We start from the raw sequence: 110,315 nt of genomic DNA on the forward strand, positions 1-110,315 counted from the left end.
ACCGGCTGTTGCCGCCCCAAAGATAGGGTGTGCCCAGAAACAGCTCGGCCACGGATACCGGATCAGTCAGGCGGGTCGCGTTGAGTTTGGCGTGCACGGCAGGGATGAAGCCCAGTTCCGTTTCTAGAAACCGGTCTTGTTCCGATAAAACCTGCACGCGGCTGCCAAAGCTCAGCGAAACGCGGTCTGGGCTTTTCATATCCGGTTCTGCATAGGCATGGGTCGCAGGGGCGGTGACCCAATGCGTATTGGGCACTGATGCGCCCAACTGATCCGAGGTTACCCAGCCAGAGTAATCATCCTTGTCAGCAGTCACTCGGCTCCAGTCATCTTGTGTTTCGACCACGGTGACCGTATCGCCGAATAACAGCTGCCGATCCCGTGGGCCATCCGGGCGGCGTAACAGGTCGGCGACGGGTATTATGATGCGCTGTTGGGTCATAGGTCCAGAATCTCGGGCAGGGCAGTCAGCAGGGCGCGGGGGCCTTGACCGAGGCCACCTTTGCTGCGGCCCGGAGCCTTGCTGGGCTGCCACGAATAGATGTCGAAGTGCATATAACGTCTATCGCCTACAAACCGGCGTAGGAACAGTGCGGCGGTGATCGAGCCTGCAAACCCGCCCGAAGGCGCATTGTCCAGATCGGCAATACCGGGTTCGATCATCGCCTCATAGGGTTCATGGAACGGCATCCGCCAGACCGGATCAGCGGCTTGCTTGCCTGCCTGTGCCAAGGCATCGGCGGCGCTTTCGTCGTCTGTGTAGAAAGGTGCCAGATCGGGGCCAACGGCGACCCGCGCAGCACCCGTCAGCGTGGCCATCGAGATCACCAGATCCGGCTCCCCTTCATCCGCCAGCGTCAGCGCATCGGCCAGCACCAGCCGTCCCTCGGCATCTGTATTGTTGATCTCAACCGTCAAACCCTTGCGTGATGTCAGGATATCGCCGGGGCGAAATGCGTTTCCCGCCACCGAGTTTTCAACCGCCGGGATCAGCACCCGCAATTGCAGCGGCAGTTCCAATGCCATGATCATCCGGGCCAGACCCAGAACGTTCGCCGAACCGCCCATGTCCTTTTTCATCAGACCCATCGAGTTGCCGGGTTTCAGGTTCAACCCCCCGGTGTCGAAACACACGCCTTTCCCGACCAGCGTTAGCTTGGGACCGGCGCTGCCCCAGTTCATCTCGATCAGACGAGGGTCCTGCGTGGATGCCCGGCCAACCGCGTGGATCATGGGAAAGTTCTGGTCTAGCAGTTCCGCGCCGCGAATTATGTTGCACGAGGCTCCAAATTCCTGTGCCAACGCTTCGGCGGCGGCCTGCAACTGGTCCGGGCCCATATCCGCCGTGGGAGTGTTGACCAGATCGCGGGTCAGGGCTTCAGCCTGTGCCAAAACTTCGATCCGCGTGGCGTCGACGCCTTCGGGCGCGACCAACCGGGCCTTGGCCGGAGATTGCTTGGCATAGCGGTCAAACCCATAGCCGGTCAGCAACCAGCCCAGGCATTCGGTCTCCAGCGCCTCAGCTGGTACGCCCGAAGCGATGCGATAGGTGCCTTCAGGCAGGTTTTCGGCGGCAGCGGCCAGAGGAAACCGCTTGCGCGCACGGCCACCTGCTTTGCCATACCCCGCCACCGCAAAATACGGGGCTCCATCTGGCCCGGGGATCAGGGCCACCTGACCCAACGCGCCGTTAAAGCCACTCGCCTTGATCCAACTTGCCACATGGTCCGGGTAGTTGTTCAGCCAACCGTCCAGGTCGGTTTGCGCAATAACATGCAGCGGTAGCGAAAGGTCTGAGGGGGAAGCAAAGGACAGGGTCATGGAAAACTCGGCTTGTTCGATTTGCGCCCAGCCTAGCTACCCACGGCCTGTCCGCAAGCCCCGTCAGACCGAAAGATCCTGTTGATCCCAGATCACGGTCAGCGATTTTTCACCCACACGGATCAGTCGCGACAGGGTGGCACCAGTGGCCACGGCATCCCCAGCATCCACCGATTGCGCCACATCCCCGGCGACACGGACCAGTGCAACCATGCCGATCTGTTCTGCGATGGCGACTAGCGACCGCGCGCATTTGCGCAGCCCGGCCCAGTCGCGTTGCCGCCAGAACCGTTCGCAGTTCGACAGGCGCACAGCCAGTTCCTCGACCGTGCGGCACAGCACGTCCAGCGCGTTCTTGTCACCCAGTTGCCGGTACAGCCCATTCAGCCTGTCCGAGTCCAAGCGGACGGTTTCTTTGTGTTCAAGCGTGAGTATCTTATCCACCACATTCACCCCAAATTATTATGCCCCCACGGCATAACGTGACATTGGCGGCGAATTCCTTTGTAAAACCTTGCCGCAGAGCAGGATAATGGCTCGAATTTTCTTCGAATTCAGGGTAGAGGACGCCCCAGCGAACAAATCAGGGACACGAACATGTCTATTACCACCGATGAACTGACCGCTGCCCGCACTGCTTGGGGTGATGGGTTGATTGCCATCTCAAAGGCCTATGAAGAGGGCGGTATCGATGCAGCCCGCCCGGTTGCCGAAGATGTTCTGGACGCGGCTTATGGCTACAATCTAGGACCGGTTCTGTTTAAGCCGACCATGGCCTCGGGGGATCAGACATTTCGCCCGACACGCCATGGCGCGCTCGCCTATTTTGTTGGCCATGACGCTGAATATCCGTTGGACGGCGGGTTTGGAATAAAGGGCTGGCGCTCGATGGAAACCGCAACGTCTGCCTCTTTTGTCGAAGGTGATGTCGGGATGTGGATGGGCATGGTCAAGCTGACTGATAAAGATGGCAACGTCACGCAGGTTGACAAGAGCTTTGGCTACAAGAAAGACGCCGAAGGCGTGCTGCGGATTGTGCTGCATCACTCCTCCTTGCCGTACCAGCCTTGATACAGAAAAGCGTAATGACCCGCAGGAAATTGGTCGCCGTTTGACCGGCACCGACGCGCTACGCGGTCTAAGGGCGGGGGATCAGGCCTCTGATTCAGCGCCCTTTTTTGATATAGTGGGCTGATCCGGATTTGGATCGAGGGCGCATTATGCGAGTTATCAAACGTATTCTTCTTTTTCTGATCTGTCTTGTTTTGCTTTTGGTCGGCGTTTCGTACCTGCTGCCTGGGAAACCCGTCGTGTCGCGCAGCATTACTATAGACGCCCCGGCCAGCGTCATCTTTCCTTATGTGAATTCGATGCAAGAGACCGAGAAATGGTCGCCCTGGCTGGCACGCGATCCGGAAACGCAACTGTCTTATAGCGGCCCCGAAGCCGGGGTGGGCAATACCCTGAGTTGGAGTTCCGAACATCCGCAAGTCGGCAGCGGCACGCAAGAGATTGTCGAGAGCGTGCCGGATCAAACCGTCAGAACCGCGCTGGATTTCGGGCCCATGGGCACCGCGTCGGCGTCGTTTCAGCTGACGCCCGAAGGCGATCAGACACATGTGACCTGGGGGTTCGAGTCCGACCTTGGGATAAACCCGATGGCACGCTGGATGGGGTTGATGATGGATAATTGGGTCGGCGGGGATTACGAAAGCGGGCTAGCCAATCTCAAGATACTGGTTGAAGATAACAGTTAGTCTTCTGCATCATTGCATTAGGTGCGCGCAACAAGACGCGCAATGGACGTGCAGACTATTCCAACCGAATGCGGGCGAGTTTTCCAAGATGGTCTGATCCCATAAATGGGCGCAACTCGACCGTTCCGGTCGTTCCTTTAGGGAATAAAAGGTTGTCTATCGGCAAGGGTACCTGCCAGCTGCCGCGGTTATGGGTGTTCAGGATGGTTCCGAAACTCTGGTTGTCTGCTGCCGCTGCGATCCGCTGGACGCTTTCGCCCCAGGGCACCATGTTGAAATCTCCGGCAATCAGAACCGGGCCTTCAAGCTTTTTGATGCGGTCAGCAATCACTTGGCTCTGTTTGGATTGGTTGTAAGGAAATGGCCAATTCAGGTGTACAGATACCACCCATACGAGGCCATTGCCCGGAGCTTTGACCTGCAAACCGACAAGCCCATAGCCTTCCAGACAAAATTCGGAATTTTCGACAATTGGCAATGTCGTCAGGATGGCGACGTTTTGTTCGGGGCGGAACTCACAGATCGTTTTTGCCGGGTAATGCTCGAACATGTTTTTCATGTATTGGCGATTGTGACTGGATACTTCCTGCAAGGTCACGATCTGAGCATTGGATTCTATAATGTCGTCGGCCAATGGATACCGCGGCCAGGCTTTGCTCATAAGGTTCTTTTGATACAACGTCAGGCAGGCACCATTGCAATCCTCAGACGGCGCAGCATAGCTGGTGGCAATTGATCCTATGGCGATGATGGCAACGGCTGTTGAGCTCAAAGCGAAGTATCTTGCACGCAAGCACAGCAACACCACGGCGCAAGGTATCAGCAATACACCCGCCAGTGGGCGAAACAGGGCAAAAGAGTCCCCGGCAGCAATGAATGGTCCGGTAAAGCCAATGACAACCAACCCCATCAGCATGCTCGCGCATCCAATGGTCAGGTTTCGTACAATCCTGTGTTTATTCAAGAAACGCATGCTCTGCCTCTGTCGCTTTGTGCGGGGCAATGCATGTGGGTTGCTGTGTCACATGTCTCGCTGTCAAAGCGCGCCATTTTGGTGACAAGCCAGCCTGTCTTTGTCAACAGGCAGAAGTGGAATGTGCCACGTCATCCAACATGGCACATTCGAAAGGCCAGTTTAGCCTTTTTTCAGAACCTCACGGCCCAGAAGCTCGGCAATTTGTACTGCGTTCAATGCAGCACCCTTGCGCAGGTTGTCGGACACGCACCACAGGTTGATGCCGTTTTCAATCGTCGAGTCCTGACGGATACGGCTGATGAACGTGGCGAAATCGCCCGCGCATTCGATGGGCGAGACGTAGCCACCGGCCTCGCGCTTGTCGATCACCATGATACCCGGTGCCTCGCGCAGGATATCGCGGGCTTCGTCTTCGTCCAGAAACTCTTCGAACTCGATGTTCACGGCCTCGGAGTGGCCAACGAAAACCGGTACGCGGACGCAGGTTGCGGTGACTTTGATCGACGGGTCGACGATCTTTTTCGTCTCGACCACCATCTTCCATTCTTCCTTGGTCGAGCCGTCTTCCATGAAGACGTCGATCTGCGGAATGACGTTGAAGGCGATCTGTTTCTGGAACTTCTTCGGTTCAACTTCGGTGGTAGGGTTGTAGATAGCCTTGGTCTGATCCCACAGCTCATCCATCCCCTCTTTACCGGCACCTGAAACCGACTGATAGGTCGACACGACAACGCGCTTGATGCGCGCACGGTCATGCAGCGGCTTCAACGCGACAACCATCTGCGCGGTTGAGCAGTTGGGGTTGGCGATGATGTTCTTGTTCTTATAGTCGTGGATCGCCTCTGGGTTACATTCCGGCACGATCAGAGGAATGTCCGGGTCATAGCGATAGAGCGACGAATTGTCGATCACCACGCAGCCAGCCGCCGCCGCCTTTGGGGCGTAGACCTTGGTGGCCTCGGAACCCACGGCAAACAGTGCCATGTCCCAGCCGGTGAAATCGAACGTGTCCAGGTCCTTGGTAGTGAGTGTCGTGTCGCCAAAGCTAACCTCGGTGCCCAGCGAACGACGGCTTGCCAGAGCGGCAAGTTCATCGACGGGGAACTGGCGTTCCGCCAAGATGTTAAGCATTTCGCGGCCCACGTTACCCGTGGCGCCGACGACTACGACGCGATAGCCCATTTCATGTCTCCAAAGTTAAGGACGCGCGTTCATAGCCGCGTTGCAGCAAAGAAAAAAGAGGAATCGCGTTAATATTCCGAGGATGACGGCGATTTGAGGCGTTTCTGGTCTCAGTCTTGCGCTAACAGTGATCTGTATACCTTAACGATCTCTTCCGCCTCGCCCTCGATTCGAAAATTCTGTTCGATATGCTGGCGGGCGGCGGCTCCGGCGGCGGCCATTTTATCCGGGTCTCTCAGCATGTCGTGCAGGGCTTGGGCCAGCGTATCAACGTTGTCTTTTTCCACCAGACGACCGGTCACACCGTCCTGAATCTGCGCGCTAAAGGCACCGACACCGTGGCAGGCAATGGCCGGAACACCCGATGCCATTGCCTCGAGTGGGGTCAGGCCGAACCCTTCGTGGCGGGCCGGGGCGACGAACAAATCCAGCGCTCGATAGGTTTCGACGATCTCCTCCCACGGGCGTTCGCCCAGAAACCGGACACGGTCCGTCAGCCCGGCCTGTTCCAGCTTGTCTTCCTGTTCGCGTTGGAAGGTTTCGAACTCTTTTGTGGCATTGCCGGTAAAGACGATTTTGGCATCGGGAAACGAGGGCATCACCTTGATCGCAGCATCCACCAGCAGATCGACGCCTTTCTGGGGCCGAATGCGCCCGAAACACCCGATCAACGTCCCTGTGGGCAATCCAAGCTTGGCGCGCAGGGCATCCTTATCCTCCTTATCCTCGGCCGGTTGGAAAATCTGCGTATCGACACCGTGCATGATCACCTTGGACGGATGCTCAAGAAACGAGGCCGCCTGCGGCGTCGTAGCAATCAACGCATCCATTTTCGAGATCAGTTTCTTGGTAAACCCTGAATGGTCGCGCTGGGCCGCAGATGTGAACAGCAGCTTGTAGTTACGGCGAAATACCGACCTTAGAAACAGCCCCATCAGCATTTCAGTGTTGCGGCGGGCATGCCAGACAATGGGGGCTCGATTGGGTAGAAACAGAGTCTTCCAAAGGGGAATATGTGGGATATTGTCCGGCAACCCTGGCCCCGTGGCGCGGATGTTGATCATCTTTGCCTGTATCGGCAGCAGCCGGATAACAGTTGTGGTCACACCTGAAAGACTATGTTTCAGGTTTGGCGCCAGAACTTCGATATCCTGCATTGAGCTCTCCATACCGGACGATCCGAGGCGGGATCAGTCTATGCTGTCGCGGCTGAATAGATAGATCACACAGCCGATGGCAAGCGTGACTGCGAAAAAGCCGAATATCGCTGTGTAGGGTGCGGTCGGGCTGATGTCTACCGTGGCTGCGTGGATGCGACCGGTGACGAATTGCGCCAGGCCCACACCGCCGACACCAAACAGGTTCAGCAAGGTCATGCCGCGCCCCACCAGATGGGGTGGGGCAAAGGCACGGCCATGCGCCATGATGACCGGAAAGCTGGCCCCCAGAAAGCCGAACACCGCCATCAGTAGTATCGAGACCCAGACCGCATTGTCGACCCACAGGCTCAACAGAACCAACGCCACCGCACCCAAAGAATTGCCACCGAAAATCACCCATTTCCGTGTGCCCAGCATCCGGTCCAACGGCCCATATACAAAGGTGCCCGCAATCATCGCCGCGCCCATGATCAGGGTCGCCGTGCCTATCTGAGTGGTGCTGAGGTTGAAAACGTCGCTCAGATACGGCCCGGCCCACAGCCCTCGGGTGGCGCCCGAGGGTGCATAGGAGACCAGCATCAGGGGCAGGATCGCCCAAAGCGCGGGCTCTTTTAGCAGATCCAGCACCGATCCCCTGTGTTCTGTCTCGACCCGTTTGGGGTCATGCACGGTGAGCCAGATGCCCAGTGCAATGACCCCCGAGACCAGCGCCAGAACCCACATCGTGGCCCGCCATCCGATCAACTCGACTGCCAGCGCGGTGGGGTACGAGGCCACCAGATTGCCGACCGAGCCAACCCCGATCATCACAGCTGCCAGAGTCGCAAACTGTGCCGGCGGGTATTCCCGTGCGAAGATGTAATAGGACGCCATCAATACTGGAGAGCACCCGATCCCGATCAGCGCCATGGCGATGGCAACGTGAAACGGTGTAGTGGCCACGGCAAACAGGGCCGCTCCGCCCGCGCCTCCCACCAGCAAAAGAATCGCGGAAGTGAGGCGCGGCCCGATTTGGTCCAGTGCCCAGCCCACTGGCAGCTGTATCGCTGCAAAGACCAGAAACCAAAGCCCCGAGGCAAAGGCCAGATCCTCGGGCGTGGCTCCGATATCGCGGCCCAGATCAACGCTGAGCACGGCCAGAAAGGCGCGAAAGAACTGGCTGAGCACATAGCCCAGGCACAAGACCACCAGACCTGCCTGCATGAAACGCCCCTTTTCCCCAGCCTGCGCGGAAATGCTTGGCACGTCTCGGTGCATCACACAAGCACGTGTGCTATGATGTTTTCACCGGACAGCGTTCTCATTCGGGCTATCTTTCCAATTACCCATCACCCCGAGGTGCAGATGAAAGACGCACAGGCCGCCTTTTATGACAGCCTTCCTTTGCAAAGGGACTTTACCCGCCTGGCTCAGCCCGCGCGGTTCACCGCTGTGCCCGATGACTGGGCGCTGGGCGTTGCCGATATCGTTGATTCCACCGGTGAGATTGCAAAGGGGCGCTATAAAACCGTCAATATGGTCGGCGCTGCCGTGATCTCGGGCATGATCAACGGGTTGAAGGGGCAGGAGTTTCCTTATGTCTTTGGCGGCGATGGGGCTGGATTTGCCATCCCCGCCAGCGCGGTTGACACAGCCCGCACGGTCCTGGCCCAACTTCGGCGCTGGGCGGACGAAGAATTCGCGATCACCTTGCGTGGGGCTGTGGTGCCTGTGTCCGAAATCCGCATGGCGGGTAAAGACCTGCGGGTCGCCCGCTATGCTCCGTCTGACGGGGTGGATTACGCCATGTTTTCAGGTGGTGGGCTGGCCTGGGCCGAGGCGCAGATGAAAGAAGGTCAGTTCGAAGTGCCTCTCGCTGACCCGGGCGCGCTGCCCGACCTGACCGGCCTGTCTTGTCGATGGTCTAACAGCAGGGCGCGGCATGGAAAAATCGTCTCGGTTGTGGTGCAGCCAACTGCCAAAGCGACCGAAAGCGATTTTGCCGATCTGGCTCATTCCGTACTGTCCGCGGCCGAGCGGTTGGAGCGCGCAGGCCACCCAGTGCCGGAAAACGGCCCGCCGATCAGTTGGCCACCCCCGGATACTACGTTGGACGCCCGTGTTTCACGGGCCGGTCGCAACCTGCTTGCTCAGAAACTCAAATTGTTGGGGCAAAACCTGCTGATTGCGCTGCTGTTCAAAAGTGGCAAGCGTTTGGGTCAGTTCGACCCGGAGCATTACAAACACATGGTCAGTCGCAACGCCGATTTCCGCAAATTCGATGACGGGCTGAAAATGACGTTGGATTGCGATCCGACCACATTGTCGCAAATCCAGATAATGCTGGAACAGGCGCGCGGGCAGGGCAAGGTGCGCTATGGCCTGTACGCACAGGACGAGGCGATGATGACCTGTTTTGTACCCTCGGCCACGCGCGATGACCATGTGCATTTCGTCGACGGTGCCTCGGGTGGTTACGCGCAGGCCGCTGCCGGGATGCAGGGTTAGGGCGTCATTTCGCCTTCCATTTGGTGGCGAGCGCCCGTGCAGATTGAGCCAATAGAATCACATCGATCCCTACCGCCAGAAACTGTGCGCCCATGTCCATATAGGCCTGGCTTGCCTTGTCATTGGTGCCCAGAATGCCGGGTGCCTTGCCCGCTGCTTTGATGTGGGTGATGGCATCGGCGATGGTTGCCTGCACTTCGGGCGCGGCGCTGTTACCCTGATAGCCCATATCGGTGGACAGGTCCGCTGGGCCGATGAACACGCCATCCACGCCGTCGACCGTCAGAATATCGTCCAGCGCCGCCATCCCGGCGCGGTTTTCCACCTGTACCAGCAGACAGATCTGCGCATCCGCCGTCGCTATGTAATCCGCGACCGAACCGTAACCGGTCGCCCGTGCGGCCCCCGCGCCAACACCACGCATACCATCGGGCGGATACCTGCAGGCGCGCACCAAGTCCCGCGCCTGTTCGGCGCTTTCCACCATCGGCACCAGAACGGTCTGCGCCCCCACATCCAACACCATCTTGATCAGCGCCGTTTCCCCCACGGGCACTCGCACCACTGGATGAGTGGGGCCGGCAGCCAACGTCATGAGCTGATCGCGGATCGAGCGGATGTCGTTTGGTGCATGCTCACCGTCGATCACTAGCCAATCGAATCCGGCGGTACCCATAATCTCGGTGGTGACAGCCTCGGCAAAACTGCTCCAGCAGCCAATTTGGCGTTCTCCGTTGATTAGAGCCTGTTTAAAGGGATTTGTGGGTGCGGACATGGCGGAACCTTTAGGTTAATGAGCGGGCGATTTCGGTGATGACATCATAGGCCATTCGAACGTCATCTTCGGTGGTTTCGAATTGGCCGGCCTGGAAACGGATCGTCATGTTACCGTCCACACGGGTTTGGGTCAGGTAAATGCGGCCATCGTCGTTGATGGCATTGACCAGGTGCAGGTTCAGCGCGTCCAGATCGGGGTGCCCTTCAGGTGCATAGCGGAAGGTCCACAGGGACCACATCGGTTGTGTAGTGATCTGGAAATCCGGCTCGGCCGCCAGCCTGTCATGCAGGTCGATGGACCAGCTCACATGGTTGCGCAGCCGCTCGCGCAGCCCCTCCAACCCATAGGCGCGTATAACGAACCACAGTTTCAACGCCCGGAACCGACGACCAAGGGGCACGGACCATTCCGAGTAATTGATGATCCCATCTTTGCCGTGGGTCTTGAGGAATTCCGGGCTGATCGCCAACGTCTGCACCAGATCGTCCGGATTTTTCAGGAAATGCGCGCAACAGTCGAATTGCACACCCAGCCATTTATGAGGGTTGAACACGATGCTGTCAGCCTGTTCCACGCCGGGCCAATAATGGCGGTATTCCGGACAGATCATCGCCGACCCGGCCCAGGCCGCATCCACATGCGTATATAGCCCATATTTCTGCGCGACCTTCAAACAATCGTCGATCGGATCAGTGGCGCCGGTCCCGGTTCCGCCTACGCACATAATGACACCGGCGGGCTGTAAACCAGTGTCTAAATCGAACTGAATTGCCCGTTCCAGTGCAGCAGGATCCATTCCGCGCCAACCTCCTTTGATCGGAACACGAACCAGATTGTCTTGCCCAATCCCCGCGACCCAGATGGCGCGGTCCACCGAGGTGTGAACCTCAGCCGAACAATAGACACGCAGCGGTTTCTGCCCGAACAATCCTTGGTGATTGCCCTGCCAGTTCAACGCCTTTTCTCGCATGGTCAGCACAGCAGCCAGCGTTGCAGAAGAAGCGGAATCCTGAATGACCCCTGCGAACCCCTCGGGGAGGTCCAGCGCCTGACGCAGCCAGTCCATCATCCGCGTCTCCATCTCGGTCGCGGCGGGCGAGGTTTGCCACAGCATACATTGCGGCGCGATGGCGCTGGCCAGAAACTCGGCCAGAACCGACGGGGCAGATGCGTTCGAGTTGAAATAAGCAAAAAACCGGGGGTGCTGCCAGTGGGTGATACCGGGCATCACGATGTCTTCGAAATCGCGAAAGATATCCTCGATCGCCTGCGCCTGTTCCGGTGGACGGGCGGGCAGGGCGTTCAAAATATCACCCGGCTCGGTCTGGGCGCGCACCGGTTTGTCACCCACGGTCAGGTGATAATCCTGTGCCCATTCGGATACTTTCTTGCCCCAGTCCGAAAACTCATCCCATTTCATTACTATCCTCAACATCGCTTGGCGCGGGTCAGCCCCGGCTGGTTTTCTCAGCTGATAGTGATGGGCAACACGTGCAGAAGGTCAACGATCTTTCGGTCCTTCACGGCCGTTGGAGGTGGCCGAACATCAAAAAATAAACAGTCTTAAAGCGCCAATTAGAGGCTAAATATGTAAAAACAGCCAGAAAAACCGCCTGTCCCGTTGCAGTGTCAGCGGAATTCGGCGAGAATTTGGTATGACCAATGATGTACCATTGACGTCACGTTCATTGCCCATTGCGTTGCTGCGGGCGCGGGAACGCGTCATGGGACCCATTCGCAAGATGCTGGCGGATGTTGGTGTAACTGAACAGCAATGGCGTGTGCTGCGTGTCCTGAACGAGGAAGGCCCGCAAGAGCCGACTCATCTTGCGGACCGGGCCTGTCTGCTGTTGCCTAGCCTCACCCGCATTCTGCAAAAGCTTGAGGCCAAAGGCCTGATCCTGCGGCGAGCGCACCCTTGTGACAAGCGCCGTCAGATCGTTGATATCACAGCTAAAGGGAAGCAGATCATTCAGGACAACATCCAGGTGACTGTTCATTTGGCCGAGGATCTGCGTACCAAACTAGGTCCCGAACGGCACGAAGCCCTGCTGGATTTGTTGAACGACCTGCGCGACCTGGAAACGTGACACTCCAAATACGTACCCCGCCAGAGACAGGTGCTATCTCTGACGGGGTGGCCAGACGTGTACTGGATTATATGCCTGGCCCGAGGTCGGTTGCGACGGATAGTTCCCGACGGTCCGACCCGCAATTCAGAGAACACGCCGATCCGAAATATGACCGGCTTTCTGGCGCAAAGACCTTGGGGGTAACGTCTTTGACCATAGTTCTCTGAAATATTCGCACCCGATATTGCAGCTTGGTACGCGACCCTATGGGGTGTCTTGACGTCGTGGCGGGTGCTTGGGTCCCCGCCATATTTGCGAGTGGTGGTCAGAGCGCGCGGCACCCCGATTTGCCAGCGTTTGTCACTCTGCCACCTTTCAACTTAGAGCTGTTCCGGCGTTTTCCAAGGTGGTGCAACCGGATTGTGAACAGCGGTTATCGGGGCTTTGCCAATTGGCGGACTGTCTTGCGACAGTTCCACCGCAACTGCAGTAATGGGTGACTTATTACTTCAGGCCACGACAGTAAGATGCGCGCTGCCTGATATATTAGCGGACTGCGATGCCGGACATTTTGCTTTCTCCTCCCGATCCGACTGCGATTTCGGTGCAGGGGCAGGATGCGGTCCATCCGGGGGCGCGAATACTCTAAGTGGATCGCCCATATCGCGAGATGGGTCATTAGGTTGACCGTGAAGATCTAATTTCAGATCCGCGCCGATGGTGGGTCTGACCGGGCAACCGTGCCATTTCCGCCTGGCTCGGTCCTGGAGACCTGATCCTGACCGGCACACTCACCGGTATTGGTCCGGTGAAGGAAGGCGACGTGATCGAAGGCGGAATCGATAGCCTGCAACCGATCCAACTGACGCTGAGGGGCGCCGAATAGACCCTATTTAGGTTCTTTCAGCCAATCAGCGGCAAATTCCACGTTATCCAGCCCGGCGAAACGGCGAACTCGGTCCAGTTCTGATTCCAGTCTGCGGGTCCGCGCGTCGGACCAGCGCACGGATCTTTCCGGCCACAGCGCGCTGATCTGCAGAATACCTCGGTTACGCTGCGCTTTCATGTCGATCCGGCCAATCATTCGATCACCTTCCAACAGAGGAAACACGTAATAACCATAGGTCCGCTTGGCTGCGGGCACAAAAACCTCAATCCGGTAGTGGAAACCGAACAGGCGTTCCGCCCGATTGCGGTCGCGCAGCATTGGGTCAAAGGGGCTGAGCACCCGGATGCGATTGGACGGTGAGGGCGGGTCTTCGTTGGTCAAACCCGGCCGCGCCAGCAGTTTTCGCGTTTTTCCATCGGCGCAAGTGACTACTATTTCCTCCAAATATCTTTTTTTTAGGCCCTTTTTACACCAATCTTTGGCTTCGCTGACGCTGACCGTATCCCAAAATGCTGCCAATTCTCCGGGCGTGGCAAAACCCAACCGATCCAGCGCCGCATTGCACAGCCAATCCACTGTTTCTTCAGTGTCGCAAGCCATGTTGCCTGGGCACAGATGAGTGTCGATGACCCGCTCGGTCAGGTCATATCGTTTTTGAAAACCGTTGCGGCCAATCACCGTCAACGCACCCGAGCGCCACAGAAATTCGAGCGCTGTTTTCGACGGGTGCCAATCCCACCAACCACCTGATCCCTTCTTTTCGTCTTTGCCCACGTCCGAGGACGACACCGGCCCGTGGTCGCGGATATGTTGCAGAACGGTGGCAAATTGCTGTTCGAACCCTTCCCGACGCCAGTTCTTCCATCGGGATTTCAACAGCGCTTCATCGCGTTGAAATCGCAGGTGCCAATGACGGTAGAATTCCATCGGGATCACAGCGGCATCATGGGTCCAGTGCTCGAACAGTGCCTTGTCACGTTCATAAAGATGCTTGAGGTTGTTGGCGCGGTATGACGGCCTGCGCGAATACAGGATCATATCATGGGCGCGGGCCACGGTGTTGATACTGTCCAGCTGCACAAAGCCCAGCCGGTGGATCAATGCCAACAAATCCTTGCCTTTCGCCCCGCCCGAAGGTGGTTCGGCCAGCGCATGGCGATCCATGAACAAGGCACGGGCTGTTTTATTGTCCAGCCACGGCAGAGCCATCGCTTAGCGTCGCTTTAGCGTGTCGCCGTAGCTGATTTTGGGGGTCAGGGTCACGCGGGTGTCGATTTCGACGTTCGGATCGGCCAATTGGGCGGCGATGATCTCGGCCGCTTTGCGACCGATCTCATGACGGCAGGCATCCATTGTGGCCAGCTTACGCGGCAGCCCCTGTAGCAATTCGACATTGTTGAACCCAGCCAGACCGATCTGCCTCGGGATTTCGATGCCTCGTTCCAGCAGATACAGTAATCCGCCTGCGCCGATCATGTCGTTGGAATAATAAAGGAAATCCAGATCGGGCGAGCGGTCCAACATGGTCTGCGTCATTTCGCGCCCTTTGGCCAAAGCCGAGCCGCCTGAATAGAACTCGCGATCTTCGATTTCGATTCCGTTCTTGCCTAACACCTCGGTAAAGCCTTCAAAGCGTTTCCGCGCGCGGTGATCCAGAGGCATCTTAGTGCCCATGAAACCAATGTGTTCATAGCCCGCCTTAAGAATCGCCGCAGCCATTTCGCGCCCGGCACGACGGTGGGAAATGCCGACCATCGCATCCACCGGCTTGCCGTCCGTATCCATGATCTCGACCACCGGAATCCCGGCTGAATCCAGCATCGCGCGGGCGGCATCGGTATGTTCCAATCCAGCGATGATCACGCCCGATGGCCGCCACGAGAGCATCTCGTACAGGACCTTTTCCTCTTTCTCGGGCAGATAGTCTGTGACGCCGACCACGGGCTGCAATTCGGTGTCTTCCAGCACTTGATTGATGCCGGTCAGTACCTCGGGAAAGACCATGTTTGACAACGACGGGATGATCACTGCGACCAGATTTACCCGGCTTGAAGCCAGTGCGCCTGCGATCTTGTTGGGTACATATCCCAGCTCTTTCGCTGCGGCCAAAACACGGGTGCGGGTGGCGTCCGACACGTCGCCCCGGTTCCTAAGAACTCGGCTAACTGTCATTTCGGACACTCCTGACGCTTCCGAGACATCACGAAGGGTAAGCGGACGTTTTGTTTCTGTGGTCACGGAGGGCACCTGCACTGTTGTTTTGCCCGATGGTAGCGTGAACAGGGATTGATTTACAACTGTTGTGCAAAGGTCATGACAACCCTGAAAAACCAAGGTACAGAGAGCCTTGCGCGGCCCCGTGGCTCAACTGGATAGAGCAGCCCCCTCCTAAGGGGCAGGTTGCAGGTTCGAATCCTGCCGGGGTCGCCAGACTACTATAAAAATGTATTCAAATTAATATCTTAGATGGTACATGAGTTCTGATAGCTGGCGCGTATCGAAGCGTTGCTTTAGATAGGATCCAAAAAGAACAACGATCAAACAAGTTGAATGACGTTGGGGTGCACGGATTGCGGATTAACCGGATACGGAACTCGAACCAAACTACCTGGCATCAGTCTAATACGGTTCACTGGCCATACTAACTGCAGCTACGTCGCCCTCTCTTTGATCATCGCGAAACCTTAAATCAGATCGAGGCTTTGACAACTCTGGACATGGGCGGGGCCTGGGTTTAAACGACGTGTCGCTGCCTCAATAGCTCAGCTGGTAGAGCAGGTCCTTCGTAAGGACAAGGTCGGGGGTTCGAGTCCCTCTTGAGGCACCACGCGTTTCCCTAATCGTGTTCCGGTAACCGCTTAGGCGCGTTTTTCACCGATCGTCGTGACGCCCAGAACCGACAGCACCTTGGCCTCGATCTGTTCGGCATTCATGCCTGCGACAGCATACATATCCGCCGGGCTGGCCTGGTCGATGAAGATATCCGGCAGCACCATCGAGCGGTATTTCAGCCCGTGATCGAACACGCCCTCATCCGCCAAAAGCTGCGCCACGTGGCTGCCGAAACCGCCAATGGCACCCTCTTCGATGGTGATCAGGGCCTCGTGGTTTGCGGCCAGATCAAGGATCAGATCGCGGTCCAGCGGTTTGGCGAAACGAGCATCGGCGATGGTGGGGGTGATACCGCGGGCAGAAAGGGCCTCGGCGGCCTTTTGCACTTCGGCCAGGCGGGTGCCAAAAGACAGCAGAGCCACGCGCGCGCCATTCTGGATCAGGCGGCCTTTGCCGATCTCAAGCACCTCGCCCCGTTCGGGCAGGTCGACACCAACGCCCTCACCGCGCGGATAGCGGAAGGCTATGGGACCGTCGTCATGGGCGGCCGCCGTGGCGACCATATGCATCAGTTCGGCCTCATCCGCAGCGGCCATGATGGTCATGCCGGGCAGGTTGGCGAGATAGGCAATGTCGAAAGATCCCGCATGGGTCGCACCATCCGCGCCCACAAGACCCGCGCGGTCGATGGCAAAGCGCACAGGCAGCCGCTGAATGGCCACATCATGCACGACCTGATCGTAACCGCGCTGCAAAAAGGTCGAGTACATTGCGCAGAACGGCTTCATCCCACCGGCTGCCAGCGCCGCCGCAAAGGTCACGCCATGCTGTTCCGCAATTGCAACGTCGAAACAGCGCGAGGGGTAGCGTTCGGCAAACAGGTTCAACCCGGTTCCATCCGGCATTGCGGCCGTAACGGCAACGATCTTGTCATCGCGTCCAGCCTCATCAACCAGAGTTTTACCAAAGACTGAGGTATAGGACGGCGCGTTGGACGGGGCCTTTTTCTGTTCGCCTGTGACCACGTCAAATCTGGCGGTGGCATGACCCTTGTCGCGGGCCTGTTCGGCGGGGGCGTAGCCCTTACCCTTTTTAGTCAGTACGTGGATCAGAATCGGGCCAGTAGCCCGCGCTTTGACGGTGCGCAGAACCGGCAGCAACTGATCCATGTCGTGGCCGTCGAGCGGACCGATATAGGAAAAGCCAAGCTCTTCGAACAGTGTGCCGCCCACGGCCATGCCTTTCAGCATTTCCTTGGCGCGTTTTGCACCTTCGCGGAACGGTTCGGGCAACAGTGACACAGCACCCTTGGCGGCGGCTTTCAGGTCGTGGAACGGAGCCTCGGCATAAATTCGTGACAGATAGCTAGACAGCGCGCCGACAGGCGGGGCAATGCTCATCTCATTATCGTTGAGGATAACGATCAGACGTTTGCGCAGATGACCGGCGTTGTTCATCGCCTCAAAGGCCATGCCAGCCGACATTGACCCATCGCCGATCACGGCAATTGCGTCGCCCAGCCCTTCGGGCGTAACACCACCCAGATCGCGCGCCACTGAAAACCCGAGTGCCGCGCTGATCGAGGTTGAACTATGCGCTGCTCCAAACGGGTCAAAGGGGCTTTCGCTGCGCTTGGTGAAGCCACTTAGACCGTCTTTCATGCGCAGGGTGCGGATACGGTCGCGCCGTTCGGTCAGGATCTTATGCGGATAACACTGATGCCCCACATCCCAGATGATCTTGTCGCGCGGCGTATCGAACACCGCATGCAGCGCGGTGGTCAGTTCGACCACACCCAACCCCGCGCCCAAGTGGCCACCGGTGACGGATACGGCCGAAATCGTCTCGGCCCGCAATTCCTGCGCCACCTGATGCAGCTGCGCATCCGAGAACTGCTTGAGATCCGCGGGGCGGTTCACAAGGTCCAGCAAAGGCGTTTTCGGACGATCAGACATTCGGCATTCCTGGCTTAGCTGTCCCGGGCAATAACGAAGCGGGCGGCGTCCTTCAAGGTTTCAGCCGATGCGCCATAGCCCTCCAGCGCGGCGCAGGCCCGATCCACCAGTTCCGCCGCGCGGGCTTTGGCCGCATCCAGACCCAAAAGCGATACAAATGTGGCCTTGCCGGCCTGGGCATCCTTTTGCAGGCGTTTCCCGGCCTTTTCGGCATCACCTTCGACATCAAGAATGTCGTCCGCGATCTGAAAAGCAAGCCCCAGTGCCTGGGCATATTGGCGCAATGGCTCGGGGTCTGCTTGCGCCAAACGCGCACCGGCACAGGCGGACCATTCGATCAACGCGCTGGTCTTACCTGCCTGAAGGCGCGTGATTTCGTCCAGCGTTAGCGGAGTCGCCGCCGTTTCCGCCGCGATATCCAGCGCCTGACCCAGGACCATACCTTGCGCTCCGCTAGCTTTGGCGAGTGTTAGTGCCAAATCTGCCCGAACCTCGGCCTTGCCGACCTCGGGGTGGGCGCACAGTTCGAAAGCCAGCGTCTGCAACGCGTCCCCAGCCAGAACGGCGGTGCCTTCGTCCCATTTTATATGTACCGTGGGCCGCCCACGGCGCATGTCGTCGTCATCCATACAGGGCAGATCATCATGCACCAATGAATAGGCATGCAGCGCTTCGATCCCGGCAGCGGGCCAGATCGCGCAGCCTTGGTCCACCTCGTGCAGGCGCGCGCTTTCCAGCACCAGAAACCCACGCAACCGCTTGCCGCCTTCGGTGGCATAGGCCATCGCACGGGTCACATCCAAATCATCCAGCGCGCCCAGAACCAGATCGAACTGATCCTGAATTCGCGCTGCATCCTGCGCTAGTATTTCACGAAACATTTACTGACCTTCGACAGGCGTCGTCCCGGTCGGCTGACCGTTGGCGTCCAGAGTAATAGCAGCCACCTTTTCTTCGGCTCGCTTCAGCTCATCCTCGCAACGCTTTTTCAACGCCGCGCCGCGCTCATACAGCGCGATGGATTGGTCCAGTGCCACGTCACCGCGCTCCAGCTGGCCGACAACGGCCTCAAGCTCTTTCATCGCCTGTTCGAATGTCATCTGGTCTACTGGGGTATCGGTCATCGGGCTGCCTTCATCAATTCTTCCACATGGGCGCGGGTGGCCTCGGCCAGTGCGTTCAGATCATACCCGCCTTCCAGAGTCGAGACGATACGTCCCCCGCAAAGCTCATCTGCAATCTTGCACAGCTCGGCCGTGACCCAGGCGAAATCGCCGGTGGACCAGTTCAGATTGGCTAGCGGATCATCCTGATGCGCATCAAAACCGGCGGAAATAATGATCAGTTCAGGTTTGAATTCACGCAAACGCGGGAAGGCCTGTGTTTCATAGACCGCGCGCATTTCTGTCCCGCCTGAACCGGGGGACAGGGGGATATTGAGGATAGTTTCATGCGCGCCAGTCTCATCCGGGCGACCCGATCCGGGCCACAACGGCATTTGCTGGCTGGTGATTACCAGCGCACGCCGTTCATCCCACAGTAGATCCTGCGTGCCATTGCCGTGATGCACATCGAAATCAACCACGGCGACCCGGTTCAACCCGTGATGATCTAATGCATGTTTAGCTGCCAAGGCGGCATTGCCGAACAAGCAAAATCCCATCGCAGTATCGGTTTCAGCATGATGTCCCGGCGGGCGGATCGCGCAGAACGCGTTTGGCGCTTCGCCACCCAGCACCATATCCACCGCCCGCACCACGGCCCCCGCCGCGCGATAGCCCGCGTCGACCGAGCCGGGCGACATAAAGGTGTCGCCATCAATCTGGGTGAAACCATCAGATGGGCGTGCACTGCGAATGTCTCGAATGTAACCTTCCGGATGCACCCGCAACAGATCGTCATCCGCCGCCAAAGGGGCCGTCACCCGGTTTAAGTCCAGTGACTCCAGCGCGTGCAGGATTTGTTCCAACCGAGCCACCCGCTCAGGATGTCCGTCCGGCGTCACATGCCCCAGACAGTCCGCATGGGTCAAAAGCGCGGTTTTCATAACAACCCCCCTGTTCAAATGGTCTAAAGTCGCTGCGGTGCGATTAATCCGGCGCTAGCATATATCCAGCACCCCGTACTGTCTGCAGATAGCGCGGCTGCTTCGGGTCCTGCTCGATCTTCCGCCGCAAACGCGTGATTTGCACATCCACTGCGCGTTCCTGCGCCTGACCCTTGTCGCGGCCCAGATCCTCGACCAGCTTGGCGCGGCTGATCGGCTCACCGGGTTGGGTCGAGAAGATCTTCATCAACTGGCTTTCCGTCGCGGTCAGGCGCACCGGTTCTTCGCCCTGCCACATCTCGCCGCGTTCCACGTCATAGCGGATCGGGCCGAGGGTCAAAATCTTGGTCGCCGTATCCTGCGCCGGAGTTTCAGGCATACGCCGCAGAATGGCGTTGATGCGCAACAACAGCTCTTTCGGCTCGAACGGCTTGGCCAGATAATCGTCCGCACCGGCCTCAAGCCCGGCGATCCGGTGCTCGGTCTCACCGCGTGCGGTCAACAGCAGGATCGGCGTGGCATGGGTTTCACGCAGCGTTTTGGTCAGGCTCACACCGTCTTCGCCGGGCATCATCACGTCCAGAACGATCATGTCGAAGTCGAGGCCAGACAACACCCGCCGCGCATGGGCGGCATCGCGGGCGGCGGTCACCAGAAACCCGCTTCGCATCAAAAACTTTTTGAGCAGATCACGAATTCGCTCATCGTCGTCGACGATCAGCAGATGGGCATCCAAATCGCTCATGAGGTCGTATCCCGCAGTTTCGTGTAAGCATGACGCATATCAGCATCCATCATTGCTTCAAGTACTTTACGAAATCCTGATACCGCCTCGGGTCCCGCATCCTTGTAGGCGGCGCGCATTCGCACGCGCTGGGCCTCGGACAGTTTGGTCTCAAGCGCCTTGCCTTTGTCGGTCAGAAACAGATGCCGTTCGCGTTTGTCGACCGTGCCCACCCGGCTTTCGACAAGACCGTCGTCAATCAAGGTTCTAAGCACTCGGTTTAGCGATTGTTTCGTCACCCCGAGTATGGCCAGCAGGTTGTTCACGGTCGTGCCCGGCGCGCGGTTGATGAAATGGACGGCCCGGTGGTGCGCCCGGCCATAGGCCAGCTGCGCCAGAATGCGATCCGGATCAGCGGTAAAGCCCCGGTAGGCGAAAAACATCGCCTCGATCCCTTGTCGCAACTGTTCGTCGGTTAAAAACAAAAGGCTTTCGCCGCCAAAGACTTGGACGGGGCGCGTATCCGACATTGTATGCCTCATTCGTTACTCGAGATTGACTTTATGTCAGCGTTATTGACATTCCAATAGTGGACAGGTATCGAACTGCAGTTTCTGCGCAACTTTATGTCCGCATCGGACTTAAATGGCGCAACAAACGAAAAATTCAACCCGGTTCAGGAGGTTTCGCATGGCGGGGTATGATGATCGTGACGGCGTAATCTGGATAGATGGTGAACTGGTGCCCTGGCGCGATGCCAATGTGCACATCCTGTCCCACGCGATGCACTACGCGTCCTCGGTGTTCGAGGGCGAGCGCGCATATAACGGCAAGATCTTCAAAAGCCGCGAACATTCCGAGCGTCTGATTGCATCCGCCGATGCGCTGGACATGCCGATGCCTTATACGATCGATCAGATTGAAGCCGCTAAGGAAGAAACCCTGAAAGCCAGCGGTCTGCAGGACGCTTACGTGCGTGTTCTGGTTTGGCGCGGTTCGGGTGAAGATATGGGTGTGGCCTCGGCCCGGAACCCGGTGCGCATGGCCGTCGCGGTCTGGCCTTGGGGTGCCTATTACGGCGACGCTAAAATGCAGGGTGCCAAGCTGGACATCGCGGAATGGAAACGCCCCAGCCCCGAAACCATTCCGGTTCACGCCAAGGCGGCGGGCTTGTACATGATCTGCACTATCTCCAAGCACAAGGCCGAGGCCAAGGGCTGCTCGGACGCGCTGTTCATGGATTACAACGGCTACGTGGCCGAGGCGACTGGCGCCAACGTGTTTTTCGTCAAGGATGGTGAGGTGCACACCCCGCTGGCCGATTGCTTTCTAAATGGCATCACCCGCCAGACAGTGATCCAGATGCTGAAAGACAAGGGCGTCAACGTGATCGAGCGCCGCATCAAGCCCGAAGAAATGGCCGATTTCGAACAATGCTGGCTGACCGGCACGGCGGCCGAGGTCACACCGGTGGGGCAAATCGGCGACTACACCTTTGAGGTCGGAGATCTGACCCGCGAGATTGCGGAGGATTATGAGGCGCTGGTTCGCGCCTGATCTGATTAGAGTATAACGTCCGAGAACCCCCGCCCTTTCGCGGGGGTTTTTCTTTGCCCAAAGTTCAAGTTTCCGTGCAGAACGTTCAGTTGGCTGGACGAAGGCGCAGGTGAGTATAGGTTACACCCATGTTGGACCTTCTCAGCGATATCCTCACCCGTCTGTCCCTGCGTGGAACATTCTATTTCCGCACGTCATTCACACCGCCTTTTGGCATCCAGGTCCCGGCCTTTCAGAACGTCGCCCGGTTCCACTTTGTTCAGCGTGGTGAGTTGAAGGTTAACGTCTCTAACACAGGCCAAACGCTGCGCCTCAAGCAAGGTGATTTGATCCTGATTCCGCACGGGGCGGCCCATGCCCTGCTGTGCAATGAGGTTCAACCGCTAAATGCCCTGCCATTGGAACAGGTCATTGATGAAGCCGGGTATCAGGGCGATGGCGTTCTGATTTACGGCGGCGAGGACAAAAGCCGCGACACACAGCTTGTCTGTGGTCATTTCTCGTTCACCGGTCCGCCGGGGCGAAAGGGCGCGGGTCATATGCTGATTGACAGGTTGCCACCTTACATTCTGATCGAAAACTACGGCGAAGAGGCCGGGGCCTGGATCGAAGCCACCCTGCGCATGATCGGGTCCGAGGTCAGCGGTGCGCGGATCGGGGGCGATCTGATCGCCTTGAAACTGTCCGAGGTGTTGTTTGCGCAGGCCATTCGCGCCCATCTGGAACACCAGAGCCCCAGCGACACCGCATTGGCGGGGTTTGCTGACCCGCGTATTTCACGCGCTCTGACGGCCTTTCATCAGGCTCCTGCGCAAGAATGGAGCGTCGAGTCCCTGGCGCGCGAGGCCGGAATGTCGCGCACTGCCTTCGCGCAGCTGTTTGCTGAGAAGATGAACACAACGCCCATGCAATACCTGACGGATTGGCGCATGCAGATTGCTTGCCATGGCCTGACCGAAAACCGCTGGAACGTGGCGGATGCGGCGGCCGAGGTCGGTTACGCATCCGAGGCCGCCTTTTCCCGCGTATTCAAAAAACAGGTTGGTCTGTCACCGGCAGCATACCGGTCAATGCACTGATCCGCTTGACTTCCGAACGATCTGCAAGATTTCCCGAACGATCCGGAATTAAACGTTCGAGTATCCCAGCCTAGCTTGGTGTCATGCCACGTTAGGAAAGGAAAAATCAATGTCTGTCCGTTTCGTTACCCGCACTGTGCACGCCTATCTTGATTATCCGGTCGCTCTGGCGCTGATGGCGCTGCCGTTTGTTTTGGGGCTGGGGCAATCCAACCCGATGGCCTTGTGGCTGTCGGTTGTTACCGGCGTCGCTGCGCTGGTTTTGACCGTGTTGACCGACCATCATCTCGGCGTCTGGCGGGTTCTGCCCTATAAATTCCATTTGGCCGTCGATCTATTGGTCGGCGTTACGTTTCTGGCCGCGCCCAGCCTGTTTGGCTTCTCGGGACTGGATGCGATTTACTACTGGCTGAACGGCGCAGCGGTTGTTGCTGTGATCTCGCTCAGCTCATCGGAAGAGAGTGTGGCCGCCTGATCGTGAAATAAGTGAGTTTCACAAGTTCATCGTGACATGCCCGAGCCTCTGAGCCGCTTGTTGTTAGAACAAGTGGCTCAATGCTGTTCACTAGCTAGGAAGCAGATCGCGTGTGGTTTTTATCCTTGCAATTCCCGACTAAAATAATCAGATAAAAGGCAACTCTAGATGCAGTATCATCCGGCACAGAGTTTCGAGGCGGTTTGCGGGCTTAGCGCATGACTTGGTGAGAGCCCGCCGCAGCCTCGAAAACGAAACGGAACTTGTACGGAAAAAGCTTGGTATGGGCGATCCGCTTGACGAAATCATGGCACGGTACGAGGCCGCCACTGCTTGCTGCTGCTGCTGCTGTGACGATGACTTCTGCGCCTATGTCGAAAAGAAAAAACCGATGACACGCCGAAATCCGTCCGAGCGTTTGCCAGACAGCGCAGCCAGCCAACGCGGGTCAGTGCGTTTTCTCAATGAACACCCGCAAGGGTAACAGCCCTGGTTATTGGGCTGTTTAGACTCTGTTCTCAGAAATCCACGCCGCGCTGGGCTTTGATCCCAGCTTGGAAGGGATGCTTTTCTTCGGTCATTTCGGTGACCAGATCGGCATAATCCCTCAGCGGCTGTGGGGCGTCGCGCCCGGTCAGGAACACGCTGGTTTTGTCTGATCGCTCTTTCAGCCCGTCAATGACCTGCTCGACCGACAAATACTCATAGCGCAGGGCGATGTTGACCTCATCCAGAACCACCAGATCATACTCTCCGCTGGCCATCAACGCGCGGGCCTTGTCAAAGGCAGCATTGGCCGCAGCGATGTCGCGCTCGCGGTCCTGCGTGTCCCAGGTAAAACCCTCGCCCATCGTGTGCCAGGTGACCAGATCGCGATCCTCAAAGAAGCGCCGCTCGCCGGTTTTCCACTTGCCCTTGATGAACTGCACCACGGCGACCTTCTGACCCCAGCCCAAGGCCCGTATCACCACGCCAAACGCAGCCGAGGATTTGCCTTTGCCCTTACCGGTGTTGATAAGCACCAGACCCCGACCGGGATCGACCGCCTCCGAGACTTTCTTGCGGTGCTGGGCCTGCACCTTCTGCATCTTTTCCTTGTGATCCTGCGCGTCGCTCATGGGGAACCCTCACTTTGTGTCGGGCACACCCTAGGGGAAGTTTGGCAAAGGTAAAGGTCAGGCTTTAGGGTCGGTGACGGCGCGGGCGCGCCCGCGTTCCAGACCAAGCTGATGTTCACGCCAGATCACTACGATATTGCCGGCGATCACCAGTGCCGCACCGATCAGCATCACCAGCGTGGGCAATTCACTGAACCAGACGTAGCCGATGACGATGGCAAACAGCATCGAGGCGTAGTCATAAGGCGCTAGCATCGACGCCTGACCAAAGCGGTAGGACGACGTTACAAGAATCTGCGCCACACCGCCGATCAGTCCGGCCAGAATCAACACGGCAGCTTGTTCCCATGTGGGCAGGACCCAGCCCCAGAATGCGGTTAGTCCGGACATCAGGGTCGCGGTCATTGAGAAATAGAATACGATGGCCGCCGGATGATCGACCTGTACCAGTTGCCGGATGTGGATCTGCACAAAGGCACGGGCGATTGTTGCCCCCAAAATACAAAGCGCGCCAAAGGTGGCGGCAGCCTCCATGTTGTTACCGCCCAGCCGGGGCCAGATCATGATCAGAACACCCAAAAGGCCGATGGCGACGGCGGCGATTCGAATCTTGCGGATGCGCTCGCCCAGCATGACCGCCGCCAGAATCAGAGTGAAGATCGGGGTGGCGTAGCCAATAGCCGTGGCCTCGGGCAAGGGGATCAGGCCAAGACCGGTGAAGGTCAGGCCCATCGCCGACGTGCCAAGCACGCCGCGCCAGAAATGGCCCATGGGTTTGCGCACAACAAAGCCCTGCGCCAATTCTCCGCGTGAGATCAGCCAGATGACAATTACCGGAATGGCGAATAACGATCGGAAAAACACCATCTCGCCCGGTGGAAAGTGATCAGACTGCGATTTGATCAGCGCCGCCATGACAGTGAACAAAAACACCGCGCTCGTTTTCAGAGCGACGGCCAGCAGCGGTCGATGCGATGTTAACGGTTTTGCCATCGGCGCGAACCTGCGCCTTTGTTCGGCAAAGATCAACGCGTGGATTTAGGAATTCGTCCAGTCCGAAGGCAGAGACTGGCCGATCTCCTCGGCGAAATCCTCCAGAAACCGGATCATCAGCTCGATGCGTTGCCGCGCAAGGATTTTTCCGCCCTCGGTCAGCATATCGCCGGGTAGACCCAGCAATTTCACCTTCCAATGGTCCAGCGAATAGGTCAGGTCGTCCAGTGACCGATTCGTGGCAAACGGATCTGCTGGATCGTAAAGCGCCCGTCCCAAAGCACCTGAGACGGAAAAGTTTCGCGCAATGCCAATCGCGCCCAGCGCGTCCAGTCGATCCGCATCGCGCAGAATGCAGGCCTCGGGCGATACCGGCGTGATATTGGCCGAAAAGCTGTGTGCCTCAATCGCGTGCTGAATGGCGCGGATTTGATCTGCGCTATAGCCAAGTTTATCCAGAATAGGCTCTGATTCCTGCGCGGATTGGCGGGATGCCAGATGGCGGTCGGGGTTGTCCTTGGACAGATTCACCAGGTCATGCAGGTAGCTGGCGGCCAACAACACGGGCATATCGGCCTGATCGTCAGCGATGGCCTGAGCGTTCACCCAAACCCGGTCCAGATGCGCCAGATCATGCGCTGGATCGGTTTCCATCCGTTGGGCGACAACAGCGCGCAGACGCGCGCGCAGATCAGCCGATCCGTCCACGGTTCTCTCCGATCTGCCCACGGTGCAGCAGCAGGTGGTCGAGGATCACGCAGGCCATCATCGCCTCACCCACCGGAACCGCGCGGATTCCCACGCAGGGGTCGTGGCGGCCCTTGGTAATGATCTCGGTTTCATCACCGGATTTGGTAATGGTCTTGCGGGTGGTTAGGATTGACGAGGTTGGTTTCACCGCAAACCGCACCACAAGGTCCTGACCGGTGGAAATGCCGCCCAGAATACCGCCCGCATGGTTGCTGCTGTATTGCGGGCCGTCCTGTCCCATGAAAATCTCATCTGCATTGGTCTCGCCGGTCAGTTCGGCTGCGGCCATGCCTTCCCCGATCTCAACGCCTTTGACGGCGTTGATCGACATCATCGCAGCGGCCAGATCAGTGTCTAATTTGGCGTAAACAGGCGCGCCTATCCCGGCGGGAACGCCGCGTGCCACAACTTCGACAACCGCGCCGACCGAGTTGCCGGATTTGCGCAGATCATCCAGGTAGGTCGCCCAGTCCTCGGCGGCTTGTGTGTCGGGCGTCCAGAACGGGTTTTGTTCGATCTGCGCCCAGTCGAAATTGGCACGATCAATCTTGCGCGGTCCCATTTGCACCATGTAGCCGGTGATCTGCACATTGGGCGCGATCTGTTTGATCGCCTCGCGTGCCAGCCCCCCTGCAGCCACTCGCGAAGCCGTTTCACGGGCCGAGCTGCGCCCGCCACCGCGATAATCCCGGATGCCGTATTTCTGCCAATAGGTGATATCGGCGTGGCCTGGACGGAACTTGTCCATGATATCGCCGTAATCTTTCGAGCGCTGGTCGGTGTTCTCGATCATCAGCTGCACGGGTGTGCCGGTGGTCTGGCCTTCGAACACGCCGGACAGGATTTTCACCTGATCGGGTTCACGCCGTTGAGTGGTAAATTTGTTCTGCCCCGGTTTGCGCTTGTCCAGCCAGTGCTGGATCATGCTTTCGTCGATGGTAACACCCGGCGGGCAGCCATCGACGGTGGCGCCCAAAGCGGGTCCGTGGCTTTCACCCCAGGTGGTGACGCGGAAAAGGTGTCCAAAGCTGTTCATCGACATGGGGCGTGCTCCTTTGAACGATGTGATTAGCGGTCAAGTCCCGCGGCCTCAAGCGGATTTGCGGTTGGGGCTATTTGACCCCAACCTTGTTCATATCACGCAGCCGAAGCCAATCCGGCGCGGGTTTCAGTGATTTTCAGCGCCGCCTGCGCTGCTTCGCGGCCCTTTTGCACGAAGTGGTCGCGGTAGATAGCGTTGTGGTGATCGGTTTCCTGATACTGGTGCGGGGTCAGCGACACCGAGAGGACCGGAACGCCTGTGTCCATCCCTGCGCGCATCAGCCCGTCGACCACGGCCTGCGCGACAAAATCGTGCCGGTAGATGCCGCCATCCACCACAAAGGCGGCGCAAGCGACAGCGGCGTAGCGCCCGGTTTGAGCCAGATCGCGGGCGAGCAGAGGCATCTCGAACGCGCCGGGGACGTCGAAGACATCTACCTGTTCAGCTGGGATGAGTTCCAAAAACCCGTCCAGCGCACGGTCGACGATATCGGAATGCCAGTTGGCTTTGATAAAAGCATAGCGGGTGTGTGTCATCGTGATCTCCTTTCGTAACAGACACGTCACCCAAGGCGATCACGAGCAGACACGCCGTACGGCGGCGCATCAGCACGTTCTCTTTCATCCGGACTGTAACCGTCGGCTCTGGCCTCTCACCAGATCTGCTTGTCACCCCGAAACCGAGGCCGCTCGCGGGCTTACGGGTAATGGCCCGCATACCGCCGGTGGGGAATTTCGCCCCGCCCTGAGAACGAGCGAGACCTTGCCAATGCGCGCGCGCTTTCGCAAGGGGGTAAGTCCGGCAATTGGCGGGTTTCGTTTCACCTGCGCTGCTGTAAGGTCGCCGCAACCAAGGAGGAAGTGAATGAAACTCTATCACAGCCCGATGTCGCCCTATGTGCGCAAGGTAATGGTTTTGCTGCATGAAACTGACCAGCTTGACGATGTCGAGGTGATGACCGTCGCCACTACGCCGCTGGATCCGGCCGATTCCCTGTTAGGCAAGGCGCCATTGACCAGAATCCCGGCGTTGGAGCGGCCTGATGGTCCGACTCTGTTCGACAGCCGAGTCATCTGTGCCTTTCTGGATTCGCGAGCCAAGGCCGGGATGTACTCCGATGGTGCCGGTCGCTGGGACGTGCTGACGCTGGAAGCACTGGCAGACGGTATTTTGGATTCAGCTCTGGCGATGGCGTACGAACAACGCTTTAGGCCCGAGGATAAGCAGTGGGATGGCTGGCTGGATGCGCAATGGGGCAAGATCGAGCGTGCCTGCGCTGCGCTGAACCAACGCTGGATGGCGCATCTGTCGGGTCCGTTGGATATGGGGCAGATCGCTGTGGCCTGCGCGCTGGGCTATCTGGATCTGCGACACGATGCGCGTGGTTGGCGCAAGGGCAATGATGCTCTGGCCGCGTGGTATGCAGACTTCAGCGAGCGTCCCAGCATGGTTGTCACACGCCCGGCGAGCTAAGAAACGGGCCCCGCGCTGACGCCAGGGCGGGGCCGTTGCTTTTACTGGCCGCCGAAGGTGGCCAGATAGGCCGCGATGTCCTCGGCGCCTTTCTTAAGCTTGACGCTCATGTTCGGGCGGGCTTTTTCGTCATCTAGAAACTCCCGAATGAAACTGATTGGATCCTGGGAATAGGCAATGATGTTTTCCTCGGTCCAGACCAGGCCCTCATCACCCGCACGGATCATGTCATCGGTGAACATGCCGATGGGCAGGCGTTCGCTGCCATAGCGATAGTCATTTTCGGATCCGGCCACGCGACCCACGACGCCGTAAAGATTCGGCCCGGTGATGCCCCCTTTGACCAAAACCTCGCCATCTTTAATGATCGCGTGGCAGGAAGAGCAGCGGTTATAGAGTTTTTCGCCCTTCGCCGGATCACCGGCGGCTGTGGCCTGTGAAGCAAGGGCCAGAACAAGAGCCAGCGTGGGGACAAAAAGCTTTGATATGGGGTTTGGCATATGAAACGTCCTGAGGTGATTGGGATTGCCCCGGCCTTCAAGGATTCCCGTTAAAAGTGCAATCAAATTCTGCCATGTGTAACCTACTATAAAATATACATTTTCAACTCAGTTTTTAATTGGCCACACATTTCGTAGAAGGGGAAATTTACGTGGCAGAATTTGGTCTTAATCGTGCCTGTAGAGCTTTTTTGGGCGCGACATGATTTAGCTCATCGACGCCTTCCCCTGGGTGCTTCTCTGACCCGAATCACATGGCGTATCATTTCGGGCGATTGGCGGATTTCCCCGCTTAAACCGGTCGAAATCTTGAAAAAATACCCCTTCGTTGTGACATGAATGCCCAGATGCGGCGTAGTGCGCGCCTATGACCGCTGGACGAACCGATTTCTCCCGGCTAGATAGCCGCGATGAGACGCCGCTTTGATGCGGTGCTGATGCATGTTTGCCCGGTACCCCCGGGCGCCGGAATCGGAGAAAACCTCGTGTCCCACGCAGAAGACCACGAAGGCACCCGCAGAGATTTCCTCTACTACGTCGCTGGCGGCGCAGGTGTCGTTGCGACGGGTGCTGCCGTATGGCCCCTGATCAACCAAATGAACCCATCGGCAGACGTTCAGGCGCTGTCCTCGATCCGCGTGGATGTGAGCGGCGTCGAGCCGGGAACGCAGCTGACGGTGAAATGGCTGGGTAAACCTGTCTTTATTCGCCACCGCACCGGTGCCGAGATTCAGGAAGCACAAGAGCAGGATGCAGAAGGTGTCGACGCACTGCCTGATCCGCTGGCCCGTAACTTCAACCTGAACGCAGATGCGCCGGCAACCGATGCCAACCGCGTGATGCCGTCGCCCGAGGGCGAAGCGCCGGGCGCATGGATCGTCCAAATGGGCGTCTGCACCCACTTGGGTTGTGTGCCGTTGGGTGATGCTGGTGACTTTGGTGGCTGGTTTTGCCCCTGCCACGGATCGCACTACGATCTAGCCGGACGTATCCGCAAAGGCCCCGCGCCTGAAAACCTGCCTGTTCCCCCGGCGGAATGGGTCGACAACAGCACCATCAGACTCGGCTAAGGGAGACCCAACTTATGTCCGGAATTCCCCACGATCATTACGAGCCGAAGACAAACGGCGAGAAGTGGCTGAACAGCCGCCTGCCCATCGTCGGCCTGATCTACGACACCATCATGATCCCCACACCGAAGAACCTGAACTGGTGGTGGATCTGGGGCATCGTCCTGGCGTTCTGCCTGGCGCTGCAAATCGTCACCGGTATCGTTCTGGTGATGCACTACACCCCGCATGTCGATCTGGCCTTCGCCAGCATTGAGCACATCATGCGCAACGTGAATGGCGGCTATATGCTGCGGTATCTGCACATGAACGGCGCGTCGCTGTTCTTTGTCGCGGTATACATCCACATTTTCCGTGGCCTTTTCTACGGCTCGTACAAAGCTCCGCGTGAAATCACGTGGATCATCGGGATGCTGATTTACCTGATGATGATGGGCACCGCCTTCATGGGCTATGTTCTGCCCTGGGGTCAGATGTCCTTCTGGGGTGCGACCGTTATCACCGGCCTGTTTGGCGCGATCCCGTTCGTGGGTGAAGCAATCCAGACCTGGTTGCTGGGCGGACCCGCGGTGGACAACGCCACGCTGAACCGCTTCTTCTCGCTGCACTACCTGCTGCCGTTCGTTATCGCGGCGCTGGTTGTCGTGCATATCTGGGCCTTCCACACCACAGGCAACAACAACCCCACAGGTGTTGAAGTGCGTCGCGGTTCGAAAGCCGAAGCCGAGAAAGACACGCTGCCGTTCTGGCCCTACTTCGTGATCAAGGACCTGTTCGCACTGGCCGTGATCCTGGTCGTGTTCTGGGCAATTGTCGGTTTCATGCCGAACTATCTGGGCCACCCCGACAACTATATCGAAGCTAACCCGCTGGTGACACCTGCGCACATCGTGCCCGAATGGTACTTCCTGCCGTTCTACGCGATCCTGCGTGCCTTCACCGGTGAAGTCTGGGTTGTACAATTCGCCAGCTTCATTACCGGCGGCATCATCGACGCCAAGTTCTTTGGTGTGATCGCGATGTTCGGTGCGATCCTGGCCATGGCGCTGGCGCCCTGGCTGGACACATCGACTGTGCGTTCGGGCAAGTACCGCCCGCTGTTCAAATGGTGGTTCTACCTGCTGGTCATCGACTTTTTTGCCCTGATGTGGCTGGGTGCGATGCCTGCGGAAGAGCCCTATGCGACCTTCTCGCTGATCGCGTCCGCCTACTGGTTCGCCTATTTCTTCGTGATCCTGCCGATCCTCGGTGTGATCGAGAAACCTCTGGCCCAGCCTGAGACCATCGAAGAAGACTTCAACGCGCATTATGGCAAGGCTGACGCCGACGCCACGCCGGCCGAGTAAGAAGAGGGACCGGAAACATGTTCAAAAAACTTGCAATCGGTGCCGCGTTTGCTCTGGCCCTGACCCCTGCTGCGTCTTTCGCGGCAGGCGGCGGCGAGCAGCATATCGAGGATTTCCACTTCTCGTTCGAAGGCCCATTTGGCACCTGGGACAAGGGCCAGCTGCAGCGTGGTCTTCAGGTCTATACCGAGGTCTGCGCGGCCTGCCACGGGCTGCAATATGTGCCTCTGCGGACCCTCGAAGATCTGGGCTATTCGGAAGAGCAGGTCATCACCTATGCGGCCGACAATTTCGAAGTGTTCGATCCCGAGCTGGACGATTTCCGCCCAGCGATCCCGACCGACCACTTCCCGGCCAATACCGGTGTTGGCGCACCGGACCTGAGCCTGATGGCCAAGGCCCGTGCCGGCTTCCATGGCCCTTATGGTCTGGGCATCAACCAGCTGTTCAAAGGCATGGGTGGCGCGGAATACATCGCCTCGCTGCTGGATGGCTATACCGGTAAGGAAAAAGAAGAAGCAGGCACGATCCTGTACGAAAACACCGCCTTCCCCGGTGGTTGGATTTCGATGGCTCCGCCGCTGGCCGAAGATCAGGTCGAATTCGCCGATGGTCATCCGGCCACGGTTGAAGCCATGTCCGAGGACATCGCAGCCTTCCTGATGTGGACCGCCGAGCCTAAGATGATGGAGCGCAAGTATTCGGGCTTCGTCGGCGTTATCTTCCTGTCGCTGTTGTCGGTGCTGCTGTACCTGGTTAACAAACGTCTGTGGGCAGGCGTAAAAGGTAAGAAGAAAGACTGATCGGATATCATTCCTGATTTCTAAAAGGTCCGGTGCTCAGCGCTGGGCCTTTTTTGTTTGAATAGCTCCCGGTGTTATACTCACCGTGTCCTTTGGTGTTTCAGGGGCAGTACATTTTCAGCGCATTACATTTGGGAGAACGGATTATGGACACGCAGAGCAATGTCGAAAAGATGCGGAAAGCATTTGCAGAATGGAACGACAGCAAAGCATCAGACATCGGGATGTGGGACAAATACACGACCGAGGACCTGTGCATGCGTTCTCTGGGTCGGGGGCAATATGGTCTGGATTTCAGCTGCGGGCGCGATGGTCGGGCCGAGATGCAAGAGTATCTGGAAGACCTGACCGCCGCATTTGAAATGCAGCATTGGACCCTGAAAGACACCATCGCTCAGGACGACCGTGTCGTCGGCATCGGGGCCTGCGCCTGGACGCACAAAGGCACTGGCAAGACTGTCGAAACGCCGATTGTCATCATTTGCCGTTTCCGCGATGGGTTGGTTTGCGAATACGAAGAATTCTATGACACTGCGGCCGTTTCTGCTGTCGTCAACTGAACGGTTTTGGCTCAGGCGGTCAGCTGTGTATCGGAGCAACCCAGCACTTCCGCCGTCACAATCTGTCCCTCGGTTTGCGGAGCGTTGAAAGTGACCTCGGTAAACTGTTCGGTCCGACCCATATGCGGATTTTCCATCAGGATGTGATGGGTCTTGCCGATTTGGGCGGTCAGGTGTTTGGCGACCTGAGCCTCACCCGCCGTGCGCAGGCGGGCAGCGCGGTCCTTGATGATGTTACCGTTTACCTGCTGCGGGATGCGGGCCGCAGGGGTGCCGTCGCGTTTCGAATAGGGAAAGACGTGCAGCCAAGTCAGATCGCAGTCAGCGACCAGTTTCAGAGAATTCTCGAAGTGCGCGTCGGTCTCGGTCGGGAAGCCAGCGATGATGTCGGCGCCAAAGGTCATCTCAGGCCGTAGCTTGCGGGCCTCTTCAGTAAAACGGATGGCGTCGTCGCGCAGGTGGCGGCGCTTCATCCGCTTCAGGATCAGATCGTCCCCGTGCTGCAGCGACAGGTGCAGATGCGGCATCAGGCGTGGCTCGGTCGCGATGGCCTGCATCAGGTTCTCATCTACTTCGATGGAATCTATCGAGCTGATCCGCAGACGCGGCAGGTCTGGCACCAGTTTCAGGATGCGCATGACCAGATCACCTAACTTGGGCTCTGCGGGCAGGTCCGCACCCCACGAGGTCAGGTCAACACCGGTTAGCACAACCTCGTTATAACCCCGGTCCACAAGCCGCTTGATCTGATCCACTACCACGCCCGCTGGAACGCTGCGCGAGTTGCCGCGGCCATAAGGAATGATGCAGAAGGTGCAGCGGTGGTCACAGCCATTCTGGACCTGCACATAAGCGCGCGAGCGGGTGCCAAACCCATCGATCAAATGCCCGGCCGTCTCGGTGACGGACATAATGTCGTCGACCTGCACAGCCTCAGTCTCACCGATGAAATCCGCGGCCATGCCTTTCCAGGTGTCGAGCTGCATTTTTTCGGTGTTGCCGATAACCGCGTCGACCTCCTCCATCTGGGAAAAGGTTTCGGGTTCGGTTTGCGCCGCACACCCGGTCACGATTAGCCGCGCGTTCGGGTTTTCCCGCCGCAGCTTACGAATTTCCTGCCGGGCCTTGCGCACGGCCTCAGCCGTCACTGCGCAGGTATTCACCACAACCGCATTAGACAGTCCTGCCTGCTGTGACAGCTCTTTCATCGCCTCGGTCTCATAGGCGTTCAGGCGGCAACCCAAAGTGGTGAATTTGGGGGCGCTCATCCCAGCGACTCCAAAAATTCCGATGTCAGAGTACCCGAAAACACATGGCAGGTCGGGCCGGTCATCCAGACCCCATCTTCGCGCCAATCGATCCAGATGGTGCCACCGTCCAATTCTATCTGCACCTTACGGCCGGTCAGACCAAGACGGGCAGCTGCGACCGCCGTCGCACAAGAGGACGACCCCGAAGCCAGCGTGATGCCCACGCCCCGCTCCCACACGCGCATGCGGATGTGATCCGGTCCGATGACTTGCGCCACCTGCACATTGGTGCGTTCGGGATACAACGGGTGATATTCATAGCGCGCACCAAATTCTTCCAGCGGGATCGCCTCGGCGTTTTCAACAAAGAAGGTGCAATGGGGATTGCCCATGCCAGTTGCCGTCGGAGCGCCTTCGATCGGTAACTCCAAGGTCTCGACCTCTTCGGCCAAGGGAATCTCGTGCCAGTCCAGCTGCGGTTGACCCATGTTCACAGAGGTCAACCCGTCCCCCGCGTCACGCGCAGATAGTGTGCCGCGTTCGGTGGTCAGTGTCAGTTCCGATTTGCCGGTTTCTTCCATCAGAAAACGGGCGATACAGCGCGTGGCGTTCCCGCACGCAGCCGAGGTCGACCCGTCCGCGTTATAAAACACCAGATGCGCGTCCGATTCCCCGTTTTCGATCACCGCGAGTTGATCGAATCCTACACCGAATTGCCGGTGCCCGATTCCCCGCGCCAGGGCCGGCGAAATCTCAACCGATTGCGCGCGCGCATCCACAATGACAAAGTCGTTGCCCAGCCCGTGCATCTTCATGAAGGGCAATTCGGTTTTCTGTGATCCTTGCATGGCGGGCATATAACCCTGCGTTGGAAAGGAATCCACCCTGCGGTGAAGATTCCTGAAAAAAGGGGTTGACCCCCCCGCGCCACCTGCCTAATTAGGCCGCCTATCGGGGCGCCGGAAACAAGTTAAGTTAAGGCGAAACGAGGTGCAAAATAAGGTCTTGAACCCGGGTGGGAAAATGCCTTAGAGAACGCCACGGATCGACAAGATCCAACAAAAGAGTGGGCCGTTAGCTCAGTTGGTAGAGCAACTGACTTTTAATCAGTGGGTCGCAGGTTCGAATCCTGCACGGCTCACCACTTTTTTCCAAAATAAAACAGTATGATATCACGCATATCACTTGGGTTGGCTCGGGCTAAGGCCTCACGCGCCACGTTGCTGGGGGACATATGGGGGACAAATCTGTTGATATGACGCGCGTATGATGTGCGTGCCATTCAATCGGCCAGCCAGGAGTTTTTGAAATCAGCTCAAGTCTCTTTTCTAAAGTACCCGTCCCGGCGCAACTCATCCAAGCCGCGAATAATTAGGTACCGCGCGACTTCAGACTGGTTGGTGCCATGGATACCGCGCTCTGCCAGATGATTCAACGCCTCAAAGGATATTCTTCAATTAGCTCATTGGTGTTAGTGACCCAGAATTTTACCTTCGCGGTCGATCCAAACGAGGAAGAATGTTCCTTGTGAAAAGAACCCATGTACGCGCCCTTTTGGGCCAACGTCCAAGCTGTACATTCTGACATCCGGGCTAACTTCTTTTGGCAACAGTTTTGACGTCGCACCTTTGTGTGAATGACAGGTTTTTGTCACGGACGTCACATCCGCTTCGGTCTTTGTGGCCATCTTCTCGATAAACCCTGAAAAGACTTTGAGTTCTTTCGGTTTCCATTTTGAGAAGCACTCTTTGGAACGCTGATAATACCTCAGATTTACCGACGCAGGTTCTCGTCTTTGCGGGCGAACATTGGACGCTTCCAAAGATCTGGGGTTAGTGATTTGACCGGAGTTTATCTTAAAGGTTGGCTGCGGTTTCTTTGCCAATTTTCTCGCCGTAAAAGTTGCGCATTGATAGTTTTGAAATAATCGCCTTAGAGGCAGCTTCGGGCGGTAAGTCTCCGCGAGCTTCAAGCCAGGGTCTCTCGCTATGTGTCAGCTTCTCCAACTTCTTGGCACTGAATTGACCATACTCATCAAAAACCGCTTCCAAAAAGCCTTCAATTTCAGCAGGGGGCCGAGCTCCGGTTTCAGGTGGTAGAGCCTCCCATCCATTACCCCGATACTTTGCATAAATCGCCCGGACAACCGGGCCGTGCGCCCATGCCTCGAAATCTTCCGAAATCAAAGGTCGATCAAAATTGGCCAAAAACCATGCGTCAGCGTAGTAGATTAGTTTCTGAAGTTTCAGGTGAGTTATAGCTTCGCCAGCATTACGGTCCACATGGTTCAGAAACCAACGCGCTATGACCTTTGCAGGAACCGATTTACCTTTTTCAAGCATGTCATTCACCTCGGCAGAACTATACTATTCGCATTCGTATATTGGAATCCCATGAAACAAAGAGTCATCTACGAATCAGTGCGTGTAGTATCCCACGTTACTTAACGAGCGATTATCCGTGAGCAACCACCAATGGCGGCTCCTTCGGGAACGACCTTATATCGAAACATTTGAAGCACGCACCATTTGCGTTCCGCTTGTCGTCCATGTGCAGGCGAGCGCCGGTAGTTCGATGAGCACAGGCTATTCGCGCTGTTTACGGTTATGGACAGATTTTCGCGGGAATGCGTAAAATGGAATGGCGCAAATATCCCCAGTGCGCCGCTTTGCTAGAAGGCGGAATGAAAACGATTCTCATAGGAATGGCGGAGAACTGAGTTGGCTTGGGGGCGCGGCCTTTTAAGACTTTGGATCGTGTTATCGGTTCTGTGGGCAGTAGTGGTGGTAATTGCATCGGGCCCTGATGAGGTAATCACCAACTACCAGACCGCAAAATCCGCCTTGGGTGATGGCGACCGCCAAATAAGTTACGACGACTTGGTGCGGGCTTCTCAGAATGCCGCCGATGCTGGCGATCAATATGCCTCTGCGCGATTGGCGGAACTGGCTAACAGAGCGCAAGAAACACCAGACGGAAATCTGAGATTTCCGGATCGGATCAGTGTGGATCGGGCTATGCGCGAACTGCAGGACATCGCGGCGGTAATCTTCGCTCCCATTCTTGTTTCTTTCACAACAGGCGTGGCTCTGCTCTGGGCTATCCGTGGCTTCAGGAAAGACAAACCATGAAGACGATTCTCATCGCCTCTCAGAAAGGCGGTTCCGGAAAAACAACGCTCGCGCGCAATCTGGCTGTAACTGCCGGTATCATGAAGGTTGTGCGCCGAAAGCTGACCATGCTCGATGCAGCGACCAAACTTGAGGATTTGCGCGTGCCACCGGCAACCGGCTTGAGGCGCTGCAAGGCGACCGGAAAGGGCAACACTCGATCCGGGTGAATGACCAATGGCGCTTTTGTTTCGTCTGGACCGAAGGCGGTCCTGCTCATGTTGAATTTACGGACTACCACTGAAAGGAAATGCGATGGGACTGATGATCGACCCCTGCACCCCGGCGAAATCCTCAAGCACGAATTTCTTGAGCCGCTTGGTGTATCTGCGATTGGCTTGGCCAAATTGATCGGCGTGCCACGCACCCGCGTCGAACGGCTGGTGAAGGAACAAACCGCCGTGACCCCGGATACCGCTCTGCGCCTGTCCAAGGCCCTCGGGACAACCCCGGAATTTTGGATCAATATGTAGGCGAATTTTGACATGGCCTCAGCCCGCAAGACCGTCGATGTCTCGGACATTGAACCGCTTGTAGCGGCCTGATCGCCACCACCAGGCGATAGATGTTAGAAAAGATTTCGAACCTGTTTGAGGATTTTTTGATCCTAGTCACTCAGATTGGGTTCTGGGTGTATGCACTTGGCCTTGGTCTGGTGGTCATGGTTGGCTTAGCGGTGCCTTTAGCTGCTCAAGCCATAGAATGGCTGCAAAACGGCGTTGCTTCGCCGCGCGACGGATTCTGGCTCTACGGGGTTTCGGAGTGCGGTGAAGGGTGGTGCAGACCCCAATCTGTCGCCCCTACGGACTGGGTGGGCGTCAATCGGATCATTAACTGGCTCATGGATCTGCACGTTGCTGTTTACACCGTTGTAATCGGATGGATCGGATATGGTTTGGCCCTAGCGTGGGCTGAGAGCCTCGGCGAATGGAAAGCCCGCGAGGTAAGGCTTCGCGCCCCTCCACCCCCTCCCGACACAGATGATGAAGGTGCGTGACGCACCTCCTTACCACCTGACCTGACACCGCCTGAGGCCTGTCAAGGTCGAACCCTCATTTTGAAACGGATGATGCCTTAGAAACTGTGCCAGTTTTTTGTGCTGAGAATTATCGGAAGAAAGCGGCCCTATTTCCTACCACCTTCGCCGCGCTAAACGAGGGATAGGGCCTTAGGTTGGCCTGTCTAAATCAGCCTATTTTAGAAACGACTCGTGAGGCGGTTCAGGTGGTCCATGATCCCGACCAGGGCGCGATTTGACAGGGCGTCGTGTTCCCGGCAAAGTCGCTCATAGGTGCGCCAGTGCATCCCTTTGGGCTTGCCCCAGTCGCCGCCTTCCAGGATGCCACCGGGCCAGCCCATCTTGTCGCGGATGCGATCCGCCCGCCGTGTCGCTCGATCCCCAGGCTTTTCACGCTGCGAAGGATAGGCCAGCCAGTAACAGTGGCGGCACGCGAAAATTGCCCCGCCGTAGAGGATGGCGACACACCGACCACACCCACGGGCGGGGCAGAGAAACCCTTATGAACCGTTTTCACCTACCCATGAGGTACAGGCCAATCAATTTGCGGCAGATTTACTCATGCCCGCAAGTGTGCTTCGGGCTAATTACGACCCCGAAGAAGACAACGTTCCGGTTCTGGCTAATATGTGCGGAGTGTCACTCGCTGCGATGAAAATTCGCCTGAAAGCAATTGGGGTTCGGCCAAATGGTTGACCTCAAAAAAGCTATCAAGACGGGTAAAATTGACGACAAATTCAACTTCGCCCCCGATACACCATGCGCTTTCCTTTGAGCCCGTCCGACACGCAGCGCAGCGCTGACAGTAGACCCTCTCGGTCGACACAAGCACCGTCATCGATCACAACGCGCCTCGTTTCCGAGGACGCAGCCTTGTCCGTGTAGCCCAACCACCCCTCAAGCGCCATATAACGCCGCACAGCACCGTTCAGCCTCTCCTCAGGTGTCCGGGTATCTGGGGGCGGTGTTTGGGCGTCTGCACGCGCCTCAGAGCGCGTCAGAAGCCGTGTCGCCGCAGGGTGGCGGCGCGGCAGACCAATAGCGGCGTCATACACCGTCACAATCCTGCGCATCTCGCAGATCGCATCACTGATATTCGCCGTTGTGATTTCCTTGCCCATTTCACTTTCTCCGTTCTCCGTAGGTGTCATCTTGATTTCCTTGATTATTATTTCAAGCAACGCTTTTACTTGCAGTCTACCCTGTTTTGGCCGGGGTATTCCCTTAAAGATCAGTGCCGGGAGTATTTCACGGGGCGGATGATGTATCCGGGTGGGGACAGGCTCATGTCCCATACGTCATACACGTCGCCCGCTTTCATCTTGAGCCGGCGCTCCGCATAATCTTGTAGCAAAAATGTAGGGTTTCCCCAGCAGAACCAGTTTATATTGATCGCGTGCTCGTGAACCCAAAGCATTCTGCTGAGGTCCGGACACCCGTCCTTGTCCAGAACAAGCGGTGAGGTCGATTTATCGAGGTCAAAGGTTTCGAGAACATGCGCATAGCGCTGCTCAAGCGTGCCAAACTCGACATTCAGATACGCGTCTTTGAAGGCAGGTTTCATGTTAGACATAGGCTTCATGATGGTTTCACTTCCTTTGAACAAAATCAGAGTGGTTGGTTGGCGAGGTGATCGCGGTACACCGCCCGAACTGCGGGCCGGAGATCGCCCAGGAACACCCAATCGAGTGGCATGCCGGTTTTCTCGCAGAAGGCCAGCAACTCAGGCGACGGTGCGCCATCGTCACTTAGCAGCCGGGCCGGGGGCTTTTTCCCGATGGTGTCCGCAAAGAACTGAGCGCGGGATTGCGCGGCAATTGAACCCCGCGTTTCAGGCTCTTCCCATGACAGACCCTCAAGGGCTTTGGTCAGGTCTTTCAGGGGCGCGGCTTCGGATTTTAGCATTGGTTCATCCTTTACCGGGGGAATGTGTGAATGTGGCCGTCAGCGGCGATGCGGGACACGGTTGCGAGGTTCACAGAGCGCGGGGCTTGTGCCTCAGTGTCCCAGACTGCCAACAGGTGAGGGTGACGCCGTGCGCGGGTCTCAATGGCCTTACGGGCCGCTTGTGACGCTGTATCGCCTTTGACGTGCTGGCGCAGGGTGGCGGGCTGTACGCGCATGGTGCGCGGGGTTCCATCCTGCTTGGTGAAGGTGACTGAAACAAACCGGCCCTTTGCCTTGGCAATCAGGTCGCGCTTTTCGGCGTAGGCTTCTGCTTTGGCTTCGTGGTCCAGTGCGACGCGCAAAGCGGCGTGTAGCTCGTCGTTCTTGCGATAGTCCCCATCGGTCCACGTATCCTTGTTTTGAAGCATGTTGATTGCTTCGCGGATATGGTCCGCGTCAGACATGCCCGCACGGCGAACGGCTTCCTTTGCTTCATCCCATGCTTGCCACAGAGCATTGCGCCAGATGATCCGGTGGAACTTCTTGCCCTGCATAATCTCCCAGGCGCGGTTCATGATGTTCTGGCAGTCATACATGGCGGAAAACCTCACCTTGTTTGTTGTTTCCTACATGTTATATGTAAGATGCTATACCACTAGTGTCAACACTATTTGTGTAGCTGATGACATTTTTTATGTAGGAATGGTAAGATGGAGCTTACACAAGAGCTTTGCAAAGCGGCCCGAGGTCTCAAGCAGTGGTCGGTAAAAGAACTGGCGGAGGCGTCAGGACTATCGGTGGACACATTGCGAAGCTTTGAGAGCGGTCGAACAAAGCGTCTTAGTGTCGGTAATCAGAATGCCGCAGTTGCCGCCTTTGAGGCCGCAGGTATAGAATTCATTCCCGAGAATGGCGGGGGCGCAGGCGTCCGATTTGCCAAATAGAGTTCAAGGCGACCAATAGGTTCTGTTCCACTTTTGGCCAGTGATGATATCGTACCACCCTATGCGGAGGTAGCCTGAGCGTGTCTACTTTGGAAACTTGCGCCTGACGTTGCGATGTGGTGCAATAAAGCAATATTTGGAAGAATACGGATAGGTTAGTGGTTTCGAAGAAAGATTTGCTTGCTCGAATGGAGGCAAACCCAAAAGCGGATTGGCGCTTTGCGGATTTCGAGACTGTTGCAAAGCAACTTGGGCTTCGCATAAAGAGGCCGCGCAGGGGTAGTCATTTCACAATTTCCAGTGAATACTTGCCATCAATTCTGCCGGTGCCATTTAAACGGCCCATTAAGCCCGTATATGTAAGAAAGTTCGTGAATTTTGCGAAATCACACAAACAAGCTAAGGGGAGAAAAGCATGAGTCTTCGTGATTATCCTACGCTCGTAATGTCGCTGTCCGAAGAAGATGGTGGTGGCTATGCCGCGTACATCCCTGATTTGCCGGGTTGCATGGGCGACGGGGATACTCCGGAAGCAGCAGTTTCGGACGCATATAAGGCGGCAGAAGCATGGCTCGAGGCCAATGAAGGCATGGACCGGGAAGTGCCTGCACCAGGGTCTTCTATCGAAGCCGCACGCGAGCGTCAGGCTGCGCTACTTGAAGCGCTGAAAGCCGCACTCCACTACGCCGACCATGCTGACGGACGTATTGCAAAGCTTGAGCGGCAGATACAAAATCTAATCGCTCTCATGAGTGATGACCAAAAGGGTATCGATATGACTGTCGCAATTGATAGCCAAAAGCGAAACAAGCAACTTTGCCACTAGGCGTGGCGGCACTGCTGAGAAGTATCCGCATTAAGACCCTACCAAGGGCCACTGGCCGTCCTGACGAAAGCAAGTCACAAGCCAGTGCTGAATACGGCCCCGCTCCGGCGGGGCCTTTGCTTTGCAGGGTGGTGCTGTGGTCAATTTCCCGCTAGCTGATTCAATTTGACGCAGAGTCGCGCGAATAATTCGTGACATTATTACTAGTGAGTAATACCTTCATGGCATACCTGCGTGGGGAGCGGGCCGGGCGTCGGCATTGTCGTAGGAGTTTAATTTGATGACCAATTTGAAGACTAACCCAGACCTAATAGCTGCACTGAAAGAGGCCGCTGGCCAAAAAATGTCTCCGGCTGAGGTACGAGAGCAGCGCATTTCGTTTGTGATGAGCACTATTGAAGATGATGCAGAGATTACTCGCGCCGATGTTGAGCGTTTGGTCGATGAAAGGGAAGGCCAAGCTGCTTGATTATACACGATTTAACTGGGCATGAATCTCACCCAAGTTACAAGAAACTTGAAATTGAAAATGGTATTCGTCACTACGATTTTTTAAGGTCTGTGGTGGAAGCGGCTATTGACACTGACCGCCCGTTCATTTCGCAAACGGTTCTCAAGGCCCTGAATTTCCACGCTATTGCTTGTTTGCACCCCAATGCAGGGTCGTACCGGCCTTGCCCTGTAAAAGTCGGCGACAACACGAACTTTCCAGAGGCTTGGCAGATACCCGACCTCATGGACGACTTCACCAACTTGGTGAATCGACAATGGGCCGAGGCGAACGATTTAGGCCTCGCAGCATTTGTTCTGTGGCGTCTGAATGGCATTCATCCGTTTATCAACGGCAATGGTCGAACTGCTAGGGCAGCGTGCCTATTCGTGTTGTGCGTCAAAGCCGGAGGGTGGTTGCCGTACCAACCGATTTTGCCAGAACTTATTCGCCGCGACCGAGATGAATATGTCGGGATTTTGCAAAGGGTCGATGCCTCGGCGGCAACCGGAGACCTAGACTTGTCAGAACTTGTTGGATTCCTGGAAAAACTGCTGATCGAACAAGTGGAAGCTTGGAACGCGGCTCACCAAGATCCCCCTGCAAACCAACCAGAGTAACAGCCTAATCATACTGACCATTAAAAATGGCTCTGCATTCGCTCCATGAGTTTGAATCGCCCACCAAATGCACCCGCCCGCTAAACACCGCTAGAAAGCGGGCAAACCCGTTAACCCCGGTAACAACCGGCTCCAAATGTGGGGTCAGCAAATAGAAAGCCCCACACTGAGCGCAATCAGTGTAGGGCCGGATCCGAAGGTGCTTTAGCTCGAAGTGTACCAATGGTTAAGTTCAGAATCGCCTAAGTTTGTGCTAAGGTTCAAAACATTGCCAACGAAACCATTAAAGCGGACTCTCGGGCCTGCTAATCATGATTTGCAGTATTTTCGCCTGAATTCGCAAAAAGTTCATGGAGATACAAAAAATGACAAAGATATCAATTTGGGTTGTTGTCCTATTGTTTTCAGCACAAGCCGCCCTCGCGCAAAACATCAACGTAACGTTTAAGAACAGCACTTCATTCGACTACACGTTTGAAGTGGAAGACATGGTTTGCGGCAATCAGTTCCAAGTTACACTGAACTCCGGAGGATCGGATTCTCGCCCTATCTGCTCCAGCGGTGCCCTGGATGACGGATACGGAAAAGTGAAGTTTCGCAAGCAAGGCAACAGTTCGTGGACGGAGAAGTCCCTTCTTCGCGCTGGCGACAGCGTAAGCCTAAACTAGCGCGCAGCACTCCAAATAGACGCCTTCCGACAATTGTGGATCGGTTATCCAATTTTAGGCGCGTCCCCTAACTTGGGTCGGTTGGGCCCTGTAAATCCCCTGTATTAACAGGCTGTCATGTGTCCAACTTGGTGCCTTGGATCATCCGCAAGGCTTGCTCACAGACCTTTTCGCCGCGCTCAGCATTTCGCTGCACCTTACGTGTGCTCGTGAACATGGAAACCTCCGCAGGCGTCAAGTTTGATCCGCAGGGGAAAGTAGTTACTAGCATCCTACGTATCGCTTTATCTTTCGCGGTGTATGGGGAGATGTGCAAAGCCCTTTGAATACCCTTAAGAATACTTGGCCATTGCAAGGTTCGTGTGTTTCTATCTTGCCTTGCTTTAGGCCGCGCTGCAGTGTCTCCAAACTATGGAAGTCAGCTTTGCGGTAACACACCCAAGATTTAGGCTTCCAAAGCCAAGGATGTTCATGCGCTTGAAGAATACACGTGCCGTCACACAGGTTGTTTGTCCAAGTTGTTACCGACACCAAGACTACTCGTCCTCGGTCGTCAGGGTCAGTGCAAACAATGTGAAGATGGCGCTGGTTGGGGTTGTGGTACGTACCTGATGGCACCAGCAGCGTTCCTGCCCTGCATACCAAATTAGAGGCCCTTCAAGAACGCGGTCGCGTTACTTACACTTTCCAACTCAGATGCGTGCTCTGAATGCGAAGGGACCCCTAATGCCGCCAACATGGCTTCAAGGGGGATAGTTTTGGAGTTGATGCCCGTCACTTTGGGGTCTTCCCACTCAGGAATATTACCATGCACATGCGTAAATTTTTCCAACTGCCACTGGTCGAAACCGCCGAACTGTTCCCACACTGCCTCAAGTGTGTCTAATTCTGCGTCACTGAGCTCGTCCAAATCATCTGCGGTCAATCCAGCTTTATTCAGCCCAACGTCGTGATTTGCTCGGTCTGAAACAAACTCTGACCATCCAGCGTCGTAGTCGGGATGAATTTCGCCCTTGATGTAGTCGTAAGTTGTTGAGTTTACGGGTCCGTTCTTCATGCTTACCCGACGTTCGTCCAAGATTGGGTAACCATGGCACGCAATGTTCTCGCGGTCTGCAAGATAAACCAGTTTTACTGCCTTCAAGACATTGATGGCATTGTTGCCTGTCTTGAGTGCGAAAAAAGCTATTATCTGAGATGCTTTGCGCGGATTGTAAGCCATAAAATTCCTCCCCAACAGAAGTAAGCGAAATACTTAGATTGAGCAAGGAGAGGTAAGAAAATGTGACGAACTGTGTGGCTAACTCTCCATGTCTGGTTGAATGTCAACAATCACGTACCTGCACCAAGCGCCTGAACCGGTTTAGGCAATTTATTTCCATGACACTGGAAAGGTCCGGGTTTCCTGCATTGAGGAAAGGGTATCAACTTCGCTCTACTTTAGACGCCTCTGACCTGCGCCAATTTGCGCCACTAGAAGAATCGCGAATTCGGTGCGTAGCCTCGGTTCGTTTCAACTTGGAGATTTGAGTATGGGTAAAACCGCTGAGATTAGGTGTATCAACAAGAAAGACCGGGATGATCCCCACGCGAGAATTACACATGTAGGTGGCGTCAATCCCGATGGCAGCCGGTGGAAGCTGTCACAGGAAAGGGCAATCGAATTTCTTGAAGGCGAGTGGGACTTCTACGTAAGAGTCGGTGGCGACACAGTTTGGTGCCTAGTCGCCACTAGTAGATATGGCAACAAGTACATTAAGACGGAAGCGGATGGGGATCTTCCAAACAATCTTCTAAGTCTTCCAGAGTGCCCCTAATCTGCGCCATGGGTGATTTGTATCCTTTGGGTTCAAGCGCCCATGAGAGTGCTTGCTGAGCAGCAAACAGTTCAGCCCTATCATTCGCATTCGGATTCTCTCGAAGTGCGGATGATATCTTATCAAGCTCGCGTTGAATGAAGCTCATTTGGAAAATCTCCTTCGATTGTAGCGTCGTTTTCGTGCCGCCATCTTGCGGCAACCTTCCTTGCAATACCGGGCGTCGAAAGACCCCATATCGTGTGTGCTTATATTGACCGCCGATATATCTCCATTTCGGTCATAGACCGCTTGTAATTAACCTTCAGGCTGTAAGACCTCCTGAGCCATCATGCCGACGCCAAGTCTAGGGATTTGGCCTGCGGTCGCCTCGGTCTACCGGCCACGCAAAATACCTTTCATTTTGTGGATGAGAAAATTTGGCTTCCCCGCGCCGGTCCCCTGGCAAAATCTGCCAGAGATTTTCGCCCCGCCCTACCTTGCCCCGAATTCAATGAGGCCGGAGACGCGCTCTCGGCGCTTCATCTCCGTCGCAATCGTCGTCATCTCCCTCAAGCTCAAGGTATGGTCGGATGACACTTTCGAGCTGGCGTAGTCTTTCAACGAGCTCTTCATCTGTCGCCTCTTCGAGCGGATTCACAGTTACATTGAGATCGCGCGGCAAAATTGATGCGATAACCCTGAGATAAATCGCCGGACTCTTTTCCCGGACCGCCTGAATCACCTCAGGGCCATTTTCTTGCCAGTCAGCCTGAAGATCGCTCAGAAACGCCTCGCCCAGCTTTGACCTGGACCCTTTCGGACGTCCTTTTGGATTGCCGGACGCGCCAGGCTTAAACGATGTCCGATTTGCCTGTTTTTTGCCTGTATTATCAGGGATATTTGCCATGTCGAAGTTTCACCCGGTTTATTACTGTTGAGATGCGGCTGCACCCCCGATCAGATAGGGCAAAAAGCGAGGGATTGCCTTATCCAAGGCGTGTGCGCTGCTGGTTTGCGTTAACAGTGATCGGAACAAGTCAGGGTCCGTAACCGCATCAGCAAGCATTATGAGACCCTCGCGTAGTCAACCACGTCATAGCCACTCAAGCTCGTCAAACAGACTGAAAGCATCCAATCCACCCGCAAGAATTGATAAAAAGCCGGGGTCTGACTTGGCTGTGGTTGTACCTTCAGAAGTGCCACCCATACGACCATATCCGAGCAACATGTTTGTGTAGGCCGCAAGATCGTTCGCGTCTTTGTTTCCGGCTTCGTAATGCGCCTTAATTTCAGCATCGAGTTCCCGTTGTGCCTGGTCCTGCTCTATTTCTCCGGCGCGCAGCATTTGCTGCATGGGGGTATAGCGGGCCTCGTCCATGCCGGGTGCCATTTCGGCTGCTTGCAGGGCGCGGCCTTCCGCCCGGTTGAATGCGTCATACTCATAGGGCGCAACGGCCTCTGTGGCCGCGCGTCCGACGTGATCCATGGCCTGAGTGGAATTTGTCAGACCGCTGCCGCTAAACATGCTGACTGCGGATGGAATTGCGGAGCTGAGAGCGTTATCTTTGACGCCTTCCAAGCGCGCGGAATAATCCCCAGGGTTCATCATCCGTGTCAGGGCACCGCCCGCCCCATCAATCAGGCTTGTATCCTCAGCCGCAGTCAGCATCTGGGTCAAAGCACCCTTTGTCGGAGCCGTCATGTTTGCAACCCGGTCGCCTTGGAAAGGCTGTGCGCTCATCTGACCTGACTTGTAAAGGCTCGCCGCATCCCCCATCGCCGCCTTCAGATAGGGCTGGGACGGCCCCCAAGGGTCCGTCTTCTTAACCGTTGTTTGTGTCTCGCTGCCACCGGCCATTTCATATCTCCCATTTGACAGTTTTTGTGAGTGGGTTTGCCTTTATTGGCGCAGTCTCCACCCCAAAGTGATAATGTCGCCTTTGCTAAGGGGTAATCTGCCCAGAAACAAAAACCCGGCCTCTAAGGCCTCTTCTATGAGTGGGGGGTAATCCGGGACCGTTGTTGTCACGATTTCCGGTTTCACCTGTAACCAGAATGATTTTAGTATTTCGATGTACGGTGAGAAGTCCTTGAGCGGGAATCCCGAGTGAACATCGAAACTGAATACGGCACTCCAAACCCCGTCAACCTCGGTGCGCCTGAATGCCGCCAAGATACCGGCATATGTCCAACACTGTTCACCTGCTCCAAGGTTGAAACCTTCCTTGAAGTTAGCGGCAAACTTGCCCAGGCCCTCCGGCGGCACCTTTGCCGGTGGCACGTAGGTTTTTTCTACTTCCTTCGGTTCTTCCACGTCAGAGCCCCCTTATTGAAAAATGTATCACATTAGTCTCGCACGGAAAACAGAACATGAACGAACAAGAGCAATAGCGCTTCAGCGATCCGGTACTGCTCAAGTCATTTGTCATTTGCTTGCTCCCACTGCTGAGTTGCGCCATTCCACACCTTGCCGTTCGGGCCGTGTCGTTCCCATTCAGACAGGTTCCGCCATTCATCCAGGCTGACTACCTTGCCGGTCCATGTGACAGGCCTGCCGCCAACGCCGACACGATCCGGTACAGGTCCACGGGTTTGGGGTTGATTGCTGATGTGACCGGAGCGGTGCTGATTGGTTTCAATCGGTGCAAGTTGAGCCGATTGATATTTTGCAGATTGGCCGGTGGGGGGTGCGTCCTTTCTCAAGAATGCCACCACTTCGCCCTTACATTGCTTGAGCGCTTCTATCCGATCCGGTGTAAGCAAATCGCGGTTACCTCTGAACTTCACCTTGTCGCCTGCCAGTTCGAACCGGACACCTTGTTCACGCAGGCTTTCAACCAACTTGATTGCAACGCTCATATCTCGCCCTCCACCTCGTCAGATGCACCCTTTCCCCCAGCACCCCCGGAATAAGCGTCTCCAAGTGTCACTGAGGAGTAAGTGTCTGTATTTGCGCCATTTTCCGATGACACTTGCGGTGACGCTTGTGAGGCGGTGACACTTGCAAGCGTCACTCGGTCGTAAGTGTCACTCAACCCGTCACCGTTTTCTTGCACGTTATCAATCGCTTGAGTGTCGGTGACACTTGGAGACGCTTGTGAGGGGGGGTCAGAGAGATACCTATCAAATGCGTCCCGGAAATCGGTGATTTCATAGTAGCGGTAACTGCTCGTTCGGTTAGGCGCGATGTTGTACGGCTTCAACAGCTTTGCCACACCTCTGACAGTGATGGGTTGTCCGCGCCGCCACTCAGCCCACGGGCTTTCTTCCAGTTTGCACAACTCGTCCACCAAGTCAGAACTTGGTATATGACCGCCGCGCCGCGCCGCCAGTATCTCGGCAATATCGCGCAGCAGCAGTACACCGGCGCTTTTGGGATCATCGTCACTCCGAGCCGCCATTGCCACCAATGAGGCCCGCAACCGCTCGGGCCACTCACCGCCAATCAGGTCAGCAATCGCAATCATCGCTCGTGCATTATCCTGCGCTCGGTCATGCAGCGCGTCGGGCACATCCGGGTCCATACCGCGCAACATATCGGCGTTGTCCATTGCCCAGCGGGCAGCCTTGCGGCATAGCGGGATGAATTGATGAATGCGGTCACCACGGAAGCGTTCAACCACTTCCCCCGGTTGCTTCCTGCGAAGCCTGACGACAAGGGCGCGATCCTCCAAGGTGTCGGGCAGGTTGCCAATCATTGCGATGCACTTTGGAGCCCATGCACAGAAGGCGCGGGGCTCGTGGTCATCCCCAACTGTACGCAACACCTTGGCCGTAAGCCTGTTATGCCCGCCATTCAGAATCCCGCGTAACTCATCTTTGTCCGACAGGAACGTATCGGCCTCATCAATCAGGACTGTTGGCCGATATGCGTCCATAACCCGGAACACCACAGCCGCACTGGTGTTGACGGTGTGTATCGGCTTTGGAACCATTACGGACACCACACCGAGCGCAGTACTTTTGCCGCACCGTTTTTCAGGGCTGGTGAAAGCCAGGATGGGCGAGATATCAGCGGCATCGTGCGCGTGTGCGTGTAGCACCCAAAACGCCATGACTACGTCTGAATGTTCCGGCAGCACGCAGAACCGATGGATGGTGCTCAGCACTTCATCAATCAGTTCTGCGCCGGATACCGGGGTTTCCCAAGGTACAACCTCATCAACGATACTAACCGATTTGGGTTCATCCCTTGGCCGCTTTGCATCAACCATCTTATCAAGGACCGACACCCGGACGCCCAATTCCTCGGCTTTGTTCTCACGGCACCGTTCGTAATCCAGGGTCGGCATTGCCGCCAATTCCAGGATAGCTAGCTCATCCGTGTCGGGTGTGAATGGCACGATTGTCTGTTTCGCTACTGTATTCATTACACTGCTCCATCTTTCAGGATGTCGTTCCAATCCTGCCCGTCTGGCGCGGGCATCATTGATACTTTCCAACCAAGGGCATGTGCCCGAGACGCGAGCTTGTCGCCCGCTTCCCGTCCGGCTGGATCACCATCTGTTGCAACAATCAGCGCCCCCGGCTGATCCGGCAGGCGTAAGGCTTTCATTCCCGAGGTGCTGAGCGTGGCCCAGACCGTCGCAGGGCCGTCTAACAGCCCCGACAAGAGGGACAGGCCCGTCTCTATGCCTTCACACACCACAAGCGGCCCCTCGGCCTCTGACAAGACCACAGCGCCGCCAGCACACGGCCCCAGCATCAGTTTCGGGCTTTTGCTGATCCGCAACCCTTTTTTGTAGAAGAATGTGCGGTGAATGCCGCCGGTCGTGACGTTCGCAATCATCGCAGAACACCAAGACGTTGATGGACCATGAAAGATATCAGGTGCCCAACGCAGGCTTGGCGGTAACTCGCAGGTGATACCCCGCCCCCGTAGATAGGCCTCGGCCTTGGTGCGCTCAATGGACTGGGATGCTTCCCATATCCCGCGCGCCTGCCGCAACTTGTTTTCCTCATATTCCTTGCGCTTCTGATCCGCTTCCATTTGGGCTACCGGATCGATCTGCACAGAACTGGTCGGGATTTTGGCTGCGTCGGCAATGTCCTTGAAGCCGCAATTGCCCTTGAAGCAATAGAGCAACAGTTTGCCGCCTTTTTCGGTTATTGATAGTGCCTGCTGATCCTTGCGGCGTTCAGGCTGGCAAACGGGGCAGGGTGCAGAACCCCGCCCATTGCGCCAGACGCCCCCGAGATTGAATGACAGGTCTTGTGCGCTCATGACTGGCCTCCGATTAGCTGGATGCAGAAGGTGTCCGTCTCCCCCAGACCCCCTGGTAGATTAAGGATGTCTTAAAAATTGCGACGGCGGACTTGCCGAAAATTGGGTGTTTTCGTCGCAAATATTGATACGGCCCGTCGCAAATTTTACGACGCCTCCGTTTTTCTCGTCGCAAATTTTACGACGGTCTCGTCGCAGTTTTTGAGACAGGGTTTTGTTTTTCCGCCTTTGCCTGTCGGGTTGTGAATAGGGGCCTTAACAACCGGGAAATCTGAACCTTCCGACCATTGCTTGTAGAGCCTGCGGCCAGCCTCACCTTGGGCGGTAGGCAATGAGATTTCGGTCAGTTCGAACAGCGGAGAAGATGCGACGCCGCTTGTGCCGAGTTTTGGTGGGCGCGTGACGGCAATGAAGCCCTTCGCCTGAAGTTCACGGAACGCTTTAGCGGCGGTGTTGTACGATACACCGAGACGTTCAGCAGCTTGCCTGACGCTCAAGCATATCTTGCCGTTGTTGTTTTTATCCACTCCACGCCATTCCAGCCTCAACCATGGATACAGTGCTTGGGCAGTTGAAGAGAGGGCCCGCCAAGCGGGCTCCTCCATTGTGTGCCGGATCATCTTTGTGAAGTGCTCGCCGCGTCTCTCGTTTTTCTTGTCGCGCCCCATCTACGCAACCTCCGCCTTACTGAGTGCGTCCATGAAGTCAGGCAGTAATGAGGCCCGGAAAGACACGCCCTGTTTGCCAGGGCGCATCTCACCGTCTTCAGAGATGTAATAGACGCGGATGTTGATGAGATCGTGTCCCCGGAACTCATCCCGGCTGACGCGGTATTCCTCGCGGCTGTTCTTCGGAATGGTAATCATGACCGCGCCTCCCCGTAGTGCATGGCGGCAATCAGCCGGGCAGCAGTCTCCGAAAGGCCATGCTTGCGACGAAGGGCGTGGATCTGAAGGTCGCGGGTTCTCATGCCGTCACTCCCTGACTTTCGATCCGGGCGACCTTGTCCTTGAGTACATACACACCGAACCGTTCACGTCCGGTGCGCGGATCATTGTCATACCACTCGGTTTTGATATTGAGGCCATGCTCTTCGCGCAGCAACCGCACGTACTGTGACAACCGGCAGGGGCTGGCGCAGTACATCGGCACGACAATCAGGGCTTCCAGGACCCGACGCTTGTTCTTGCTAACGTGAATGGTACGCGGATCGGTGGCTTCATTCTCCACCAGGAATTCCGCCAAGCCTGTTTCGGATTTCAGGCACTGCCAGCCTGTCACCCAGAGTGTGCCCGGTGCGGGACGGTTTATCTTAAATTCACTGCCTGTATAAACAGTCATTCGTCCTATCCTCGTCTTGCGCCGGGGGATCGAACACGTTACATTTCTTGCAGCCCTGACACGGACTGAAAACGAAATGCCCCGTGCCCATGTTGACCCATGGCGCGGGTTTCGTTTTAAGCAGCAGTGCGTTGTGCTTTCGCTTCCTCAATGAGATTTTGGATTTCGGCTTCCGACCAACGGGTCGTGCCCCCCAACTTCACAGGTTCTGGAATTTCCCCTGCGGCGACCCTGCGCCAAACAGTTGCAGCACTACAACCAAGAACGGCTGCGGTATCCTTCACCGAGAGAAGGCGGTCTGCTTTGTATGCGGTCATTTCAACACCTCGCGGTTGGTTGCGGTGCGTTGAGATTAAGTAATTGAATTGCGCGATATAACGGGGGGCAAATCATTTACCCCCCCCCTTGAAATCTAAGTTAAGCCCGGCCTGATCCGTGCTTGTAGGAATCCATGAGCTTCTGAATTTCCGGTTCTTCTGGTGGCAGATTAATCGTGAAGTTGCCCGCACGAATAGGCTCCTTAAACCTTTCAGGTACACACAGCGGCTGCCAGTTCTCAATAGCGTTGTATTTTAGCAAGTTGAGTTCGAACCAAGCAGCCGCCTTCAGTATCTGTTCAACTCCAGGATCGGTTCCAAACACCACATCAAGTTTCTCGAAGCCAATCAGTTCAAGCGCTGCCCATAAATGCAGCACCGGCTTGAACTCACCATTAAAGTATCTCCTTAGATTCCTCGCATCTGAAGGGACTGCTTTGTCTTCGTTGGTTCTCAATGTGCTTGCCCATTCAGAAACAACGAAAATCGACTGGCTAAGCTTTGGCTCACCCCGAAGTTGGCTGTTTCGCAAGACTTGCAAAGCAACGCACCCGCATGTTCTCCCGATGTTAAGATGGTTTAAAAACCTTTTGTCGACTTCTTTGGCAATAAAGCCTGGTTCACACGCTGTGTTGTAATCTTGGTAGACAATGGTTGCCGCGCGTCCGGCTTCACGTGGGTCGTTCCCGAAGAGCATGTGATAGAGAACCCGCATTCCAGCGTCATGCGTTAGACCATCGGCACGTTGCACTTTTTGAAGTGCGCTTTGGGGTGACAGGTCGTTTCTCAGAGAGGAAAGCGATTGGTCGCCATCACATGGGCTACTCATTTCCGCCTCAGATTGAATGGTCATTGCTGAGCCGCTTGTGACCAATTCTGCCCAGTTATCCAGCGCGACCGCGCGTTCAGTTAGCAACTCAGCCTGATTGTAGACACGCGCGACCGCACTGGCCTTTGACGCCGTGGCAGCGTGGTTTAGGACTCGATCCACAACAGATTCAGAAACGCCCCGTTCAGCCATATGCGTTGCAAAAGCTGTTCGTATGTCGTGAAAGCGCCAGTGTTCGAACTCTTTGCCTAGATGCTTGTCCAGACGGCTCTTGGCTTTACTCCAACCTGAAAGTGGCGTTCGCCCTGTCGTGCTGAACAGGAAGTCTTCTTCTGCGTCTTCCATCTTCTCCAAACGTTTCAGGGCGTGTTCAATTTCGGTCAACGCTTGGGGTGAAAGGTGAGTGATGTGTGCACGGTCATTCTTTTCGTCGGAGGTGGCCTTCTTGAACCGGTTGTTTGTCAGGTCCAGTTCGCTCTTGCGCAATCCTGTGACCGAACTGCGGCGCTGTACTGTAAGTACGAGCAATCGCAACAATGGCCCCCATAGGTCCCCCAGCTCGAATGACTTGGCCCAGATTTCACGAACCTCAGTGAGCGATAGAACTCTTTCACGAATGCGCTCTTTCGTGGCTCGCTCCAACCGGTCTCCCACGTCCGCATCAATGTATTCACGCCGCCATGCCCAGTGCGTGAAGTGCTTGAGCGCAGCCCTGATCCGGTTCGCCATGAACAGCTTGCCTTCCTTGGCCTTGTCATCAATCGACTTTTGCAGGCTGGCGCGGGTCAGAATCCCAATCGGTTGATCCAGGTGTTTCGTCAATGCGTCTGTAAGTTGGCGTTTTCGTTCATCACCTGATTTCAGGTTAGAAAGGTGCAGCTCAGAGTAGGTTTCCAGTACGTTCTGGACCGTCTGTATGCTTGCGGCGGCTTTCTGCTCTTCCCGCCGTGCGTTCTCAGCATTCAAGACGCGATCGAACCCTCGGGCAGCTTCCGCCTCGATGTCGAGCGCGACCCTGCGGGCCTCCGCTAATCCAATCGGGCCTGTCTCACGCTTTCCTACTGCATTCCAAGTGCAATAAACGCCAAGGGTATGCTTGCGTTTTGCACCGCCCTTTACTCGCTTTTCGTACATCCAGACTGCCCGACCTGACGAATACACCCGTAGTCTCAAACCGGTGCGCTTCGTATCCGATATCTCAAGCCGACCTGCCTCAGGTGGTTCCAGCTTCTTTAGATAGTGTTCGTTTAGTTCAAGCTTCACCTAAAGCACCTCTGGGGGACACATAGGGGACAAAATCCGCTAGATTGCATGACGCAACATGAGGCGATATTAGGCGTGATTTGACCAGGGGACAATAATCTTCTGCATTATTATCAAGGTGTTTATGGCGAATACTGCGCCAACCTGAGGCGGCATGATACGAAAGGAGGTTCTGCGTGAAAAAGCTGTTATTTCTGACTTTTAATCAGTGGGTCGCAGGTTCGAATCCTGCACGGCTCACCACTTTTTTCAATTATAATAACTTACAAGGTATCCGGCCTCCGCCAAAAGTATGGTAACTCCATACGGAGGCCAAAACTGGGGCCATAGATTAATTCAGGTTGCGTTTTGACTGAGTATTGTCCTCGCTTCTCTGGGGGCCACGGAACTTATCTGTTCCTCGTACACCTTCTCGCCCCTCAGTGACTCTTTATGAGTCTCTAGGGATGCTGTCTGTTCCAGTGTCGAGGTGCGTGCATATCCGATCATCATGCGATGGTCTCCTTGTCTGCCAATGATGTTTAGGAAGTTGCGGCAGGGAGTCTGCCAAAAGTCGAAACCGACTCCATAGACAGACATTTGCGCCACGCTCTGAGGCTGACACACGGGCAAGGTCTTTCGGCAGAGACCGGGAAGCCTTTTTGTGTTGGGCAGTTGGCCAAAGAGAATTCATTTCAGAATGAAGACGGGGGGGGCGGGGGTTTCAGAAAGCGATTTCAAAAAGCGGGGATTATATGTGTTGTTATTTTTAGTGTTGTTGTTTGGAAGTCGGCCACCTCACAACACATCGGATGCAAGGCTGGCGGCAATTGTCGGATGACCGCATTGATCCCTCAGCGCACGTTCGTGTGAATAGAGTATGCCAACCGAAATGACCCGAGGGGTTGCAGGGCATTAGTTGTGACCAACGTGAGTTTTTTGAAGGCCTCAACCCTCGGGAGTATACCAAATTGGCGAAGTGTAAGCACGTTCCTGTGTTGACGTAGGTACCTCAGCAGGCAATTCGTCTCCGAACCGAACGGCGTCGTAAATTGTCCACCTCGGTGTGGGGATCTCCAAGACGCGAGCATAGTAAAAAGCGGGCGTTGAAGGATCGAACTCGGGGTCTTTCCAAACGGTGATCAGTTCCGGAGACCCTATTGAATTGGTGAACGTACCCGTTGCGACATCCACGGTATTCCCCACCGCGGGTAGTTTTCCATCAGCATCAGGTTCTCGGTCTCCTGACCAAGCCACGTCATAAACCCGCTCTTCAGTGTCGCCGTTGGCATTTAACCAACCTTTCACAATCTGAACACGATCGAGATTGCCGGAAAACGGGTCTTTCAGGGCAGCGATGAGGAAAGTTGGGGCGTCTACGCCCTCAGGAGGTTCTGAGAGGTCCCCACCCATCGGAACGCCTTTTTCGTATCCTATTTCGGCTGGCAAACGTGATCTTGCATCAGCTTCCGTAAAGTCCCAGCCACCAAAGAAGCGAACTGCAATTCGACTGCCGGTTGTCCCATAGACTTCTTTCCGTTCCATTGCGTCGAATATTGCTTCGCGCGTGTTATCTTCGGCCCAGACAGCGGCGTAACCAGACGCTGCCATTTCCCACCCTAGAATCCTTAAGGCATCAAACTCGCCAACGACATGCTGCCAACGGCCGGGTTCCGGCTCGACACCGGAGTGTTTGCCAAAGAAATTGTCTTCCTCCGCCGTTGCTAAAGCGGTATGGCTGTCGGTCGAGCCCACCACTCCGAACTTGTATGGATTGGTGCCAAGCTGAGCCTCTAGTCTGAGACCATTCTTCAAAGCCTCGCGCGCGTATTCGTACTGAAGCATCCAGTCCTCTTTGGGTGTCGGACCCAGATTGGATTTATCCCAGGTTTCATAGTCTGCGAACTCATCGTTCGGGCTGAGAAACGGGTGAGTTTCGCCATCACCCTTGATCTGGGTGATCTCGTACATCGGCTCCCATTTTGCGCGCCGTTCCGCGTACTCTGCTGTAAGTGGCTCACCTGTTTCCGGGTTCGTTTCGACAGGAAACATCAGGCCGTTGGAGACGTTGCCGTTGTGGGCAAGGGCCAGTACACGACCGCCAGTCTCTAGTTCGTAAGTTTCCATCCAGTCCCATAGCCGTTCTGGATTAAAGGTTTCTGCGGTTGTGAAGGGCAGCATTTGCCGCGCGCGAATGGCATCATCCCGGTAGATCACATTACGGTGGAGGTTGTTGCCACCCTCGGTGGATGTCCATTCATATCCGATGAACGCAGTGAATGTGCCAGGGGCGTTGTGATGATCCGCAGTTTGCGTGAACTCGTCCCAGACGGATTGTACAAACCGTCGATCTGAAACAGCCTCGGGAAGAGCATCACCGGTTATACCAGCAAAGGTTTCTATGACTTCCATTGTTGCGCCGAGAGCGACGTCCCCGCCGGCGTTGAGGCGTTCGTTCCAGTCTCGCAGCGTTGGGTCACGCATCAGCGTGGAGTTCCCTGCGACGATCTCATTCATGGCGCCCATGGCGTCCGAGTGATCGGATACGACAAGCCAGTCGAGCGGACGCGCCAACTGCACGCGGAGGCCGTGCGACGTAGTGATTTCCTCACCACGTGCAAACCTATAAGCATCGTCCGGGCTAAGAATGACACCAAATCCGCGCGCATCGAGTGAGTTTGACGTGTGCAAGTGAGTGTCACCCCACAGCGGGCGTGTAGGAAAGTCTCGACCTGCATAAGGCGAGAAATCAGCAGGCGCGGGTTCACGCATATCATCAACCGATATGGTCATCTCTCCAACTTGCCCACCTTGTGCGGCCTCTTGAGCATTTGAAGAACTTGTTATGAATGCTGCGGAAACTATTGCTGTCGATGTCGTTAGAAAAAACTTCATTTGAACCTCCCAGCCGAGCTGAATGCTAACCAATGGCAACATCTGAAGTGGCTGTTCGTCAAGGAAAACAACGGTTTTCTTAGTTGGGCAAGAGCGACCCAAAAAGAGGTTCGCGTAATCCTGGACTGCAGTTTCGCCCGTAACTGTGACGTTCAGCCGCTTTGATAAAGTACCGCAACGAGTGGGCGTTCTAGACGACTGGTGGTTTGACATTTCAGTCTTGAGACCATGATCTTGATTGGAGGTTTTGTTATGAAGTGGTTATCGCGAACATTCCTACTGTCCTTATCTATTTTATTTGCCACGGTCGCTTCAGCTCAAGACAAACCCAACATCATATTCATATTTCTAGATAATTTTGGCTGAGGTGAACCCGGGTTCAATGGAGGCGGCATTATTCGTGGTACGGCGGATCCCGAGATAGACGCCCTCGCTGCTGAAGAGTTAAGACTCACGAACTTCAACGTAGAAAGCCAGTGCACGCCTTCTCGCGCAGCAACTATGACAGGACGGAACGGCATCCGAAGCGGCAACCATACGGTCCCTCTGGGAGGAGGCGTCTACGGTCTGACCCAAAGGGAAATCATGATGGCCGAAATGCTGAAGGATGCGGGGTTTAACACGGCCATGTACGGCAAAGGACGCCCCGGCTGGACCGAAGGGCGCTATCCAACGAATCAAGTGTTCGACGAGTTTTACGGCGTTGAGACCACTGACGTTAAAGTCTGGCATACGCTTCCAGGATTTGCGGAAGCTAATATGGAATAGCCTGTGGTGATGCAGGGTGTCGCGGGTGCGCCAGCAACCATCGCGCGAGACTACGATCTGTACTATCGCGGCGAGATAGATGGCGACCTGACGAAAAAGGCAATCGACTTAATCAAAGCGAACAGTGCCGAAGACGTGCCGTTTTTCATCTATCTTGCATATACGCAGACCCACTATCCAAACATCGCGTCCGAGGAATTTGATGGCGCTGCTGGAAACGGTGTCTGGCCGATATATTGCTTCAGACAGATACGTGCATAGGGCGCATAGATGATGCGCTTGAGGCCGAAGGTGTTTCCGGCGACACAGTGGTGATCTTTGTTGCCGACAACGGCCCCGAAGCTCTTCCAGTTGGAAACGCAAATGTCTCGCCCGTGCCAGCGGTACATGGGACCGCCGGACCTTGGCGCGGTACTCTGTTCACCAGCCTTGAAGGGAGCACGCGCGTACCTTTTGCGATCAAGTGGCCAAGAATAATCCCCGCGGGTTCAGAAAGCAGCTATGTTTTCCACTCGATGGACCTCTATCTTAGACTTGCGGCATTTGCAGGCGGCAACGCGGGCTTTAAGAAGCTAAGATGGCAAGTCTGCATTATGCGCCAATCGACTCTGGAGCATCCGAAGTACGGGATCGAATTTTAAGTAAAGGTTTACAGCCGCCGCAGCGTTCGTTCTCGCATTCCGTGAAAGACCGGAAACAGAGGTTCGGGTCGGAACAATGGGTTTTATTGAACATCAACACCAAGGCAGAATCGACAATTGCATCATCTCTGCGGACGGAATGCTGATCCGGATTCCGCCGGTTCCGAACGGGGCGGCGGGTGTCGAATTTGACGCCTCTCGAACGCTCGGGCAAAGTTTGACGATGATCCAAGCAGTTCTGGTTGATGTCTCTGGTGTTCTCTACCAGGGGGGCGAAGCAATCCCAGGAGCCGCAGAGGCTCTTACCCGGTTGCGCTCCAGTGGGCGGCAGGTGAGGTGCCTCACCAACAGCACCCGGCAGCCAAAGCACCGCATAATGGGCAAGCTGCACGACTTTGGGTTCGACATAATGCCGGAAGAGTTATTTACGCCTGTTGCTGCTGCCCTTGATTGGTTGGTCCGCACGAAGCATAGCCCGCATTTGCTCGTCCACCCTGCGCTTGAGGAGGAATTCTCTTGCTGCGATCGCAGTGGACCGCCCGCCGTTATTGTTGGCGATGCTGCTTTAGAATTTTCCTATGAAAACATGAACCGGGCATATCGGATGTTGCAGAAAGGGGCACCTTTGATTGCTCTCGCGAACAACCGCGTTTTCATGGATGAGGATGGGCAGCTCAGCCTTGATGCCGGCTGTTTCGTCAAAGCGTTAGAGCACGCTACCGGCGTACGGGCTCGGCTGTTCGGCAAACCGGATCCTGATTTTTTCAGAGCTGCTCTTGTTGGCACCGGAGCCTCAACGGCCCAGGCGGCTATGATCGGTGATGATGCTGAAAGCGATATTGCCGGCGCCTTGGATGCGGGCTTGGCAGAGGCGTATCTGGTGCGCACCGGAAAATTCCGTGAAGGTGACGAGACCCGGTTTGACCCTGAGCCGACGGCAACGGTTACTGATATTTGCGAAGCGGTGGGCCGATTGATCGGACCTTGCGGCCTTATAGCTGAACATCCAACGTGACAGTCGAGGAAGGGTTTGACCGTACCGGAGGATTGCAGATAATTCCTCTATGGCTCATCACCCTATCTTATGGACGTTCCGCCGCTGCCCCTATGCAATGAGAGCCCGCCTCGCGTTGGCGAGCTCGGGTGTTAGAGTCGAATTGCGTGAAATTCGTCTAAGGGACAAGCCGCACGCCTTCTTGCAAACATCCGCATCCGGTACGGTGCCGGCGCTTCGCCTGACGGACAAGGTTTTTGACGAAAGTCTGGATATCATGATCTGGGCTCTCGAACAAAATGATCCATTGCGGCTTTTGAACATGCCTCAGGAAGGGTGGGACCTGATCGCGGAAAACGATGGCCCATTTAAGACGGCGTTGGATCACACAAAATATACCACCCGCTATCCGGACGTTGACCACGCTACAGAACGCAGAAAAGCTGCAAGCTATCTGGTCAGGCTCGACGAACGATTGGCTGGGCGGTCCTGGTTGTTTGGAGATCACCCAACCCTTGCCGATCTGGCACTTCTGCCCTTTGTCCGTCAGTTCGCCCATATAGACAGAGAGTGGTTTGACGCACAGGACTGGCCAAACTTGATTGCATGGTTGGATCGCTTCCTGGCAAGCGAAGCCTTCACGCAGATAATGAACAAGTATTCGCCGTGGACAGAAGGCGACGCACCGCTTTGGTTCAGCGGTTAGGATCAACGCGGCTGGCTTGGCCCAAAACAGCAAACCTCTCCTGCTAGCTCTAAGCTAACTTCTTCCGACAGGAACAAGGGTTAATCACCGAAGGCGCCACTGGTATTCTGAGCTCTAAAGGAGGCACATGATGCTTAAATCCGCAACACCGGTTGTACGTACTGGCAACTATCCCCGTGCGAACGCGTTCTATACCAACATACTTGGTTTCAATTGCATCGAGGAAGGTGGAGAGCCCGCCAAATTTGGCATCTTCAAGCGGGATGATGCGCTCATATTCGTGAATGGTCACAATGGTGCAGAGGCCGCCTATGATCACTGGCGCGCCTATTTCCACGTTGACGATATCGACGCATTGGCCAAGGAGTTTCGCGATGCTGGCGGTAAATTATCCAAGGACATCTGGACCACAGTCTATAAGATGCGGGAGTTTGAAATAGCCGACCCTGATGGAAACATTCTCTGTTTCGGCACCGATGTTTAAAATGATTCCGCCAGTCCTCCTCCGCCCTTTTGCTTGCTGCTGGACGAAGTCTTTCTGTTGTTAAAGTACAGTAGATCGCAGAAAAATGGCGGGCCCGAAGACCCGCCCTGGAAACTTGGTGGATCAGATCGCTTTAGAAGTTGAACCAGACACCAAAGTCGGCCTGAATACGCCCGTCTTCGTCGCCGTCTTTAACTTCGCCAACAGCGCCACGCAGGGTTGTACCAGCACCCAGATCATAGATGGCACCCACACCGATGTTGCGTGTGTCGTTATCGGCCGAACCGTCACCGTAAACCAATTGCAGCGTGGTTGCCGCACCCAGATTGTACGCGACCGAGAAACCGTAAGCGGTGCCGTTTTCATCATCGTCGGCCACATCATCGTCCGCCAGGAACAGCGTACCGTAGAAGTCATTAAATTCAGCGCCCAAGGTGAAGACGGTCAGGCTTTCCTTTTCGACACCATCACCTTCATCGGTTTCACCATAAGCCAGCGAGGCGGTGATATTGTTGAAAGAGTAAGCCGCGCTAACGTCCCAACGGTCGCGGTCGGTGGTCGCGCCTGTGCCATTGTTCGCAAAGATGGTGTTCTGGTCGTAGGACGCCGAAAAGGCAAATTCACCAACTTTGTACTGCACGAACACAGCATTATCGCCCGCACTGGTCGATTCATATTCGAGAAACGAGTAGTTCACGCCCGAATACTGGCCCAGAAACTCTTCCAGGCCTGGTTCCGTGCCGAAATAGTCATCCAGGTTGTCGAACGAACCGGCAACGTTGCCGGCGTCAACACGCAGACCACCGTAGATAACCGAGAAACGCGCACCGTTCAGTCCGGCGTTGTTGGCTTCGCCGTTGGCATTTTCGTCGGCTTGCAAACGAACACGGGCTTCAAAGCGAAGGCCACTGTCGGTTTCGGTGAAACCGTCAATGTTCAGACGGAAACGCGAGACCAAGATGGTGTCATCCGGGTCAGGGTCGCTTACGTTTGCGGTGGCGGTCACAGTAACCGTTGCACCACTTGCTGTGGTCACCGTGGCCGTAGCCGTAATCGGACGGCTGGCGGAACGATCTTCCAGGTAACCAATGCCGAAACGGCCATAGCCGCTGAGATTAATGCCGGATTCGGCTGCTGCGATACCCGCGGTTGCAATCAACGCGGTCGAAGCGAAAAGTAGTTTTTTCATGACAATTCCATGGGGTATGTGAGGAGCGTCGCCACACAGCGTGGCTGCGCGTGTACTCCAATAAACCCAGGGATCATTCAACAGTATGCACAGGTATACGCCCGTCAGAGTCCAGAGTTGCGTTGCAACTTTGCACAAGCGAGTACAGGTGAAAATATATTTCCCTTTTATTTTGAATGACTTACAATTTATGTTGGGTGTGATTACAAAAAGTTGACTACGGAAATAGGCTTCGCCCTCTTTAATTTGGAACGATCGATCCGTTAGTCGTTTTTCGGTTTTTTGGCTTCCTTTCCATAACCTTGGGTCATTTGTTTTCAATGAAGCGCGACGCTTTTGCGTATTCCTGCTCAACTCGCCAAGGGCTTCTTACGATCAGTTACCGTAATAGACAAAAGACAGCGACCGACTGACACCTCCAGGAGGTTTCGGGAAGGGTGAGGCTGCTTCGACCTGCGCCTTGGCCGCCCGCTCAAGATCCGGTGAGCCGTTGGTGTCCACGACTTCCACATAGTCTAGAGTTCCGTCTGGCTTGATCACGAAAAACACCCGCGCAAACCCCCGCGCCGCTGTGTAAACGATGGGCGCGCGATTCAGATGAACCAGCACCTCCCCGGCATAGTTGGTTCTGTCCGAGTTACCGGGCCCTCGCCCGCCCGAACGTCTTCCGCTGTTGCCCGAAGTGAACCTATCGACACCTCGGCGTGCGTAAGTGGTCAAAGGGGATTCGATTTCGCGCGACGGATACCGCAAGTTGCTGAAATCCCGCACGCTACGCAATGTATCCCGTGGCTCAGCCTGCGGACGACGGTCCGGCAATTGCGGGCGGATCGAAGAGGTCACGGCCAGTTCAGACCCTTCGCTGCTGTCCTCCTCCTGGGGCACAGGTTCAGCTGGGGTGGCTGCAATATCGGCTTCGACAGCCTCGCTTTCAGTAGGAATAACAGGCTCAACCGATGGCAGGACATCTTCGGACGGCTCCGGCAACGCGGCAATCTGTTCAGTCTCTGCTGGTTCGGGTTCAGCGGGGGGTTCGGTGACCGGCTCGGTCACCTCGGGATTGCTTTCGGGGGCTTCGACAACTTCGGCTGGCTCAACGGGCGGGGTTTCATCCACCTCATCACTGGCGCTCTGGTCGCCGTCCGTAGTGTCCTGAGTTTCCGGGGCCTCCGACTCGACTGGCTCGGGGGACACTGGCTGCAAGACCTCCGACGTGCCGGTGTCGGGCGCAAAGGTTCGCTGCGGATCGTCCGAGGCCACATGCACTTCGCTGGTTGGAATCTCGGCTGGTTCCGGCGCGGGTTCGGGCGGTTCTTCGGGCTCAGGCTCCGGCGTTTCAACCGGTTCGGGTTCAACCGGTTCGGCGACAGCTTCGACTAGGTCTTCGAAACTGTTGCCCAGCTCAACCCTGTCCGGTGCATCGGTTTCGCCCGACTGTCCTGTCAGCCTGGGGGCGGTCAGGCTAAGCCCTGCCAGATGCAGCAGCAGCGACAGCAGCGCGGCAAGAACAGCAATGACGAGCGACCCCCGGATCATTCAAGCGCCTTTTCGGTCACGACATACACGGAAACGGCACCCAGACGGCGCAACTCGGCAGTCACTTCCATTAGCCGCGTGCCCGATGCCTCGCGATCGGGGACGATGCGCACGGGTCCGGGTTCACGCCCCGCCATATAGGTTTCAAGCGCCATCGGCGCGCCGCGAAAGCTGAGCGTCCCGTCTCGGTGCAAGACCAGAGCATCGGGCGGTTCGCGGCCTTCCAGCTCGGTCGTGTCGACGAGATCCAGATCAGGGTCCAGCGGCGTGGCCACGGTGCCTGCGATCAGAAAAAAGATCAGCATTAGAAACACGACATTGATCAACGCAATGGTTGAGTCACGTTTGCGGCGGGGGCGGTTATAGCGGATCATTCCAGCACCAGAACGCTGAGGCCCTCGCGTCCGCGCAACAAAACCAACAGGTCCACCAGCCGTTGTGCCGTCGTGTCCGGGTCAAGGCTAACCAGCACCTGCCCGGTCGTTACCTGCACCGTCAGATCCTCGAATGTGACCGGTGTACCGTTCAAATCCAGCCTGTCAGCCCCCAGTTGAACAAAAGCGCGATCCTGGGTCGCATCCGAGGCCGCGCCGCCTGCTGTGGCCGCGCTCAGCTCGATCTCGCCGTATTTGGAAAAGGTCGAGGTTAGCATAAAGAACAGCAACAGCAGAAAGATCACGTCGATGAGCGGCGTCATCGCCAGTGGTCGTCTGACAAAGGGTGCGAGGTTACGCATGTCCGGGCGTGGCCGCCATGGTCTGTGCATCTTCGGCCAGTGGGATGGCCTGCCCCGGCACCAGCACCGTGCGCAGTGCCTTGTCGGCGAACACCCGTTCCCGCGCGGTACGGCTTTCGAACCACGACAACACCATCGAGGTCGGCATCGCCACCGCCAGGCCTACCGCCGTCGTCACCAGTGCTACCCAGATACCGCCCGCCAGCAGCGACGGATCCACCGAGGACCCGGCGGATTGCAGGCTACGAAATGCCTCGATCATGCCTAGAACCGTGCCGAACAGACCCAGCAGCGGAGCCAGCTGTGCCACCGTGTCCAGCAGGCGAAAACCGCGTTCAAGCCCGGCTAGCGCCAACCCCGCCTCGGCATCCAGCCGTTGATCCAGACCAGGCGCATCCGGCGCATCCATCGCCACACCGACCAGCGGCGCAAGATAGCTGTTGCTTTTAGCCAGGCGCGCGCGGGCGGTCTGTTTGTCACCGGCATCCCAAGCGTCCAGCGCCTGGGACAGCACCCGGTGTCGCCCGACGCCCGAAGCCGCAAACTGCCAGAGCTTGTACAACGTCACAGCCAGTGTCACCACAGACATGGCGATCAGGATGGCCACAACCGGCCCGCCAAGGGCCAGAATTTCGCGCAGGGCGTCAAGAATGCTCATCCCAAAAGCTCCACTTCAGTTCGGCTGTGCAAGATTGGCGTCTTATCGCAGATATCACTGTCGGCACCGCCGACGGTACAGCCGCTCAGCCCATTGATCAAAACCCGTCCGAGGTTCTCGCAAGTTATGTCGCGCACATCAAACTGACGCACACGCGGGCGTTCGGCGGGCAGGTCGCGAAACCCGAAAAGGGTGAGGCGTTCAAAGACACCGGCCGCATCAAAGATTACCACCTGGTAGTCGGCAGTGTCGATCGTTGTCGGGGTTCGGTTTTCGACCAGAAAGGTCAGGCGGCATGCGCCTTCGACATTTTCGACCGCATTCAGCTCGATCATCAACCCCGGAGCATCACCCGCGGTTTGAGCTTGGGCCGAAAACGGCAGCGTACAAACGATGGCAACACAGGCCAAAGGGCGAAACTTCATGAATACGCTCCCAGTTGATTTACGCAGACAGGGGTCCGACGGCGCTGTATCCGTCTTATCCAAGACCGCTGGGTCGTGAAAGGGTTGCCGACATCTTTGTGATAAAGGGCGATTTGCGGTCCATTCAACCCTGTCAACAGGCCAAGGGCGGCGGGCACGCTATTGGCTGTTGTCGTCAGGACGGTTTGGGGCTGCCCTTTTGAACATCAAGTCGGCTATCAGCCAACCCAACGTGTCGAACATGACCTCATGCGCGGCCAGATCGGGGTACTTTCCCAAAACCTTTCTGCGTTACGCCGCTCACTCCAGCGATTGCTTGGTATGAATTCCTTGCTTCAAACGCACACTCAAACGTGAATGTATATGAGGGGATTTCCGTTGTTGGGCTTCAATCCAAAGAGTTAAAATTCTGAAAAACTTTGGAGGACCTAGTGATTAGTAAATCTGGCCACGCAAACAGCTTTGACTGCAGGGGGGTTCCAACCTCCTATGCTGACCCAGACGCGCATTTGGGTCTTGAGCGTGCTCATATGTGTGCCCTGAATTTTTTTGGGGATGCGATCCAGGAAATTGATAAAGTAATCGAGGCACATCCCAAGTTCATATTTGCTTATTTGTTCCGTCTCGGCTGGCTTACTCAGGCGATGGAACGTCGAGTGAACCCGAAACTCGAGTCCGATATCCAGACTGTTAACGGGTTGATGAAAGACGCAAATGCACGTGAACGGGCGCATTTCTCTGCGATTGAGTGCTGGCTGAACGGTGAATTTCACAAGGCGGTTCTAATTTGGAGCGCCATCTTGGACGACAATCCGCACGATCTGTTTGCCTTACAGCTGGCGCATCTTTCCAGCGTTTTGCTGGGCGATGCGCGCATGCAACGAGATGTTGTCTCAAAGGTCCTGCCTAAATGGAATGACTCGATCCAGGGATATGAGTTCGTACTTGGGTTTTACGCTTTTGGGCTTGAAGAAAATGGTCAGTTTGGCAAGGCAGAGGAAATTGCGTTCAGGTCCCTCGAGCTGAGGGAGAATAACCCCTACGCAGTGCACACCGTATCTCATGTGATGGAAATGCAGGGCCGCCAAAAGGCAGGTGTGCAATTCATGACCGAACGCGCGGGCCTTTGGGATTCGTCAAATTTCTCCAACCACCTCTGGTGGCATACGGCGCTTTATCACCTCGATCTGGACGACTTCGAAAGTGCGTTGAACATTTACGACAACGGTCTGCGTCGGAAGGCGGCGCAAGACGGAGCGTATGAGGATCTGGACAGTGCGGCCTTGCTGTGGCGGATGAAGCTTTTGGGTGCGGATGTTGGGGACCGCTGGGTTGAATTGGCTGAAAAATGGGCGCACTCGGCTGAGGATGCGCTGTATGCTTTCAATGACATACACGCGATGATGGCTTTTGTCGGTGCGGAAATGAATGACCATCAGGAACGTTTGCTGCTGTGCAACGAAGGTGTCGTTAAAGCAGCCCAAAACGACAATGCTGGCATGACCCGAAATGCCGGATTGCCATTCTGTCAGGCGATACAGGACTTCCATAACCGCCAGTATGACAAATGCGTCGACAAGCTGTTGCCGCTGCGCGGTAATTCTCATTACATCGGAGGCAGCGCCGCACAGCAGGACGTGATCGGCTGGACGTTGGTTGAGGCATCCATCCGCGCGGGCAAAGCTGAACTCGCTCTTTCACTAGCTCAGGAGCGATGCAAGCGGAAACCGAGCAGCCTTCAGAACTGGAAGTTTGTTTCCCGCGCAGCCCAGAGGCTGGGAGATCAATCGCTGGTGTCTTATGCCTTAGAGAAAGTCAGCGCGATTGGCGCTGCAAATGCATGAAAAAAGTGTGGAATTGACCTGAAATAACGCTCAATCTACGGCGCGTTACAAAGATAGATTTCCATTGTCACGCCGTTCGCCCGAGATGCATAAGGGCTTTAACACCCTTCTACGATAGTATGTATCGCACGGGTGCTGGGCGGTTGCTGTTGGCTTGAAAGATCACCCCATCACCCCAATCAACCTTAATCAATGCCACCACAAGCTGAAATACCTTGCGCAATAGGCGTGGCTCAAGCGGTAAACCCAATCAACTTCTGGCGTAGGATTACATAAAACCGTGCGCTAGAAACACTCAGCAAGAAGCCCAAGTCATCGCCGGTTACGAGGACGGCTGGCTAAATGCTGCATAGGCATTTATTAGAGCAATGAAACCAGTGAAAAACGCGTTTATATCCATACAACAGCTTCAGCGTAAATACAATAAGGTAAATTAAATCAAATGCTTATCAACGAAGCACAGTTTAAATCGAGTCAAACTCCGTCTACTGACAATTCCCAGGACGACACGATTGACGTTATGGCTTTGATAGGCACGTTGTGGCGTGGAAAGTGGATCATTGGGCTGAGTGCGGCTGCGGCAATATTGATTGGGGCATATTACGCGTATTTTGCAGCCGTTCCGCAATACCGATCAACATCGGTAGTTATACTTGAGACGGAGCAGGCCAGCGTTGTGGATCTGCAAAGTGTTGTCGGCGGTCTGGCTGGTGACACCGCCGAGGTCAATTCCGAGCTTCAGGTGCTTAGCTCGCGAGGTTTGATTGGCAAGGTCGTGGACAGACTGGATCTGATCTCGGACCCCGAGTTTAACAACGCGCTGCGGCCAGCTTCGGCCCTGTCCCGCGCGAACCAATTTGTCAAATCCGCGCTTGGAATAGGAACCGATCCGGCCTCAGTGCCCGAGGAGTTAGCCGCGCGGTTGACCCGAGATCGTGTGATTTCGACTCTGCTAGAAAAGGTTTCAGTCCAGAATCTGCGCCAAAGCCTTGTGTTTGAAGTGACCGTCGAGACCGAGCAGGCGCGTAAATCGGCCTTGATCGCGGACACGATTGTCGAGCTGTATGTGCTGAACCAGATTGAAGTGAAGTTCGAGGCTACCGAACAGGCGACGACCTGGCTGACTGGCCGCGTTGCTGAGCTTCAGATTGATCTGGAAACCGCCGAGGCGAAGGTCAACGAATTCAACTCGACAACGGCCCTGATCTCGCCCGAAGCCCTGCAAGCCCAGGAGGTGCAAGTGAAGGATCTGCGCGAACGTCGCGTGTCGGCCGAGGCGACGCAGGTTGCGGCCCAGGCGCGCTTTGAAGCGCTGGAGGCCGCCGATGACCGCGAGACCCAAGTCGAGGTCAGCCAAGACCCACAGTTGCAACGCCTGTTCGACGGGATCGAAGGCTCTGACACCGGTGAAGCCGCCTTTGACACCGCTTTTCAGCGCCTGATGGCGCGCACCGCGCTCGAGGCCCGGCGGGCCACGCAACAGGTTCAGGCCTTGACGCTATCGGCCGACGAGTTGGGCCAGCAAATAGCACAGCAGAGTGCGGATTTGATCACCCTGCAGCAACTGGTGCGCGAAGCCGAAGCAGTGCGGTTGCTGTATGAGTATTTCCTGGCTCGGTTGAAAGAGACATCTGCGCAGGAAGGCATCCAGAAAGCGGACAGTCGGCTATTATCCCGAGCTGTTATTCCCGACAATCCTGCGTCGCCACAGAAATCGCGGATTCTGGCGTTGTCGGCGGTTCTGGGCCTGATGCTGGGATCGGGCATTGTGCTGCTGGCCGAGATGCGGCGCAAAGGCTACCGGTCAGCGCAGGAGCTTGAACGCCAGACTGGCTACAGCGTTCTGGGACAGATCCCGATTTTCCCTGCCCGCGGGCGCCGCAAGGTTCTGGAATATCTCGCCGACAAGCCTTCCTCGGCTACCGCTGAGGCGGTGCGTAATCTGCGCACCTCGCTGATGTTGTCCAATGTAGATCACCCGCCGCAGGTTGTGGTGATGACCTCGTCACTGCCAGGTGAAGGTAAGACTACGAACGCGCTGGCTTTGGCGCAGAATTTTGTTGGGATCGGCAAGCGGGTGCTACTGGTCGAAGGCGATATCCGGCGTCTGACGATGACGGCGCAACTCGAGGGCGTGCCGAAGAAAGGTATCGTGTCTGTTCTGGCTGGGGATATAACCGCACAGGACGCCATCTTTCAGGATCCGCTGCTGGGCTGCGACATTCTGGCTGGCGAGCATACGTCGGTCAACGCAGCGGATCTGTTTGCCTCGGACCGGTTCCGGCAATTCCTGGACGATATGCGCAAGGTTTACGATGTCATCCTGATCGATACGCCGCCAACCCTGCTGGTGTCAGATGCACGCCTGATTGCGCGCAATGCAGATGCGGTGCTGTTGACCATCAAATGGAACGACACGTCCGAACAGGATATCGTCGAGGCGATGCGCCTATTCCACAACGATAATCAACGCCTAACTGGTCTTGTACTGGGTCAGATCAACACCCGCAGCGCCAAACATTACGGCTATTCCTACGGCAGCTACGCAAACAAATATTATAGCGACTAACAGAGGAGTTGAATCCTCGCATTGGGCAGATCCAGCGCTTGATAAATCGGTTTTTGGATCCGCAAAGTTGTTGTCTGTCATGAATGAACGTGACGCCCCAATTGCAGGTTCTGAAGACCTCAATAAGTATAACTATCGGGCCACCAGGAATGGGGTGTCTGGTGCACCCATGGTTGGCGGGCCGAAGTATCTGAAGCGAGCTTTCTGGTGAAAATTCCCGCCATTTGTGTTCTGCTAGGAATCTGGATGTCGGCTGACGGCCCGGAGCGACTGCGCCGGATAGTGGCTAAAGGCGTACAGTTGGTTTCACAGATGACTTGCCTTAAGACCAGAAGCCCTTTGGTGCTGTAACCCAACCTGGTCTCGCGCTATATTGCGGCCTATTCTTTTTCAAAGAACAAGATAACCTCGCCCAACCGTACGCCATAGCGCGAAACATAGGCGCGGTTCAGCAGGCGGTCATCGCTTAGCAGCCACATCCAATCGTCGAAATTTACCCGCATGGTGCCGTCTTTGATCGGCAGATCAATCTTGTAGGTCCAGTTGAATGTGTCACCACGTTCAACCCCGCTGGCGGTCCCTAACACGCCGGGTGCGGTACCAGTCCAGGTGTCCTCTCCGGTTTTGGTTAGGGTCCAGATGCGTTGTTCAGTGGCGCCGTCGTCATAGACGAAATCCTCGACCAGGGTCAGGGTTTCGCCGTCCCATGTACCTTCGATATCCACCGTAAAGCGGCGGGGGACATTGCCCAGCACATCCTGAAACTGACCATAGGCGACAGTCTTGCCCTCAAAGAACTCCTCAAGGTTCAGCTGCCGGTCGGATAAAAAGCTTTTGGGCACGCGTGGTTTGGCCGAACAGGCCGCAAGCGCAGCAATCCCCCCAATGGCAAGGACCGAGATCAGGATACGGCGGGCGGTCATTGCAAGGTCCTCGTTTCCGCCGTTACGTCATACCCGTTTGAGCCGCTGACATGAGCCGATTTGACCTCGGGCGCGGGGCGCATGGTGGCGACCAGTTCGGCGACCTTGAGGCCAAATTTGCGCATCTCGGACCTGTTCATGATTACGCCGTTTTCGGTTAGATACATCCAGTCGGTGACGTCCAGCGTGTGGCCGCCTGCGTCTTGTGGCAGGATGATCCGGTAGGTCAGCTTGACGGTTGAACCCGAGATGGTGCCGCGGCCTTCGCCCACGATATCATCCGCGGTTGCAGTGAACGTGTTGCCCGTGCCCAGCGTCAGATACCATTTGCGGGTCATCTTCTTGCCGTTGGAGTAAGTGAAATACTCGGCCAGCGTGCCGGTGTTGCCATCCCATTTCCCCACCATACGAGCGACAAAGCTGTTCGACATCTTACCGTTAGGCCCATAGATCAGTCCTTCGGATAGGATTTCGCCGTTTAGGACTTCTTTCATTTTAAAGGCGGGTCCGGTGCCGCTGTAATCGGCAGGGGATTGCGACCGAAAGCTTAGGAATCGGCGCTGAGCTGCGACCAGGACAAGGATGGCAAGTAGAAGGATAGCTACGATAGTCATTTGGCTGAGACCTCAGTAGGCAACGTCAGGACCAGCCCGAACGCGCCGAGTTTCAGGATGCAGGGCAGCACAGCATAGGCGAGGGTGAGTGTCCGCAACGCCTCGGCCGAGTTTGCTAGTCCCGGGGTGAACCCGCTGCGTTCCAACAGCGGTAAGGTGAAAAAGGCAGCGAGCGCGAGGCCCAGCTTGCCAGCAAAGGACCAAATGCCAAACGCGGCGGATGCATTCAGCCCTGCCCGCGTCAGCACGACCGAAAACATGGCGGGCAGCACCACCATATCCGCCCCCAGCGCCGCCCCCGAGGTCAGACAGATCACGGCGAACCCGGTCAGGTCTCCGGCTGACAGCAAAGCGGCACCAATAAACCCCGCGATCGACAGGGGCATGGCGATGATCAGCGTCCGTTTTGGACCGATCCGCTTCCCCAGCTTTGCCCAAAGCGGGACGCTGGCCCCGGCGCTGAGAAAGAACAGGATCAACAACGGTCCGGCTTTACCGGGCAATTGCAGGCGATCTTCGACAAAGAATAAAAACAGCGTCGAGGTGATTGCCACAGGCAGGCTGTTGATCAGCGCCAGAAGCAGCAGGCGTAACGCACCGGCCTGAGCGAGCCCCGCAAAGGACAGGCCATTGCCAGTGATTGGTGGGCGGCGCCAGATTGGAAATGTCAGCATCAGTGTAAGGATCGCGATCAGGCCCAGAAACAAGCCGAAGGCGGGGTATCCCTGCGCACTGGCCCCAAAGGCGACGAAGAGGGCCGGGGCACTGGCGGCCAGGATAACGCCCGTTAGCTGTCCGCCTTCGCGCCAGGCGGCCAGCGTTATCAGCTCTTTCGGCTCTGGACGTTTGGCAAGCGTCGCGCTGCGCCCATAAAGCAGGATGGTGCCCAGACTATAAGCCGAGAAGAGCAGAACCAATATAGACACTAAAACAGGAATATTGGTTCCCTGTGGCAATCCAAAGAGCATGGGAAACCCGACCGCCAAACCAGCCGCCGCCGCCGCTGCGAACAGCAGTTGCGCGCTCGGCCAGCGGTCGATGGCCCAGCCGATAAGCGGGTCCTGCACCAGATCGACCAAGCGGATCACCAGCAAAACAGTGCCGATCACACCTAGCCCAATGCCCAGATTGACAGCGGCAAACCGCGGCAAGTGGATATACAGCGGTATTCCTGCTGCAGCGAGCATCAGCGCATACAGACTGACACGCGGATACAGCATTACTGCCCGCGCAGTTTCTGCGTGAAAGCAGCCGACCGGGTATTGTTCCCCAGAAATACTGACATGAAACTGCGTTTGATGCCCGGATACGACATGGTGCAGGTCTTACGGCCGTTCAGCCAGAAGGAAACTGCATCCGGTCCATCCGAAACCGCCAGATAGCGATCCCCTTTGCTCACCGCTTTAAAACAGGTTTGTAGCTGATCACGTACCGGGGCTGGGCGCCCAATGCGTGCCATCTCGTCCAGGGTCGAGTTGATCAGCGCCTTTTGAGATACATTACGGCGATATTTCAGCTCCAACCCAAAATCTTCGGACCAGCTGAGCGGGGCGCCGCCCGGTGTGAACAATTGCGCGTCGTACAAGGGGAAGCCTAGATACCTAAAGGTTGCGGTGCCGCGCAATTGCGCGTCGTCCAGCGCGTTCAGACCGGAAGACGCCGCAAGCCCGCCCGGGGCCAGCAAAGCAAGCGACAGAATCGCTGCGCGAAGAGGGTTATATGTCGGCCGAGGCAGGGATGGCCGGATCTTGTGCAAGAATGCCATTGTCAGCTCCGAGTGTGTGCGGGGTGCCGTTTAGGCGCTCGACGACATGCATCGCGCTGGCAATCCCGTCTTCATGAAAGCCATGCCGGTTATAGGCACCGGCAAACCAGGTTCGGTTCTGTCCCTGCATTTCGCGGATTTGCCCCTGTGCCTTCAGGGCCGCCTTGTCGAACACCGGATGGGCGAATTCGACCTTGTCATAGATTTTGTCCGCGGGAATTTCCGAAGATGCGTTCAACGTCACGAACAACGGGTCGCTGTCCGGGATGTTCTGCAGTCGGTTCATCCAATAGGTCACTCCGACATTCCCGGCTTGTGAGCGATAGGTCCAGCTGGACCAGCAAGCGCGTCGACGAGGCATCTGACGGGGGTCGCAGTGCAGAATGGCGGTGTTGGGTTGGTATTTAATCGACTCTAATGCCGCCTTTTCGGCGAAAGTTGCGGATTCGCCAAGGATTGCAAGGGACTGGTCGGAATGGGTGGCTAGGATGATCTCATCAAACAGATCAGCCTGACCCTGGCTGTGGATGGTTACGCCCGTTTCGCCGCGTTGGATATGCTCAACCGGGCAGGCCAGACGGATATCGCAACTACGCTCACGCAATGCGGCATCTATGCGGCGGACATATTCGATGCTTCCGCCTTTGACCGTGTACCATTGATGCTGATTGGCGCGACCACTGGCCAGTAGGGCATGGTTGCGGAAGAACTGCACCAGCGAGCGGGCCGGGAACTGATCCACAAACTCGACCGGAGTGGACCAGATCGCGCCGCACATCGGCATCAGGTAATTGTGGCGGAACCAGTGGCCCAGACGCAGCTGATCGACCAATTCTCCGATCGTGGTGTCGTCGTCACGGGCGGCTGTGGGTGCTTCTTTGCCAAAGCGCAGGATGTCCGCGATCATCTTGTAATAGGCAGGCCGCGCGAGGTTGCGCTTCTGTGCTGTCAGGGTACGCAGGTTGTTCAAACCGTATTCGATACGACCGTTGTCGATGGTGGCGCCAAAGCTCATCTCAGATTTGATGACGGGTACGTTCAGTTCATCGAACAAGCGGGTCAGGTAGGGATAGGTGACATAGTTGAACACAATAAACCCGGTGTCGACCGGCTGATCCCCATTCTTTCCAGCCATGACGGTGCGTGCATGTCCGCCCAGTCGGGGCTCGGCCTCGAACACGGTCACATCGTTGGTTTTGGAGAGATAGTAAGCGGCCGACAGGCCTGAGATACCTGCCCCCACCACTGCGATTTTCTTGCGTGCGCCTCGGGTTTCGTCGAACATACCATCCTCTTTGTGCGACATTTTACAATAGGATACGCAGGAAATGCGGGGGTGGATCAATCGGATTAGAAGTTTTTCGCAAATGCACTATGTTGTGACGTCTGCAGTTTTGATCCAGCGTCTTGTTCAGCCCGTAAAACCTTAGATACAACTGGAATGGCTAGGGCATGAGCAACTTTGAGGGAAAAACCTATTGGATCATCGGTGCCAGCGAAGGGCTGGGCCGAGCGTTGGCCGAGGCGCTGAGCCTTCAGGGCGCGCATCTGATCCTGTCCGCCCGCAATGCCGATCGTCTGGCCGAGGTTTGTTCTGCCTTGCCGAATGCACAAGCTGTACCGTGTGACGTGACCGATCTGGATTCCGTACGCCGCGCTGCGGTTGAGGCTGGGGAAGTGGATGGGGTGGTCTATAACGCCGGGGCCTATGAACCGATGCGTTCAGGCGATTGGGATACCGAGGCCGTGCTGGCGATGACTGATGTGAATTACACGGGTGCCCTGCGGGTGTTGGGTGAGGTTTTGCGCAGGTTCGTACGCAGCGGGCGAGGGGATATCACGCTGATCGGGTCGCTGTCCGGTTATCGCGGCCTGCCAGCGGCGGTAGGGTATGCGGCCAGCAAGGCGGCGTTGATCTCGCTGGCCGAAACCATGCGGTTCGACTTAGCAGGTACGGGGGTGACTGTGCGCATCGTCAACCCGGGCTTTATCAAGACCCGTTTGACCGAGAAGAACAATTTTAAGATGCCGATGCTGATGACGCCCGAAGATGCGGCGGATCGTGTGGTTAAGGCAATGTCACGCCGCCGCTTCCGTACTGATTTCCCAGCACCGTTTTCCTGGCTGGTGCGTCTGATTGACTATCTGCCTGATTGGCTGGTGTATCGCGGAAAATAGACTCTAACAAAACTGTCCCTGACAAAACCAACCCGCCGACATGGTGCCGCCATGGCCGTAAAACAGCCACAGCCGTTCGCCCTGTTCGGTTACCACTACCCAGTAATCCCGCACTCCGCTGCGCCAGTTGGGGTCGTCCAGCCACCATTCCGGCGCAATGCGTTCCGGGCCGGTGGCCTGCGACAGTTGCCAGTCGCGCCCACGCCAACGAAAGGCGCTGGGCACGTTCGGGGTTTCCGGGGCCATTACCGGTTCGGGTTGCCACATCTGCAAGGGGCGCGGGCGTGGCGGGGCAGGCCAGTCGCGCGCCGGTTCCGACCACGCGGCGGCCAGCGTCTGCGCCGTTTTCTCGGGGATATGCGAGGCCGTCGGGTGTCGCCGTGTAATCGCCCCAAGCCCAACCCGTGCGCCCAGCTTGCCGATCAGGTCGTCGACGCTCGTGTTACCTTCCAGCCGGTCCCGTACGGCGCGACGGGCCTCGGCATGGCCTGCCATGGTGCGGGCGTGGATAGGCTCGGTCTGTACCGCCTCGAGCCGTAACATGTCGATGCCATAGCCCGCGTCGATTTTGTCAACTTTCATCTCTAACAAAGGGCGAATACGGTGTTTGTCAAAGGTCGGACGGGCCAGACCGACCTCGATAATCTCGGCCGCCTGATCGGCACGATGCGCCTCAAGCCGCAGGGTGCGGACGCCGCGACCTTTTTCTTCCAACTTGGCGCAGAGCGTGGGCAGCAGCCGATCGATCGCGGCCATGACGTCTTCGATCAGACCGATTGGGTTGGGCAGGGTCATCCGCACTGCAAAGCGATGCGGCGGGCGCGCGGGCGAAACCGGTTCGGGTGCGCTACCCATCGCCTGATCCAGCCGCAGCACCAGCCCGCGCCCGAACCGCCGCGCCAGAGAGGCACGCGGCTGGCCCAGCAGATCGCCGATCCGGCGCAGGCCCAGCCGGTTCAGCTGCGCGACCACCTGATCCTCGAGCCGCAGTGCTGCAATGGGCAGAGGGCTGAGCGCGCCATAGGACTGCCCCGGGGCTGCAATCCGTGCGCCACCGCCCAAGGCCATCACCTGCGGCGCGGCGCCACCTTTGGTCCAGTGCCGCCGCTTGGTGGCGCGGGCGCGGGTGGCGCGGGCCTCTTGGCTGATGGCGTCGCCGTTGCGGTCGGACGTGGCCTCTTGCCCCGCGTATCGCGCCAGCGCCCAGGCCGCGCCCAGCGTGTCGGCGATGCCCATCTGCACGCTCAGACCCATATCGGCGCAGTCGATCTCAAGGACGCTCAGCAGTGCTTCTTCGCCACCGAACAAATGGGCGCAACCCGATAGGTCGACAATCAGCCCGTCCGGCGTTTCCTCAGCCACCCAAGGGCTGAACTTGCCCGCCCAGCGGCGCAAAGCGGTCAGAAAAGCCGCTTCGGCAGGGACATTGCGGGGGCGCGTCACAAGGTTCGCGCACATGGCATGAGCGTCGCGTACCGGCTGGCCCACGCGCAGCCCGGCGGCTTGCGCCTCGGCGTTCAGCGAGGTGACAACCTGCATGTTCGCTTGCTCGGCCACCACGGCCAAAGGCCCATCCTGCAGGCCCCGCGCAGCGCGGACCAGCCGTTCAGCCCCCAGACGGGGAAACCAGAGTGAGAGTATTCGGCGTTTGGGCATCGGCAGACATCAAAAATGTTCCCATTTTGTTCTTACCGTAGAATCAAGCCCTGAGTCCACGCTTACCCGCAGCTCAGACGCTGAATGATCCCGGTGCCGTTGACGAACACGTTTAAACGGTCGATCCGGTAATCTTGTGTGGCCAAATCATCCGGCCCCAGCACGCGCGAACGTTCGGGCAGCGCAGCTTGAATAGTTGAGACCGGCTGACCAATGGAATCGGCAAAGGGTTCCCCCTTGCAAAAGGCCAGATCGACCGGTGCATTCTCGGGCGCAAGGCGGGCGTCTTCCGGCGCGGGAGATGTCTCGGCGCAGGCGCTCAGCAGGATCAGGATCGAGATAAAACGGCGCATTGGCGTTCCTCTTTGGGGCAATGTCGTTTCTGCAATATCAAAACATTAGCCAATCTGTCACTAAAGCGCAGTTGAAAACGCCCTGCGATTGACGCAGGGTCGGGTCAAAGAAGACAGGGAGACAACGATATGCGTACCCGTGCCGCCGTTGCCGTTCAGGCCGGCAAACCCTTGGAAGTGATGGATGTGAACCTCGAAGGCCCCAAAGCGGGCGAGGTTCTGGTGGAAATCAAGGCCACTGGCATCTGCCACACCGATGAATTCACCCTGTCGGGTGCCGACCCCGAGGGTCTGTTCCCGGCGATTCTGGGCCACGAAGGCGCGGGTGTGGTGGTCGAAGTCGGCCCGGGTGTGACCAGCCTGAAGCCGGGCGACCACGTGATCCCGCTCTACACCCCCGAATGTCGCGAGTGTGAATACTGTCTGCACCCCAAGACCAACCTGTGTCAGGCGATCCGCGAGACCCAAGGAAAGGGCCTCATGCCCGATGGCACCTCGCGCTTTTCAACGCTGGATGGTGATCCGATTCTGCACTACATGGGCTGCTCGACCTTCTCAAACCACACGGTTCTGCCCGAGATCGCGCTGGCCAAGGTGCGTGAGGACGCGCCGTTCGACAAGATTTGCTACATCGGCTGCGGCGTCACCACCGGCATCGGTGCGGTGATCAATACCGCCAAGGTCGAGATTGGCAGCCGTGCCATCGTGTTTGGTCTGGGCGGCATTGGCCTGAACGTGATTCAGGGCCTGCGACTGGCCGGAGCTGATCAGATCGTCGGCGTCGACCTGAACCCGTCGAAGGTGGAAATGGCCACCAAGTTTGGCATGACCGATTTCGTGAACCCGAAAGAGGTCGAAGGCGATCTGGTCCCCTATCTGGTCAACCTGACCAAGGGTGGCGCGGACTATACCTTCGACGCCACCGGCAATGTCGGCGTGATGCGCGACGCGTTGGAATCGGCCCACAAGGGCTGGGGTGAATCGATCATCATCGGCGTGGCGCCTGCGGGGGCCGAGATCTCGACCCGACCGTTCCAGTTGGTCACCGGCCGTTCCTGGCGCGGTACGGCCTTTGGCGGTGCACGAGGCCGGACGGATGTGCCCAAAATCGTCGACTGGTACATGGACGGCAAGATCGAGATCGACCCGATGATCACCCACACCATGGGTCTGGACGACATCAACCACGGCTTCGACCTGATGCATAAGGGCGAAAGCATCCGGTCAGTGGTAGTCTACTGATAAAATTGAAGTAATTGCACGGGGCAGGCTTTTGCCTGCCCCATTTCGCTCTTACATTCCTCAATACAAATAATATTTGCGTTGAGGGATTGAAGTGACCACAGGAAGTACGGACCGTCTTGCGGTTTTGATTGATGCGGACAATGTACCGGCAAAACATGCAGCCGGCATCTTCGAAGAAATCGCCAAGTTGGGCGAAGCTGACTTAAGAAGAATTTACGGAGATTTCTCCAACGGATCACCGCAAGGTTGGGATGCCCAATCATTGGCGGAATACGCCATCCTTGCCCATCAGCAGTTTGCGAATACAACCGGCAAGAACTCCAGCGATATCGCGCTGGTGATTGACGCGATGGATATTTTGTATACCGGGCGATTCAGCGGTTTTGTTCTAGTATCCTCAGACAGCGATTTCACCCGGCTTGCCAGTCGCATCCGCGAACAGGGGGTGAGCGTATTCGGGATTGGCGAGGAGAAGGCACCTTGGGCGTTCAAGGCCGCGTGCAACCGCTACATTTCAATTGAGAATATCAAAAGGGCACCTGTCCCTGTCTTACCCTCGATCAAAACGGGCGAGGTGAAAGAAAAACAAAGCCTAAATCATGCATTTCAACTGATCCGAAATGTAGTCAACACTACAAATGATCCCGATGGGTGGGCGACTTTGCCCTTTGTTGAACGGCAATTGGGTAAGATTTACCCAGACTTTGATCCGCGCAGCTATGGTTACCGGAAACTGAGTGATCTGGTTCGCGGTCTTGGTCGCTTCGACGAAGCGGATGTTCATGGTAATTTTCGGATGAGATATTCAGAGAAGTAATCTGCGTGTCACTCCCCCGGCCGTGACGCCCCGGTATCCGACCGCGGTGACCGTACCCGCAAAACCGGGGTGTTGACCGATGACGTATTGGCCCGGCTCTCGCGCCAGACGACGAACACCCCGGATGCGATGATGATGCTGGCTCCGACGGCGACCCAAGCATCGGGCTTTTCGCCGAAAAAGATCATACCAAACAGAGTGGCCCAGATAATCTGACTGTATTGGCTGGGCGCAATGACACCGGCAGGCGCGGCGCGATAGGCGAGGATGATCAGGTGCTGCGCGATGACCGAGAACACGCCGACCAGTGCCATCATCGCCAGATGCAGCAGCGAGGGCGGCAGATATACGGCGGGTTGGGCAAGGCTCATCGCTACAATGGCCAGCAGCATCGGATATAGGATCAACACGGCCGAGCGTTCCTCATTCCCGATCTTGCGCACCAGAACGGACGCAAAGGCGCTGCAGAACGCGGCCGTCAGGGCGGCAAGATGGCCTAGCGTTATATCCGTGGCACCGGGACGCAAGACGATCAGCACTCCGATCAGGCCAACGCCGACGGCTGCCCAACGTTGGGCGCGGACGACTTCTCCCAATATCGGAATCGACAGAACGGTGACGATCAGGGGAAATGAGAACAGCAGCGAGTAGACCTCGGCCAGCGGCAGAACCGAAAAGGAATAGAATGCGCAGACCATGGACGTGACCATCAGGGCCGAGCGCAGCAGCACTAGCCACGGGTGATGCGGCAGGAAATTTCCGGTTGTCCGGTCGGTCAGGATCGTCACCGCCATCGGCACAAAGGAAAACAGCGTGGCGAAAAAGATGATCTGCATCACCGAATAGGTGCCGCCCAGCACTTTGATCAGCGCGTCATGGCTGGCAAAGACGGCAAAGCCTGCAAACGCATAGCCAAGGCCCCGGAGGGTGGTGTTCTGAGTGCTCATGGATCGGCCTCGGGTGATGTCGGTGTGGTGGCGCTATGCCGTAGCAGCGCAAAGGGCTGTCTTGCCCTTGAGTAAACCCATTTGGCCGGTCCGCATAGCCCCTATTTTACCGCTAACATCGCAAGGCCGCCATGTCGTGGGATCAACGCAGGATCGGCGGGGCGTCCTTGGGTTGGCGCGCCGATTGCACACCGACCTTCATGCCGACACCGATGCGCCGGGCTAGCGCGACCCACGGGGTTGCCGTTTCCGGCGGCAGGGTTTGGCGGGCGACTTCTTCGAACAGGTCTAGCCAGTGGGCGAACATCTCGGGCTTTACGTCAGGCCGCTCGATATGGACCCGCTGTGGATTGCCGTCATAGCTACGCTCGAACAGGATAGCGTTGCGCCAGAAGGCGGCGATCTTTTCCTCATGCGCGGGCCAGTCGGTGACATGGTTGGCGAAGATCGGACCCAGTACGGCATCCTCGCGCACGCGGGCATAGAATGCACGGACCTGCGCGTTGATCTGATCGGGCGTTGCCGGGAAGCGCGGCGGCAAGATGGGTCTGGTCATGAAAGTACCGGGATTCGACTCTGTTTCCGGCCAATATCCGGTTCAGCGGTTATGTAACAGGCGTGGTTTTGTCGCGCGGGTCCGGTGTCAGCAGATGTCGCAGCAGGGCCACTGGATGCGCCTTGAGGCTGAGGCGGGTGGCCACGTAATCCTCGACCACCTGTTCGCCCAATGTCATCTGCGGCAAATAGGCTTCGGGTTCCTCCAGCGCCTCGCCTTCCAGGTCCTGCGAGAACAGCGGCAAGGGTTTCGCAGTCGCAATCGCCTTGGCCTGCCACAGCGCCTCGCGCCGGGTCAGGTCGCAGGCGGCGAAGGCATCAGCCTCGGCCAGCCGTTCGATCACCGAGGGCCCAAGGCCCGCCCGGCGCCAGACATCGTCGATCTGATGGTAGCCATTGCCGCGCGCGGCGGTCAGCCAGCTGGCGTCCTCTTCACTCAGCCCCTTGATCTGGCGGAACCCCAGCCGCAGGGCCAGTCCGCCATGGCCGTCGGGTTCCATCACATTGTCCCAGAAGCTGGCATTGATGCAGACCGGGCGGACCTGAACCCCGTGTTCGCGCGCATCTCGCACAATCTGGGCGGGCGCATAGAACCCCATCGGCTGTGAATTCAGTAGCGCGCAGGCGAAGATGCCCGGGTGGTGGCATTTGATCCAGGCCGAGGCATAGACCAGCAGCGCAAAGCTGGCCGCGTGGCTTTCGGGGAAGCCGTAAGAGCCGAACCCCTCGATCTGCGAGAAGCAGCGCTCGGCAAAATCGCCCTCATAGCCGTTGCGTTTCATCCCGCGCAGGAACAACGCGCGGAATTCGCTGACATTGCCATGTTTCTTGAAGGTCGCCAGTGAACGGCGCAGCCGGTCGGCCTGTTCCGGGGTGAAACCTGCGCCGACGATGGCGATCTGCATCGCCTGTTCCTGAAACAGCGGCACGCCCAGCGTTTTGCCCAGCACCTCACCCAATTCGTCCGAGGGGAAGCTGACCTCCTCCTCTCCGTTCCGGCGGCGGATATAGGGGTGGACCATGTCGCCCTGAATGGGGCCGGGGCGGATGATGGCGACCTCGATCACCAGATCATAGAAATTGCGCGGCCGCATCCGGGGCAGGAAGTTCATCTGCGCCCGGCTTTCCACCTGAAACACGCCGATACTATCGGCCTTGCACAGCATGTCATAGATCGCTGGGTCTTCGGGCGGCAGGGTGGCGAGTGTATAGCTGGTCTGGTGGTGCTGACCGATCAGATCGAACGCCTTGCGGATACAAGTGAGCATCCCAAGGCTGAGCACATCGACCTTGAGGATACCCAACGAGTCGATGTCGTCCTTGTCCCAGCAGATGACCGTGCGGTCCTCCATCGTGGCGTTTTCGATGGGGACAAGTTCGTCCAACCGCCCCTCGGTGATGATGAAACCGCCGACGTGCTGAGACAGGTGACGGGGGAAGCCGTCGATCTCATAAACTAGCATTAGAGTCTGTTTTAATCGCCGATCATTAGGATCGAGGCCGATTTCACGCATCCGTTCCGCTTCAAGCCCGGCGGCTGAGAAGAAGCCCCAGAGCTGGGACGAAAGTGCCGAAATGGTGTCCTCGGTCAGGCCCATGGCGCGGCCAACCTCACGAATGGCACGTTTGCCGCGATAGTGGATCACGGTGGCGCAGAGGCCGGCGCGATGGCGGCCATAGCGGTCATAGATGTGCTGGATCACTTCCTCGCGGCGTTCATGTTCGAAATCCACGTCGATATCGGGCGGTTCATCGCGGGCTTCTGAGACGAACCGTTCGAAGACCATAGTCCCCAGCTCGGGGCTGACTTCGGTGATGCCGAGACAGAAACACACCACCGAATTGGCCGCAGACCCGCGCCCCTGGCAGAGAATATCGCGCGAACGGGCGAATTTGACGATGTCGCGCACGGTAAGGAAGTAGGGCTCGTATTTCAGCTTGCCGATCAGGTTGAGCTCATGCGCCAGCATCTTCTTGGCCTTTTCCGACGCACCCGCCGGATAGCGCCATTTCAACCCCTCATGCGCCAGACGGTGCAGGCGTTCGGTCGGGGTCTCCTGCTCGCTGCCCTCGCTGGGGTATTCGTAGCGCAGCTCATCAAGCGAGAAGGTGAGTTGTTCGCTGAGTTCATGGGCGCGAGTGACAGCGCCTTCATGCCCCTTGAAGATGCGCAGCATTTCAGGTTCCGAACGCAGGCGTTGTTCGCCATTGGCCAGTGCGTCTCGGCCCAGGTCATCCACCTTGCGGCGCAGGCGGATGGCGGTCAGTACGTCACCCAGCTTGCGGCGTGTCCCGTGGTGCATCAGCGGCGTGGCGCTGGCGAGAGTGGGGATACCGAGCTGCTGTGATTCAGTCTCTAATAAAGAGAAATAAGTGCTGTCCGCGCCATCATACCGGGGGTGCATCAGTAGATGCATCCGCCCGGCAAAGCGGCGCGTCAGCTGTTGCGCCGGTGTCCGCCAGGCGTCCGCGCCGCCCGGAGACAGTGTCGCTTGTGGCCAGAGAAGCAGGTGGAGGTCGTCGGAGAACTCCAGCAGGTCGGACAGGTGCAGGATGCAATCGCCTTTCTCGGCGCGCAGACGGCCTTTGGACAGGATACGGCACAGGTTGGCCCAGCCCTGTCGGTTCAGGGGCAGGGCGGTGACGATGGGCGCATCGGTGAAGATCAGCCGGGCCGCCGGGATCAGGCGAGGCACCTCGTGGATTGGGTGCGAGGGTGGTTTGGGAATGTGATCGGGGCAGGGTGGGCCGATTGAGGTGTTATGCGCCTCCCACTCCAGCCGCTCGCGGACCTTGCGTGCGATCTCACGCGCTTGGGTATGGGCGCGGACGATCCCAGCCACCGAGTTGTCATCGGCTATCGCGATGGCAGGCAGGCCGAGGGTAACGGCACGCTCCATGTATTCCTCGGGGTGAGAGGCCCCGGTGAGAAAGGTGAAGTTGGACGTGATCGACAGCTCGGCATACATGGCGATTCCGTATTATATTCACGTTTTGTTCTTTTTCGAGTCCTTTGCGCAGGAACCGGGTCGATTGAGAATTTCCGGGTGGGCATGATTAAAGAAAAGGAGACCCGATATGTTCAAAATTACTGCACTGCCCACTGAAGAGGTGCGCGCCCTTCAGGCCGGTCACCCGGATGCTTATGGCGCTGCGCCAGAGCGCGCGACATCCACAGGCAAAGGCAATCCATGCCGCCATTGCCTGCAGAACATTCCCGAGGGCGATAAAATGTTGATATTAGCACACCGGCCTTTTTTAGAGACACATCCTTACGCGGAAACGGGTCCGATATTTCTATGCGCTAAACAATGTGAGCGGTACGAAGGGGAAGGGCTGCCTGAAATTCTGACCACGTCGCCCGACTATCTGATCAAGGGATATGGCCACGATGACCGGATCGTCTATGGCACCGGAGCGATCACGCCCACAGACCGGATTGCCGCTGCGGTCACTGACATCTTTGCCCGCCCCGATGTGAGCTATATCCACGTCCGATCCGCGCGGAACAATTGCTATCAGGCCCGAATCGACCGGGTTTAAAGCTTGACCCGATGCATACCCCGGCGCGGCTGATCCTGATCGTCGGCCGGGGTTTCATTTGCGCCAGAGGAAGTGAGCGCGAGGAAGACATCTTCAAGATCCGCTTCCTCGGTGCGGACGTCGCGGATACGGATGCCTGCGGCACGCACGGATTCCAGAACTTGCTCGGCACTGGTCTGGGCACTGCGATACTGCAGCACCAGAGTGCCATCGTCACGCAAAGCGGCCTCAACACCTTCGGTTGCGGGCAAACCTACAACCGGACTGTCCGGCGCAATCACCATGGTGCGGCTATCCACCCGACCCAACAGGTTGGCGGTGCTGTCCTGCGCGATTTTTTCGCCGTGGTTGATGATCGCGATCTCGTCACACATTTCCTGCGCTTCTTCCAGATAATGAGTGGTCAGGATGATGGTCATGCCCTGTTCGTTCAGCTTGCGCACATTGGCCCACAGCATCTGACGCAGTTCGATATCCACGCCCGCCGTCGGTTCATCCAGCACAAGAATCTTAGGGTGGTGCACCAGCGCCTTGGCCAGCAACAGCCGCCGCCGCATCCCGCCCGAGAGCGTTCGGGCATAGGCCTCGGCCTTGTCGCTGAGGCCCACCAGCTCCAGAATCTCATCGCTGCGACGCTGCACTTTGGGCACGCCATAGAGGCCGGCCTGCACCTCAAGCGCACCGCGCGGAGTAAAGAAAGGGTCGAGGTTCAGCTCTTGCGGCATCACGCCAATGGCAGCGCGTGACTGGCGCGGGCTCTGATCCTGATCGTAGCCCCAGATCGACACATTGCCTGAGGTCTTCACCACCAGCCCGGCCAGAATGTTGATAAGGGTCGATTTGCCTGCCCCGTTCGGCCCTAGCAGGCCAAAGACCGACCCGCGCGGTACGGTCAGGTCAATGCCTTTCAATGCGCTTTTCTCGGGCTGGCCCCTGCCGCCGCGATAGGTTTTTCGCAGCCCTTCGATCCTGATTGCCGCATCACGCATGTGGCCCTTGCCCCCGGTTTGCTCATCGCTCATAAACGCACCTAATGCATGCCCGCGAGGCCGACAACCGAAGAAGGATCGCCAGCCGTGACAATCGAAGCGCCGGAAACCAAGATCGTCGAAACCGCCCGTGTTGCCTGTGACGGTGGCGAAGGCGCGTTGGGCCATCCGCGCGTCTGGCTGCAAATCCCCGAGGATATTGGTTGGGTCGAATGCCCCTATTGCGACTGCAAATTCGTTTTGAAGGGCGTTGACGCAGGCCGTTGAAAAGCAATCTGTGCGGTCCATTCGGAATCGTTATTTTTGATTACGCCCGGTCCATTTCCGGTTCGTGCAGCTTGGAGGTTTGATGCTGTTTGCACTTAAGCAATTGCAGCTAACTGATCAGGACTTGTTGGCCAAAGGGGGCCACCGCGATGTGTATGCCTGCCCCGATCAGCCAATGCTTCTGGTTAAAGTGACGCGCCCGCGGACACGCAAGAATCGATCCTTTGCCAAACGGGTGGTACGGCGGCTTTTGCCCGATTCCACGTATCGAAACGCTCTCAAGGAAATCGAATCCGAGATGAAGGCGGCGCTGAAAAGCGGCCCTGATATTGCGCAACTGCCATTGGCGCGTTGTTTTGGCATCGTGCAGACAAATGTCGGCCCTGGGGTGGTTGTCGAACGGATACAGACGGAAAACGGGGATTTGGCCCGCCACTTGTCCTGGATGTGTAAACAGGGACTTTTGAACGATGAAAGTCTGCAAGACCTCAACCGGTTCGTGCAGAAGCTATTTAAGCTTCAGGTCGTGGGCCGTGACATCCACGCGGAAAACATTGTCTACGGGCTGCGCGATCACACCCGGATGTTTTTCCTGATCGATGGGTACGGAGAGCGAAACCTTGTTCCGCTACGGTCCCTGAGTCGCCAGTTGAATGACCGCTCACTGAACAAGCAGATGCAGCTTATTGCCGATCAGACGGGGCTGCGCTGGGATGCGGCACGCAGGGTGTTTAGCTTAAACTAGGCGGCCGCATCAGCAGTTTGTTTGTGTTCTGTGCTGGTCACCTGCACGGCCCTGTGGCAGAACCGTTCCCAACAAGAACGGAGCGCGTACATGAGCAATTTCGGAAAAGGATGTCATCTGCATCTGATCGACGGATCAGCCTTTATTTTTCGGGCCTATCACGCGCTGCCGCCTCTGACGCGGAAATCCGACGGGTTGCCGATTGGTGCTGTGTCCGGGTTCTGCAACATGTTGCAGAAATATGTCGAAGGAAATGCCGGGCCGGACGCGCCGACCCATGTGGCGGTGATTTTCGACAAGGGATCGCACACCTTCCGCAATGACTTGTATGACCAATACAAGGCCAATCGCGAGGCGATGCCCGAAGACCTGCGCCCGCAAATGCCGCTAACGCGTGAGGCGACGCAGGCGTTCAACATCGCCTGCAAAGAGCTTGAGGGCTATGAAGCCGATGACATCATCGCAACCCTGGCGGTTCAGGCGCGGGATGCGGGCGGGCGCGTCACCATCGTCAGCTCGGACAAGGACCTGATGCAGCTGGTCGGTGGCGGCGTGGAAATGCTGGACGCGATGAAGAACAAGCGCATCGACCGCGATGGCGTGTTCGAAAAGTTCGGTGTTGGGCCGGAACGAGTGGTGGACGTGCAGGCGCTGGCTGGGGACAGCGTCGATAACGTGCCGGGTGCGCCGGGCATCGGAATCAAGACGGCGGCGCTGCTGATCAACGAATATGGCGATCTGGAAACGCTGTTGGACCGCGCGGAAGAGATCAAACAGCCCAAGCGTCGCCAGACTTTGATTGAAAAACGCGACCAGATCGAGCTGTCGAAAAAACTGGTGCAACTGGACGAACAGACTCCGCTGGAATTCACTCTGGACGATCTTGAGGTGAAAGAGCCTGAGCCAGACACCCTGCTGGGTTTTTTGGCCGAGATGGAATTCCGCACCCTCACCAAACGGATCGCCGACAAGCTGGGGGCCGAAGCCCCGGTGATTGCAGATGCGCCGGCGCCTGTAGTCGAAGAGACCGAAGCTGATGCTATTCCGTTTGATGCATCAAAATACGAATGCGTGCGCGATGCGGGTGCGCTGCAAAAGTGGATAGATCAGGCGTATGAGCGCGGCTGGGTTGCGGTGGATACCGAAACCACTGGATTGAATGAAATGATCGCCGATCTGGTTGGCATTTCTCTGTGCGTTGAGTCGGGTGAGGCCTGTTACATCCCGCTGATCCATCGTCAAAGCGCAACGGATGATCTGTTCGGAACAGATGCGCTGGCCGAGGGTCAGATGCCGCTGGATGAGGCTCTAACACTGTTGAAACCGATATTCGAGGATCCGTCGATCCTGAAAATCGGGCAGAACATGAAATACGACGCCAAGATATTTAAGCGCTACGGCGTCGATGTAGCCCCGATTGATGACACCATGCTGATGTCCTATGCCATGCATGGGGGCGAGCACGGGCATGGCATGGATACCCTGTCAGAGCGGTATCTGAGCCACACGCCGATCCCGATCAAACCGCTGCTGGGCTCGGGTAAGTCAGCGATTACCTTCGACAAGGTGCCGATTGACGAAGCCACCGCCTATGCCGCCGAAGATGCGGATATCACTCTGCGCCTGTGGAAACTGTTCAAGCCGCAGCTGCATCAGGTGCAGGTGACGACGGTTTATGAAACGCTCGAACGTCCGTTGGTGCCGGTTCTGGCCGAGATGGAGATGCACGGCATCAAGGTTGACCGCGATGTGCTGTCGCGCATGTCAAACGCCTTTGCCCAGAAAATGGCCGGATTAGAGGCTGAAATCCACGAACTGGCGGGCGAAAACTTCAACGTCGGCTCGCCCGCGCAGCTGGGCGAGATTCTGTTCGACAAGATGGGTCTGGAAGGTGGCAAGAAGGGCAAGACCGGGAAATATTCGACCGGCGCCGATATTCTTGAGGACCTGGCGACCGAGCATGAATTGCCGCGTCGCGTGCTGGATTGGCGGCAGCTGTCCAAGCTGAAATCGACTTACACGGATGCGCTGCAAACCCATATCAACCCCGATACGGGGCGAGTGCATACATCTTATTCGATAACCGGGGCCAACACCGGGCGTCTGGCCTCGACCGACCCGAACCTGCAGAACATTCCAGTGCGCACCGAGGAAGGCCGCCGCATCCGCGAGGCGTTTATTGCCGAGCCGGGAAATGTGCTGGTCAGCCTCGACTATAGCCAGATCGAACTACGGATTCTGGCGCATATCGCGGATATTTCAGCTCTGAAACAGGCGTTTTCCGATGGGTTGGACATTCACGCCATGACCGCGTCCGAGATGTTCGATGTGCCGCTGGATGAGATGACGCCGGATATCCGCCGTCAGGCCAAGGCGATCAACTTTGGTGTGATCTATGGCATTTCGGGCTTTGGACTGGCGCGCAACCTGCGTATTCCGCGGGCCGAGGCACAGGGGTTCATCGACCGGTATTTTGAACGTTTCCCGGGTATCCGGAAGTACATGGATGACACTGTCGCCTTTGCCAAGGAACATGGCTACGTACAGACGCTGTTCGGCCGCAAAATTCACACGCCTGAAATCAACGCCAAGGGGCCGCATGCGGGGTTCTCGCGCCGGGCGGCGATCAACGCTCCGATTCAAGGCACGGCGGCGGATGTAATCCGGCGCGCGATGGTGCGGATGCCGGGCGCGATCAATGGATTGCCCGCCAAGATGCTGTTGCAAGTACACGACGAATTGCTGTTCGAAGTGGCTGAGGACGCGGTGGATCAGGTCATTGGCGTGGCGCGCGACGTGATGGAGGGTGCCTCGGATCCGGCGGTGAAGCTGGACGTGAAGCTGAGCGTGGATGCCGGGCAAGGGGCCAACTGGGCGGAAGCGCACTAGTTGTTTTGCACGAGGGCGTCGCTGCTCATCAGGCCCGACGGGCCCTCTTCGCAGCGGGTCAGTCCTGCGGCCTCACCATGCGGTTGACCAGCCATTGCACTGCAGGCCCGAACACTAGGATGACCGTGAAGGCGATGGGCCAGCTGAACACCCAGGATGCCATCCAATCGCCGATGGCGGCAGATGAGAACCCGATGGCTTTGAAGGTGGCGATCCCGGTCACCATGCAGGACATCATCCCGGACATGATCAGGCTGAACAAAATGCGGGAAAATCGGGCAGGGATCATGGCAGGTGTCCTGATGGTCGAGATGCCCTGATGTGCGGTATTTCCTGTCAAAACGCCAGAGTTAACCTTGCATCCATGCAAGACTGTCGGGTGTACGAAGAGTCGAGGGCGTGTATTCGGCGCTGACCCAACCGGAATAGCCTGACGCATCCACGGCCTTGAACAAGCCCTGAAAATCCGTTGGGCCGCGCCCCGGTTCGCATCGGTCGGGGGCGGCGCCGATCTGGGCGTGAATGATCCGAGGGTGAAAACGATCCCAGACGGCTTGCGCGTCGTTGTGGATCATATGGGCGTGGAAACTGTCGAATTGCAGACCGACATTCGGACGGTTCACACGGTCCAGCACCTGTATCGCCAAATCGTAGTCGTTCAGAAAGTAACCAGGCTGGGAAACAGGGTTCAGCGGTTCGATCGTGAATTGCTGTTGTGGGGCAAAATCCGCGGCCCATTGCAGGTTAAGCACGAAACATTCCAGCGCGTCAGGACCTGAGGAATATCCGGACATGATGTGGATCAGGTCCGGGCGTAGAACCTCGGCATAACGCAGGACGCGGCGGATATCGGACTGGAAACGCGCTTCACTTCCGGGCACAGCGGCATAGCCGGGCTCACCCCCGGTGTAGTTGGGCGGTGGCGCATTGATCAAAACCAGGTCCAGCCCGTTTGCCAACAGGGCGCGGCGTGTCTCTTTGGCGGCCAGCTCATAGGGAAACAGAATCTCGACCGCTTTGAACCCGGCATCGGCAGCCGCCTGAAAACGTTCCAGATACGGCAGCTCGGCAAAGAGTAGTGAGATGTTGGCGGCGAATTTAGGCATTGACGGTCTCGGGCAGTTTCTGGCCGGACCATAGCCGGGCAGCGATTTGCGGGGAAGGGGACCAAAAACGACAGATTGTCGAAAATCGGCCAGATCGCCCCGATTAAATCAGAGACCTTTGGGGCAACGCGGCGAATCATTTTTGCGCGCCGTGCCAACAGAAGGTTTGAATACAATGGCAATGAGCCCTGAACCCGTGCGCGGGAACGCTCTTTCGATGTCTACAGGTCGGAATTCCGCCTTGTCCGGCAATGGCTTGGCGGTGGCCTCAATGTTGACTTGGGCGGCCGGATTTCCGGCAGCCGAAGTGCTGTTGCAGACTTGGCCGCCCGTGGCGCTATTCGCCGCGCGGCTGGCGCTGGCGGTGGCGGTCATGGTGCCGATCTGGTTGTTAATCGATGGGCCGCGTCGGGTACTGAACGCCCGCTGGATGCGTGCGATGACGGTTGGCGGGATTGGAATTGGGTTTGGCATGTTCCTGTTGATCGTGGCGCAGAAAGTGACCGATCCGGTGACGGTCGCGATCATCGCGTCTTGTGCGCCGCTGATGGCGACCCTGTTGGAACTGGCCGCGGGAACACGACGGTTAAGCTGGAACTTCGCGCTGGGCGTGCTGGTGTCAATTATTGGCGGGCTGATTGCAACCAGCGCGGTGGCTCCGGCGCAGCTAGGTTTGGGTGCTGCTCTTGCGATTCTGGCCACTGCCTTGTTCTGCTGGGCCAGCATGGCAACCGCGCGGGACTTTCCCGAATTAAGCCAAACAGGCCGTGCCACGATCACCTTTGTCGGAGGATTGGTCATGGCCTCGGTCATGCTGTCTGGTGCGGCGCTGTTAGGAATGGAATTCATGCCAGCAACCGCTTTTGACATGCAGCAGGCCGGGATGCTGGTGATCTACGCGCTGATTGCGATGGGGCTGAGTCAAGTATTCTTCATCGCTTCTGTTGGAAGGCTGGGCGTGGCCTTGTCCTCATTCCATATCAACATTGCACCGTTCTACGTGATGGTAATCATGGTGATGCTGGGCGAGGAGTGGAACAGCACCCGAGCGCTGGGTGCTGGCATCGTCGCGGTCGCCGTGGTTCTGGCGCAGGATCGCCGGGTCGCGCGGCGGGCTTAGTCTGGCAGATCCTCGGACAGGATCAGCGGAAAAAACTGCCCGCCCGACCAGACGCCGAACCAGCCGTCCTGGTGTTGGCCAAGCTCGACGAGGCGGTAGAAACTTTTGCGGTCGATGCGCGCCTCAAGATTGGCGCGCACCAATATATAAGGCGACGGCTCCTCTGTTTCCTTATCAATGACAATGCGGATGGGGTGGTCCGGCCCGGCTACCGCCTGATCGTCGACTTGCGTGGTAAAGGTCAAGTTTTGCGTCATATAATCACCTTCGGCGTCGAAATCGACGGCGACAAAAGGCGCGTCTTCAACGATGATTCCCACCTTTTCCACCGGGGTTACCAGAAAATACTTCCCGTCTTCTTTCTTAAGAATTGAAGAAAATAGCTTCACTAGCTCGAACCTGTTGATGGGTGACCCTAAGTAACTCCATGACCCATCTTTTGCGATCCGGATGTCCAGATCGCCGCAAAACGGAGGATTCCACAGGTGAACGGGCGGCAAACCCTTGGATTTGGTTGCTTTGACTGATGCCGCCAGACCATCTGGCGAAGGGGTCACAGGTTTTTGTCCGCTCATTGCTTTTGCCATTTCCTCTCAGCGCGATACACTTCAACCATAATAGTCCACGGAAGGGAAAGTCATGACCGAACCTGCCGACCTCGTGTCCGAGATCGAAGCGCTGGAAAACAAGCTGCAAGAGGCCAAGGCCTCGATCACCCGTCGCTTTATCGGACAGGAACGGGTTGTTGACCTGACCCTGACCGCGCTGTTGTGCGGTGGTCACGCTTTGTTGATCGGTCTGCCGGGGCTGGGCAAAACGCGGCTGGTTGAAACCCTGTCGACTGTTATGGGTCTGCATGGCAACCGTATCCAGTTCACGCCCGACCTGATGCCCGCCGATATTCTGGGGTCCGAGGTTCTGGACACCGCCGATGACGGCACCCGTCATTTCCGGTTCATTTCTGGCCCGATCTTTTGCCAGCTGCTGATGGCAGATGAGATCAACCGCGCCAGCCCGCGGACCCAGTCGGCATTGCTGCAGGCGATGCAGGAACGCACCGTGACAGTGGCGGGTGAGGATCGCTCGCTGGGTGAGCCGTTCCACGTTCTCGCCACACAGAACCCGATTGAACAAGAGGGCACCTATCCGCTGCCCGAGGCACAGTTGGACCGTTTCCTTGTGCAGATCGACGTCGAATACCCGGATCGTGAGACCGAACGCGATATCCTGCTGGCGACCACGGGCGTCGAAGAAGATGTCGCGCATGAGATTTTCACCAAAGATGAATTGCTGGCCGCACAGGTTCTGTTGCGCCGTATGCCGGTGGGGGATTCGGTTGTGGAACTGATCCTTGATCTGGTCCGCGCGTTCCGCCCCGATGAGGCGGGTGTGTCCGAACGTGTCGCCGAAACCGTCGCCTGGGGTCCCGGTCCCCGTGCGGCTCAGGCGCTAATGATGACGGTGCGGGCCCGCGCGATGTTGCACGGGCGCCTGGCACCGAATGCCGAGGACGTATTGGATATGGCCCGCCCGGTGCTCAGCCATCGGATGGCGCTGAACTTCGCGGCGCGGGCGCGCGGCGATAGCCTGGCCGAACTGATCGACTCGACGGCTGCCGGATTGATCCGCACCGAGGCTGCGGCGTGAATGCCGCGCTGACCCTTCGCGAAAGATCCGAGGCCGAGGCGTCACGGCTGCCGCCCCTTTTGGCACGTGCTGAACATCTGGCTGGGACCGTATTGTTGGGCGATCACGGGCGCAGACGCTCGGGCCTTGGCGACGACTTCTGGCAATACCGCCCGGCGCAGATCGGCGACAGTCGTCGGATGATCGACCACAGGCGTTCGGCCCGCGGGGATCAGCAATTTGTGCGCGAACGGGAATGGCAGATCGCGCAATCGGTGATGCTGTGGGTGGATCAGGGGGCCTCGATGCGGTTTGCGTCCGACAAGTCTCTGCCCACAAAATCCGACCGGGCACGCTTGCTGGGGTTAGCAACGGCCATTCTTCTTGTACGCGGAGGTGAGCGTGTGGGCCTGACCGGCACGACCCTGCCGCCCCGGCGTGGCAACGCGCAGATTATCCGGCTGGCTGAGGCGTGGTCCGAGGATGCGCAGGCGGATTATGCCCCGCCCGAACACCGCGCCATGATCCCGCATGCCCGTGCCGTGTTTATTTCCGATTTCCTAGGGCCTTTAGACGAGGTCGAACTGGCCCTGACCAAAGCCGCTGATCGCGGCGTGCGCGGCGTTCTGCTGCAGGTGCTTGATCCGGGAGAAGAGAGTTTTCCCTATCGCGGGAGGACCATATTCGAAAGTGTCGGCGGATCGGTGCGGCATGAAACCCTCAAGGCGGGTGAGTTGCGCGAGCGCTATCTGGACCGCCTTGCCAAACGTAAGGATGCACTGACACAGCTCTGCCGCGCGACCGGATGGCAGCTTGGCTTGCATCACACCGGTGACAGTGCGCAAGCGGCCCTGTTGTGGCTCTATCGTGCGCTGGACGGGGGAACGCGATGACGGTTTTGGCGGGCATCGGGTTCACCGCACCCTGGGTGCTGCTGGGTCTGCTGACCCTGCCGATCCTGTGGCTGATCCTGCGCGCCGTCCCACCCGCACCAATACGCCGGTTGTTCCCGGCGGTAACGCTGCTTTTGGGTCTCAAAGATGATGAAAGCGTCTCGGACCGCACCCCTTGGTGGTTGCTGTTACTGCGGATGCTGGCAGCGGCGGCGATCATTATAGGCTTGGCCGGTCCGGTTCTGAACCCGTCGCGGGACGAGACCGGATCGGGACCATTGTTATTGGTGCTGGATGCCAGCTGGGCAGGAGCAACTCGGTGGTCGTCGACACTGGATCAGATCGATGTACAACTGACCGAAGCCGGACGCGCGGGGCGAACCGTGGCGATCCTGCGTCTGACCGCGCCTGAAGCGCCCGTGTTCCAGGCAGCCGAGGCGTGGCGTGGGCGTCTGCCGGGTCTGACGCCGGTGCCGTGGCAGCCCACCGAGGTGCAGATTGACCAAACGTTGGCTGCCTTGAATCAGTTGGACGGCGGCTTTGATACTCATTGGTTCAGTGACCGTTTGGCCTATGACGGGCATGAAAGGATACTTGAGTCATTGCAGGCCCGCGGTGACGTGACGGTGTATCAACCCCCCGCGCCTGTGCTGGCCATTCTGCCCGCGGCCTATCAAGACGGTGTTATTCAGCTGACTGCCCAGCGCGCAGCACCGGGTCCAGCAGAGCAGATCACCGTTTTGGCGCAGGGCCGCGATCCAGCTGGTGCGATGCGTGTCTTGCAATCTGCCGAACTTGAATTCCCAAGCGGCGAAACGCTGGCCCAGGTGGATTTGGCGCTACCGTCAGAACTGCGCGCTCGGATCACAAGGTTCGAGATTCAGGGCCAGCATTCGGCTGGGTCGGTGACGCTGACCGATGACAGCCTGCGTCGGCGCGAGGTTGCCCTGATCGCCGGAACGCTGAACCGCGAAGGGTTAGAGCTTCTCTCGCCGTTGCATTACCTGACCCAGGTCCTGAGCCCCACGGCGGATTTCATCGACGGCGGGCTGTCCGAGGTCCTGCCCGCCAATCCGGATGTGATCGTGCTGGCCGATGTGGCAAAACTATCCGGCGGGGAACAGGCCGCATTGGTTGAATGGGTGGAACAGGGCGGGCTGCTGCTGCGTTTTGCCGGCCCGCGCATGGCCGCCAGTGATCTGGGCCGCGAAGCCGAGGATACATTGCTACCGGTACGCCTGCGCAGCGGCGGCCGCTCGGTCGGCGGCGCGATGAGCTGGGGTGAGGCCAAGGGGCTGGCACCCTTCCCCGAGAACTCGCCTTTCTACGGCTTGCAGGTCCCTGGGGATGTCACTGTCACGACGCAAGTCATGGCTCAACCAGACCCTAATCTGGCGGATCGGGTGATTGCGTCGCTGTCGGATGGCACGCCGCTGGTGACACGCAAGGCGTTGGGCTTGGGTCAGGTGGTGCTGTTCCATGTGACGGCAGATGCGGAATGGTCCAGCCTGCCGCTTTCGGGCCTATTTGTTGAAATGCTGGACCGGCTAGCCGTTGCTTCGGCGGCGAAATCCCGTCAGGATTCGCAGTTGCAGGGGACCACGTGGGAGCCGTTGCAGGTGATGGACGGCTTTGGCACCCTGTCCGATGCAGGCAATCTTGCTGGCGTGGACGGGGTTGAGTTGATCTCCGGCACAATCGGCCCCGATCTGCAGCCCGGCCTTTATGAAAGCGGCAAGCAGAAACTGGCTTTGAATGTTCTGTCATCGGAATCCGTTCTTACTCCGACGGCCTGGCCTGCGGATGTGCCGATCAAAGGGCAGGAAGTAAATTCCGAGATGCCGGTCGGAGGTATTCTGCTTAGCCTAGCGTTGCTGTTGCTGACGATTGATGTGATCGCCTCATTGGCCTTGTCCGGTCGTCTTGGTCTGACCAAAGCGGCGGCGGTTGCTCTGGGTGCTACGTTGCTGGTGCCCGAGGCGCAGGCGCAAACGCCCGAAGACACCGATTTTGCGCTGAACGCCACGCATGAGCTGGTGTTGGCCCATGTGCTGACTGGAAACGCGCAGGTCGACGATGTGGCAGGCGCAGGATTGCGTGGATTGTCGCAAACACTGTTCTATCGCACATCGGTCGAACCTGCCGAGCCTTTTGGGGTGGATCTTGAACGCGATGAACTGGCATTTTTCCCGCTGCTCTACTGGCCAATCACACCGGATCAACCGCAACCTTCTGATGAGGCCTATGTCAAGCTGAACGCTTATCTTCGCTCGGGCGGAATGATTCTGTTCGACACGCGAGATGCGGATATTGCGCGCTTTGGAGCCTCCAGCCCCAATGGGCGCAAGCTACAACAACTCGCGGCCCCGCTGAATATCCCCGCGTTAGAGCCCGTTCCGGGTGACCACGTGCTGACCCGCGCCTTTTACCTGCTGCAGGATTTTCCGGGTCGCTACGCGGGCACCGAGATCTGGGTCGAGGCCGCCCCGGTGGATGCGGAACAGATTGAGGGCATGCCTTTCCGCAATCTCAACGACAACGTCACCCCTGTGGTAATTGGCGGCAATGATTGGGCTGGGGCCTGGGCAATTGATCGCAACGGGCAGGCTTTGTTGCCGGTGGGGCGTGGCTATGCCGGGGAACGTCAACGCGAGCTGGCCAATCGCTTTGGGGTCAATCTGGTGATGCATGTGCTGACCGGGAATTACAAATCGGATCAGGTGCACGTGCCTGCACTTTTGGACAGGTTGGGACAATGACCGGAACCGTCATCTTTGATCCGCTGATCCCGTGGCCCGTTCTGGCCATTGTCGCCGCGATTGCGGTTGTGGGTGTTCTGCTGGCCCTGTGGCGTGGCCTGTCCGGCTGGGCATTGCGCGGGCTGGCGGCTTTGGTGGTGATCGCGGCGCTGGCCGGGCCTGTCTATCAGGTCGAGGACCGCGCGCCGCTGACCGATATCGTACTGATGATCGAGGATGAAAGCGCCAGTCAGGCCCTATCTGATCGCGCCGATCAAACCGCACAAGCGGCCGAGGAACTGGCTGCCGAGATCGAATCCCGCAATAACACCGAACTGCGCCGGATCAAGGTGGGCGACGGTGATGGCGACGAAGGCACGCAAGTCATGGCCGCATTGAACGCCGCGCTGGCAGAAGAGCCGCGCGCGCGGATAGCGGGTATTCTGATAGTGTCGGACGGGATCGTGCATGACGTCGATCAGGCCCCTGACCTGCCCGCACCGATGCATTTGCTCCAAACCGGTCGCGAAAGTGATTGGGATCGCCGCTTGATTGTCCGCAACGCCCCCGCCTTTGCCATTATTGGCGAGCCGGTCACTCTGACGTTGCGGGTTGAAGACAGCGGTGCCGCGCCTGCCGGGGCAACCACTGCGCCGCTCGAAATTTCGGTGGATGGTGCCGAGCCAGAACAGTACACCATTCCCATCGGCGCCGATGTCGAACTGCCTATCGCCCTTCCGCATGGCGGGCGCAATGTTATCCAGTTCACCGTGCCCCAGGCCGAGGGAGAGCTGACTGACCGCAACAACACCGCGCTGATCCAAATGAACGGGGTGCGCGACCGTCTGCGCGTTCTGCTGGTGTCAGGTGAGCCGCATCCGGGCGGGCGTACATGGCGCAATCTTTTGAAATCTGACAGTTCGGTCGATCTGGTGCATTTCACCATCCTGCGCCCGCCCGAGAAACAGGATGGCGTGCCGGTGGATGAACTTTCCCTGATCGCCTTCCCGACGCGTGAGCTGTTTCTGGAGAAAATCAACGATTTCGACCTGATCATCTTTGACCGCTACAAGCGGCGTGGCATCCTGCCCGCGATCTATCTGGACAATGTTACTAACTATATCAACGAAGGCGGCGCGGTTCTAATTGCGGCGGGGCCGGATTTTGCCAGTGCCGACAGCATTTTCCGTTCTCCTCTGGCGCCGATCCTGCCGGCGCAGCCCACTGCACGGGTTATCGAGGAACGTTTCGTGCCCATGGTGACCGATTTGGGGCACCGCCATCCGGTGACGACGGGTCTGGGTGATTCCGAGGATTGGGGCGCGTGGCTGCGCCAGATCGACGTCAACCACCGCACAGGCGAGTTGTTGATGACCGGCGTGGATGAGCGCCCCCTGCTGGTGCTGGACCGCGTGGGCGAGGGTCGCGTGGCGCTGCTGGCGTCAGACCATGCCTGGTTGTGGAGCCGGGGCTTTGAAGGTGGCGGTCCACAACTGGAACTGCTGCGCCGTCTGGCCCATTGGATGATGAAAGAACCCGAACTGGAAGAAGAGGCCCTGTGGGCCGAAGCCAACGGGCAGATCATGCGCATCATCCGTCAGACGCTAGAGGATGAGGTTGGGGTCGTGACCATCACCCGCCCCGATGGCGAAACGCTCGAAATTACGCTCGACGAGGTATCCCCGGGTCGATTCGAGGCGACGTATTTCGGACCTGAGATTGGCCTCTATCGTCTTCAGGAAGGCGAGCAGACGGCAGTCATTGGTCTTGGCCCCGCAGCGCCGAAAGAATTTGAGCGCACCATAGCCACTGATGAGGTGTTAGGACCCGCGCTGGCTGAGCTGCGCGGCGGTGCCGTTCGGCTGGAAGACGGATTGCCCTCGATCCGCAATGTCCGCGCCGGACGCCCGGCTGCCGGGCGCGGCTGGATCGGCCTGACACCGCGTGATGCTTATGAGACGCGCGACGTCACACAGGCCGGGTTGTTGCCGCCCTGGCTGGTTTTGGTGCTGGCCGGTGGCTTTTTGCTGGCGGGTTGGCTGCGTGAAGGGCGGCGCTGATTATTCAAACACCACGCTGACCGTCGGATCACCAGGCAGGCCCGCATAGGTGACGGATGCCCCGCCCTTGCCTTTTTCAGGTGGCACAAGCGGGCCAAATGATCCGACCGAGATCAGGTCGCCAGCTTGAAACTCGATACCTTTTGACATCAGCCATAGGGCGGCATTCGCCGGGTGCCCCAGAACTGCGGCCCCGGGAGCTTGCGCCAGCACCTCTCCATCCACGGCGCTGAGCGTGACACTCATATCCGCCAGTGCTTGTGTCATCACCTCGGGGTTGGATACGGGAATTTCAGAGCCTAACACACCCAGCTTCGGTGCAACTCCGATGGCGGTCAAAGTGACCGGTGTAATGGGTTCCCCTTCGGCCAAGGTCAGGTCGGGCAGTTCGATGAAGGGGCGGATGGCTGCGATATGGGCAAGGACTTCTGTCGGGGTGGTTGCCTGATTGATGCCTGCGTCTCCCACAACCAGAACCAGATCGGCCTCAAAAACAGGACGGGCGCCCCACGTGACAGGCACCGTTGCCCCGTCCTCCAACATCATATCGCGGAACAGAACGCCCTGAACCGGTTCAGCCGCGCCGAACCGCTGTTGCGCCGGAGTGCTGGTCAGGCCTGCTTTATACCCGATGACTGACCCCAAATGCGGCTCTAACGCAGTAACTATCTTGGCTTGTGTGCACAGCGCGTCATCCATGCTTCCGCCCGCGGACAAGGCGGCTGTTGGTGTGTTGGTCAAATAATCCTGAATAAATTGGTCGACCTGCGCATCCGTGGCACATTCTGCCATCGCATGGGACCCAAGCATGATGACACAGAGTGCAGACAAGTACGTTTTACGCGGCATGGCAGACCTCCGGGTTTTCAAAAACTCTGGCACGAGGGTCCGTGTTCGGGCAACGGCTTAAACACTTTTTCACGCTCTGTCGGGATGCTGGGCGCAAGTTACCCGGGATCAGCAACGATGAGTCTAGCAACCAAACTGGCACAGGAACGGCGCGCGCGGCTGGCGGCTGAACGGCTGTTGGAGATGAAACAGGCCGAGTTGTCTGCCGCCAATCGCAAGCTGGGTCTGCATGCGATGGCTCTGACCAAACGCATCGGCGAAACCCAGGCCGAGGTCGAAACGGTTCGGGATGAAAACGAAAAGGTCAAATCCGACCTGACCGAAGCCAACGCCAAGATCGAAGTGGCCGAGCGCCGCCTGTGGCATTCGATGCAGACCATTCAGGACGGTTTCGCCTTTTTCGATGACCAAAGCCACATGATCGGGGCCAATGCCGCCTATCTCAGCCTTTTTGACGGTTTGGATGAGGTGTCGCCGGGTATTTCCTATGCGCGTATCCTTGAGATTTTAACCGATGAAGGGCTGATCGACATTGGCGCGGAATCTCCGGCCGATTGGCAGGCCAGAATGCTGGTACGCTGGGCGCAGCCGCAGCCGGAATCGGTGGTGATCAAGCTGTGGAATGGCGAATACTTCAAGATGATCGACCAGCGCGGCAATGGCGGCGACGTGGTCAGCCTGGGCCTGAACATAACCAGCTCGGTCCGTCATGAGACCGAGTTGCAGACCGCCCGCGAACGGGCCGAGGCCGCAAACCGGGCCAAATCCGCCTTTCTGGCCAATATGAGCCATGAGATCAGAACTCCGATGAACGGTATTGTTGGAATGACTGAGCTGATGTCGGAAACGCCGTTGGACGAAGAACAGCGGCTGTATCTCAACACCATCCGCAACTCGGGCGAGGCGTTGCTGGTGATCATCAACGATGTGTTGGACTATTCCAAGATTGAGGCGGACAAGCTGATCCTGCACCCCGAACAGTTCGATTTCGAACGTTGCATTCTTGAGGTTGCGATGCTGTTGCAGCCTAGTGTGCGCGACAAGGGCCTGTCCTTGTTGGTCGATTATGACTTGTTCTTACCGACGCTGTTTGTGGGCGATCCCGGTCGTGTGCGGCAGGTGCTGACCAATCTCGTGGGCAATGCGGTCAAATTTACCACCGAAGGCCACGTGTTGATCCGCGTCACCGGGGTGCCGAATGCAGACTCGAACACTTGCGATATTCACGTTGCGATTGAAGATACCGGCATTGGTATCGAAGAGGACAAGATTGGGCATATTTTTGGCGAGTTCAATCAGGTCGAGGACGAGAAAAACCGCGCGTTCGAAGGTACAGGGTTGGGGCTGGCAATCACTAAAAGACTGATCACCCTAATGGGCGGGTCAGTGTGGGTGGAAAGCGAGCCGGGGCAGGGGTCGTGTTTTGGGTTCCGAATCTCGCTGCCCACCGTCGAAGGTCCGCAACCCACACCGCCGGATCTGGCCGGTCGATTACGGCACGTGGTTGTGGTCGAGGACCTGGCGGTGAACCGTGCCATCCTGTCGAAACAACTCGGGCGGCTGGGGTCAAAGGTTACCGTTTGCGCCTCGGGGGGCGAAGCGCTGGCCGCTGTCGATGACAGTGTCGATCTGCTGCTGTGTGATCATGACTTGCCGGATATGGATGGGCTAGAGTTGGCAACCACATTGAAAGACCGGGGCTGGGGGAATTTGCCTGTGGTGGTGATGTCTGCCAATCCCGGTGCCATCCACGCCAATCCGGCCCGTCATCTGATCGAAGGAGTGCTGCAGAAACCCATCCCCCGCGCCGAGCTTTATGCGCGTCTGACCACGCTGGGACGGTTGCCAGTCAAGCCTGAGGTCGGGCCAAGCGAGCTCGAGGCCCCACCTGAGCCGCGTGGCGAACGAAAGATGCGCGTTTTAGCGGCCGAGGATAATCGAACCAATCAATTGATCCTGCAAAAGATGGTCAAGGACCTGAACATTGACCTGCAATTCGCTGCGAACGGGCTCGAGGCGGTGGAGCAGCATCAGGAATTCGACCCGGACCTGATTTTCATGGATATTTCGATGCCCAAGATGGACGGCAAGCAGGCCACGGCGGAAATTCGGCGGCGCGAGATTGACACCAAACGGCACGTGCCCATCGTTGCCCTGACCGCGCATGCCATGGCCGGGGATGATCAGGGCATTCTGTCGGCCGGGTTGGATCACTATCTGACCAAACCGCTGCAAAAGCGGAAAATCCACCAGATGATCCTGGACCATCAGCCCGAAGAGGTGCTGCCTGTCATTGCCGAAGATGCACCGGCTGACTAGGTTAAACCCATGTCAGACCGTGGATATCAGCCTCGTGCATTGGGTGAGATTGCCATTCGCTGTGCCGATATGGGCGCGATGGTGGCGTTTTATGAAAATGTGATTGGGCTGGAACGCCTGACCGGTGATCACAACAGCACCATCACCTTTTTCCGCATCGCCGAAGGGTTCGGCGGGCATACGCAGGTTTTAGCCTTGTTTCACCATACGGCGGCCCCGCGGCCCCGCTTGCATCCGGCCGGTGGTGAAAGACCCACAACCGGGGCCGGATCATCACTGCATCACATTGCGCTGTCGCTGCCCTTTTCCGAACAAGAAGCGGTGATGCGCTGGTATGACAAGATCGACCAACCCTACCGCGTTGAGCAATTCGGTTGGATCGGATGGCGCGGAATTTTCACCGAGGATCCCGAAGGCAACACGGTTGAGCTGGTCGCTTATGACCCGTCGATGCTGGATCAGGCCTGATAGGGGCGTACGAAGACGGGTTTGTCTTCTTCTGACAGGTCCGGGCGGTATTCATAGCCGCCAGTGTCGAAATCCAACAGACCTTTGGGATCGGTCAGACGGTGTTGAACGATGTAGCGCGCCATGGCTCCACGCGCTTTTTTGGCAAAGAAGCTCACGATCTTGGGGGTGCCGGCCTTGTCTTCCATAAACACCGGGGTGACCACCCGGAGTTTCAGCGCCTTCAGATCCACCGCGCCGAAATACTCCTGACTGGCACAATTCACCAGAACGTCTGATCCGACCTCCGCAGCTTGCACGTTCAGCGACTTGCTCAGCTGATCGCGCCAGTATTCATACAGGTTCTTGCCGCGCCGGGTTTTCAGCTTGCTGCCCATTTCCAGTCGATAGGCCTGAATCGCGTCCAGCGGGCGTAACACCCCGTAAAGCCCGGACAGGATACGCAGATGGTCCTGTGCCCAGCTCATTTCGTCCGCATCCAATGAGGTCGCTTCCAAACCCTGATAAGTATCCCCAGCAAAAGCCAGCGCCGCAGGCCGTGTCAGATCAGCATCCGGTGCGTCAGAAAACGCGCGATACCGGTCGCGGTTCAAGCGGGCCAGATCGTCGCTGAGGTCCATCAGTTTTTTTAGATCACCCAGCGTCAGGTTACGGGCGGTTTTCGACAGCCGGATCGCGTCGTCCTGAAAGTCGGGTTGCGTGACCTCAACGTCCCGCTCTGTCCAATCCAGCCGCTTGGCCGGGGAAACCACTACCAGCATATCCGTCCTCGTTTCTTGCCTGATGCAGGGTATCTAGCCCGCCTGACGCAACACGTCCAGAAACGCGGCACCAAACCTTTCGTGACGACGGTCGCCCAGCACCTGTTCCATCCCGCGCGGGTCATTGGGGCGCAGTTGCGCGACCTTGGCCAGTTGTGAGGCCGAACATGTCAGCGGTTTGTCAATCCCGTCGGGGCCGCGCGAAAGCTGCGTTTGAACCTCAAGCAGTCGGTCATAGATATCCCCCTGTTCGCGGCCCGCCAGTTTGCGGCGTGCGGGGTGCAATTCTTCGAACGCGCCGGTCAGCACTTCAAGGAAGATGTCGCCGTACCGTTCCAGCTTTTTCGCGCCGACACCGCTAATCCGAGCCATATCGTCCAGCGTGGCAGGGCGGTTTTCGGCCATTTCAATCAGGGTGCGGTCGGGAAAGATGACATAGGCCGGAACCCGAGCGCTTTCCGCCAGTGCGCGGCGTTTGGCCTTGAGCGCGCTCAGCAGCGGTGCGTCTTCTTCGGACACCATCATCTTGACGGCGGGGCGGCGGGTAGCCTTGCGGATCGTGTCCTTGCGCAGGTTGATCTGCGCCTCACCTTTCAGGATCGGTTTGGCTGCTTCGGTCATGCGCAATGCACCGTGGCGTTCGGGATCAGGACGCACCAGATCGTGCCCCATCATCTGCCGGAAGATCGCCTGCCATTGCGGGCGCGACCAGTCTTCGCCGATGCCCCAAGTGGACAGGTTGTCATGCCGCCGGGCGCGGATCTTGTCGGTTTCATTGCCCAAAAGAATGTCGATCAGATGGCCCGCGCCGAACCATTCTTCGGTGCGCAGGATCGCGGATAAGGCCATGCGGACCGGGGTGGTACCGTCGAACACTTCCGGAGGGTTGTCGCACAGATCGCACTTACCGCAAGGTTCGATCTGTTCGCCGAAATAGCCCAGCAGGGTCTGGCGGCGGCACTCCAGCGCTTCGGCCAATCCCAACAGTGCATTCAAGCGTGCATGATCAGCCATGCGCCGTTCCGGCGGGGCGAGCCCTTCGTCAATCTGCGACCGACGCAGGCGGATGTCGTCTGGGCCGAACAGCGTCAGCGTTTCAGCAGGTCCACCGTCGCGTCCGGCGCGTCCGATTTCCTGATAATAGGCCTCGATGGATTTAGGCAGGTCCGCATGGGCGACCCAGCGGATGTCAGGTTTGTCGATCCCCATGCCGAACGCCACGGTGGCGACCACGATCAGCCCGTCCTCGCGGGCAAAGCGGGTTTCGACGATGCGGCGGTCTTCGGCCTCCATTCCGCCGTGATAGTGGCAGGCGGTGTGACCCTCGGCGCGCAGGGCCTGGGCCAGAACTTCGGTTTTGTTGCGGGTGCCGCAATAGACGATGCCGGATTGGCCTTTGCGTGCCTCGGCAAAGTCAAGAATCTGTTTGCGCGGTCCGTCCTTGGCCCCAAAGGCCAGATGGATATTGGGCCGGTCGAAACCGCGCAGGAATTTGCGCGGCGGTGTGCCGTCGAACAGTTTTTCGACGATCTCATCTTGCGTTTCGGCATCTGCAGTGGCGGTGAAGGCGGCCAAAGGTACGTCCAATGCGCGCCGCAACTCTCCGATCCGCAGATAATCGGGACGGAAATCATGGCCCCATTGGCTGACGCAATGCGCCTCGTCCACGGCGATCAGGCTGACATTGATGCGCCGCAACATGCCCAAGGCTGACCCGGCGGCTAGGCGCTCGGGGGCCATGTAGAGCAACTTCAGGCGACCGGCCTCCAACGCTTCCCACACGGCGTCGGTTTCTTCGGGGGTGTTGCCCGAGGTCAGCGCACCAGCCTCGACCCCGGCCTCTTGCAGCCCGCGCACCTGATCGCGCATCAGGGCGATCAGAGGGGAAATCACCACTGTCACCCCGTCGCGCAGCAGGGCAGGGAGTTGAAAGCACAGGGATTTGCCGCCACCCGTGGGCATGATCGCCAGCACGTTTTCACCAGCGGTCACGGCATCGACGATTTCTTCCTGACCGGGGCGGAAGTCGTCGAATCCAAAGACATCTCGCAGCAAAGGCGCGGCGTCGAACATGTGCGGGGTTGCCCTGTTTTAAGGTTTATCTGCTCTTAAGACAGGACAATCACATACTAAGATTCAGTGAACAAGAGGTCAGACGAAATAGCCCGCATTGTTGATCAGGATGATCCGCAGCGCATAGACACCGATCAGCACCACTAAAGGTGTCAGATCCAGCCCGCCCATATTGGGCAAAACGCGACGGATTGGGCCATAGATAGGCTCTAAAATCCGGTTCAGCCCGTACCAGATTTGCGCCACCAGTTGCTGGTGCAGGTTCAGCACCTGAAAGTTGATCAGCCAGCTCATGATTACATGGGCCAGAATGATGAACCAGACAATGTCCAGGATCAGCAGCAGAATTTGGATCAACGACAGCATGGGGCCTCCGGTAAGTACGTGAAACGAGAGGTAAGCGCCCCCGCGACAAAGAGCAAGCCCGCGCCAACACAACGCTTGCGAATTGGGTCAAAGCCCCGTCTTATGAAACCAACGAATAACAGGGGCAGGTATGGCAGAGATTTCCAAACGCAAGCGCATTTGGGGTTGGTGGTTTTTCGACTGGGCGACGCAGCCGTATCACACCCTTCTGGTCACATTTGTCTTTGGACCTTATTTCGCCGGTATTGCAGCAGAGTATTTTCTGAATACCGGTCTGGACGCGGGCGCCGCCGACGCGCGGGCGCAGACGGTCTGGGCCAATTGCCTGACTATCACCGGGCTGATCATTGCCTTTGGTGCGCCTTTGCTGGGCGCTATGGCAGACGTGTCGGGGCGGCGTATCCCGTGGATATTTGCGTTCTCAGTCATGTATGCGGTCGGGTCTGCAGCGCTATGGTTCACGCTGCCCGATGGCTCGAACATGTGGTTGATGCTGTCGGCCTTTGGGTTGGGCTTTGTCGGCGCGGAATATGCGCTGATTTTCATCAACTCGCAGTTGCCAGATCTGGGCGATGACAGTGAGGTCGGAGAGATTTCGGGCTCGGGCTTCGCCTTTGGTTATTTCGGCGGGCTGATCTCGCTGGCGATCATGCTGTTGCTGTTTGTGGAACAGCCCAACGGCAAGACGCTGATCGGGATGGACCCAATATTCGGGCTGGACCCGGCGAGCCAAGAGGGCACGCGTTTTGTGGGCCCCTTCACTGCCGGTTGGTTCGTACTGTTCATGGTGCCATATTTCCTGTGGGTGCGGGACGATCCGGACAGCAATAAAACAGGGTCTTTTGGCGCTGCGCTGCGCTTGCTGGGTCAGTTGATCTCGAACCTGCGGTATCGGGGCAGCCTCGCCTCTTATCTGGGGTCGTCGATGTTATATCGCGATGCGTTGAACGGGCTGTACAGTTTCGGCGGTGTATACGCGCGGCTGGTGTTGGAGTGGGACCTGATCAAGATCGGCGTGTTCGGGATCGTTAGTGTGCTGGCCTCGGCCATATTCGCATGGATCGGAGGTAAGCTGGACAAGAAATACGGCCCTAAACCAGTCATTCTGGTGACGATCTGGGTACTGATATTTGTCTGCGTGACCGTGGTGATGATGGATCGGACACAGATTTATGGCATTTCGCTGCCCGAAGGTTCACGCCTGCCGGATATGGTGTTCTTTGGCTGCGGCATCCTGATTGGCGGTATGGGGGGCATCCTGCAATCGGCCAGCCGGTCGCTGATGGTGCGCCATACCGACCCCAAAGCCCCGGTTGAAAGCTTTTGTCTTTACGGCCTGTCGGGCCGTGCAACTGCCTTTGCAGCGCCGCTGTTGATCGGGATTGCCACAACTGTCACGGGCAGTGCACGGCTGGGGGTGTCACCGATCATTCTGTTGTTTATTCTGGGTCTGTTCCTAATGCGCTGGGTTAAACCGGAAGGGGATCAGAGCAGATGATTTTACTACGTTTTTTGGCAATAATCGCCGCGATGACATTGGCAGGAACGGTCGGAGCTCAACCTCTGGCCAAGCAATTGTTCGGGGCGCAAAAGCAAAGTTCACAGCAAAAACCGGCCGCCTTCGGCAGTTATTCGCGCGGATGTGCTGCCGGGTCGGTGCAACTGCCCGAGACGGGGCCAACATGGCAAGCCATGCGCTTGTCGCGCAACCGCAACTGGGGTCACCCGCAAGCGATCGACTATGTGCAGGACCTCAGCAAGTTTGCGGCTCGGCAACCGGGGTGGAATGGTCTCTATATCGGGGATATCAGCCAGCCGCGCGGAGGGCCGATGACGTCGGGCCACCGCTCTCATCAATTGGGTCTGGACATCGATATCTGGATGCTGCCTGGCGACAACATGCGGTTGTCGCGTAAGGCGCGCGAGAATATCTCGTCGATTTCCCTGCGCCGCGCCAACGGGGCCTATGTGAATGGCAATTGGACGAAACAACACCACGCCGTGCTGCGTGAGGCTGCCAAGGACAAGCGTGTGGCACGGATTTTTGTCTTTCCCGGCGCTAAGGTTCAGATGTGCAATGACGAGAAAGGCAACAAGGCCTACCTGCGCAAGATCAGGCCATGGTGGGGGCATCATTATCATTTCCACGTGCGTCTGAAATGCCCCAAGGGTTCGCGCGGGTGTGTCAACCAGGACGTGCCTCCTAAAGGCGACGGTTGTGCCGAGGCGCAACAATGGGTGCGCAACATCCTCAACCCACCGCCGCCTGACCCGAACGCGCCACCGCCGAAGAAACGCCGCGAATATGTTCTGACCGATTTGCCCCAGCAATGCGCAGCTGTCTTGCAATCCAACTAATTGTTGCGTTGCTAGCGGGGGTAGTCTGGGCGATCGAGGTCAATACGGCCACGTATCTTAGCAGCTTTGTCTGGCGGCACCCGGCCGGTTGGTTTGGCGGTTTTTCGGCCCTGCATATCTCGGACAATGGTCGGAATTTGTTCGCGCTCAGTGACCGTTCGGTTCTTGTTCGCGCGGCCATCACACGGGACGGTGATGACATTACCAAGGTCCGGATCACCGGGAATTGGCCGGTTTTGTCCAGCACGGGCCGACCCCTCTCTGGTAAAGCAGGAGATTCCGAAGGCATTGCGGTCGCTCCGGACGGTAGCCATTATATCTCGTTCGAGTCAGTGCATCGCGTCGCCCGTTACGCGGCTCCTGACACCAAAGCGCGGGTACTTTCGCGCCCGAAAGCATTCGAAGGTCTGAAGCTGAATGGTTCGTTCGAAGCTCTGGCAATCGACAATCGGGGGCGGCTGTACACTCTGCCTGAAAAAAGTCGAACCGAAGCGGGTGACATCCCAGTTTATCGCTGGAACGGTAAGGACTGGTCGACCCCCTTTGTGTTACCGCAGCGGGGTAAGTTTCTGCCTGTATCCGCTGATTTCGGGCCAGATGGCCGGTTTTATGTGTTGGAACGAGCTCTGTCCCTGATTGGCTTTCGGTCTCGCCTGCGGCGGTGGCAGGTCACAGGGGATGGGATCAGGTCCGAAGAAATCCTGTTCACGACCGGCACCGGCGCGCATGACAACCTCGAAGGGTTGTCGGTCTGGCGTGACGATCAAGGGCGGTTGCGCGCCACGATGATCTCGGACGACAACTTCTTGGCCCTGCAGCGCACCGAACTGGTGGAATATCTGCTGCCGGATTGACTCGTGCCAACCAAAGGTCTAAACGCACGGCTTGCCTTGGGACGGTCCCTTGGCCAAGTCGCCGCTACCTTGTCAAAACGGGCATCTGAAAAAAATGCAACGCAGCTTTATACCCGGCATAATTGCCATGGCCGCCATTGTTGTGGCCTCGAACATTCTGGTTCAGTTCCTGATCTTTGACGGGCTACTGACTTGGGGTGCCTTTACCTATCCGCTGGCCTTTCTGGTCACCGACATCATGAACCGCGTCTATGGCGTGGCCACTGCCCGCAAGGTGGTGTTTGCCGGGTTTATCACCGGTATCATCTGTTCGCTGATAGGCAGCCAGATCATGCTGCAGGGTGACGGGTTCACCTATGCCGCCGTGCCGCTGCGGATCGCCGTCGCATCGGGAACCGCCTTTCTGATCGCGCAGCTTACCGACGTCACCGTGTTCAATTCGCTGCGCGGGGGTCACTGGTGGCGCGCGCCGCTGGTGTCGACCTTGATCGGTTCGGCGCTGGACACCACGCTGTTCTTCACCATCGCGTTTTCAGCCTCGATCACGATTTTCGGTGCCAATGCCGACGCCGCGATCAACTGGGCGTGGGAACCGGTGCCCTTTATGCTGACTGGCCCGATGGCACCCCTGTGGGTGACGTTGGCCTTTGCCGATTGGCTGGTGAAACTGTCGCTGGCGATGATCGCGCTGATCCCGTTCAAAGTTATCGTTGCGCGGTTGA

The 110,315-nt window shown here is 57.3% G+C and carries 120 protein-coding genes, 4 tRNA genes and 1 riboswitch (2 of these 125 cut by a window edge); of the genes, 55 read left to right on the forward strand and 69 right to left on the reverse strand.

Annotated elements, in window-relative coordinates; all coding sequences use genetic code 11:
• The 3 genes from ACR0DT_RS11050 to ACR0DT_RS11060 all read right to left on the reverse strand — a co-directional run.
• Positions 1 to 442 carry the 5' portion of a C40 family peptidase gene (locus ACR0DT_RS11050; RefSeq protein WP_480710788.1) on the reverse strand. 296 nt of this gene lie to the left of the window's left edge, so the window shows 442 of its 738 coding nt (coding positions 1-442); its start codon is at positions 440 to 442; the stop codon falls past the left edge of the window.
• Complete coding sequence (locus ACR0DT_RS11055) at positions 439 to 1,821, reverse strand: leucyl aminopeptidase family protein (protein ID WP_480710789.1); 1,383 nt, start codon at positions 1,819 to 1,821, stop codon at positions 439 to 441. Before ACR0DT_RS11055 ends, ACR0DT_RS11050 begins: the two co-directional genes overlap by 4 nt.
• Before the next feature lie 63 nt (positions 1,822 to 1,884).
• Positions 1,885 to 2,274 (reverse strand): hypothetical protein, encoded by a 390-nt coding sequence (locus ACR0DT_RS11060; protein ID WP_480710790.1) that lies wholly within the window; start codon positions 2,272 to 2,274, stop codon positions 1,885 to 1,887.
• A 144-nt stretch (positions 2,275 to 2,418) separates the two neighbouring features.
• Between ACR0DT_RS11060 and ACR0DT_RS11065 the strand changes: the two genes are divergently transcribed.
• Positions 2,419 to 2,892, forward strand: a complete 474-nt coding sequence (locus ACR0DT_RS11065; RefSeq protein WP_480710791.1) for a phosphoribosyl-AMP cyclohydrolase — start codon at positions 2,419 to 2,421, stop codon at positions 2,890 to 2,892.
• Between the two features lie 239 nt (positions 2,893 to 3,131).
• Complete coding sequence (locus ACR0DT_RS11070; protein WP_480710792.1) at positions 3,132 to 3,578, forward strand: SRPBCC family protein; 447 nt, start codon at positions 3,132 to 3,134, stop codon at positions 3,576 to 3,578.
• A gap of 55 nt (positions 3,579 to 3,633) precedes the next feature.
• Here ACR0DT_RS11070 and ACR0DT_RS11075 read toward each other — a convergent pair whose 3' ends face one another.
• The 4 genes from ACR0DT_RS11075 to ACR0DT_RS11090 form a co-directional block, all read right to left on the reverse strand.
• Positions 3,634 to 4,551, reverse strand: a complete 918-nt coding sequence (locus tag ACR0DT_RS11075; RefSeq protein ID WP_480710793.1) for an endonuclease/exonuclease/phosphatase family protein — start codon at positions 4,549 to 4,551, stop codon at positions 3,634 to 3,636.
• 162 nt (positions 4,552 to 4,713) lie between these two features.
• Entirely contained in the window at positions 4,714 to 5,736 is a 1,023-nt protein-coding gene (locus ACR0DT_RS11080; protein WP_480710794.1) for an aspartate-semialdehyde dehydrogenase, read from the reverse strand.
• A 110-nt stretch (positions 5,737 to 5,846) separates the two neighbouring features.
• Positions 5,847 to 6,893, reverse strand: a complete 1,047-nt coding sequence (locus ACR0DT_RS11085; RefSeq protein WP_480710795.1) for a glycosyltransferase family 4 protein — start codon at positions 6,891 to 6,893, stop codon at positions 5,847 to 5,849.
• A gap of 33 nt (positions 6,894 to 6,926) precedes the next feature.
• On the reverse strand, positions 6,927 to 8,099 hold the full coding sequence (locus tag ACR0DT_RS11090) for an MFS transporter (protein WP_480710796.1): 1,173 nt from the start codon (positions 8,097 to 8,099) through the stop codon (positions 6,927 to 6,929).
• 141 nt (positions 8,100 to 8,240) lie between these two features.
• On the opposite strand from ACR0DT_RS11090, the gene ACR0DT_RS11095 reads away from it, so the two are divergent.
• Positions 8,241 to 9,383, forward strand: coding sequence for a DUF3095 domain-containing protein (locus tag ACR0DT_RS11095; RefSeq protein WP_480711024.1), 1,143 nt, complete (start codon positions 8,241 to 8,243; stop codon positions 9,381 to 9,383).
• A gap of 4 nt (positions 9,384 to 9,387) precedes the next feature.
• Here ACR0DT_RS11095 and ACR0DT_RS11100 read toward each other — a convergent pair whose 3' ends face one another.
• Complete coding sequence (locus ACR0DT_RS11100) at positions 9,388 to 10,158, reverse strand: HpcH/HpaI aldolase family protein (protein ID WP_480710797.1); 771 nt, start codon at positions 10,156 to 10,158, stop codon at positions 9,388 to 9,390.
• A gap of 10 nt (positions 10,159 to 10,168) precedes the next feature.
• The gene (locus ACR0DT_RS11105) at positions 10,169 to 11,581 is read right to left on the reverse strand and encodes a pyridoxal phosphate-dependent decarboxylase family protein (protein ID WP_480710798.1); all 1,413 of its coding nucleotides are present in this window, start codon (positions 11,579 to 11,581) and stop codon (positions 10,169 to 10,171) included.
• Positions 11,582 to 11,816: 235 nt separating this feature from the next.
• On the opposite strand from ACR0DT_RS11105, the gene hpaR reads away from it, so the two are divergent.
• A complete protein-coding gene (gene hpaR / locus ACR0DT_RS11110; protein ID WP_480710799.1) occupies positions 11,817 to 12,251 on the forward strand; it encodes a homoprotocatechuate degradation operon regulator HpaR in 435 nt (144 codons plus the stop codon).
• Positions 12,252 to 13,122: 871 nt separating this feature from the next.
• Here the strand turns inward: hpaR and ACR0DT_RS11115 are convergent.
• The gene (locus ACR0DT_RS11115; RefSeq protein WP_480710800.1) at positions 13,123 to 14,331 is read right to left on the reverse strand and encodes a winged helix-turn-helix domain-containing protein; all 1,209 of its coding nucleotides are present in this window, start codon (positions 14,329 to 14,331) and stop codon (positions 13,123 to 13,125) included.
• 3 nt (positions 14,332 to 14,334) lie between these two features.
• The gene (locus ACR0DT_RS11120) at positions 14,335 to 15,360 is read right to left on the reverse strand and encodes a LacI family DNA-binding transcriptional regulator (protein WP_480710801.1); all 1,026 of its coding nucleotides are present in this window, start codon (positions 15,358 to 15,360) and stop codon (positions 14,335 to 14,337) included.
• A 115-nt stretch (positions 15,361 to 15,475) separates the two neighbouring features.
• Here ACR0DT_RS11120 and ACR0DT_RS11125 point away from each other — a divergent pair.
• Together ACR0DT_RS11125 and ACR0DT_RS11130 are read left to right on the forward strand one after the other, a co-directional pair.
• A tRNA-Arg gene (locus ACR0DT_RS11125) sits at positions 15,476 to 15,552 on the forward strand.
• Positions 15,553 to 15,873: 321 nt separating this feature from the next.
• Positions 15,874 to 15,949: transfer RNA gene (locus tag ACR0DT_RS11130), tRNA-Thr, on the forward strand.
• A gap of 31 nt (positions 15,950 to 15,980) precedes the next feature.
• Here the strand turns inward: ACR0DT_RS11130 and dxs are convergent.
• Genes dxs through ACR0DT_RS11160 form a run of 6 tightly spaced genes read right to left on the reverse strand, consistent with a single transcriptional unit; the run spans position 15,981 to position 21,210 of the window.
• Positions 15,981 to 17,909 carry a 1-deoxy-D-xylulose-5-phosphate synthase gene (gene dxs, locus ACR0DT_RS11135; RefSeq protein WP_480710802.1) on the reverse strand — a complete coding sequence of 643 codons (1,929 nt, stop codon included), beginning with the start codon at positions 17,907 to 17,909 and terminating at the stop codon, positions 15,981 to 15,983.
• A 14-nt stretch (positions 17,910 to 17,923) separates the two neighbouring features.
• Positions 17,924 to 18,790: a polyprenyl synthetase family protein gene (locus ACR0DT_RS11140; RefSeq protein ID WP_480710803.1), complete on the reverse strand. Its 867-nt coding sequence runs from the start codon at positions 18,788 to 18,790 to the stop codon at positions 17,924 to 17,926.
• A complete protein-coding gene (locus ACR0DT_RS11145; protein ID WP_058272726.1) occupies positions 18,791 to 19,033 on the reverse strand; it encodes an exodeoxyribonuclease VII small subunit in 243 nt (80 codons plus the stop codon).
• Positions 19,030 to 19,956, reverse strand: coding sequence for a histone deacetylase family protein (locus ACR0DT_RS11150; protein ID WP_480710804.1), 927 nt, complete (start codon positions 19,954 to 19,956; stop codon positions 19,030 to 19,032). Before ACR0DT_RS11150 ends, ACR0DT_RS11145 begins: the two co-directional genes overlap by 4 nt.
• A 43-nt stretch (positions 19,957 to 19,999) precedes the next feature.
• Positions 20,000 to 20,701: a response regulator gene (locus ACR0DT_RS11155; RefSeq protein WP_480710805.1), complete on the reverse strand. Its 702-nt coding sequence runs from the start codon at positions 20,699 to 20,701 to the stop codon at positions 20,000 to 20,002.
• Positions 20,698 to 21,210 carry a MarR family winged helix-turn-helix transcriptional regulator gene (locus ACR0DT_RS11160; protein ID WP_480710806.1) on the reverse strand — a complete coding sequence of 171 codons (513 nt, stop codon included), beginning with the start codon at positions 21,208 to 21,210 and terminating at the stop codon, positions 20,698 to 20,700. Before ACR0DT_RS11160 ends, ACR0DT_RS11155 begins: the two co-directional genes overlap by 4 nt.
• A 160-nt stretch (positions 21,211 to 21,370) precedes the next feature.
• On the opposite strand from ACR0DT_RS11160, the gene ACR0DT_RS11165 reads away from it, so the two are divergent.
• The 4 genes from ACR0DT_RS11165 (at position 21,371) to ACR0DT_RS11180 (ending at position 24,275) form a co-directional block, all read left to right on the forward strand.
• Positions 21,371 to 22,237 (forward strand): branched-chain amino acid aminotransferase, encoded by an 867-nt coding sequence (locus ACR0DT_RS11165; RefSeq protein WP_480710807.1) that lies wholly within the window; start codon positions 21,371 to 21,373, stop codon positions 22,235 to 22,237.
• Between the two features lie 128 nt (positions 22,238 to 22,365).
• Entirely contained in the window at positions 22,366 to 23,316 is a 951-nt protein-coding gene (locus tag ACR0DT_RS11170) for an AraC family transcriptional regulator (RefSeq protein WP_480710808.1), read from the forward strand.
• Positions 23,317 to 23,425: 109 nt separating this feature from the next.
• Entirely contained in the window at positions 23,426 to 23,791 is a 366-nt protein-coding gene (locus ACR0DT_RS11175) for an SPW repeat domain-containing protein (RefSeq protein WP_480710809.1), read from the forward strand.
• Positions 23,792 to 24,074: 283 nt separating this feature from the next.
• Positions 24,075 to 24,275, forward strand: a complete 201-nt coding sequence (locus ACR0DT_RS11180; RefSeq protein ID WP_480710810.1) for a hypothetical protein — start codon at positions 24,075 to 24,077, stop codon at positions 24,273 to 24,275.
• A 34-nt stretch (positions 24,276 to 24,309) separates the two neighbouring features.
• Here ACR0DT_RS11180 and cobO read toward each other — a convergent pair whose 3' ends face one another.
• The 5 genes from cobO to ACR0DT_RS11205 all read right to left on the reverse strand — a co-directional run bounded on the left by cobO (position 24,310) and on the right by ACR0DT_RS11205 (position 28,230).
• Positions 24,310 to 24,909, reverse strand: coding sequence for a cob(I)yrinic acid a,c-diamide adenosyltransferase (cobO, locus tag ACR0DT_RS11185; RefSeq protein ID WP_480710811.1), 600 nt, complete (start codon positions 24,907 to 24,909; stop codon positions 24,310 to 24,312).
• A 57-nt stretch (positions 24,910 to 24,966) separates the two neighbouring features.
• The gene (locus ACR0DT_RS11190; RefSeq protein ID WP_480710812.1) at positions 24,967 to 25,902 is read right to left on the reverse strand and encodes a DMT family transporter; all 936 of its coding nucleotides are present in this window, start codon (positions 25,900 to 25,902) and stop codon (positions 24,967 to 24,969) included.
• A 45-nt stretch (positions 25,903 to 25,947) separates the two neighbouring features.
• Entirely contained in the window at positions 25,948 to 26,610 is a 663-nt protein-coding gene (locus ACR0DT_RS11195; protein WP_480710813.1) for an HD domain-containing protein, read from the reverse strand.
• Entirely contained in the window at positions 26,594 to 27,694 is a 1,101-nt protein-coding gene (gene aroC / locus ACR0DT_RS11200) for a chorismate synthase (protein ID WP_480710814.1), read from the reverse strand. The genes ACR0DT_RS11195 and aroC overlap by 17 nt, the downstream gene beginning before the upstream one ends.
• A 95-nt stretch (positions 27,695 to 27,789) precedes the next feature.
• Complete coding sequence (locus ACR0DT_RS11205; RefSeq protein WP_480710815.1) at positions 27,790 to 28,230, reverse strand: 6,7-dimethyl-8-ribityllumazine synthase; 441 nt, start codon at positions 28,228 to 28,230, stop codon at positions 27,790 to 27,792.
• A gap of 72 nt (positions 28,231 to 28,302) precedes the next feature.
• A riboswitch (FMN riboswitch) is annotated at positions 28,303 to 28,450 on the reverse strand.
• A 108-nt stretch (positions 28,451 to 28,558) separates the two neighbouring features.
• Between ACR0DT_RS11205 and ACR0DT_RS11210 the strand changes: the two genes are divergently transcribed.
• Complete coding sequence (locus ACR0DT_RS11210; protein ID WP_480710816.1) at positions 28,559 to 29,167, forward strand: glutathione S-transferase; 609 nt, start codon at positions 28,559 to 28,561, stop codon at positions 29,165 to 29,167.
• A 41-nt stretch (positions 29,168 to 29,208) separates the two neighbouring features.
• On the opposite strand, the gene ACR0DT_RS11215 is transcribed toward ACR0DT_RS11210, so the two are convergent.
• On the reverse strand, positions 29,209 to 29,667 hold the full coding sequence (locus ACR0DT_RS11215; RefSeq protein WP_480710817.1) for a c-type cytochrome: 459 nt from the start codon (positions 29,665 to 29,667) through the stop codon (positions 29,209 to 29,211).
• A 485-nt stretch (positions 29,668 to 30,152) separates the two neighbouring features.
• Between ACR0DT_RS11215 and petA the strand changes: the two genes are divergently transcribed.
• The 4 genes from petA to ACR0DT_RS11235 all read left to right on the forward strand — a co-directional run bounded on the left by petA (position 30,153) and on the right by ACR0DT_RS11235 (position 33,446).
• A complete protein-coding gene (gene petA, locus ACR0DT_RS11220) occupies positions 30,153 to 30,737 on the forward strand; it encodes a ubiquinol-cytochrome c reductase iron-sulfur subunit (protein ID WP_058282814.1) in 585 nt (194 codons plus the stop codon).
• Positions 30,738 to 30,751: 14 nt separating this feature from the next.
• Positions 30,752 to 32,083 (forward strand): cytochrome b, encoded by a 1,332-nt coding sequence (gene petB, locus ACR0DT_RS11225; RefSeq protein WP_480710818.1) that lies wholly within the window; start codon positions 30,752 to 30,754, stop codon positions 32,081 to 32,083.
• Positions 32,084 to 32,100: 17 nt separating this feature from the next.
• The gene (locus ACR0DT_RS11230) at positions 32,101 to 32,886 is read left to right on the forward strand and encodes a cytochrome c1 (protein ID WP_480710819.1); all 786 of its coding nucleotides are present in this window, start codon (positions 32,101 to 32,103) and stop codon (positions 32,884 to 32,886) included.
• A gap of 146 nt (positions 32,887 to 33,032) precedes the next feature.
• Complete coding sequence (locus tag ACR0DT_RS11235) at positions 33,033 to 33,446, forward strand: nuclear transport factor 2 family protein (protein WP_480710820.1); 414 nt, start codon at positions 33,033 to 33,035, stop codon at positions 33,444 to 33,446.
• Between the two features lie 11 nt (positions 33,447 to 33,457).
• On the opposite strand, the gene mtaB is transcribed toward ACR0DT_RS11235, so the two are convergent.
• Together mtaB and dapF are read right to left on the reverse strand one after the other, a co-directional pair.
• Positions 33,458 to 34,714, reverse strand: a complete 1,257-nt coding sequence (gene mtaB / locus ACR0DT_RS11240) for a tRNA (N(6)-L-threonylcarbamoyladenosine(37)-C(2))-methylthiotransferase MtaB (RefSeq protein WP_480710821.1) — start codon at positions 34,712 to 34,714, stop codon at positions 33,458 to 33,460.
• Positions 34,711 to 35,553: a diaminopimelate epimerase gene (dapF, locus tag ACR0DT_RS11245; protein WP_480710822.1), complete on the reverse strand. Its 843-nt coding sequence runs from the start codon at positions 35,551 to 35,553 to the stop codon at positions 34,711 to 34,713. Before dapF ends, mtaB begins: the two co-directional genes overlap by 4 nt.
• Before the next feature lie 211 nt (positions 35,554 to 35,764).
• Between dapF and ACR0DT_RS11250 the strand changes: the two genes are divergently transcribed.
• Positions 35,765 to 35,840, forward strand: a tRNA-Lys gene (locus tag ACR0DT_RS11250).
• 327 nt (positions 35,841 to 36,167) lie between these two features.
• Here ACR0DT_RS11250 and ACR0DT_RS11255 read toward each other — a convergent pair.
• Together ACR0DT_RS11255 and ACR0DT_RS11260 are read right to left on the reverse strand one after the other, a co-directional pair.
• Entirely contained in the window at positions 36,168 to 36,581 is a 414-nt protein-coding gene (locus ACR0DT_RS11255; RefSeq protein WP_480710823.1) for an MAG6450 family protein, read from the reverse strand.
• Positions 36,553 to 37,038, reverse strand: coding sequence for a Panacea domain-containing protein (locus ACR0DT_RS11260; RefSeq protein WP_480710824.1), 486 nt, complete (start codon positions 37,036 to 37,038; stop codon positions 36,553 to 36,555). Before ACR0DT_RS11260 ends, ACR0DT_RS11255 begins: the two co-directional genes overlap by 29 nt.
• 378 nt (positions 37,039 to 37,416) lie before the next feature.
• Here ACR0DT_RS11260 and ACR0DT_RS11265 point away from each other — a divergent pair, with 378 nt between their 5' ends.
• The 6 genes from ACR0DT_RS11265 (at position 37,417) to ACR0DT_RS11290 (ending at position 39,580) form a co-directional block, all read left to right on the forward strand.
• Complete coding sequence (locus ACR0DT_RS11265; RefSeq protein WP_480710825.1) at positions 37,417 to 37,827, forward strand: hypothetical protein; 411 nt, start codon at positions 37,417 to 37,419, stop codon at positions 37,825 to 37,827.
• Complete coding sequence (locus tag ACR0DT_RS11270) at positions 37,824 to 38,036, forward strand: ParA family protein (RefSeq protein WP_480710826.1); 213 nt, start codon at positions 37,824 to 37,826, stop codon at positions 38,034 to 38,036. Before ACR0DT_RS11265 ends, ACR0DT_RS11270 begins: the two co-directional genes overlap by 4 nt.
• Positions 38,033 to 38,110, forward strand: coding sequence for a hypothetical protein (locus ACR0DT_RS11275; protein WP_480711025.1), 78 nt, complete (start codon positions 38,033 to 38,035; stop codon positions 38,108 to 38,110). Before ACR0DT_RS11270 ends, ACR0DT_RS11275 begins: the two co-directional genes overlap by 4 nt.
• Positions 38,085 to 38,339 carry a HigA family addiction module antitoxin gene (locus tag ACR0DT_RS11280; RefSeq protein WP_480710827.1) on the forward strand — a complete coding sequence of 85 codons (255 nt, stop codon included), beginning with the start codon at positions 38,085 to 38,087 and terminating at the stop codon, positions 38,337 to 38,339. Before ACR0DT_RS11275 ends, ACR0DT_RS11280 begins: the two co-directional genes overlap by 26 nt.
• A gap of 92 nt (positions 38,340 to 38,431) precedes the next feature.
• A complete protein-coding gene (locus ACR0DT_RS11285; protein WP_480710828.1) occupies positions 38,432 to 38,863 on the forward strand; it encodes a hypothetical protein in 432 nt (143 codons plus the stop codon).
• A 477-nt stretch (positions 38,864 to 39,340) separates the two neighbouring features.
• Complete coding sequence (locus tag ACR0DT_RS11290) at positions 39,341 to 39,580, forward strand: ImmA/IrrE family metallo-endopeptidase (protein WP_480710829.1); 240 nt, start codon at positions 39,341 to 39,343, stop codon at positions 39,578 to 39,580.
• A 41-nt stretch (positions 39,581 to 39,621) separates the two neighbouring features.
• Here the strand turns inward: ACR0DT_RS11290 and ACR0DT_RS11295 are convergent, their stop codons facing one another.
• The 4 genes from ACR0DT_RS11295 to ACR0DT_RS11310 form a co-directional block, all read right to left on the reverse strand.
• Complete coding sequence (locus ACR0DT_RS11295; protein ID WP_480710830.1) at positions 39,622 to 40,035, reverse strand: hypothetical protein; 414 nt, start codon at positions 40,033 to 40,035, stop codon at positions 39,622 to 39,624.
• Between the two features lie 80 nt (positions 40,036 to 40,115).
• The gene (locus ACR0DT_RS11300; protein WP_480710831.1) at positions 40,116 to 40,466 is read right to left on the reverse strand and encodes a hypothetical protein; all 351 of its coding nucleotides are present in this window, start codon (positions 40,464 to 40,466) and stop codon (positions 40,116 to 40,118) included.
• A 26-nt stretch (positions 40,467 to 40,492) separates the two neighbouring features.
• Complete coding sequence (locus ACR0DT_RS11305) at positions 40,493 to 40,789, reverse strand: hypothetical protein (RefSeq protein WP_480710832.1); 297 nt, start codon at positions 40,787 to 40,789, stop codon at positions 40,493 to 40,495.
• Positions 40,790 to 40,800: 11 nt separating this feature from the next.
• Entirely contained in the window at positions 40,801 to 41,382 is a 582-nt protein-coding gene (locus ACR0DT_RS11310; RefSeq protein WP_480710833.1) for a hypothetical protein, read from the reverse strand.
• A 99-nt stretch (positions 41,383 to 41,481) separates the two neighbouring features.
• On the opposite strand from ACR0DT_RS11310, the gene ACR0DT_RS11315 reads away from it, so the two are divergent.
• From ACR0DT_RS11315 to ACR0DT_RS11335, 5 genes are all read left to right on the forward strand, one after another.
• Positions 41,482 to 41,715, forward strand: coding sequence for a helix-turn-helix domain-containing protein (locus tag ACR0DT_RS11315; RefSeq protein WP_480710834.1), 234 nt, complete (start codon positions 41,482 to 41,484; stop codon positions 41,713 to 41,715).
• A 415-nt stretch (positions 41,716 to 42,130) separates the two neighbouring features.
• Positions 42,131 to 42,541 carry a type II toxin-antitoxin system HicB family antitoxin gene (locus ACR0DT_RS11320; RefSeq protein ID WP_480710835.1) on the forward strand — a complete coding sequence of 137 codons (411 nt, stop codon included), beginning with the start codon at positions 42,131 to 42,133 and terminating at the stop codon, positions 42,539 to 42,541.
• A 280-nt stretch (positions 42,542 to 42,821) separates the two neighbouring features.
• A complete protein-coding gene (locus ACR0DT_RS11325; RefSeq protein ID WP_480710836.1) occupies positions 42,822 to 43,010 on the forward strand; it encodes a hypothetical protein in 189 nt (62 codons plus the stop codon).
• On the forward strand, positions 43,007 to 43,651 hold the full coding sequence (locus ACR0DT_RS11330) for a Fic family protein (RefSeq protein ID WP_480710837.1): 645 nt from the start codon (positions 43,007 to 43,009) through the stop codon (positions 43,649 to 43,651). Before ACR0DT_RS11325 ends, ACR0DT_RS11330 begins: the two co-directional genes overlap by 4 nt.
• 365 nt (positions 43,652 to 44,016) lie before the next feature.
• The gene (locus ACR0DT_RS11335) at positions 44,017 to 44,319 is read left to right on the forward strand and encodes a hypothetical protein (protein WP_480710838.1); all 303 of its coding nucleotides are present in this window, start codon (positions 44,017 to 44,019) and stop codon (positions 44,317 to 44,319) included.
• 646 nt (positions 44,320 to 44,965) lie between these two features.
• Here the strand turns inward: ACR0DT_RS11335 and ACR0DT_RS11340 are convergent.
• The gene (locus ACR0DT_RS11340; RefSeq protein WP_480710839.1) at positions 44,966 to 45,541 is read right to left on the reverse strand and encodes a Panacea domain-containing protein; all 576 of its coding nucleotides are present in this window, start codon (positions 45,539 to 45,541) and stop codon (positions 44,966 to 44,968) included.
• A 310-nt stretch (positions 45,542 to 45,851) separates the two neighbouring features.
• On the opposite strand from ACR0DT_RS11340, the gene ACR0DT_RS11345 reads away from it, so the two are divergent.
• The gene (locus tag ACR0DT_RS11345; RefSeq protein ID WP_480710840.1) at positions 45,852 to 46,136 is read left to right on the forward strand and encodes a DUF3892 domain-containing protein; all 285 of its coding nucleotides are present in this window, start codon (positions 45,852 to 45,854) and stop codon (positions 46,134 to 46,136) included.
• Here ACR0DT_RS11345 and ACR0DT_RS11350 read toward each other — a convergent pair.
• The 12 genes from ACR0DT_RS11350 to ACR0DT_RS11405 form a co-directional block, all read right to left on the reverse strand.
• Entirely contained in the window at positions 46,075 to 46,284 is a 210-nt protein-coding gene (locus tag ACR0DT_RS11350) for a hypothetical protein (RefSeq protein ID WP_480711033.1), read from the reverse strand. The genes ACR0DT_RS11345 and ACR0DT_RS11350 overlap by 62 nt on opposite strands.
• Positions 46,285 to 46,626: 342 nt before the next feature.
• Complete coding sequence (locus ACR0DT_RS11355) at positions 46,627 to 47,025, reverse strand: DUF5681 domain-containing protein (RefSeq protein ID WP_480710841.1); 399 nt, start codon at positions 47,023 to 47,025, stop codon at positions 46,627 to 46,629.
• Positions 47,026 to 47,211: 186 nt separating this feature from the next.
• Positions 47,212 to 47,976, reverse strand: coding sequence for a hypothetical protein (locus ACR0DT_RS11360; protein WP_480710842.1), 765 nt, complete (start codon positions 47,974 to 47,976; stop codon positions 47,212 to 47,214).
• A 42-nt stretch (positions 47,977 to 48,018) separates the two neighbouring features.
• Entirely contained in the window at positions 48,019 to 48,432 is a 414-nt protein-coding gene (locus ACR0DT_RS11365) for a hypothetical protein (RefSeq protein ID WP_480710843.1), read from the reverse strand.
• Positions 48,433 to 48,536: 104 nt separating this feature from the next.
• A complete protein-coding gene (locus ACR0DT_RS11370; protein WP_480710844.1) occupies positions 48,537 to 48,977 on the reverse strand; it encodes a TubC N-terminal docking domain-related protein in 441 nt (146 codons plus the stop codon).
• Complete coding sequence (locus ACR0DT_RS11375; RefSeq protein WP_480710845.1) at positions 48,974 to 50,488, reverse strand: DUF3631 domain-containing protein; 1,515 nt, start codon at positions 50,486 to 50,488, stop codon at positions 48,974 to 48,976. Before ACR0DT_RS11375 ends, ACR0DT_RS11370 begins: the two co-directional genes overlap by 4 nt.
• Positions 50,488 to 51,342 (reverse strand): toprim domain-containing protein, encoded by an 855-nt coding sequence (locus tag ACR0DT_RS11380; protein ID WP_480710846.1) that lies wholly within the window; start codon positions 51,340 to 51,342, stop codon positions 50,488 to 50,490. The genes ACR0DT_RS11375 and ACR0DT_RS11380 overlap by 1 nt, the downstream gene beginning before the upstream one ends.
• Positions 51,343 to 51,488: 146 nt before the next feature.
• Positions 51,489 to 52,010: a hypothetical protein gene (locus ACR0DT_RS11385; RefSeq protein ID WP_480710847.1), complete on the reverse strand. Its 522-nt coding sequence runs from the start codon at positions 52,008 to 52,010 to the stop codon at positions 51,489 to 51,491.
• A complete protein-coding gene (locus ACR0DT_RS11390; RefSeq protein ID WP_480710848.1) occupies positions 52,011 to 52,208 on the reverse strand; it encodes a transcriptional coactivator p15/PC4 family protein in 198 nt (65 codons plus the stop codon). It abuts the gene before it with no gap.
• A gap of 100 nt (positions 52,209 to 52,308) precedes the next feature.
• Positions 52,309 to 52,683, reverse strand: a complete 375-nt coding sequence (locus ACR0DT_RS11395) for a hypothetical protein (protein ID WP_480710849.1) — start codon at positions 52,681 to 52,683, stop codon at positions 52,309 to 52,311.
• A 116-nt stretch (positions 52,684 to 52,799) separates the two neighbouring features.
• Complete coding sequence (locus tag ACR0DT_RS11400) at positions 52,800 to 53,000, reverse strand: helix-turn-helix transcriptional regulator (RefSeq protein ID WP_480710850.1); 201 nt, start codon at positions 52,998 to 53,000, stop codon at positions 52,800 to 52,802.
• Positions 53,001 to 53,100: 100 nt separating this feature from the next.
• Positions 53,101 to 55,092 (reverse strand): tyrosine-type recombinase/integrase, encoded by a 1,992-nt coding sequence (locus tag ACR0DT_RS11405; protein WP_480710851.1) that lies wholly within the window; start codon positions 55,090 to 55,092, stop codon positions 53,101 to 53,103.
• Positions 55,093 to 55,258: 166 nt separating this feature from the next.
• Here ACR0DT_RS11405 and ACR0DT_RS11410 point away from each other — a divergent pair.
• Positions 55,259 to 55,335 (forward strand) — tRNA-Lys (locus ACR0DT_RS11410).
• A gap of 684 nt (positions 55,336 to 56,019) precedes the next feature.
• Here the strand turns inward: ACR0DT_RS11410 and ACR0DT_RS11415 are convergent.
• Positions 56,020 to 57,966, reverse strand: a complete 1,947-nt coding sequence (locus ACR0DT_RS11415) for a DUF3604 domain-containing protein (protein ID WP_480710852.1) — start codon at positions 57,964 to 57,966, stop codon at positions 56,020 to 56,022.
• Between the two features lie 420 nt (positions 57,967 to 58,386).
• Between ACR0DT_RS11415 and ACR0DT_RS11420 the strand changes: the two genes are divergently transcribed.
• The 6 genes from ACR0DT_RS11420 to ACR0DT_RS11445 all read left to right on the forward strand — a co-directional run bounded on the left by ACR0DT_RS11420 (position 58,387) and on the right by ACR0DT_RS11445 (position 61,559).
• Positions 58,387 to 58,734, forward strand: a complete 348-nt coding sequence (locus tag ACR0DT_RS11420; RefSeq protein ID WP_480711026.1) for a sulfatase-like hydrolase/transferase — start codon at positions 58,387 to 58,389, stop codon at positions 58,732 to 58,734.
• A gap of 3 nt (positions 58,735 to 58,737) precedes the next feature.
• The gene (locus ACR0DT_RS11425; protein ID WP_480710853.1) at positions 58,738 to 58,995 is read left to right on the forward strand and encodes a hypothetical protein; all 258 of its coding nucleotides are present in this window, start codon (positions 58,738 to 58,740) and stop codon (positions 58,993 to 58,995) included.
• Positions 58,971 to 59,375, forward strand: a complete 405-nt coding sequence (locus ACR0DT_RS11430; protein WP_480710854.1) for a sulfatase-like hydrolase/transferase — start codon at positions 58,971 to 58,973, stop codon at positions 59,373 to 59,375. The genes ACR0DT_RS11425 and ACR0DT_RS11430 overlap by 25 nt, the downstream gene beginning before the upstream one ends.
• A gap of 76 nt (positions 59,376 to 59,451) precedes the next feature.
• Positions 59,452 to 60,390 carry a TIGR01458 family HAD-type hydrolase gene (locus tag ACR0DT_RS11435; RefSeq protein WP_480710855.1) on the forward strand — a complete coding sequence of 313 codons (939 nt, stop codon included), beginning with the start codon at positions 59,452 to 59,454 and terminating at the stop codon, positions 60,388 to 60,390.
• Positions 60,391 to 60,439: 49 nt separating this feature from the next.
• Positions 60,440 to 61,075: a glutathione S-transferase gene (locus ACR0DT_RS11440; protein WP_480710856.1), complete on the forward strand. Its 636-nt coding sequence runs from the start codon at positions 60,440 to 60,442 to the stop codon at positions 61,073 to 61,075.
• A 130-nt stretch (positions 61,076 to 61,205) separates the two neighbouring features.
• Positions 61,206 to 61,559 (forward strand): VOC family protein, encoded by a 354-nt coding sequence (locus ACR0DT_RS11445; protein ID WP_480710857.1) that lies wholly within the window; start codon positions 61,206 to 61,208, stop codon positions 61,557 to 61,559.
• A gap of 133 nt (positions 61,560 to 61,692) precedes the next feature.
• Here ACR0DT_RS11445 and ACR0DT_RS11450 read toward each other — a convergent pair whose 3' ends face one another.
• The 6 genes from ACR0DT_RS11450 to ACR0DT_RS11475 form a co-directional block, all read right to left on the reverse strand.
• On the reverse strand, positions 61,693 to 62,748 hold the full coding sequence (locus ACR0DT_RS11450) for a porin (RefSeq protein WP_480710858.1): 1,056 nt from the start codon (positions 62,746 to 62,748) through the stop codon (positions 61,693 to 61,695).
• A gap of 375 nt (positions 62,749 to 63,123) precedes the next feature.
• A complete protein-coding gene (locus ACR0DT_RS11455) occupies positions 63,124 to 64,284 on the reverse strand; it encodes an energy transducer TonB family protein (RefSeq protein ID WP_480710859.1) in 1,161 nt (386 codons plus the stop codon).
• Positions 64,281 to 64,658, reverse strand: a complete 378-nt coding sequence (locus tag ACR0DT_RS11460) for an ExbD/TolR family protein (protein WP_480710860.1) — start codon at positions 64,656 to 64,658, stop codon at positions 64,281 to 64,283. Before ACR0DT_RS11460 ends, ACR0DT_RS11455 begins: the two co-directional genes overlap by 4 nt.
• Positions 64,655 to 65,020 (reverse strand): biopolymer transporter ExbD, encoded by a 366-nt coding sequence (locus ACR0DT_RS11465; RefSeq protein WP_480710861.1) that lies wholly within the window; start codon positions 65,018 to 65,020, stop codon positions 64,655 to 64,657. Before ACR0DT_RS11465 ends, ACR0DT_RS11460 begins: the two co-directional genes overlap by 4 nt.
• Positions 65,013 to 65,678: a MotA/TolQ/ExbB proton channel family protein gene (locus tag ACR0DT_RS11470; protein ID WP_480710862.1), complete on the reverse strand. Its 666-nt coding sequence runs from the start codon at positions 65,676 to 65,678 to the stop codon at positions 65,013 to 65,015. The genes ACR0DT_RS11465 and ACR0DT_RS11470 overlap by 8 nt, the downstream gene beginning before the upstream one ends.
• Positions 65,675 to 66,103: a hypothetical protein gene (locus tag ACR0DT_RS11475; RefSeq protein ID WP_480710863.1), complete on the reverse strand. Its 429-nt coding sequence runs from the start codon at positions 66,101 to 66,103 to the stop codon at positions 65,675 to 65,677. Before ACR0DT_RS11475 ends, ACR0DT_RS11470 begins: the two co-directional genes overlap by 4 nt.
• A 431-nt stretch (positions 66,104 to 66,534) precedes the next feature.
• Here ACR0DT_RS11475 and ACR0DT_RS11480 point away from each other — a divergent pair, with 431 nt between their 5' ends.
• Positions 66,535 to 67,947: a tetratricopeptide repeat protein gene (locus ACR0DT_RS11480; protein WP_480710864.1), complete on the forward strand. Its 1,413-nt coding sequence runs from the start codon at positions 66,535 to 66,537 to the stop codon at positions 67,945 to 67,947.
• 442 nt (positions 67,948 to 68,389) lie between these two features.
• Positions 68,390 to 70,516: a polysaccharide biosynthesis tyrosine autokinase gene (locus tag ACR0DT_RS11485; protein ID WP_480710865.1), complete on the forward strand. Its 2,127-nt coding sequence runs from the start codon at positions 68,390 to 68,392 to the stop codon at positions 70,514 to 70,516.
• Positions 70,517 to 70,896: 380 nt separating this feature from the next.
• Here the strand turns inward: ACR0DT_RS11485 and ACR0DT_RS11490 are convergent, their stop codons facing one another.
• Genes ACR0DT_RS11490 through ACR0DT_RS11510 form a run of 5 tightly spaced genes read right to left on the reverse strand, consistent with a single transcriptional unit; the run spans position 70,897 to position 75,103 of the window.
• A complete protein-coding gene (locus ACR0DT_RS11490; protein ID WP_480710866.1) occupies positions 70,897 to 71,439 on the reverse strand; it encodes a DUF3833 domain-containing protein in 543 nt (180 codons plus the stop codon).
• Entirely contained in the window at positions 71,436 to 72,053 is a 618-nt protein-coding gene (locus ACR0DT_RS11495; RefSeq protein WP_480710867.1) for a DUF3833 domain-containing protein, read from the reverse strand. Before ACR0DT_RS11495 ends, ACR0DT_RS11490 begins: the two co-directional genes overlap by 4 nt.
• Positions 72,050 to 73,273, reverse strand: coding sequence for an MFS transporter (locus tag ACR0DT_RS11500; protein ID WP_480710868.1), 1,224 nt, complete (start codon positions 73,271 to 73,273; stop codon positions 72,050 to 72,052). Before ACR0DT_RS11500 ends, ACR0DT_RS11495 begins: the two co-directional genes overlap by 4 nt.
• On the reverse strand, positions 73,273 to 73,818 hold the full coding sequence (locus ACR0DT_RS11505; protein ID WP_480710869.1) for a hypothetical protein: 546 nt from the start codon (positions 73,816 to 73,818) through the stop codon (positions 73,273 to 73,275). Before ACR0DT_RS11505 ends, ACR0DT_RS11500 begins: the two co-directional genes overlap by 1 nt.
• Positions 73,769 to 75,103, reverse strand: coding sequence for an NAD(P)/FAD-dependent oxidoreductase (locus tag ACR0DT_RS11510; protein ID WP_480710870.1), 1,335 nt, complete (start codon positions 75,101 to 75,103; stop codon positions 73,769 to 73,771). Before ACR0DT_RS11510 ends, ACR0DT_RS11505 begins: the two co-directional genes overlap by 50 nt.
• Positions 75,104 to 75,270: 167 nt before the next feature.
• Between ACR0DT_RS11510 and ACR0DT_RS11515 the strand changes: the two genes are divergently transcribed.
• Positions 75,271 to 75,996 (forward strand): SDR family NAD(P)-dependent oxidoreductase, encoded by a 726-nt coding sequence (locus ACR0DT_RS11515; RefSeq protein WP_480710871.1) that lies wholly within the window; start codon positions 75,271 to 75,273, stop codon positions 75,994 to 75,996.
• A gap of 3 nt (positions 75,997 to 75,999) precedes the next feature.
• Here ACR0DT_RS11515 and ACR0DT_RS11520 read toward each other — a convergent pair whose 3' ends face one another.
• Both ACR0DT_RS11520 and ACR0DT_RS11525 read right to left on the reverse strand, forming a co-directional pair.
• Positions 76,000 to 77,652, reverse strand: coding sequence for a DUF6504 family protein (locus tag ACR0DT_RS11520; RefSeq protein ID WP_480710872.1), 1,653 nt, complete (start codon positions 77,650 to 77,652; stop codon positions 76,000 to 76,002).
• 62 nt (positions 77,653 to 77,714) lie between these two features.
• Entirely contained in the window at positions 77,715 to 78,005 is a 291-nt protein-coding gene (locus ACR0DT_RS11525) for an I78 family peptidase inhibitor (protein WP_480710873.1), read from the reverse strand.
• Positions 78,006 to 78,134: 129 nt separating this feature from the next.
• Here ACR0DT_RS11525 and ACR0DT_RS11530 point away from each other — a divergent pair, with 129 nt between their 5' ends.
• Entirely contained in the window at positions 78,135 to 79,247 is a 1,113-nt protein-coding gene (locus ACR0DT_RS11530) for an S-(hydroxymethyl)glutathione dehydrogenase/class III alcohol dehydrogenase (protein WP_480592287.1), read from the forward strand.
• Positions 79,248 to 79,341: 94 nt separating this feature from the next.
• Positions 79,342 to 80,067 carry an NYN domain-containing protein gene (locus ACR0DT_RS11535; RefSeq protein ID WP_480710874.1) on the forward strand — a complete coding sequence of 242 codons (726 nt, stop codon included), beginning with the start codon at positions 79,342 to 79,344 and terminating at the stop codon, positions 80,065 to 80,067.
• A gap of 8 nt (positions 80,068 to 80,075) precedes the next feature.
• Here ACR0DT_RS11535 and ACR0DT_RS11540 read toward each other — a convergent pair whose 3' ends face one another.
• From ACR0DT_RS11540 to ACR0DT_RS11550, 3 genes are all read right to left on the reverse strand, one after another.
• Entirely contained in the window at positions 80,076 to 81,014 is a 939-nt protein-coding gene (locus ACR0DT_RS11540) for a DMT family transporter (RefSeq protein ID WP_480710875.1), read from the reverse strand.
• Between the two features lie 142 nt (positions 81,015 to 81,156).
• The gene (locus ACR0DT_RS11545) at positions 81,157 to 81,570 is read right to left on the reverse strand and encodes a group III truncated hemoglobin (RefSeq protein ID WP_480710876.1); all 414 of its coding nucleotides are present in this window, start codon (positions 81,568 to 81,570) and stop codon (positions 81,157 to 81,159) included.
• A gap of 49 nt (positions 81,571 to 81,619) precedes the next feature.
• Positions 81,620 to 84,538 (reverse strand): error-prone DNA polymerase, encoded by a 2,919-nt coding sequence (locus ACR0DT_RS11550; protein WP_480710877.1) that lies wholly within the window; start codon positions 84,536 to 84,538, stop codon positions 81,620 to 81,622.
• A gap of 109 nt (positions 84,539 to 84,647) precedes the next feature.
• On the opposite strand from ACR0DT_RS11550, the gene ACR0DT_RS11555 reads away from it, so the two are divergent.
• Positions 84,648 to 85,112 (forward strand): DUF1203 domain-containing protein, encoded by a 465-nt coding sequence (locus ACR0DT_RS11555; protein ID WP_480710878.1) that lies wholly within the window; start codon positions 84,648 to 84,650, stop codon positions 85,110 to 85,112.
• Here the strand turns inward: ACR0DT_RS11555 and ACR0DT_RS11560 are convergent.
• The gene (locus tag ACR0DT_RS11560) at positions 85,109 to 86,101 is read right to left on the reverse strand and encodes an ABC transporter ATP-binding protein (protein ID WP_480711027.1); all 993 of its coding nucleotides are present in this window, start codon (positions 86,099 to 86,101) and stop codon (positions 85,109 to 85,111) included. The two genes, ACR0DT_RS11555 and ACR0DT_RS11560, sit on opposite strands and share 4 nt — an antisense overlap.
• Positions 86,102 to 86,188: 87 nt before the next feature.
• On the opposite strand from ACR0DT_RS11560, the gene ACR0DT_RS11565 reads away from it, so the two are divergent.
• From ACR0DT_RS11565 to polA, 3 genes are all read left to right on the forward strand, one after another.
• Positions 86,189 to 86,368: a zinc-finger domain-containing protein gene (locus ACR0DT_RS11565; protein WP_480710879.1), complete on the forward strand. Its 180-nt coding sequence runs from the start codon at positions 86,189 to 86,191 to the stop codon at positions 86,366 to 86,368.
• A gap of 82 nt (positions 86,369 to 86,450) precedes the next feature.
• Positions 86,451 to 87,113 (forward strand): YrbL family protein, encoded by a 663-nt coding sequence (locus ACR0DT_RS11570; RefSeq protein ID WP_480710880.1) that lies wholly within the window; start codon positions 86,451 to 86,453, stop codon positions 87,111 to 87,113.
• A 90-nt stretch (positions 87,114 to 87,203) separates the two neighbouring features.
• Positions 87,204 to 90,002 (forward strand): DNA polymerase I, encoded by a 2,799-nt coding sequence (gene polA / locus ACR0DT_RS11575; RefSeq protein WP_480710881.1) that lies wholly within the window; start codon positions 87,204 to 87,206, stop codon positions 90,000 to 90,002.
• Between the two features lie 58 nt (positions 90,003 to 90,060).
• Here the strand turns inward: polA and ACR0DT_RS11580 are convergent, their stop codons facing one another.
• On the reverse strand, positions 90,061 to 90,291 hold the full coding sequence (locus ACR0DT_RS11580; protein ID WP_480710882.1) for a DUF2798 domain-containing protein: 231 nt from the start codon (positions 90,289 to 90,291) through the stop codon (positions 90,061 to 90,063).
• Positions 90,292 to 90,352: 61 nt separating this feature from the next.
• Positions 90,353 to 91,108 (reverse strand): hydroxypyruvate isomerase family protein, encoded by a 756-nt coding sequence (locus tag ACR0DT_RS11585; RefSeq protein WP_480710883.1) that lies wholly within the window; start codon positions 91,106 to 91,108, stop codon positions 90,353 to 90,355.
• 181 nt (positions 91,109 to 91,289) lie between these two features.
• On the opposite strand from ACR0DT_RS11585, the gene ACR0DT_RS11590 reads away from it, so the two are divergent.
• Complete coding sequence (locus ACR0DT_RS11590) at positions 91,290 to 92,228, forward strand: DMT family transporter (RefSeq protein WP_480710884.1); 939 nt, start codon at positions 91,290 to 91,292, stop codon at positions 92,226 to 92,228.
• Here the strand turns inward: ACR0DT_RS11590 and ACR0DT_RS11595 are convergent.
• Positions 92,225 to 92,803: a DUF1285 domain-containing protein gene (locus tag ACR0DT_RS11595; protein WP_480710885.1), complete on the reverse strand. Its 579-nt coding sequence runs from the start codon at positions 92,801 to 92,803 to the stop codon at positions 92,225 to 92,227. The two genes, ACR0DT_RS11590 and ACR0DT_RS11595, sit on opposite strands and share 4 nt — an antisense overlap.
• A gap of 64 nt (positions 92,804 to 92,867) precedes the next feature.
• On the opposite strand from ACR0DT_RS11595, the gene ACR0DT_RS11600 reads away from it, so the two are divergent.
• The 4 genes from ACR0DT_RS11600 to ACR0DT_RS11615 are packed head-to-tail and all read left to right on the forward strand — an operon-like array spanning position 92,868 to position 99,545.
• Positions 92,868 to 93,875, forward strand: a complete 1,008-nt coding sequence (locus tag ACR0DT_RS11600) for an AAA family ATPase (protein ID WP_480710886.1) — start codon at positions 92,868 to 92,870, stop codon at positions 93,873 to 93,875.
• The gene (locus tag ACR0DT_RS11605; protein ID WP_480710887.1) at positions 93,872 to 94,747 is read left to right on the forward strand and encodes a DUF58 domain-containing protein; all 876 of its coding nucleotides are present in this window, start codon (positions 93,872 to 93,874) and stop codon (positions 94,745 to 94,747) included. Before ACR0DT_RS11600 ends, ACR0DT_RS11605 begins: the two co-directional genes overlap by 4 nt.
• A complete protein-coding gene (locus ACR0DT_RS11610) occupies positions 94,744 to 97,506 on the forward strand; it encodes a DUF4159 domain-containing protein (protein WP_480710888.1) in 2,763 nt (920 codons plus the stop codon). The genes ACR0DT_RS11605 and ACR0DT_RS11610 overlap by 4 nt, the downstream gene beginning before the upstream one ends.
• Positions 97,503 to 99,545 (forward strand): hypothetical protein, encoded by a 2,043-nt coding sequence (locus tag ACR0DT_RS11615; protein ID WP_480710889.1) that lies wholly within the window; start codon positions 97,503 to 97,505, stop codon positions 99,543 to 99,545. Before ACR0DT_RS11610 ends, ACR0DT_RS11615 begins: the two co-directional genes overlap by 4 nt.
• Here the strand turns inward: ACR0DT_RS11615 and ACR0DT_RS11620 are convergent, their stop codons facing one another.
• Positions 99,546 to 100,394: a 2-keto-4-pentenoate hydratase gene (locus ACR0DT_RS11620; RefSeq protein WP_480710890.1), complete on the reverse strand. Its 849-nt coding sequence runs from the start codon at positions 100,392 to 100,394 to the stop codon at positions 99,546 to 99,548.
• Between the two features lie 117 nt (positions 100,395 to 100,511).
• On the opposite strand from ACR0DT_RS11620, the gene ACR0DT_RS11625 reads away from it, so the two are divergent.
• Both ACR0DT_RS11625 and ACR0DT_RS11630 read left to right on the forward strand, forming a co-directional pair.
• The gene (locus ACR0DT_RS11625) at positions 100,512 to 102,713 is read left to right on the forward strand and encodes a response regulator (RefSeq protein ID WP_480710891.1); all 2,202 of its coding nucleotides are present in this window, start codon (positions 100,512 to 100,514) and stop codon (positions 102,711 to 102,713) included.
• Between the two features lie 9 nt (positions 102,714 to 102,722).
• Positions 102,723 to 103,181, forward strand: coding sequence for a VOC family protein (locus tag ACR0DT_RS11630; RefSeq protein ID WP_480710892.1), 459 nt, complete (start codon positions 102,723 to 102,725; stop codon positions 103,179 to 103,181).
• Here ACR0DT_RS11630 and yaaA read toward each other — a convergent pair.
• From yaaA to ACR0DT_RS11645, 3 genes are all read right to left on the reverse strand, one after another.
• A complete protein-coding gene (gene yaaA, locus ACR0DT_RS11635; protein ID WP_480710893.1) occupies positions 103,172 to 103,942 on the reverse strand; it encodes a peroxide stress protein YaaA in 771 nt (256 codons plus the stop codon). The two genes, ACR0DT_RS11630 and yaaA, sit on opposite strands and share 10 nt — an antisense overlap.
• A 33-nt stretch (positions 103,943 to 103,975) precedes the next feature.
• Positions 103,976 to 106,015: a DNA helicase RecQ gene (gene recQ, locus ACR0DT_RS11640; RefSeq protein ID WP_480710894.1), complete on the reverse strand. Its 2,040-nt coding sequence runs from the start codon at positions 106,013 to 106,015 to the stop codon at positions 103,976 to 103,978.
• Between the two features lie 78 nt (positions 106,016 to 106,093).
• Positions 106,094 to 106,381: a YggT family protein gene (locus ACR0DT_RS11645; protein ID WP_480710895.1), complete on the reverse strand. Its 288-nt coding sequence runs from the start codon at positions 106,379 to 106,381 to the stop codon at positions 106,094 to 106,096.
• A gap of 130 nt (positions 106,382 to 106,511) precedes the next feature.
• Here ACR0DT_RS11645 and ACR0DT_RS11650 point away from each other — a divergent pair, with 130 nt between their 5' ends.
• The 4 genes from ACR0DT_RS11650 to ACR0DT_RS11665 all read left to right on the forward strand — a co-directional run.
• Entirely contained in the window at positions 106,512 to 107,879 is a 1,368-nt protein-coding gene (locus tag ACR0DT_RS11650) for an MFS transporter (protein ID WP_480710896.1), read from the forward strand.
• Positions 107,876 to 108,739, forward strand: a complete 864-nt coding sequence (mepA, locus tag ACR0DT_RS11655; protein WP_480710897.1) for a penicillin-insensitive murein endopeptidase — start codon at positions 107,876 to 107,878, stop codon at positions 108,737 to 108,739. The genes ACR0DT_RS11650 and mepA overlap by 4 nt, the downstream gene beginning before the upstream one ends.
• On the forward strand, positions 108,712 to 109,593 hold the full coding sequence (locus tag ACR0DT_RS11660) for an esterase-like activity of phytase family protein (protein WP_480710898.1): 882 nt from the start codon (positions 108,712 to 108,714) through the stop codon (positions 109,591 to 109,593). The genes mepA and ACR0DT_RS11660 overlap by 28 nt, the downstream gene beginning before the upstream one ends.
• A gap of 94 nt (positions 109,594 to 109,687) precedes the next feature.
• A protein-coding gene (locus ACR0DT_RS11665) for a queuosine precursor transporter (protein ID WP_480710899.1) crosses the window boundary here: on the forward strand, positions 109,688 to 110,315 show its 5' portion. 17 nt of this gene lie beyond the right edge of the window; only the first 628 of its 645 coding nucleotides appear in the window; its start codon is at positions 109,688 to 109,690; the stop codon falls past the right edge of the window.

This window comes from Ruegeria sp. BI11, from assembly GCF_056538005.1.

Bases quoted from the DNA above. Each gene is read 5' to 3' on its own strand.
- mtaB (WP_480710821.1), bottom strand. From the start codon at position 34,714: ATGAGCGCCCCCAAATTCACCACTTTGGGTTGCCGCCTGAACGCCTAT.
- ACR0DT_RS11645 (WP_480710895.1), bottom strand. From the start codon at position 106,381: ATGCTGTCGTTGATCCAAATTCTGCTGCTGATCCTGGACATTGTCTGG.
- ACR0DT_RS11490 (WP_480710866.1), bottom strand. From the start codon at position 71,439: ATGACCGCCCGCCGTATCCTGATCTCGGTCCTTGCCATTGGGGGGATT.
- ACR0DT_RS11205 (WP_480710815.1), bottom strand. From the start codon at position 28,230: ATGACACACACCCGCTATGCTTTTATCAAAGCCAACTGGCATTCCGAT.
- ACR0DT_RS11230 (WP_480710819.1), top strand. From the start codon at position 32,101: ATGTTCAAAAAACTTGCAATCGGTGCCGCGTTTGCTCTGGCCCTGACC.
- ACR0DT_RS11440 (WP_480710856.1), top strand. From the start codon at position 60,440: ATGGCTCATCACCCTATCTTATGGACGTTCCGCCGCTGCCCCTATGCA.
- ACR0DT_RS11385 (WP_480710847.1), bottom strand. From the start codon at position 52,010: ATGGGGCGCGACAAGAAAAACGAGAGACGCGGCGAGCACTTCACAAAG.
- ACR0DT_RS11355 (WP_480710841.1), bottom strand. From the start codon at position 47,025: ATGGCAAATATCCCTGATAATACAGGCAAAAAACAGGCAAATCGGACA.
- ACR0DT_RS11340 (WP_480710839.1), bottom strand. From the start codon at position 45,541: ATGGCTTACAATCCGCGCAAAGCATCTCAGATAATAGCTTTTTTCGCA.
- ACR0DT_RS11300 (WP_480710831.1), bottom strand. From the start codon at position 40,466: ATGAAGCCTATGTCTAACATGAAACCTGCCTTCAAAGACGCGTATCTG.
- ACR0DT_RS11145 (WP_058272726.1), bottom strand. From the start codon at position 19,033: ATGACCGATACCCCAGTAGACCAGATGACATTCGAACAGGCGATGAAA.
- ACR0DT_RS11510 (WP_480710870.1), bottom strand. From the start codon at position 75,103: ATGTTCGACGAAACCCGAGGCGCACGCAAGAAAATCGCAGTGGTGGGG.
- ACR0DT_RS11600 (WP_480710886.1), top strand. From the start codon at position 92,868: ATGACCGAACCTGCCGACCTCGTGTCCGAGATCGAAGCGCTGGAAAAC.
- ACR0DT_RS11095 (WP_480711024.1), top strand. From the start codon at position 8,241: ATGAAAGACGCACAGGCCGCCTTTTATGACAGCCTTCCTTTGCAAAGG.
- ACR0DT_RS11075 (WP_480710793.1), bottom strand. From the start codon at position 4,551: ATGCGTTTCTTGAATAAACACAGGATTGTACGAAACCTGACCATTGGA.
- ACR0DT_RS11615 (WP_480710889.1), top strand. From the start codon at position 97,503: ATGACCGGAACCGTCATCTTTGATCCGCTGATCCCGTGGCCCGTTCTG.
- dxs (WP_480710802.1), bottom strand. From the start codon at position 17,909: ATGTCTGATCGTCCGAAAACGCCTTTGCTGGACCTTGTGAACCGCCCC.
- ACR0DT_RS11445 (WP_480710857.1), top strand. From the start codon at position 61,206: ATGCTTAAATCCGCAACACCGGTTGTACGTACTGGCAACTATCCCCGT.
- ACR0DT_RS11500 (WP_480710868.1), bottom strand. From the start codon at position 73,273: ATGCTGTATCCGCGTGTCAGTCTGTATGCGCTGATGCTCGCTGCAGCA.
- ACR0DT_RS11280 (WP_480710827.1), top strand. From the start codon at position 38,085: ATGTTGAATTTACGGACTACCACTGAAAGGAAATGCGATGGGACTGAT.
- ACR0DT_RS11625 (WP_480710891.1), top strand. From the start codon at position 100,512: ATGAGTCTAGCAACCAAACTGGCACAGGAACGGCGCGCGCGGCTGGCG.
- ACR0DT_RS11475 (WP_480710863.1), bottom strand. From the start codon at position 66,103: ATGAAGTTTCGCCCTTTGGCCTGTGTTGCCATCGTTTGTACGCTGCCG.
- ACR0DT_RS11435 (WP_480710855.1), top strand. From the start codon at position 59,452: ATGGGTTTTATTGAACATCAACACCAAGGCAGAATCGACAATTGCATC.
- ACR0DT_RS11540 (WP_480710875.1), bottom strand. From the start codon at position 81,014: ATGAGCACTCAGAACACCACCCTCCGGGGCCTTGGCTATGCGTTTGCA.
- ACR0DT_RS11175 (WP_480710809.1), top strand. From the start codon at position 23,426: ATGTCTGTCCGTTTCGTTACCCGCACTGTGCACGCCTATCTTGATTAT.
- ACR0DT_RS11495 (WP_480710867.1), bottom strand. From the start codon at position 72,053: ATGACTATCGTAGCTATCCTTCTACTTGCCATCCTTGTCCTGGTCGCA.
- ACR0DT_RS11260 (WP_480710824.1), bottom strand. From the start codon at position 37,038: ATGCTTGAAAAAGGTAAATCGGTTCCTGCAAAGGTCATAGCGCGTTGG.
- ACR0DT_RS11215 (WP_480710817.1), bottom strand. From the start codon at position 29,667: ATGCCAAACCCCATATCAAAGCTTTTTGTCCCCACGCTGGCTCTTGTT.
- ACR0DT_RS11515 (WP_480710871.1), top strand. From the start codon at position 75,271: ATGAGCAACTTTGAGGGAAAAACCTATTGGATCATCGGTGCCAGCGAA.
- ACR0DT_RS11590 (WP_480710884.1), top strand. From the start codon at position 91,290: ATGAGCCCTGAACCCGTGCGCGGGAACGCTCTTTCGATGTCTACAGGT.
- ACR0DT_RS11370 (WP_480710844.1), bottom strand. From the start codon at position 48,977: ATGAGCGTTGCAATCAAGTTGGTTGAAAGCCTGCGTGAACAAGGTGTC.
- ACR0DT_RS11470 (WP_480710862.1), bottom strand. From the start codon at position 65,678: ATGAGCATTCTTGACGCCCTGCGCGAAATTCTGGCCCTTGGCGGGCCG.
- polA (WP_480710881.1), top strand. From the start codon at position 87,204: ATGAGCAATTTCGGAAAAGGATGTCATCTGCATCTGATCGACGGATCA.
- ACR0DT_RS11065 (WP_480710791.1), top strand. From the start codon at position 2,419: ATGTCTATTACCACCGATGAACTGACCGCTGCCCGCACTGCTTGGGGT.
- ACR0DT_RS11100 (WP_480710797.1), bottom strand. From the start codon at position 10,158: ATGTCCGCACCCACAAATCCCTTTAAACAGGCTCTAATCAACGGAGAA.
- ACR0DT_RS11530 (WP_480592287.1), top strand. From the start codon at position 78,135: ATGCGTACCCGTGCCGCCGTTGCCGTTCAGGCCGGCAAACCCTTGGAA.
- ACR0DT_RS11325 (WP_480710836.1), top strand. From the start codon at position 42,822: ATGACCAATTTGAAGACTAACCCAGACCTAATAGCTGCACTGAAAGAG.
- ACR0DT_RS11375 (WP_480710845.1), bottom strand. From the start codon at position 50,488: ATGAATACAGTAGCGAAACAGACAATCGTGCCATTCACACCCGACACG.
- ACR0DT_RS11085 (WP_480710795.1), bottom strand. From the start codon at position 6,893: ATGCAGGATATCGAAGTTCTGGCGCCAAACCTGAAACATAGTCTTTCA.
- ACR0DT_RS11580 (WP_480710882.1), bottom strand. From the start codon at position 90,291: ATGATCCCTGCCCGATTTTCCCGCATTTTGTTCAGCCTGATCATGTCC.
- recQ (WP_480710894.1), bottom strand. From the start codon at position 106,015: ATGTTCGACGCCGCGCCTTTGCTGCGAGATGTCTTTGGATTCGACGAC.
- ACR0DT_RS11630 (WP_480710892.1), top strand. From the start codon at position 102,723: ATGTCAGACCGTGGATATCAGCCTCGTGCATTGGGTGAGATTGCCATT.
- ACR0DT_RS11610 (WP_480710888.1), top strand. From the start codon at position 94,744: ATGACGGTTTTGGCGGGCATCGGGTTCACCGCACCCTGGGTGCTGCTG.
- ACR0DT_RS11290 (WP_480710829.1), top strand. From the start codon at position 39,341: ATGGCGACACACCGACCACACCCACGGGCGGGGCAGAGAAACCCTTAT.
- ACR0DT_RS11170 (WP_480710808.1), top strand. From the start codon at position 22,366: ATGTTGGACCTTCTCAGCGATATCCTCACCCGTCTGTCCCTGCGTGGA.
- ACR0DT_RS11270 (WP_480710826.1), top strand. From the start codon at position 37,824: ATGAAGACGATTCTCATCGCCTCTCAGAAAGGCGGTTCCGGAAAAACA.
- ACR0DT_RS11210 (WP_480710816.1), top strand. From the start codon at position 28,559: ATGAAACTCTATCACAGCCCGATGTCGCCCTATGTGCGCAAGGTAATG.
- hpaR (WP_480710799.1), top strand. From the start codon at position 11,817: ATGACCAATGATGTACCATTGACGTCACGTTCATTGCCCATTGCGTTG.
- ACR0DT_RS11560 (WP_480711027.1), bottom strand. From the start codon at position 86,101: ATGCGTGATGCGGCAATCAGGATCGAAGGGCTGCGAAAAACCTATCGC.
- mepA (WP_480710897.1), top strand. From the start codon at position 107,876: ATGATTTTACTACGTTTTTTGGCAATAATCGCCGCGATGACATTGGCA.
- ACR0DT_RS11620 (WP_480710890.1), bottom strand. From the start codon at position 100,394: ATGCCGCGTAAAACGTACTTGTCTGCACTCTGTGTCATCATGCTTGGG.
- ACR0DT_RS11115 (WP_480710800.1), bottom strand. From the start codon at position 14,331: ATGGCTCTGCCGTGGCTGGACAATAAAACAGCCCGTGCCTTGTTCATG.
- ACR0DT_RS11055 (WP_480710789.1), bottom strand. From the start codon at position 1,821: ATGACCCTGTCCTTTGCTTCCCCCTCAGACCTTTCGCTACCGCTGCAT.
- ACR0DT_RS11160 (WP_480710806.1), bottom strand. From the start codon at position 21,210: ATGTCGGATACGCGCCCCGTCCAAGTCTTTGGCGGCGAAAGCCTTTTG.
- ACR0DT_RS11155 (WP_480710805.1), bottom strand. From the start codon at position 20,701: ATGAGCGATTTGGATGCCCATCTGCTGATCGTCGACGACGATGAGCGA.
- ACR0DT_RS11465 (WP_480710861.1), bottom strand. From the start codon at position 65,020: ATGCGTAACCTCGCACCCTTTGTCAGACGACCACTGGCGATGACGCCG.
- ACR0DT_RS11380 (WP_480710846.1), bottom strand. From the start codon at position 51,342: ATGAGCGCACAAGACCTGTCATTCAATCTCGGGGGCGTCTGGCGCAAT.
- cobO (WP_480710811.1), bottom strand. From the start codon at position 24,909: ATGAGCGACGCGCAGGATCACAAGGAAAAGATGCAGAAGGTGCAGGCC.
- ACR0DT_RS11335 (WP_480710838.1), top strand. From the start codon at position 44,017: ATGACAAAGATATCAATTTGGGTTGTTGTCCTATTGTTTTCAGCACAA.
- ACR0DT_RS11570 (WP_480710880.1), top strand. From the start codon at position 86,451: ATGCTGTTTGCACTTAAGCAATTGCAGCTAACTGATCAGGACTTGTTG.
- ACR0DT_RS11090 (WP_480710796.1), bottom strand. From the start codon at position 8,099: ATGCAGGCAGGTCTGGTGGTCTTGTGCCTGGGCTATGTGCTCAGCCAG.
- ACR0DT_RS11305 (WP_480710832.1), bottom strand. From the start codon at position 40,789: ATGCTAAAATCCGAAGCCGCGCCCCTGAAAGACCTGACCAAAGCCCTT.
- ACR0DT_RS11080 (WP_480710794.1), bottom strand. From the start codon at position 5,736: ATGGGCTATCGCGTCGTAGTCGTCGGCGCCACGGGTAACGTGGGCCGC.
- dapF (WP_480710822.1), bottom strand. From the start codon at position 35,553: ATGCCCGCCATGCAAGGATCACAGAAAACCGAATTGCCCTTCATGAAG.
- ACR0DT_RS11505 (WP_480710869.1), bottom strand. From the start codon at position 73,818: ATGGCATTCTTGCACAAGATCCGGCCATCCCTGCCTCGGCCGACATAT.
- ACR0DT_RS11415 (WP_480710852.1), bottom strand. From the start codon at position 57,966: ATGAAGTTTTTTCTAACGACATCGACAGCAATAGTTTCCGCAGCATTC.
- ACR0DT_RS11190 (WP_480710812.1), bottom strand. From the start codon at position 25,902: ATGGCAAAACCGTTAACATCGCATCGACCGCTGCTGGCCGTCGCTCTG.
- ACR0DT_RS11550 (WP_480710877.1), bottom strand. From the start codon at position 84,538: ATGTATGCCGAGCTGTCGATCACGTCCAACTTCACCTTTCTCACCGGG.
- ACR0DT_RS11485 (WP_480710865.1), top strand. From the start codon at position 68,390: ATGCTTATCAACGAAGCACAGTTTAAATCGAGTCAAACTCCGTCTACT.
- ACR0DT_RS11285 (WP_480710828.1), top strand. From the start codon at position 38,432: ATGTTAGAAAAGATTTCGAACCTGTTTGAGGATTTTTTGATCCTAGTC.
- ACR0DT_RS11350 (WP_480711033.1), bottom strand. From the start codon at position 46,284: ATGAGCTTCATTCAACGCGAGCTTGATAAGATATCATCCGCACTTCGA.
- ACR0DT_RS11450 (WP_480710858.1), bottom strand. From the start codon at position 62,748: ATGAAAAAACTACTTTTCGCTTCGACCGCGTTGATTGCAACCGCGGGT.
- ACR0DT_RS11235 (WP_480710820.1), top strand. From the start codon at position 33,033: ATGGACACGCAGAGCAATGTCGAAAAGATGCGGAAAGCATTTGCAGAA.
- ACR0DT_RS11180 (WP_480710810.1), top strand. From the start codon at position 24,075: ATGGGCGATCCGCTTGACGAAATCATGGCACGGTACGAGGCCGCCACT.
- ACR0DT_RS11660 (WP_480710898.1), top strand. From the start codon at position 108,712: ATGCGCAGCTGTCTTGCAATCCAACTAATTGTTGCGTTGCTAGCGGGG.
- ACR0DT_RS11140 (WP_480710803.1), bottom strand. From the start codon at position 18,790: ATGTTTCGTGAAATACTAGCGCAGGATGCAGCGCGAATTCAGGATCAG.
- ACR0DT_RS11150 (WP_480710804.1), bottom strand. From the start codon at position 19,956: ATGAAAACCGCGCTTTTGACCCATGCGGACTGTCTGGGGCATGTGACG.
- ACR0DT_RS11585 (WP_480710883.1), bottom strand. From the start codon at position 91,108: ATGCCTAAATTCGCCGCCAACATCTCACTACTCTTTGCCGAGCTGCCG.
- ACR0DT_RS11400 (WP_480710850.1), bottom strand. From the start codon at position 53,000: ATGACCGCATACAAAGCAGACCGCCTTCTCTCGGTGAAGGATACCGCA.
- ACR0DT_RS11395 (WP_480710849.1), bottom strand. From the start codon at position 52,683: ATGACTGTTTATACAGGCAGTGAATTTAAGATAAACCGTCCCGCACCG.
- ACR0DT_RS11525 (WP_480710873.1), bottom strand. From the start codon at position 78,005: ATGCGCCGTTTTATCTCGATCCTGATCCTGCTGAGCGCCTGCGCCGAG.
- ACR0DT_RS11345 (WP_480710840.1), top strand. From the start codon at position 45,852: ATGGGTAAAACCGCTGAGATTAGGTGTATCAACAAGAAAGACCGGGAT.
- ACR0DT_RS11545 (WP_480710876.1), bottom strand. From the start codon at position 81,570: ATGACCAGACCCATCTTGCCGCCGCGCTTCCCGGCAACGCCCGATCAG.
- ACR0DT_RS11460 (WP_480710860.1), bottom strand. From the start codon at position 64,658: ATGATCCGCTATAACCGCCCCCGCCGCAAACGTGACTCAACCATTGCG.
- yaaA (WP_480710893.1), bottom strand. From the start codon at position 103,942: ATGCTGGTAGTGGTTTCCCCGGCCAAGCGGCTGGATTGGACAGAGCGG.
- ACR0DT_RS11390 (WP_480710848.1), bottom strand. From the start codon at position 52,208: ATGATTACCATTCCGAAGAACAGCCGCGAGGAATACCGCGTCAGCCGG.
- ACR0DT_RS11455 (WP_480710859.1), bottom strand. From the start codon at position 64,284: ATGATCCGGGGGTCGCTCGTCATTGCTGTTCTTGCCGCGCTGCTGTCG.
- ACR0DT_RS11165 (WP_480710807.1), top strand. From the start codon at position 21,371: ATGGCGGGGTATGATGATCGTGACGGCGTAATCTGGATAGATGGTGAA.
- ACR0DT_RS11105 (WP_480710798.1), bottom strand. From the start codon at position 11,581: ATGAAATGGGATGAGTTTTCGGACTGGGGCAAGAAAGTATCCGAATGG.
- ACR0DT_RS11295 (WP_480710830.1), bottom strand. From the start codon at position 40,035: ATGACACCTACGGAGAACGGAGAAAGTGAAATGGGCAAGGAAATCACA.
- aroC (WP_480710814.1), bottom strand. From the start codon at position 27,694: ATGTCGATGAACAGCTTTGGACACCTTTTCCGCGTCACCACCTGGGGT.
- petB (WP_480710818.1), top strand. From the start codon at position 30,752: ATGTCCGGAATTCCCCACGATCATTACGAGCCGAAGACAAACGGCGAG.
- ACR0DT_RS11595 (WP_480710885.1), bottom strand. From the start codon at position 92,803: ATGAGCGGACAAAAACCTGTGACCCCTTCGCCAGATGGTCTGGCGGCA.
- ACR0DT_RS11315 (WP_480710834.1), top strand. From the start codon at position 41,482: ATGGAGCTTACACAAGAGCTTTGCAAAGCGGCCCGAGGTCTCAAGCAG.
- ACR0DT_RS11555 (WP_480710878.1), top strand. From the start codon at position 84,648: ATGTTCAAAATTACTGCACTGCCCACTGAAGAGGTGCGCGCCCTTCAG.
- ACR0DT_RS11360 (WP_480710842.1), bottom strand. From the start codon at position 47,976: ATGGCCGGTGGCAGCGAGACACAAACAACGGTTAAGAAGACGGACCCT.
- ACR0DT_RS11320 (WP_480710835.1), top strand. From the start codon at position 42,131: ATGAGTCTTCGTGATTATCCTACGCTCGTAATGTCGCTGTCCGAAGAA.
- ACR0DT_RS11520 (WP_480710872.1), bottom strand. From the start codon at position 77,652: ATGCCCAAACGCCGAATACTCTCACTCTGGTTTCCCCGTCTGGGGGCT.
- ACR0DT_RS11650 (WP_480710896.1), top strand. From the start codon at position 106,512: ATGGCAGAGATTTCCAAACGCAAGCGCATTTGGGGTTGGTGGTTTTTC.